At 41.1% G+C, this 89,481-nt stretch carries 79 protein-coding genes, 4 tRNA genes and 1 rRNA gene (1 of these 84 running past the window's edge); 58 read left to right on the top strand and 26 right to left on the bottom strand.

From position 1 onward, the window contains the following. The 9 genes from ACIQXQ_RS02905 to dnaA all read right to left on the bottom strand — a co-directional run. A 16S ribosomal RNA gene (locus tag ACIQXQ_RS02905) occupies positions 1–70 on the bottom strand; the annotation flags it as partial. A 311-nt stretch (positions 71–381) separates the two neighbouring features. Then, a complete protein-coding gene (locus tag ACIQXQ_RS02900) occupies positions 382–1,449 on the bottom strand; it encodes an HD-GYP domain-containing protein (protein ID WP_402955140.1) in 1,068 nt (355 codons plus the stop codon). A gap of 205 nt (positions 1,450–1,654) precedes the next feature. Continuing rightward, complete coding sequence (gene gyrA, locus ACIQXQ_RS02895) at positions 1,655–4,234, bottom strand: DNA gyrase subunit A (RefSeq protein WP_402869908.1); 2,580 nt, start codon at positions 4,232–4,234, stop codon at positions 1,655–1,657. Between the two features lie 95 nt (positions 4,235–4,329). Then, complete coding sequence (gene gyrB / locus ACIQXQ_RS02890) at positions 4,330–6,255, bottom strand: DNA topoisomerase (ATP-hydrolyzing) subunit B (RefSeq protein ID WP_402871286.1); 1,926 nt, start codon at positions 6,253–6,255, stop codon at positions 4,330–4,332. Positions 6,256–6,328: 73 nt separating this feature from the next. Further along, positions 6,329–6,580, bottom strand: a complete 252-nt coding sequence (gene remB / locus ACIQXQ_RS02885) for an extracellular matrix regulator RemB (protein ID WP_402869910.1) — start codon at positions 6,578–6,580, stop codon at positions 6,329–6,331. Positions 6,581–6,592: 12 nt separating this feature from the next. Next, on the bottom strand, positions 6,593–7,711 hold the full coding sequence (gene recF, locus ACIQXQ_RS02880) for a DNA replication/repair protein RecF (RefSeq protein WP_402869912.1): 1,119 nt from the start codon (positions 7,709–7,711) through the stop codon (positions 6,593–6,595). Positions 7,712–7,732: 21 nt separating this feature from the next. After that, positions 7,733–7,945: a S4 domain-containing protein YaaA gene (gene yaaA, locus ACIQXQ_RS02875; RefSeq protein ID WP_402869913.1), complete on the bottom strand. Its 213-nt coding sequence runs from the start codon at positions 7,943–7,945 to the stop codon at positions 7,733–7,735. Positions 7,946–8,157: 212 nt separating this feature from the next. Further along, positions 8,158–9,294 (bottom strand): DNA polymerase III subunit beta, encoded by a 1,137-nt coding sequence (dnaN, locus tag ACIQXQ_RS02870; protein WP_402869915.1) that lies wholly within the window; start codon positions 9,292–9,294, stop codon positions 8,158–8,160. A 191-nt stretch (positions 9,295–9,485) separates the two neighbouring features. After that, positions 9,486–10,835, bottom strand: a complete 1,350-nt coding sequence (gene dnaA, locus ACIQXQ_RS02865) for a chromosomal replication initiator protein DnaA (protein ID WP_402869917.1) — start codon at positions 10,833–10,835, stop codon at positions 9,486–9,488. Positions 10,836–11,798: 963 nt separating this feature from the next. Between dnaA and rpmH the strand changes: the two genes are divergently transcribed. The 10 genes from rpmH (at position 11,799) to ACIQXQ_RS02815 (ending at position 21,417) form a co-directional block, all read left to right on the top strand. Next, on the top strand, positions 11,799–11,933 hold the full coding sequence (rpmH, locus tag ACIQXQ_RS02860; protein ID WP_402869919.1) for a 50S ribosomal protein L34: 135 nt from the start codon (positions 11,799–11,801) through the stop codon (positions 11,931–11,933). Between the two features lie 81 nt (positions 11,934–12,014). After that, entirely contained in the window at positions 12,015–12,368 is a 354-nt protein-coding gene (rnpA, locus tag ACIQXQ_RS02855; protein WP_402955098.1) for a ribonuclease P protein component, read from the top strand. Positions 12,369–12,529: 161 nt separating this feature from the next. Next, positions 12,530–13,318, top strand: coding sequence for a YidC family membrane integrase SpoIIIJ (spoIIIJ, locus tag ACIQXQ_RS02850; RefSeq protein WP_402869925.1), 789 nt, complete (start codon positions 12,530–12,532; stop codon positions 13,316–13,318). Then, on the top strand, positions 13,315–13,935 hold the full coding sequence (gene jag, locus ACIQXQ_RS02845; RefSeq protein WP_402955095.1) for an RNA-binding cell elongation regulator Jag/EloR: 621 nt from the start codon (positions 13,315–13,317) through the stop codon (positions 13,933–13,935). Before spoIIIJ ends, jag begins: the two co-directional genes overlap by 4 nt. Before the next feature lie 375 nt (positions 13,936–14,310). Further along, positions 14,311–15,696 carry a tRNA uridine-5-carboxymethylaminomethyl(34) synthesis GTPase MnmE gene (gene mnmE / locus ACIQXQ_RS02840; protein ID WP_402869932.1) on the top strand — a complete coding sequence of 462 codons (1,386 nt, stop codon included), beginning with the start codon at positions 14,311–14,313 and terminating at the stop codon, positions 15,694–15,696. 21 nt (positions 15,697–15,717) lie between these two features. Beyond that, positions 15,718–17,604, top strand: coding sequence for a tRNA uridine-5-carboxymethylaminomethyl(34) synthesis enzyme MnmG (gene mnmG / locus ACIQXQ_RS02835; RefSeq protein WP_402955090.1), 1,887 nt, complete (start codon positions 15,718–15,720; stop codon positions 17,602–17,604). Positions 17,605–17,635: 31 nt separating this feature from the next. Beyond that, the gene (rsmG, locus tag ACIQXQ_RS02830) at positions 17,636–18,352 is read left to right on the top strand and encodes a 16S rRNA (guanine(527)-N(7))-methyltransferase RsmG (protein WP_402869937.1); all 717 of its coding nucleotides are present in this window, start codon (positions 17,636–17,638) and stop codon (positions 18,350–18,352) included. 351 nt (positions 18,353–18,703) lie between these two features. After that, entirely contained in the window at positions 18,704–19,570 is an 867-nt protein-coding gene (gene noc / locus ACIQXQ_RS02825; RefSeq protein ID WP_402869940.1) for a nucleoid occlusion protein, read from the top strand. Positions 19,571–19,802: 232 nt separating this feature from the next. Continuing rightward, entirely contained in the window at positions 19,803–20,564 is a 762-nt protein-coding gene (locus ACIQXQ_RS02820) for a ParA family protein (protein ID WP_402871289.1), read from the top strand. Further along, positions 20,557–21,417 (top strand): ParB/RepB/Spo0J family partition protein, encoded by an 861-nt coding sequence (locus tag ACIQXQ_RS02815; protein WP_402869943.1) that lies wholly within the window; start codon positions 20,557–20,559, stop codon positions 21,415–21,417. Before ACIQXQ_RS02820 ends, ACIQXQ_RS02815 begins: the two co-directional genes overlap by 8 nt. A gap of 93 nt (positions 21,418–21,510) precedes the next feature. On the opposite strand, the gene yyaC is transcribed toward ACIQXQ_RS02815, so the two are convergent. After that, complete coding sequence (yyaC, locus tag ACIQXQ_RS02810; RefSeq protein WP_402869946.1) at positions 21,511–22,143, bottom strand: spore protease YyaC; 633 nt, start codon at positions 22,141–22,143, stop codon at positions 21,511–21,513. Positions 22,144–22,536: 393 nt separating this feature from the next. Between yyaC and ACIQXQ_RS02805 the strand changes: the two genes are divergently transcribed. The 25 genes from ACIQXQ_RS02805 to rlmN all read left to right on the top strand — a co-directional run bounded on the left by ACIQXQ_RS02805 (position 22,537) and on the right by rlmN (position 44,991). Further along, the gene (locus ACIQXQ_RS02805) at positions 22,537–23,376 is read left to right on the top strand and encodes a mechanosensitive ion channel family protein (RefSeq protein ID WP_402869949.1); all 840 of its coding nucleotides are present in this window, start codon (positions 22,537–22,539) and stop codon (positions 23,374–23,376) included. Positions 23,377–23,397: 21 nt separating this feature from the next. Continuing rightward, positions 23,398–23,595, top strand: coding sequence for a DUF951 domain-containing protein (locus ACIQXQ_RS02800; protein WP_402869952.1), 198 nt, complete (start codon positions 23,398–23,400; stop codon positions 23,593–23,595). Positions 23,596–23,761: 166 nt separating this feature from the next. Continuing rightward, on the top strand, positions 23,762–24,862 hold the full coding sequence (gene ychF, locus ACIQXQ_RS02795) for a redox-regulated ATPase YchF (protein WP_402869955.1): 1,101 nt from the start codon (positions 23,762–23,764) through the stop codon (positions 24,860–24,862). Positions 24,863–25,034: 172 nt separating this feature from the next. Further along, on the top strand, positions 25,035–25,319 hold the full coding sequence (gene rpsF, locus ACIQXQ_RS02790) for a 30S ribosomal protein S6 (protein ID WP_402869958.1): 285 nt from the start codon (positions 25,035–25,037) through the stop codon (positions 25,317–25,319). A 68-nt stretch (positions 25,320–25,387) separates the two neighbouring features. After that, on the top strand, positions 25,388–25,918 hold the full coding sequence (gene ssb, locus ACIQXQ_RS02785) for a single-stranded DNA-binding protein (protein ID WP_402869961.1): 531 nt from the start codon (positions 25,388–25,390) through the stop codon (positions 25,916–25,918). 45 nt (positions 25,919–25,963) lie between these two features. Beyond that, positions 25,964–26,203: a 30S ribosomal protein S18 gene (rpsR, locus tag ACIQXQ_RS02780; protein ID WP_053348323.1), complete on the top strand. Its 240-nt coding sequence runs from the start codon at positions 25,964–25,966 to the stop codon at positions 26,201–26,203. A 335-nt stretch (positions 26,204–26,538) separates the two neighbouring features. Further along, positions 26,539–27,480 (top strand): YybS family protein, encoded by a 942-nt coding sequence (locus ACIQXQ_RS02775; RefSeq protein ID WP_402955085.1) that lies wholly within the window; start codon positions 26,539–26,541, stop codon positions 27,478–27,480. A gap of 33 nt (positions 27,481–27,513) precedes the next feature. Then, positions 27,514–29,484: a DHH family phosphoesterase gene (locus ACIQXQ_RS02770; protein ID WP_402869965.1), complete on the top strand. Its 1,971-nt coding sequence runs from the start codon at positions 27,514–27,516 to the stop codon at positions 29,482–29,484. After that, positions 29,481–29,930 carry a 50S ribosomal protein L9 gene (gene rplI, locus ACIQXQ_RS02765; RefSeq protein WP_402869967.1) on the top strand — a complete coding sequence of 150 codons (450 nt, stop codon included), beginning with the start codon at positions 29,481–29,483 and terminating at the stop codon, positions 29,928–29,930. The genes ACIQXQ_RS02770 and rplI overlap by 4 nt, the downstream gene beginning before the upstream one ends. A gap of 156 nt (positions 29,931–30,086) precedes the next feature. Continuing rightward, complete coding sequence (gene dnaB, locus ACIQXQ_RS02760) at positions 30,087–31,451, top strand: replicative DNA helicase (RefSeq protein ID WP_402869969.1); 1,365 nt, start codon at positions 30,087–30,089, stop codon at positions 31,449–31,451. Positions 31,452–31,785: 334 nt separating this feature from the next. Then, positions 31,786–33,078, top strand: a complete 1,293-nt coding sequence (locus ACIQXQ_RS02755) for an adenylosuccinate synthase (protein ID WP_402869971.1) — start codon at positions 31,786–31,788, stop codon at positions 33,076–33,078. Positions 33,079–33,308: 230 nt separating this feature from the next. Continuing rightward, positions 33,309–33,384: transfer RNA gene (locus tag ACIQXQ_RS02750), tRNA-Lys, on the top strand. A gap of 8 nt (positions 33,385–33,392) precedes the next feature. Continuing rightward, a tRNA-Glu gene (locus ACIQXQ_RS02745) sits at positions 33,393–33,464 on the top strand. Between the two features lie 26 nt (positions 33,465–33,490). After that, positions 33,491–33,566 (top strand) — tRNA-Asp (locus ACIQXQ_RS02740). Positions 33,567–33,611: 45 nt separating this feature from the next. Further along, a tRNA-Phe gene (locus ACIQXQ_RS02735) sits at positions 33,612–33,684 on the top strand. 419 nt (positions 33,685–34,103) lie between these two features. Further along, positions 34,104–35,525 carry a peptidoglycan DD-metalloendopeptidase family protein gene (locus ACIQXQ_RS02730; protein WP_402955082.1) on the top strand — a complete coding sequence of 474 codons (1,422 nt, stop codon included), beginning with the start codon at positions 34,104–34,106 and terminating at the stop codon, positions 35,523–35,525. A gap of 274 nt (positions 35,526–35,799) precedes the next feature. Further along, the gene (gene yycF, locus ACIQXQ_RS02725; protein WP_402869975.1) at positions 35,800–36,507 is read left to right on the top strand and encodes a response regulator YycF; all 708 of its coding nucleotides are present in this window, start codon (positions 35,800–35,802) and stop codon (positions 36,505–36,507) included. 5 nt (positions 36,508–36,512) lie between these two features. Continuing rightward, positions 36,513–38,345, top strand: a complete 1,833-nt coding sequence (gene walK / locus ACIQXQ_RS02720; protein ID WP_402869978.1) for a cell wall metabolism sensor histidine kinase WalK — start codon at positions 36,513–36,515, stop codon at positions 38,343–38,345. Then, on the top strand, positions 38,342–39,667 hold the full coding sequence (locus tag ACIQXQ_RS02715) for a YycH family regulatory protein (protein WP_402955079.1): 1,326 nt from the start codon (positions 38,342–38,344) through the stop codon (positions 39,665–39,667). The genes walK and ACIQXQ_RS02715 overlap by 4 nt, the downstream gene beginning before the upstream one ends. Further along, entirely contained in the window at positions 39,654–40,448 is a 795-nt protein-coding gene (locus ACIQXQ_RS02710) for a two-component system regulatory protein YycI (RefSeq protein ID WP_402869982.1), read from the top strand. Before ACIQXQ_RS02715 ends, ACIQXQ_RS02710 begins: the two co-directional genes overlap by 14 nt. A gap of 6 nt (positions 40,449–40,454) precedes the next feature. Continuing rightward, the gene (locus ACIQXQ_RS02705; RefSeq protein WP_402869984.1) at positions 40,455–41,249 is read left to right on the top strand and encodes an MBL fold metallo-hydrolase; all 795 of its coding nucleotides are present in this window, start codon (positions 40,455–40,457) and stop codon (positions 41,247–41,249) included. Positions 41,250–41,504: 255 nt separating this feature from the next. Then, positions 41,505–42,713: a S1C family serine protease gene (locus ACIQXQ_RS02700; RefSeq protein WP_402955076.1), complete on the top strand. Its 1,209-nt coding sequence runs from the start codon at positions 41,505–41,507 to the stop codon at positions 42,711–42,713. 169 nt (positions 42,714–42,882) lie between these two features. Then, the gene (locus ACIQXQ_RS02695) at positions 42,883–43,044 is read left to right on the top strand and encodes a CxxH/CxxC protein (RefSeq protein ID WP_402869992.1); all 162 of its coding nucleotides are present in this window, start codon (positions 42,883–42,885) and stop codon (positions 43,042–43,044) included. Positions 43,045–43,366: 322 nt separating this feature from the next. Continuing rightward, the gene (rlmH, locus tag ACIQXQ_RS02690; protein WP_402955073.1) at positions 43,367–43,846 is read left to right on the top strand and encodes a 23S rRNA (pseudouridine(1915)-N(3))-methyltransferase RlmH; all 480 of its coding nucleotides are present in this window, start codon (positions 43,367–43,369) and stop codon (positions 43,844–43,846) included. 77 nt (positions 43,847–43,923) lie between these two features. Then, complete coding sequence (gene rlmN / locus ACIQXQ_RS02685; RefSeq protein ID WP_402955070.1) at positions 43,924–44,991, top strand: dual-specificity RNA methyltransferase RlmN; 1,068 nt, start codon at positions 43,924–43,926, stop codon at positions 44,989–44,991. Positions 44,992–45,129: 138 nt separating this feature from the next. Here rlmN and ACIQXQ_RS02680 read toward each other — a convergent pair whose 3' ends face one another. Beyond that, the gene (locus ACIQXQ_RS02680; protein ID WP_402869999.1) at positions 45,130–45,462 is read right to left on the bottom strand and encodes a heme oxygenase; all 333 of its coding nucleotides are present in this window, start codon (positions 45,460–45,462) and stop codon (positions 45,130–45,132) included. A gap of 333 nt (positions 45,463–45,795) precedes the next feature. Between ACIQXQ_RS02680 and ACIQXQ_RS02675 the strand changes: the two genes are divergently transcribed. From ACIQXQ_RS02675 to ACIQXQ_RS02650, 6 genes are all read left to right on the top strand, one after another. Beyond that, entirely contained in the window at positions 45,796–47,244 is a 1,449-nt protein-coding gene (locus ACIQXQ_RS02675; protein WP_402955065.1) for a DEAD/DEAH box helicase, read from the top strand. A gap of 605 nt (positions 47,245–47,849) precedes the next feature. Continuing rightward, a complete protein-coding gene (locus tag ACIQXQ_RS02670; protein WP_402955062.1) occupies positions 47,850–48,920 on the top strand; it encodes a DUF5105 domain-containing protein in 1,071 nt (356 codons plus the stop codon). 14 nt (positions 48,921–48,934) lie between these two features. Then, on the top strand, positions 48,935–50,071 hold the full coding sequence (locus tag ACIQXQ_RS02665) for a TcaA second domain-containing protein (protein WP_402955059.1): 1,137 nt from the start codon (positions 48,935–48,937) through the stop codon (positions 50,069–50,071). 434 nt (positions 50,072–50,505) lie between these two features. After that, positions 50,506–51,147: a phosphate starvation-inducible protein PhoH gene (locus ACIQXQ_RS02660; protein ID WP_402955056.1), complete on the top strand. Its 642-nt coding sequence runs from the start codon at positions 50,506–50,508 to the stop codon at positions 51,145–51,147. Next, positions 51,144–51,752 (top strand): hypothetical protein, encoded by a 609-nt coding sequence (locus tag ACIQXQ_RS02655; protein WP_402955053.1) that lies wholly within the window; start codon positions 51,144–51,146, stop codon positions 51,750–51,752. The genes ACIQXQ_RS02660 and ACIQXQ_RS02655 overlap by 4 nt, the downstream gene beginning before the upstream one ends. A 272-nt stretch (positions 51,753–52,024) precedes the next feature. Beyond that, entirely contained in the window at positions 52,025–54,088 is a 2,064-nt protein-coding gene (locus tag ACIQXQ_RS02650) for a catalase (protein WP_402955050.1), read from the top strand. Positions 54,089–54,153: 65 nt separating this feature from the next. On the opposite strand, the gene pepT is transcribed toward ACIQXQ_RS02650, so the two are convergent. From pepT to ACIQXQ_RS02635, 3 genes are all read right to left on the bottom strand, one after another. Further along, positions 54,154–55,389 carry a peptidase T gene (gene pepT / locus ACIQXQ_RS02645; protein WP_402955047.1) on the bottom strand — a complete coding sequence of 412 codons (1,236 nt, stop codon included), beginning with the start codon at positions 55,387–55,389 and terminating at the stop codon, positions 54,154–54,156. 168 nt (positions 55,390–55,557) lie between these two features. Then, positions 55,558–57,015, bottom strand: a complete 1,458-nt coding sequence (locus ACIQXQ_RS02640; RefSeq protein WP_402870020.1) for an alpha-amylase — start codon at positions 57,013–57,015, stop codon at positions 55,558–55,560. Between the two features lie 306 nt (positions 57,016–57,321). Beyond that, positions 57,322–57,507: a hypothetical protein gene (locus ACIQXQ_RS02635; protein WP_402955044.1), complete on the bottom strand. Its 186-nt coding sequence runs from the start codon at positions 57,505–57,507 to the stop codon at positions 57,322–57,324. Between the two features lie 300 nt (positions 57,508–57,807). On the opposite strand from ACIQXQ_RS02635, the gene ACIQXQ_RS02630 reads away from it, so the two are divergent. Genes ACIQXQ_RS02630 through rbsB form a run of 6 tightly spaced genes read left to right on the top strand, consistent with a single transcriptional unit; the run spans position 57,808 to position 63,444 of the window. Continuing rightward, entirely contained in the window at positions 57,808–58,791 is a 984-nt protein-coding gene (locus ACIQXQ_RS02630; protein WP_402955041.1) for a LacI family DNA-binding transcriptional regulator, read from the top strand. Continuing rightward, on the top strand, positions 58,788–59,672 hold the full coding sequence (gene rbsK / locus ACIQXQ_RS02625; RefSeq protein ID WP_402955039.1) for a ribokinase: 885 nt from the start codon (positions 58,788–58,790) through the stop codon (positions 59,670–59,672). The genes ACIQXQ_RS02630 and rbsK overlap by 4 nt, the downstream gene beginning before the upstream one ends. Further along, positions 59,669–60,061: a D-ribose pyranase gene (gene rbsD / locus ACIQXQ_RS02620; protein WP_402870030.1), complete on the top strand. Its 393-nt coding sequence runs from the start codon at positions 59,669–59,671 to the stop codon at positions 60,059–60,061. The genes rbsK and rbsD overlap by 4 nt, the downstream gene beginning before the upstream one ends. Positions 60,062–60,079: 18 nt before the next feature. Next, entirely contained in the window at positions 60,080–61,561 is a 1,482-nt protein-coding gene (locus tag ACIQXQ_RS02615; protein WP_402955036.1) for a sugar ABC transporter ATP-binding protein, read from the top strand. A 1-nt stretch (position 61,562) separates the two neighbouring features. After that, positions 61,563–62,507, top strand: a complete 945-nt coding sequence (locus ACIQXQ_RS02610; RefSeq protein WP_402870036.1) for an ABC transporter permease — start codon at positions 61,563–61,565, stop codon at positions 62,505–62,507. Between the two features lie 16 nt (positions 62,508–62,523). Then, a complete protein-coding gene (rbsB, locus tag ACIQXQ_RS02605; protein WP_402955033.1) occupies positions 62,524–63,444 on the top strand; it encodes a ribose ABC transporter substrate-binding protein RbsB in 921 nt (306 codons plus the stop codon). A gap of 111 nt (positions 63,445–63,555) precedes the next feature. On the opposite strand, the gene gdhA is transcribed toward rbsB, so the two are convergent. Then, entirely contained in the window at positions 63,556–64,938 is a 1,383-nt protein-coding gene (gene gdhA / locus ACIQXQ_RS02600; RefSeq protein ID WP_402870042.1) for an NADP-specific glutamate dehydrogenase, read from the bottom strand. A 163-nt stretch (positions 64,939–65,101) separates the two neighbouring features. Here gdhA and gltC point away from each other — a divergent pair, with 163 nt between their 5' ends. The 3 genes from gltC to ACIQXQ_RS02585 all read left to right on the top strand — a co-directional run bounded on the left by gltC (position 65,102) and on the right by ACIQXQ_RS02585 (position 68,791). Beyond that, positions 65,102–66,004: a glutamate biosynthesis transcriptional regulator GltC gene (gene gltC, locus ACIQXQ_RS02595; RefSeq protein WP_402870044.1), complete on the top strand. Its 903-nt coding sequence runs from the start codon at positions 65,102–65,104 to the stop codon at positions 66,002–66,004. A gap of 483 nt (positions 66,005–66,487) precedes the next feature. Beyond that, entirely contained in the window at positions 66,488–67,480 is a 993-nt protein-coding gene (locus ACIQXQ_RS02590) for a PTS sugar transporter subunit IIC (protein ID WP_402871292.1), read from the top strand. A gap of 111 nt (positions 67,481–67,591) precedes the next feature. Beyond that, complete coding sequence (locus ACIQXQ_RS02585; protein WP_402955030.1) at positions 67,592–68,791, top strand: class I SAM-dependent rRNA methyltransferase; 1,200 nt, start codon at positions 67,592–67,594, stop codon at positions 68,789–68,791. A gap of 74 nt (positions 68,792–68,865) precedes the next feature. Here the strand turns inward: ACIQXQ_RS02585 and ACIQXQ_RS02580 are convergent, their stop codons facing one another. Both ACIQXQ_RS02580 and ACIQXQ_RS02575 read right to left on the bottom strand, forming a co-directional pair. Beyond that, positions 68,866–69,543 carry a lysoplasmalogenase gene (locus ACIQXQ_RS02580; protein WP_402870050.1) on the bottom strand — a complete coding sequence of 226 codons (678 nt, stop codon included), beginning with the start codon at positions 69,541–69,543 and terminating at the stop codon, positions 68,866–68,868. 140 nt (positions 69,544–69,683) lie between these two features. Next, a complete protein-coding gene (locus ACIQXQ_RS02575; RefSeq protein ID WP_402870052.1) occupies positions 69,684–70,952 on the bottom strand; it encodes a dicarboxylate/amino acid:cation symporter in 1,269 nt (422 codons plus the stop codon). Positions 70,953–71,569: 617 nt separating this feature from the next. Between ACIQXQ_RS02575 and ACIQXQ_RS02570 the strand changes: the two genes are divergently transcribed. Then, entirely contained in the window at positions 71,570–72,325 is a 756-nt protein-coding gene (locus ACIQXQ_RS02570; protein ID WP_402870054.1) for a threonine/serine exporter family protein, read from the top strand. An 18-nt stretch (positions 72,326–72,343) separates the two neighbouring features. Beyond that, positions 72,344–72,796, top strand: a complete 453-nt coding sequence (locus tag ACIQXQ_RS02565; RefSeq protein ID WP_402870056.1) for a threonine/serine exporter family protein — start codon at positions 72,344–72,346, stop codon at positions 72,794–72,796. A gap of 66 nt (positions 72,797–72,862) precedes the next feature. Here ACIQXQ_RS02565 and ACIQXQ_RS02560 read toward each other — a convergent pair whose 3' ends face one another. Together ACIQXQ_RS02560 and ACIQXQ_RS02555 are read right to left on the bottom strand one after the other, a co-directional pair. Further along, entirely contained in the window at positions 72,863–74,398 is a 1,536-nt protein-coding gene (locus tag ACIQXQ_RS02560) for a solute symporter family protein (protein ID WP_402870058.1), read from the bottom strand. Between the two features lie 7 nt (positions 74,399–74,405). Then, positions 74,406–74,732 carry a DUF485 domain-containing protein gene (locus ACIQXQ_RS02555; RefSeq protein WP_402871295.1) on the bottom strand — a complete coding sequence of 109 codons (327 nt, stop codon included), beginning with the start codon at positions 74,730–74,732 and terminating at the stop codon, positions 74,406–74,408. Between the two features lie 356 nt (positions 74,733–75,088). Here ACIQXQ_RS02555 and ACIQXQ_RS02550 point away from each other — a divergent pair, with 356 nt between their 5' ends. The 4 genes from ACIQXQ_RS02550 (at position 75,089) to msrB (ending at position 79,650) form a co-directional block, all read left to right on the top strand. Further along, on the top strand, positions 75,089–75,760 hold the full coding sequence (locus ACIQXQ_RS02550; protein ID WP_402870061.1) for a response regulator transcription factor: 672 nt from the start codon (positions 75,089–75,091) through the stop codon (positions 75,758–75,760). A gap of 11 nt (positions 75,761–75,771) precedes the next feature. Next, entirely contained in the window at positions 75,772–76,998 is a 1,227-nt protein-coding gene (locus ACIQXQ_RS02545) for a sensor histidine kinase (RefSeq protein WP_402955027.1), read from the top strand. 330 nt (positions 76,999–77,328) lie between these two features. Then, positions 77,329–78,507, top strand: coding sequence for a NupC/NupG family nucleoside CNT transporter (locus tag ACIQXQ_RS02540; protein ID WP_402870067.1), 1,179 nt, complete (start codon positions 77,329–77,331; stop codon positions 78,505–78,507). Between the two features lie 183 nt (positions 78,508–78,690). After that, positions 78,691–79,650, top strand: a complete 960-nt coding sequence (gene msrB / locus ACIQXQ_RS02535; protein WP_402955024.1) for a peptide-methionine (R)-S-oxide reductase MsrB — start codon at positions 78,691–78,693, stop codon at positions 79,648–79,650. Between the two features lie 77 nt (positions 79,651–79,727). Here the strand turns inward: msrB and ACIQXQ_RS02530 are convergent, their stop codons facing one another. From ACIQXQ_RS02530 to ACIQXQ_RS02515, 4 genes are all read right to left on the bottom strand, one after another. Continuing rightward, the gene (locus ACIQXQ_RS02530; RefSeq protein WP_402870072.1) at positions 79,728–81,380 is read right to left on the bottom strand and encodes a glutamine--tRNA ligase/YqeY domain fusion protein; all 1,653 of its coding nucleotides are present in this window, start codon (positions 81,378–81,380) and stop codon (positions 79,728–79,730) included. Between the two features lie 259 nt (positions 81,381–81,639). After that, positions 81,640–82,380 (bottom strand): amino acid ABC transporter ATP-binding protein, encoded by a 741-nt coding sequence (locus ACIQXQ_RS02525; protein ID WP_402870075.1) that lies wholly within the window; start codon positions 82,378–82,380, stop codon positions 81,640–81,642. A gap of 12 nt (positions 82,381–82,392) precedes the next feature. After that, complete coding sequence (locus ACIQXQ_RS02520) at positions 82,393–83,058, bottom strand: amino acid ABC transporter permease (protein ID WP_402870078.1); 666 nt, start codon at positions 83,056–83,058, stop codon at positions 82,393–82,395. A 26-nt stretch (positions 83,059–83,084) separates the two neighbouring features. Continuing rightward, a complete protein-coding gene (locus ACIQXQ_RS02515) occupies positions 83,085–83,864 on the bottom strand; it encodes a transporter substrate-binding domain-containing protein (RefSeq protein WP_402870080.1) in 780 nt (259 codons plus the stop codon). Between the two features lie 499 nt (positions 83,865–84,363). On the opposite strand from ACIQXQ_RS02515, the gene purU reads away from it, so the two are divergent. Beyond that, positions 84,364–85,266, top strand: a complete 903-nt coding sequence (gene purU / locus ACIQXQ_RS02510) for a formyltetrahydrofolate deformylase (RefSeq protein WP_402870082.1) — start codon at positions 84,364–84,366, stop codon at positions 85,264–85,266. A gap of 65 nt (positions 85,267–85,331) precedes the next feature. Here purU and ACIQXQ_RS02505 read toward each other — a convergent pair whose 3' ends face one another. The 3 genes from ACIQXQ_RS02505 to ACIQXQ_RS02495 all read right to left on the bottom strand — a co-directional run bounded on the left by ACIQXQ_RS02505 (position 85,332) and on the right by ACIQXQ_RS02495 (position 87,951). Next, complete coding sequence (locus ACIQXQ_RS02505) at positions 85,332–85,988, bottom strand: SIMPL domain-containing protein (RefSeq protein ID WP_402955021.1); 657 nt, start codon at positions 85,986–85,988, stop codon at positions 85,332–85,334. 135 nt (positions 85,989–86,123) lie between these two features. Continuing rightward, positions 86,124–86,318, bottom strand: coding sequence for a YwbE family protein (locus ACIQXQ_RS02500; protein ID WP_057914066.1), 195 nt, complete (start codon positions 86,316–86,318; stop codon positions 86,124–86,126). A gap of 112 nt (positions 86,319–86,430) precedes the next feature. Next, complete coding sequence (locus ACIQXQ_RS02495) at positions 86,431–87,951, bottom strand: FAD-dependent oxidoreductase (protein ID WP_402955018.1); 1,521 nt, start codon at positions 87,949–87,951, stop codon at positions 86,431–86,433. Positions 87,952–88,311: 360 nt separating this feature from the next. Between ACIQXQ_RS02495 and ACIQXQ_RS02490 the strand changes: the two genes are divergently transcribed. After that, on the top strand, positions 88,312–89,481 hold the 5' portion of the coding sequence (locus ACIQXQ_RS02490) for an Alp7A family actin-like protein (protein WP_402870090.1). 24 nt of this gene lie beyond the right edge of the window; only the first 1,170 of its 1,194 coding nucleotides appear in the window; its start codon is at positions 88,312–88,314; the stop codon falls past the right edge of the window.

Here is an 89,481-nt window from a genome sequence, read left to right as displayed (position 1 = left end):
TTCGCTCGACTTGCATGTATTAGGCACGCCGCCAGCGTTCGTCCTGAGCCAGGATCAAACTCTCCGAAGAAATGTTTGACTTGCTCATTTTGCTTATTTTATAGTGTGTGCTCACTCAAAATTTACGTTGGCGCTTTGTTTTGTTCAGTTTTCAAAGAGCAATTATTCAATCGCCCTGAAGCGACTTTAATAATATATCAAATATATTATTTGTTGTCAACAACTTTTCATTAACTCGCTGTCGACTTAATTAGTATATCTATTATCGCTACTAATTGCAAGTGTTATTTTAAAATAAAATAAAATGACCAATAGGTTCACCTTGAATCGTCACCCTTTTATAAGGAGGCTTACTAATTAATCTAGTAAGCTACCCATAAATTATAGGATTTCCTCTATATATATTTCCCTATTGGATCCCAAATCAATTATATCACCATTATCATATAAACGAACCAGTGGCCTAGTTTGTGAATTAGCATTTATGAACATGATCTCAGCTATGGAACCATCATTTAATTTGACTTTGGTCCCAACCGCAAAACTGGAGAAGCAAGCTAAAAGCGCTTGAACGACCGTAATGTCAAATTGGCCAAAACTATCATGGAGAATCATTTCCACTACTTTGAACGGCGGCTGTTTCTTTCTATAGACTCTTTCGGATGTCATTGCATGAAAAACATCCGCCACTGCTATTATTTTCGAGAATAGATGCATGGTTTTCGCTCTCATCTTGTGAGGATACCCGCTCCCATCCAACCTCCCGTGATGCTCTAGTACTGCTAGCTTCACGCTATCCGTAATGATTGAACTATCTTTAATCATTTGATAACTGGAAATGGGGTGATTCTTGACCTCTTCATTCTCTTCCAAAGACAAGCTTGTGGCTTTATTGAAAATGCTGGGGGGGAGTTTGGCCATCCCACAGTCTGCCAAGCACCCACCAAGAGCTACTTGGTAGATATCAGCTAACTCACATTTCATTTTAAACGCGATGAGTGCTCCTATTAAGCCAGTTGATATAGCATGGTGATAGATATAATCTTCTTTATTGCTGTAATGATGAAGCTTCAGGATAGCACTAGGTTCTTCCAATGCTTTAACCACTAGAGGGATAAGAGACGACCGAATGATGGCCACTTCGACTTTACTACCTGCCTGCCAATTTTTAAAAAGCTGCTTATAGGTTTGGACAGTTTTTAAATAGTGGGTGATGAAGTCGGAGGAATCTTCTGTATCGTCTAGTTCCTTATCAATGATTTCCTTCGGGATAAATCTTTCTCCGTCAATCAACATCTTTTCAACACTAACTTCTTGTATTAAGAAGACTTTCAAGACTTCTATCAATTCAGAAGTCAATATCGTTTTCTTGTTCATGATAGGGTGGCCCATGTATCCCTTAATATCTTTTGAAAGTATGCAACCTTCTACTAAAAAGTCGGTTTTCACCAGCAAAACTGTTCACCTCTGTAACAGTTATTTAACACAGACTATTTTACTAGAAAATTATGGAGATATCCATCTTTTTATGATAAATTACCTATTAATCATTCAATGATTCAAAAAATAAGTTAGGCATTTATAACCACATTGGTGTATGTACAACAAAAAAAGGCCCAGCTAAATTAGCCTGGGTCCCCTTTGCTACACCTTTTTATTCTTCCGTATCTGTATCTGTATCTACATCTATTTCAGTTTCATCGTTCACTGCAGTTTCACCAGCGTCTTGAACTGACTCCTCAACAGGAGCATCTTCATCGATGCCTTCTACTGGTTCAAGAAGTTCTTCTTCTTCCTCTTCACGTCCAACGATAGCCACAGTCGAAACATATTCATTTTCCGAAGACTCAAGACGGATGAGCTTAACACCCTGTGTATTACGACCTGTCTTAGAAATTCCTTCAACTTCCATTCGGATCAATACACCGGCAGCTGTAATCAGCATCAAGTCTTCTTCTTCCCCTGTAACGGTTTTCACGGCAACAAGCTCACCGTTTTTCTCTGTGACATTACAAGTTTTGATACCTTTACCACCACGGCTTTGGATACGGTATTCCTCAGCGTTTGTCCGCTTTCCATAACCATTTTTCGTAACAATCAGTACTTCTTCATCTTCTTCCAAAATCTCCATGCCGATTACTTCATCGGAGGCTCTTAAGGAAATTCCTTTTACCCCAGCAGCTGTACGTCCCATTGTACGGACATCGGTTTCTGGGAAACGAATCATCATTCCCGCTTTAGTACCGATGATAATTTGCTTTTCGCCATTCGTGAGTCGAACCGAAATCAGTTCATCATCTTCACGGAGACCTACAGCTATCAATCCATTATTTCGGATATTAGCGAAGGATGACAACGGTGTACGCTTAGATATACCGTGTCTTGTTGTGAAGAACAAGTACCAATCATTAGTGAATTCCCTCACTGGGATGATTGCATTGACCCATTCTCCTTTATCAACTTCTAACAGATTGATAAGAGGGAGCCCTTTTGCTGTCCGTCCATATTCAGGTATTTCATATCCTTTAGAACGATAGACTTTCCCTTTATTGGTGAAGAATAATAATGTATCGTGAGTCGATGTCGTTAACAGATGATCGACAAAGTCGTCAGCATTTGTACCCATACCTTGTATGCCTCGCCCTCCACGTTTTTGACTACGATACGTAGTGGCAGGTAACCTTTTGATATATCCATTATGCGTTAGGGTCACGATAATATTTTCTTCAGGGATTAAATCCTCATCTTCCAGACTTTCAAAGCCTACTAATGTAATTTCAGTTCTCCTCTTATCATTGAAACGCTCTTTTATTTCTAGAAGCTCTTCACGAATGATTTCAAGAACCTTCTCTTCATTGGCCAAGACCGCTTTGAATTCTGCGATCAATGCCATCAAGGCTTGATACTCTTCTTCAATTTTTTCTCGTTCCAAACCAGTTAAGCGTTGTAAACGCATATCCAAAATAGCTTGGGCTTGCTTTTCTGAAAGCGAGAATTGAGTCATTAACCCTTCTCTAGCTATTTCAGTAGTTTGTGAACCACGGATTAATGCAATGACTGCATCCAAATTATCAAGTGCTACTCGTAATCCCTCTAGTATATGGGCCCGAGCTTCCGCTTTACGCAGTTCAAATTCCGTTCTACGACGAATGACAATCTTTTGATGTTCCAAGTAATGATACAGGCATTCCTTCAAGTTCAAGACCTTAGGCTGACCGTTTACCAAAGCAAGCAGGTTAATTCCAAAAGTCGTTTGCATGGCAGTATGTTTGTATAAATTATTTAGGAGGACATTCGCATTTACGTCTTTCCTAAGCTCCATGACAATTCTCATACCGTTACGATCCGACTCATCCCGTAGATCGGTTATGCCTTCAATCCTCTTATCCCGAGCAAGCTCGGCAATTTTTTCTATCAATCTTGCCTTGTTCACTTGATAAGGGATTTCCTTAACAATAATGACTTGTTTACCATTGGATTTCTCTTCGATTTCAACTCTAGCACGTTGAATGATTGAACCTTTTCCTGTTTCATAGGCTTTCCTGATACCACTCCGGCCTAATATAAGCCCTGCAGTCGGGAAATCGGGTCCAGGAATGTGTTCCATCAACTCTGGAATCGTAATTTCTGGATTTTTACTTAATGCCAATACGCCATCAATTACCTCACCTAATTGGTGAGGAGGGATATTGGTTGCCATTCCGACAGCTATCCCTGAAGAACCATTCACTAATAAGTTCGGGAAACGAGCCGGCATAACAGCAGGCTCTCTTTCCGAACCATCATAGTTATCTTGGAAGCTAACCGTATCTTTGTTTAAATCACGAAGCAATTCCATCGATATTTTCGACATCCTTGCTTCCGTATACCTCATTGCAGCCGCTTGGTCACCATCGACAGATCCGAAGTTCCCATGACCGTCGACAAGCATATAACGATAGTTAAAGGGCTGCGCCATCCGGACCATCGTTTCATACACAGCAGAATCACCATGAGGATGATACTTACCGATTACTTCACCTACAATACGGGCTGATTTTTTAAATGGTTTATCCGACGTCATCCCAAGATCATTCATTGCATAAAGAATTCTCCGGTGCACCGGTTTCAAGCCATCCCTTACATCAGGCAAAGCCCGAGCTACAATAACACTCATGGCATAATCTAAAAAGGACGTCCGCATTTCCTTGCTTATATTTATCTCTTGCACACCTGATCTTTCTATTTCTGACATGGAGCCAACCTCCTTTATAAAGCTTATACTTTCATTTTTGGATCGGGTCGTGAACTATGTAAAGAACAGGATATAAGATCATCCTGTTAAACAAATTAAATATCTAGATTTTTTACATAAATCGCGTTTTCTTCAATGAAATTTCGACGTGGTTCAACCTTATCCCCCATGAGCATCTCGAACGTTTCATCCGCTTCAACGGCATCTTTTAAACTAACCTGAAGCAACGTTCTCGTGTCAGGGCTCATGGTCGTATCCCATAGTTGTTCTGGATTCATTTCCCCCAGCCCTTTATAGCGCTGTAGGTTAGGCTTCGGTGTGCTTGGAAGGCTTGCCATTATTGTTTCAAGCTCCCGGTCATTATAGGCATAATCCACCTTTTTCCCCTGTTGAATCTTGAAAAGAGGTGGCTGGGCGATATAGATATAACCATATTCGATGATTTTTCTCATATAGCGGTAGAAGAATGTCAGCATCAACGTTCTAATATGGGCACCATCTACATCCGCATCGGTCATGATGACAATTTTATGATATCTTGCCTTTTCAATATTGAATTCATCGCCAATACCCGTTCCAAGTGCAGTAATAATCGTACCAATCTCCTCATTATGAAGAATTCGATCCAATCGCGCTTTTTCAACGTTTAAAATTTTACCCCGTAGTGGCAAAATAGCTTGGAAGTGGCGGTCACGGCCTTGTTTGGCAGATCCTCCGGCAGAGTTTCCTTCCACGATGTACAATTCGCTGATACTAGGATCCTTGGACGAACAATCCGCCAGTTTACCCGGTAGATTGGAGACTTCCAATGCACTTTTTCTTCTTGTTAACTCACGTGCTTTCTTGGCAGCCATTCTTGCCCTTGCAGCCATAAGCCCTTTATCTATGATTTTTCTGGCGACTGCAGGGTTTTCGTATAAGAAGGAATCCAACCTTTCGGAAAGAATGGAATCCGTTACAGTCCTGACTTCAGAGTTCCCCAGTTTTGTTTTCGTTTGCCCTTCGAATTGGGGCTCAGGGTGCTTGATCGATATGATTGCGGTTAATCCTTCACGCACATCTTCACCAGAGAAATTATTATCCGCTTCCTTCAAAAGTCCGTTTTTCCTAGCGTAATCATTGATTACGCGGGTCAACGCAGTCTTGAAACCTGATTCATGCGTACCGCCTTCATAGGTATGAATATTATTGGCAAAAGAAAAAAGGTTACTAATATAGCTATCATTGTATTGAAGAGCTAACTCGATAGAAATGCCATCTTTTTCGCCTTCCATGAAAATGGGTTCTTCATGGAGTACTTCTTTAGAACGGTTCAAATGCTCTACATATGACTTAATTCCACCTTCATAGTGGAATTCCTTGATTTTTTCCTCTTCTTCACGCTTATCTTCAATGATCAGCTTCAATCCTTTATTTAGGAAAGCGAGCTCTCGGATACGAGTTGCCAGCGTATCAAAATCATATTCTATGGATTCCGTGAATATTTCCTTATCCGGAACAAAGTGGACCGTTGTACCCGTATGGTCAGTTTCTCCGATAACCTTTAGGTCCTCTTTAGGTACACCACGATTAAATTGTTGATAGTGTATTTTTCCGTCACGATGAACAAATACTTCTAACACTGTCGATAGGGCATTTACGACTGAGGCACCTACACCATGCAGACCTCCGGAAACCTTATAGCCTCCGCCGCCGAACTTCCCGCCAGCATGAAGTACAGTCATGATTACTTCTACTGCAGGACGACCCATTTTTTCATGTATACCCACTGGTATACCACGACCATTATCGACAACAGTAATACTGTTGTCCTTTTCAATTGTCACTTTTATTTCATCACAAAAACCTGCTAGCGCTTCATCAATACTATTATCGACAATTTCCCAAACAAGATGGTGAAGTCCTTTTGCAGATGTGGTACCGATATACATGCCGGGACGCTTACGTACTGCTTCTAAGCCTTCTAAAACCTGTATCTGATTCTCATCGTATGCCTGAGCTTGTACTTCTTTTTGTTCCATTGTCATACGTATCCACCTACACTTTTCTTTTGGCATTTATCACTTTAAAGGATAACAATAATCTATAGAGCATTTATTCATCGATTAAGGAAGGTGACTGCAGCGAGCGTTTTTTCAGGGTGACCGAGGCAAGCGGTGAATAATAGACCTGCTTTTCTGTCACTACAATCGATTTAATCGAGTTTTTTGTTAAATGAGAGATCACATCTACCCTTTTCTCCAAGAATTCATCGATTATGGGAGAGGAGTGAAGCATCTTTTTATCTAAAATAGCTATGATATCATCCGTTTTCACAAGAATATCCTCACCAATATGGAGATACATGCTTTCACCTCGTTATTTAAGCTTTTTTATACTGCCTTGACTCACATAAAAGGTGGACGCTTCTCTGAGGGTTTGATGATCGATTCCATCGATAGAAGGTGTCGTCACAAACGTCTGCACTTTTCCTTGTATCGTATTTAGTAAATGAGTTTGACGATAATCGTCAAGTTCCGATAACACATCATCCAATAGTAAAATCGGATACTCACCGATTTCCTCATGAATCAATTCAATTTCAGCAAGTTTCAAAGATAACGCAGTCGTACGCTGCTGTCCCTGGGAACCATAGGTCTGGACATCACGGTCATTTACATAAAAAGTCAAATCATCCCGGTGAGGTCCTATCAAGGTTACGCCCCGCTCAATTTCTCTTGCCTTTATTTTATCAAATTTTTCTGTGTATACTTCTATTATTTTCGTCAAATTCATGGATTCTGATACATCAAGCGACGGCTTATATTGGATTTTCAATACTTCTAGATTCCTGGAGATCCCTGAATGAATCGGCTCTGCCCATTGCTGAAGCTTAGAAAGAAAGTGAAACCTTCTTTCGACAATTTTCGCTGCATACTGAATAATCTGGTCAGTTAATACATCAAGCATCGCCTCGTCCTTTTGTTTACGGGTCTGCAGAAGCTTTAAGTAATGATTTCTTTGTTGAAGTATTTTATGATATTGGCTCATATCATGAAGGTATACAGGAGAAACCTGGCCAATTTCCATATCTATAAAACGGCGTCTGACTTGAGGACTTCCCTTTACGAGATTCAAGTCCTCAGGAGCAAACATGACCACATTCATATTGCCGACATACTGACTTAATTTTCTCTGTTCAATATGGTTGCACTTCGCCTTTTTACCCTTTTTCGAAATGGTCAGCTCAAGTGGGATTGATGTATTTCTCTTTCTTACTCTGCCTTCTATTTTAGCATACTCTTCATCCCAGCGAATAAGTTCTTTGTCATTTGAGGTACGGTGGGATTTTGCCATTGCTAATACGAAAATGGATTCCATTACATTTGTTTTTCCTTGGGCATTTTCCCCAAGGATTACATTGACCTTATTTTCAAAGGTAAGGTCTAATTCGGTATAGTTGCGGTAGTTTTTCAAACTTATTTTTTCAATGTACATAATCCGCTCTTCCCTTATGTTTTAGCTTGTTATTGTGAAGGTGCCGAATTCAGGGATTTCGATTTTATCACCTGACCGTAACTTTCTGCCTCGTCTCACATCTAATTCGCCGTTGATGAAAACCTCATATTCGCTTAAAAACCATTTTGACATGCCGCCGCTTTGAATTAAATCGGCCAACTTCAAGAATTGTCCTAGCGTAATATATTCCGTGCTTATTTTTATTGAGTCCATTAGGTGCCTCACTCATTTCTAAGTAGTCTTTAATACTTTATTTTACTAAATAAATTGGATTAAGACAAAGTATAGCTTTTGCTTATCCTTTATTTAACAGATTGTACCTTCTTTGCATAGGTTGCAGTCTTGGTTAATCCTTGTCTCCCCATACATTTGGGCTAAAAAATTAAAGACCCGGTAGCAGGTCTTTAATTTTGTGAAATATTATTTTAGTAAGTTCTTACTGGCAGGATTAATTGGAGCATTGATTCATCATGTAACGGTCGGATGACAAATGGACGCATAGCACCAGTAAAGTTTATTTTGATATCGGATCCTTCTAATGCCTTTAATGCATCCATGACAAATTTTGCACTGAAGGATATTTTCAAGTCTTCCCCTTCGATGGCTTCAGCTTGTACTTCCTCGCTCACTTTACCTATTTCTGGTGTATTGGAAGACACTTCGATGATGCGACCCTCTATGGTTGTTAGTTTAACCACATTATTTCTTCCCTCTCGAGCTAATAAAGATGCCCGATCAATCGCTTGCAGGAAGTCTTTTGTATGGACTGTCACATCCGTTTTGCTATCGGTTGGAATCAATCGGGAAGTGTCCGGGTAGTTTCCTTCAAGTAGACGTGAGAAGAACAATAGGTTTTCTGCTTTGAATAAGACTTGGTTATCCGTGATGACGATTTCTATAAGTTCATTCGTATCATCCAGAATCTTACTTAACTCGCTTAGGCTTTTCCCTGGAATGACGACACTATAAGCTCCGTTAATCTTGTTCTCAATTTTAGCTGTCCTCATGGCCAATCTATGGCTATCTGTTGCAATACAGGTTAATTCGTCATCCTGAACCTTCAAGTTTACACCTGTTAAGATAGGTCGTGTTTCTGAGGTGGACACTGCAAACCCGGTTTGACGAATCAGTGTTTTTAAAAGATCCGTTGGAAGTTTGAAGATATTTTCTTCTTCAATGATCGGTAAATGAGGATATTCTTCAGGATCTAATCCATTTAAGTTAAATTCAGCTTTACCAGACCGGATGATCGTTTGAAAATTATTTTGGACCTCGATTTCTACTGTATCCATCGGTAGTTTTTTGACGATTTCACTGAAAAAGCGTGCATTAAGGACAATTCCACCGCTGCTTTTAACTTCGACGATTTCATCACCATCTACTTCAGCTGGAATAAATGACTGTATGGAAATATCCGAGTCACTTCCTGTTAAGGTAACTCCTTCTGTTGTCACACTTATTTTTATCCCCGTTAAAATAGGAATCGTCGTTCTCGATGTGATAGCTTTCATTACTTCTTGGACACTATGAACTAATCGATCTCTTTGAATTACGAATCTCATGTTCCATCCTCCAATTTTAATTGCCTAAATGGCATATTTATTAATAATTTTATTTAAAAAAGATAGTAGTAATAGTAGTAGGGCTTGTGGATATGTGGATAACCTGGTTGAAGCTAAGATAAAACAGTCTATCCACATGTGGACAGACTGTGTGTAAGTAGTCATCAGTTATACACATTATCCAGAATCTATTATACCTTCAATTGATCCTGGATTTCCTTGACCTGACGTTGCAGCTGGGTATCCGTTTGCATAAGTTTCGAGATTTTTTCATGGGCATGGATGACGGTCGTATGGTCTCGCCCTCCGAATTCATCGCCTATTTTAGGGAGCGAAAAGTCGGTCATTTCCCGGGAGAGGTACATAGCAATCTGTCTTGGAAAAGCTACGGATTTAGTCCTCTTTTTCGCTTTGAAGTCCTCAAGTTTTACGCTGTAATGCTCACCGACCGTTTTTTGAATTTCCAAGATCGTGATTATTTTAGGTTTTGAGCTTGGAATGATGTCTTTCAAAGCCTCAGCAGCTAAATCAGCATTAATATCTTTATTGATCAGCGAAGAATAGGCGACAACACGAATAAGTGCACCTTCAAGCTCCCTGATGTTCGAATCGATTTGGTTGGCTATATAAAGCATTACTTCATTCGGAATATCGAGTCCTTCCGCCTTGGCCTTTTTACGTAAAATGGCAATCCTCGTTTCTAAGTCAGGTGGCGTAATATCCGTAATCAAGCCCCATTCAAAGCGGGAACGGAGACGATCTTCAAGTGTTGGAATCTCTTTGGGTGGACGATCACTCGAGATGACGATCTGTTTACTTTCTTCATGCAAGGCATTGAATGTATGGAAAAACTCTTCTTGAGTTTGTTCTTTTCCTGCTAGGAATTGAATATCATCAATTAATAAAACATCTACCGTACGATATCTATCACGAAATTCCCCGGCCTTATTATCCCGGATCGAATTGATGAATTCATTCGTGAATTTTTCAGAGGATAGATAAACGACTTTTGCCTTTGGATTATGCTCAAGTACGTAATGACCAATGGCATGCATTAAATGAGTCTTACCAAGCCCTACTCCTCCATATATAAACAACGGGTTATAGGCTTTGGCGGGTGCTTCTGCGACAGCGAGAGACGCAGCATGGGCAAAACGATTGCCGGAGCCAATGACAAACGTATCGAAGGTATTTTTCGAGTTAAGCATATGCTGTGGAAATGGATTGTTTTCCTTATCCTGTTTTTTTATCTTTTTAGGCTGAACGGGAGCGGAAAAGTCATCATCTTCCTGATTGGGCGGAATAATGAACTTCGCTTCCAATTCTTCGCCGGTCAGTTCGAATAAAACATCAGAAATAAGGTGAGAATAACGTTCCTCAAGCCAATCCCTAGCAAATTCATTGGGAGCGGTGACTGTTAAGATGTCACCTTGAAGTAAATAAGCTTTAGTTGATTTAAGCCAAGTTTCAAAGCTTGGTTTACTGATCTTTTTCTCAATTTTTCCGAGTGCCTGATTCCAGAGGCTATCGATGTTATCCAAACTTATCCCTCCTTTGCAAAATATTTTTCTATAAGTATTAAAAGGTCTAGGCACAAATAAACTCATCGATCGCTGTCTTAAAAAAATTTGGACAGCAAAAGTTCGGTGAGCTGTATAAGGGATGTTGGATGTCACTAAAAGGTGAGGTCCCTGGAACGATATCGCGCATTGTACAACCTTTGTATAAATAACATCTTGTAATAAGATGCAGGTCCGTATGTTTATTCATCAACAGGCATGTCTTGAAATATATAATAAGAAGATAATAGGTTTTTCGACAATATCCACTGTTTGTGGACAGATTAATATTCACAGGTCGAATAAACTATCCACAAGTTATGCACAGTCTGTGGATAACCGTTATCTGTTGATAAAGTTATTCAGAGTGAAAACACAAATATAATATCAGAAATTTGGACGTCTTGCAATGGCTTAGTGAACTTTATCCACAACTCAAAGGGCCTGTGGGAAAAACTTTTCCACAGGCTTCTTTTTTGTGTAAAACTATACGAAATGGGCTGTGGATAGAAAAAAACATGTCGAATTTTATCCACAGATGGAGTGATGGCGTCGAATTCCTCTAAATTATTTTATTGATGGATGGAACTAAAACAGGTTGTATACTGATTCCCCATCACTGTATTTATGCCATTCAGGTGTCCTTAGTTCCTCTATAAAACGAAAGCGGAAGTTCACAAATGTTTTTGTCGATTCGTTATATGCATGGTAAAGTAGTATGAAGAGGGATCAATTAGGTTAAAATTCATGAAATGTACCCTCTGACCAAAAATTTCTATATCAGTTATAGGCAAAATCATTTACAATAGGCTAGGTAGTAAAAAACCCACTGGACATTAAGCAAAAAGTAAATATTTTTCTAGATGTAGTTGACAAGTAGAAAGCAACATCTATATAATTGTAAGGACTGTCTTTAACTGTTATTCCTCAGGGAGGTGTCATATAATGAAAAGAACTTATCAACCGAATAATCGCAAACATAGTAAAGTTCACGGTTTCCGTGCACGTATGAGCACGAAAAACGGACGTAACGTAATCGCTGCACGTCGCCGTAAAGGAAGAAAAGTACTATCTGCATAGACCACTGAAAAGTCTCAGTGGTTTTTTTTCGCTAAATAAAGGATTTACTGAGACTCAATTCATTCTAATGAAGGTGTAAAGATGAAAAAAAAGTTAAGGATAAAGAAAGAGGACGAATTCCAACTCGTTTTTAAAAAGGGAGAATCCTCTGCCAATCGACAATTCGTTATCTATGTCCTTCAAAAGCCCGAGCAGGAATATTTCCGCATAGGCCTCTCTGTCAGTAAGAAGATTGGGAATGCCGTTGTTCGGAATCAAATTAAAAGATACATACGGCAAGCATTTTTAGAATTGAAAGAGGATATAGAAGAGGGAAAAGACTATATTGTGATTGCTAGAAAACCAGCGGCAGAAATGGACTTTTCTCAAGTGAAAAGCAGTTTGATCCATGTCCTGAAGCGTTCTAAATCGCTAAATTTCAAAAAAATAAAATAAACCCTTAAAAACTCCTTTTTCGACATAGTTATTAATTATGCTTTGAAAAAATAGAATTTCATCGTTAAAAGTTGATAAGTGGGTGACTTTTCCTTGTAGTTCACTTGTGAACGGGTTACATTTATTCAAAAAGATTGATTGAAGTTAGGAGGAAAAAACGGTTGAAGAAACGAATATTACTCATCATTGGATTAGCTTCGATAATGATGTTGCTATCAGGATGTACGGAGATCAAAGAACCGATAACGGCAGATAGTGAAGGGTTCTGGAATTCATATATTGTCTATCCGTTATCATCCCTCATTATTTATATTTCTGAATTATTTGGCGGAAGCTACGGTTTGGGAATCATTGCGGTTACCTTAATCATACGCTTGATATTACTTCCACTTATGATTAAACAGGTGAAAAGTTCAAAAGCAATGCAAGCCATTCAACCAGAAATGAAAGAACTTCAAGCAAAATACAGCTCAAAAGACGCTGCCACACAACAAAAACTACAAAAAGAAACAATGGCGTTATTTTCAAAATACAATGTGAATCCATTGGCAGGATGTTTACCGATAGTGGTTCAAATGCCAATTTTGATTGGTTTTTATCATGCAATCAGCCGTACGCATGAGATTTCCCTGCATAGTTTTCTCTGGTTCGATTTAGGTTCTCCGGATCCTTATTATATCTTGCCGATCATAGCAGGTATTACAACTTTCATTCAGCAAAAGTTGTCAATGGCGGGAATGAACTCAAATCCGCAAATGGCGGCACAAATGACAATGATGCTTTACATCATGCCAGTCATGATTGTTATTTTTGCAATTAATTTTCCAGCTGCTCTTTCACTTTACTGGGTAGTGGGTAACCTTTTCGGCATCGTTCAAACATATTTCATCAAAGGTCCAGATCTTAGAAAAGCAGCTGCGGAAAACGCGGAGGGAGCAAAGAAAAAGTGAAAAAGATAACTGCTACAGGACAATCTGTCGAAGAAGCAGTCAATTCAGCTTTAGCTCAACTTAACAGCACAAGAGATCGCGTGGAAATTGAAATTGAGGATGAAGGAAAAAAAGGATTTTTGGGTTTGTTTGGGGCCAGGCAAGCAATCGTCCACGTGACATTGCCTGCTGATCCCGTTGAAGAATCCCTAAAGTTCCTGCAGGATATCACTCGAAAAATGGGAGTTAAGTCGGAAATCAGGGTTCAACGCCAGGGGAAGAACGTAACGTTCCATTTGTCAGGTGAAAAAATTGCCTTATTAATTGGTAAACGGGGTCAAACGTTAAATTCCCTTCAGTATTTAACACAATTGGTAGCCAATCGCTATTCGAAGCAGTTTTTGAATGTGATTGTAGATGCAGAGGATTATCGCAACCGTCGAACGGATACTTTAATCCAATTAGCTGAAAGAATGGCCAATAAATCCCTGAAAACTGGTAAAATTGTTGCATTGGAGCCGATGCCGTCATATGAACGGAAGGTAATACATAAGGCTCTGCTTCATTATCCGAAAATCAAGACGACTTCCAATGGTACAGAACCATATCGCCATTTGGTCATCACTCCGGTTAAATAAACCTTCTGCTAATTAAGCGGAGGTTTTTTTTTGCTTTATATAGAGGCGAACCGAAAGGAATGTCGACATTATCAAATGCTCCTTTAACTAAATCCTGATCACATATTATCCTTTCATTCCTCCCCTTCAATTTCTAAGGCTGACTCTTAAAAAAGGGACATGGAAAGAAAGTCAGGCTTTATTTGTTATTCACATGTGGATAAGTTAAAATGAAGGGTACAGAAATATAAGGTTTAAGGCATGTGGATAACTCTTGAAAGGAAGGAGTATCTACTTTTTTTCATGATTATACTGTGTTATTGTTGTAATTTAGGGATTCAAGATTTTTGTTTATCAAATAAATTAGAGAAACATTAATATACAAGAGGTGAAAGCATGGAATTCGATACAATCACCGCCATTTCAACTCCTTTAGGGGAAGGGGCAATTGCCATCGTAAGAATCAGCGGTGATGAGGCCATAGAAATAGCCGATAGAATATTTAAAGGACCAAGCGGTAAAAGTTTACGGAAAGTGGATTCACATACCATTCATTACGGGCACTTGGTTGTACCTAAAACTGGAGAAGTCATAGAAGAGGTTATGGTTTCTGTCATGAAAGGTCCTAAAACGTTTACGAGAGAAGATGTTGTTGAAATAAATTGTCATGGTGGAATCGTTTCGGTTAATCGGGTTTTACAGCTTATCCTCTCACAGGGGGCACGCTTGGCAGAGCCTGGTGAATTCACGAAACGAGCTTTTTTGAATGGGAGAATCGATCTCTCTCAAGCAGAAGCTGTCATGGATTTAATCCGAGCTAAAACGGATAAAGCGATGAATGTTGCGTTGGGTCAAATGGAAGGGCGGCTTTCGAAATTAATTCAAAAGCTGCGACACGAAATATTACAGACTCTCGCACAGGTCGAGGTGAATATAGATTACCCAGAATATGATGATGTTGAAGAAATGACACATCGATTGTTTTTGGAAAAGGGCAGTTATGTCAAGGCAGAGATTGAAAAACTTCTCAGGACGGCCCAGCAAGGAAAAATTTTGCGGGATGGCTTGGCGACGGTTATCATCGGGCGTCCGAATGTCGGAAAATCGTCTTTGCTAAACAGCTTAGTGCATGAAAATAAGGCAATCGTTACCGATGTCCCAGGGACAACTCGAGACGTTATTGAGGAGTATGTCAATGTGCGTGGGGTGCCGCTAAAACTTGTCGACACAGCTGGTATTCGTGAAACGGAAGATATCGTTGAGCGGATTGGTGTGGAACGCTCCCGGGCGGTATTAAAAGATGCGGACCTGATTTTACTCGTTTTAAATTACTCCGATGACTTTACGCCGGAAGATGAAAAGCTGTTCCAAGCGGTCGAAGGAATGGATGTCATCGTCATTATCAATAAAACGGACCTGCCACAGAAAATCAATATGGAGCAGGTTAAGGAAAAGGCAGCCGCACACAAAATAGTCACTACATCTTTACTGGAAGATGAAGGTGTCGATGAATTGGAAGAAGCGATTGCTTCTTTATTCTTTGAGGGCTCTTTGGAAGCGGGGGACATTACCTATGTTTCCAACGCCCGTCATATTGCGCTGCTCGGACAGGCCTTGCAATCGATCGAGGATTCCATGGAAGCAATCGAGATGGGAACGCCGATTGACTTAGTTCAGATCGATTTCACAAAGGCATGGGAATTACTTGGGGAAGTTATTGGTGAAAGTGTCCAGGATAATTTAATCAATCAATTGTTTTCACAATTTTGTCTAGGAAAGTAAGAGTAGAGGGAGGAAAATGATATGCAATATGAAGCAGGAAACTATGATGCCATCGTAGTTGGGGCAGGCCATGCAGGTAGTGAAGCGGGTCTTGCATCTGCTAGAGTCGGTGCCAAAACATTGATGATCACCATCAACTTAGATATGGTTGCCTTTATGCCATGCAACCCTTCTGTTGGAGGACCGGCAAAAGGGATTGTGGTCCGGGAAATTGATGCCTTAGGCGGCGAAATGGGTAAAAATATCGATAAAACGCACATTCAGATGAGAATGTTAAATACAGCGAAAGGTCCGGCCGTTCGTGCTTTACGTGCACAAGCAGATAAGTTTCTTTATCAGCAAGAAATGAAAAAGACGATAGAAGATGAGCCGAATTTAACGTTAATTCAAGGAATGGTTGAGGAATTGATTGTTGAAGATGGCGTTTGTAAAGGTGTCATCACAAAAACGGGTGCCATTTACCGTGCGAAAACTGTCGTTATTACGACTGGGACCTATTTACGGGGCGAAATCATTTTAGGGGAACTAAAATATTCAAGTGGTCCTAATAATCAGCAACCATCCATCAGGCTTTCCGAGCATTTGGAAGAGTTGGGCTTTGATTTGGTCCGGTTCAAAACGGGAACGCCTCCGCGCGTCAATAGTTCTTCTATTGATTACAGTAAAACGGAAATACAGCCGGGTGATGAAGTTCCACGTGCTTTTTCCTTTGAAACGACAAAATACATCACCGACCAATTGCCATGTTGGTTAACGTATACAAATGAAGGAACTCACCAGCTCATTGATGCGAATCTACACCGTTCCCCAATGTATTCTGGGATGATTAAAGGGACTGGCCCTCGTTACTGTCCATCGATAGAAGACAAAGTTGTACGCTTTAATGACAAGCCACGCCATCAGATATTCTTGGAACCGGAAGGGCGCAATACCAAAGAAGTATATGTACAAGGATTGTCTACGAGCCTTCCCGAGGATGTCCAAATTAGGATCCTTCAGACCATACCAGGTCTTGAAAAGGCTGAGATGATGCGTGCAGGATATGCGATTGAATATGATGCGATCGTGCCGACACAACTTTGGCCAACATTGGAAACGAAAAAAGTGAAAAACCTGTATACAGCAGGTCAAATCAATGGGACATCAGGTTATGAAGAAGCGGCGGGCCAAGGATTAATGGCTGGTATTAACGCTGGCTTGAAGGCATTGGGAAAAGAAGAACTGATTCTAAGCCGGTCAGATGCATATATTGGCGTTTTAATCGATGATCTTGTGACAAAAGGTACGAATGAGCCTTATCGCCTGCTGACTTCACGTGCAGAATACCGCTTACTGTTACGTCATGATAATGCAGACTTACGCCTGACCGAAATCGGTTTTAAAATTGGAATGATCAAAGAAGAGCGATATAATCGTTTTCTTATAAAGAGAGAGGCCGTGGAGGCAGAACGAGAACGGTTGAAATCCACCTTCATTAAACCTACTCAAGAGGTGCAGGAGATTATCATCGCAAGTGGTGGGAGCGAACTAAAAGATGGGATTCGCGCTTCGGATTTATTGAAGCGGACAGAAATGGATTATTCCCACATTCAAAAGCTTGCTCCAAGTGATGTCGACCTAAGTGATGAAGTGAAGGAACAAGTCGAAATCCAGGTCAAGTATGAAGGATATATTGAAAAATCCTTACAGCAGGTTGACCGCCTCAAGAAAATGGAGAATAAAAAAATCCCAGAAAACATCGATTACGATGCAATCAATGGATTGGCTACGGAAGCTCGCCAAAAATTAAAACAGGTACACCCTCTATCCGTTGCCCAAGCTTCACGGATTTCAGGTGTGAACCCTGCTGATGTCTCTATTTTGCTAGTTTATTTAGAACAAGGAAAGATCGCTAAAATTTCTAAGTAAACGGAAATACCCGAAAAGGATTGAAGTAATCATGAATATTGAGCAATTCCAACAAGCGCTGCAGGAGAAAGGCATTGAACTTTCTCCACGCCAGCTTGAGCAATTTGATATGTACTATCATTTATTGGTGGAATGGAACGAAAAGATGAACCTAACGGCCATAACCGATAAAGAAGAAGTCTATTTAAAGCATTTTTATGATTCGATCAGCGCAGCTTTTTACTTCGATTTCAACAAGCCTCATCGTATTTGCGATGTGGGTGCCGGAGCTGGTTTCCCGAGTATCCCTTTGAAGATCTGTTTCCCGGATATTCATGTATCAATCGTTGATTCTTTGAATAAGCGCATCTCTTTTTTAAACCATCTTGCTGACTCTTTACAATTGTCAGGCGTATCGTTTTATCATGACCGTGCCGAAACATTTGCTCAGAAACCGGAACATCGTGAAACCTATGATGTTGTTATGGCAAGAGCGGTGGCAAGAATGTCTGTTTTGAGCGAGCTATGTTTACCCCTTGTTAAAACGGATGGGACATTCATTGCGATGAAAGCGGCCAGTGCCCATGATGAGATGGATACAGGAAAAAAGGCAATCTTCACATTAGGTGGGAAAATTGAGGAAATACACCCGTTCATATTGCCAGAAGAGAATAGTGAGCGAAATATCATTACGGTGAAAAAAGTGAAGAAGACTCCAAAAAAATATCCAAGAAAACCAGGTACACCGAATAAACAACCTATAGAATGACCGGTACGTGAATAGTCTGTTTATCACGATTCATACGCGACTAGCACTTTACGATCCTTTCCTTTACTATAAATAATATAATTTCCATTTTATTTAATGTAAGCTGTCCCAGTGAACCAGTTTGGTGGGAAAAAGTTGGGGACTCTTAAATCGGCGGGGAAATAATCTTAGACAGGCGTCTACTATTAATAATAGCAAGACATTTAGGCTATGGAAATGCATTGGTGACGCCAGTCGACATGGTTATACAGCAATGGTCGATATGTATTTTCATGTCGGGAAATGTATGGAGGACTTGTTCTTTCCATAGAGAATATGTTATTTGGGAGTTTTAAAAGGTGGTGTAGGAAGATGAAGCATCCTTTTTCGCGTTTCTTAAGGTTTGGCGAAAAAGAAGAACAGCAACTTGAGATGGAGGCACCAAGCAATAATAATGAAGAAATAAGGAAAATTTCCATTTCTGATATTGTGCCAAATCGATTTCAACCAAGGACTGTATTTAACGACGATAAAATCTCGGAACTAGCTCAGACGATTCATACACATGGTATCATTCAACCGATTGTAGTTAGGGCATATGGTCAAGGGAAGTATGAAATCATTGCAGGTGAGCGTCGTTTTCGTGCTATGCAAAAGCTTGGTTGGGAGTTGGCACCAGCCATAATTAAAGATTTCACGGATACAGAAACGGCTTCAGTAGCGTTGATAGAGAATCTTCAGCGTGAAGAATTGACACCGATTGAAGAAGCGTTAGCATATGGGAAATTAATTGAGCTCCATAACTTAACGCAGGAAGCACTCGCTCAAAGATTGGGAATTGGCCAATCGACGGTTGCCAATAAACTTCGGTTGTTAAAATTGCCACAGGAAGTCCAAGAAGCACTGCTTCAAAAACAGATTACGGAACGTCATGCCCGTTCGCTGATTCCGTTGAAAAACCCGGAAAATCAAGTCAAGCTGCTTCAAGAAGTCATTGAAAGAGGTTTAAACGTCAAGCAGACGGAAGAGCTGGTTGTCAAGCTTCTTACTGGTACAAAGGATCATTCAAAGCCAAAGCCGAAACGCAAGGCATTTAGTAGGGACATGAGGATTGCGGTTAACACGATTCGCCAATCGCTGACCATGGTAACGGATAATGGCATAAACCTTGATGCAGAAGAAGAGGAATTCGAGGAATATTATCAGTTTACGATAAAAATCCCAAAGAAAAAGTCTTAATCTGGTATCATCCCCCGCTTGGTAGTCATCGATTACCAAGCTTTTTTCTTGTGATTCGCAGTGAAAAAAACGAAATATTTATCTCCAAAAACTGCATTTTTTGACTAATTTAAAAGAATACCGAATTTTTCGTCGAATTTAAGAATTCGAGTTTCTTCATCATTATTCATGATAAAATAGAAGAAATATAGTACGTTTAAGATAGATGAGATTGTTGAAAGCAGGTGAATTCGTGGGGAAGATTCTTGCCATTGCCAATCAAAAGGGCGGTGTTGGAAAAACGACAACTTCGGTCAGCCTCAGTGCTTGCCTTGCATATATAGGAAAGAAAGTCTTGTTGGTCGATATAGACCCTCAGGGTAATGCGACTAGCGGCACTGGTATTGATAAAGCAGATGTGGAACAGTGTATTTATGATGTATTGGTAGATGATGTCGAAGCCAGTACCGTAATCTTGGAAACAAAGGTTGAAAACTTATATGCCATACCTGCCACAATCCAATTAGCGGGTGCGGAAATTGAGTTGGTACCTACCATCTCCAGGGAAATTCGATTGAAGCGTGCATTAGAAGAGGTGCAAAGTCAGTTCGATTATATCGTCATCGATTGTCCACCTTCACTGGGCTTGCTCACACTGAATGCCTTGACGGCAGCCGATGCCGTTTTGATTCCCGTACAATGTGAATATTACGCATTGGAGGGATTGAGCCAGCTGTTGAATACGGTCCGTCTCGTGCAGAAGCATTTAAATCATGATTTAAAGATCGAAGGTGTTTTGCTGACGATGTTGGACGCCAGAACGAATCTAGGTCTTCAAGTGATTGAGGAAGTGAAAAAATACTTTCAGGATAAGGTATATCAAACTATCATTCCCCGAAATGTTCGTCTGAGTGAAGCACCGAGTCATGGGGAACCGATTATCATTTACGATCCGAAATCACGCGGTGCGGAGGTCTATCTACAATTGGCAAAGGAAGTGGTCTCAAATGGCTAAAGGACTTGGAAAGGGACTCGACGCACTCTTTCCTAATGTGGAAGTCAGCAAGGATGAAACTGTTCAGGAAATAAAATTGAGGGAATTAAGGCCCAATCCCCATCAGCCGCGAAAAAACTTCCGCCCCGAAGCGATTGAAGAACTTAAGCAGTCAATTTTGGAGCATGGGATCCTTCAACCGATTATTGCCCGGAAAAGTATTAGAGGATTTGAAATTGTAGCTGGAGAAAGACGATGCCGTGCGGCTAAGGAAGCCGGTTTAAAAACGGTTCCTGTCGTTGTCAGGGAGTTAAATGAACAGCAGATGATGGAACTGGCGATATTGGAAAACCTACAGAGGGAAGATTTGAATCCGATTGAGGAAGCGGCAGCTTATCAAACGTTGCTCGAAAAGTTAAATTTCACTCAAGAGCAATTAGCACACCGTCTCGGAAAAAGCCGGCCTCACATAGCTAACTATGTCCGCTTGCTCTCTTTGCCTGAAGAGATCAGGAACTATATATCAGAGGGCACGATCTCCATGGGGCATGGGCGTGCATTGCTAGGATTAAAGAAAAAAGAGCTGCTTAAGTCTGTCATAGATAAAATCCTCAAAGAAACGATGAACGTTCGGCAGCTGGAGAATTATATCCATCAGTTGAATGATACTGTTTCACGTGAAACGAAGAATGCCAAACAACCAAAAAAAGATATATTCATCAAACAAAGAGAGTCCATACTACGGGAGAAACTTGGGACCAGCGTGACCATAAAACAAAGCAAGAAAAAAGGGAAGATAGAAATAGAATTCTTTTCAAAAGAAGATTTAGATAGAATACTAGACTTAATCGACCAAGAAAACATCTCCTCATAGGAACCATGGACTCTAATGTTTCTTGTCCCACTATGTATGCATAAAAAATAAAGGAAGGGATGTCCCTTCCTTTATTTTTTATAAGTATCATTATTAAAGTGTTTTTTCCTTTTTGAATGACCAGGTAAATGGGGTGATGGATGGCTTGGCAGGATAATGTCGTTGTGCTTCATGAATGCCCTCGGCTATAGTTTTGGCCATTTTTAAAACCAGGTTAAGCCGTGTGTTCTGTAGGACCATGAATTCCATGAACCCACTGACATTCACGATGCCTGTAATATGGGCATGCCCAACGGCTGGTAGGTCTTTATTGACACCCGCACCAGGTTTCACTGGTCCTTTACCGAGTTGGACAATCCCCACGCTCTTTAGTTTACCTAAGCAGGCATCTATGCCAACGATAAATGCATTCACATGGACTTTTTTGATTTCATCTAACTTTTCCTGCAGGTTCATCGCATGTATAGGGTTATCGAGTGTCCCATACACATGGAATGAAGAAGCACCTAGTTCGGATTTTTCTTGAAGTAGGGTACCGACAAGTGGACCGAGGGAATCACCAGTAGAACGATCTGTGCCAATGCAGACAAAAACGATAGGCTGAAGCTTTCCTGAAGGCAAGAGATTGAGTAATTCCTGGGAAATTTGATTGGTTGCGTCCGCATCTTCATGCAGGATACGACTTAATCTAGTTTTGTTATTAAATAGATTAGAATTAAGATTCATCGGCTCCACTCCTTTACTTTGTTTTGTGTTAACAGTATACGGTTGAAAAGGAAAAAATATACGGGATATAGGTTAAATTGAGGGGGGAATTAATTATTAAGAACAGCTAATTGGCTGAAGGGCAAATGTGAATCTGTCCTTTCCTCTACCTCGTTGCTAGTTGCATAGCGATTTATAGTAAAAAGATTTATGTTTTGAAATGGAAAAAAATTTCTAATTTCTTTACTATATACCCATGTTATTTTTATACAGAAACCTTTAATTTAATGATATTACAAACAAAACTTCTCCTATACTGGATTACATCCTCGGCCGTAGGGTAGAAAGAATAAGTTCAACAGGAAAAACGGTGGGCCCTTTAGTAATTTGCAAAAGATAGAGTAGGAGGAAAGCATGGAAAACGCTACATATAGTAAAATTACAGAAGAAATTTTGGATGAAAAAGTATGGCTGATGTTAGGTGAGGGGATTATTAAAATCTTCCTTGTTCTCCTCTTATCGCGTATTATTATAAGAATAGGAAAGACGGTACTAAATAAATTTTTTCTGGTCCGAACCAGAACCCCCCTCCGTGTCTCGGAGCGGAGAGAAACGACGCTCATTAAGTTACTCGAGAACGTCATTACATATGTTGTGAATTTCATATCCTTGATTATGATCCTTGAAATTTGCGGACTCGATGTGAAGGCTTTACTTGCTGGGGCTGGAATTATTGGACTCGCAGTAGGGTTTGGAGCCCAAAGTTTGGTCAAGGATATTATTACAGGATTCTTCGTCATTTTCGAGGATCATTTCTCTGTCGGTGATTATATTAAAATCAATACTTTTGAGGGTGAAGTCCTTGAAATTGGGCTACGCACAACCAAGATTAAGAGTAGTAAAGGGGAATTGCATCTCATACCGAATGGGAGCATCACGCAAGTAACAAACTACTCCATATTGAACAGTAAGGCTGTGGTGGATGTGACGATCCCTCATGACGGATCCGTTGAACTTGCTGAAAAGGTATTAATCCGACACTTAGGTGGTTTAGCGAAAAAATATGATGATTTAGTCAGAAACCCTGAGTTACTGGGAATCGAGACAATTACTCCAGAAGAAATCGTATTGCGTGTGACGGCTGAAACAAAGCCAATGCGCCATTCTGAAATGAGTAGGATATTGAGGAAAGAAATCAGTACTGCCCTTGAAGAAAGTGGAATCCAATCTACTTACAAAGGCAGTGAGTCATAAAAGCTGGGGGGCCACATGTTTATGGAAGAAAAAGAATTTGCATTGAATGATGTTGTCGAAATGAAAAAGCCACACCCATGTGGAATCAATAAGTGGAAAATCATCCGATTGGGCATGGATATCCGGATTAAATGTGAAGGTTGTGGACACAGCGTAATGTTGCCCCGGCGTGAGTTTTCCAAGAAAATGAAAAAAGTTTTACTAAAGCATGAGGAGTGATCATGCTTTTTCCATGTATAGATGGCATTTCTGTCTCTCAATGATTTACTTGTCTTTTCAGGAAGTGAAATCTATAATTGGGAAAGGTTTAGGTATTGGGTGTATCTTTAGTAATGATTTATCTAGTAACACTATGAACGAATTATCTTGAAGGAGTGAAATATAAATGGCTTTAACAGCTGGTATAGTCGGTTTGCCTAACGTAGGTAAATCCACTTTGTTTAATGCAATTACTCAGGCAGGTGCGGAATCGGCGAATTACCCTTTCTGTACAATCGACCCAAACGTCGGAATTGTAGAAGTACCCGATTATCGTCTGCAAAAATTGACTGAACTGGTCCAACCGAAAAAAACCGTGCCAACAGCATTTGAGTTTACAGATATTGCTGGGATTGTAAAGGGAGCGAGTAAAGGGGAAGGTCTAGGCAATAAATTCCTATCCCATATCCGCCAAGTAGATGCAATTTGTCAGGTTGTTCGTTGCTTCGCTGATGATAACATCACTCACGTTTCAGGAAAAGTAAATCCGATTGATGATATCGAAGTCATCAATCTTGAATTGATTCTTGCAGACCTTGAATCTGTGGACAAGCGCATCGATCGTGTTGGAAAGATGGCTAAACAAAAAGATAAGGGTGCCGTGGCCGAACATGAGATTCTTGTTGCATTGAAAGAAGCTTTAGAAGCTGAAAAGCCTGCCCGCTCAGTCGAATTCACTGAGGAACAGTTGAAAATCGTGAAAGGCATGCACCTCCTAACAGCGAAACCAATGCTTTACGTGGCAAATGTAAGTGAGGATGAAGTGGCAAATGCGACTGATAATGAGTTCGTGCAACAAGTCCGGGAATACGCCGCGACGGAAAATGCAGAAGTTATCGTAATTTGCGCCAAAATCGAAGAGGAAATAGCCGAGCTTGAAGGTGAAGAAAAGGAAATGTTCTTATCTGAGCTAGGCATCGAAGAGTCAGGTCTTGATAAATTGATCCGTGCTTCATACAATCTATTAGGGCTGGCCACTTACTTTACGGCTGGAGTGCAGGAAGTGCGTGCCTGGACGTTCCGTAAAGGTATGAAGGCTCCTCAATGTGCGGGTGTCATCCATACAGACTTCGAACGTGGCTTCATTCGTGCCGAAGTCGTCGCTTATGATGATTTGCTAGAAGCAGGTAGCCATAGTGCAGCAAAAGAAGCAGGAAAAGTACGACTAGAAGGTAAAGAATATATAGTGAACGACGGAGACGTTGTCCACTTCCGCTTTAACGTATAATATAAAAGGACTCCGCAGATTCATTCTGCGGAGTCTCTTTATACTATAGGAAGATACATTCGACACTCGTTGCAAACCTAGTTTAACTATGCTATAATTTATTCTTGTGAGTAATTATAAAAAATTGCTCCTTGCCCAAATGGGCCGCTTAGACCAAAAGGAGGTGACAGTGATGAGAAAATACGAAATTATGTATATCATCCGTCCAAACATTGAGGAAGAAGCTAAAAAAGCTTTAGTTGAACGTTTCAACACAATCCTTACTGATAATGGTGCGGAAGTAGAAGCAAAAGAATGGGGTAAACGCCGTCTTGCATACGAAATCAATGATTTCCGTGATGGTTACTACATGCTTCTTAAAGTTAACGCTGAAAGTGCTGCGATCCAAGAATTCGATCGTCTTGCTAAAATCAGTGAAGACATTATCCGTCATATGGCTACTAGAGAAGACGTTTAATTCAATATTTAATATAAATTCTAATCTAGCTTCTTGTAAGCAGGGTTGAAAACTAGGGGTTGATTCTGATGATGAATCGCGTAGTTTTGGTAGGACGCTTAACTAAAGATCCTGAATTACGATATACACCTAATGGAGTTGCAGTGGCTACCTTTACTTTAGCAGTGAATCGTACTTTTACGAATGCACAAGGTGAACGTGAAGCGGACTTCATTAATTGTGTAGTTTGGCGTAAACCGGCAGAAAATGTGGCTAACTTCTTGAAAAAAGGTAGTTTAGCTGGCGTGGATGGACGTGTCCAAACGCGTAATTATGAAGGACAAGACGGCAAACGCGTGTATGTGACGGAGATTCTGGCTGAGAGTGTTCAGTTCCTTGAACCACGAAGCAGTTCAGCGGGTGAAAGAAATGATGGCGGTTCTTACGGTGGCGGTCAAAAAAGCTATAACAACAATAATGGCGGCAATGATCAAAATTCGTATGGACAAAATCCTAATCAGAATCAACGGAGTAACAACAACTACACTCGTGTAGACGATGATCCATTTGCAAATGACGGTAAAACCATCGACATTTCAGATGACGATCTTCCGTTTTAAACAGCTGTTTAAAACGAAAATCCTAAAGCAGGGAGGGAAATTATTATGGCAATGGGTGGACGTAAAGGACGCGGTAAGCGTAAAAAGGTTTGTTATTTCACATCAAACGGTATCACTAAAATTGATTACAAAGATACAGACCTTCTTAAAAAATTCGTCTCAGAACGCGGTAAAATCTTACCACGTCGTGTGACTGGCACTAGCGCTAAATATCAACGTAAATTAACGATTGCTATTAAACGCTCACGTACTATGGCATTACTTCCATACGTATCAGGTGAATAATAACAACGGAGCGCATTGAGGAGAAATCCTTGATGTGCTTTTTTGTATATTTGCCCAAATGGTCCTTTTTCATTTGAAAAAACGATGCGAGCCCCAACTTCCTTCATCTTCGTTCTACAGTTTCTACGTGATTTGCTTCATTTTAGCTAGTTATTGTATTTAAAATTCGTGATCGGCCTGTTTTGCAAAAAAAATTTAACTAACAATGAAGAGAACTCCTATTTTTAAAGCTGATTTATCTGGAAAAAAGAATGGGAAGTTTGAAATATCCTGGGCTTAACGGATACAATATGTAGAGAAAGATACTTCATGATTTTATGATAGGGGGGATTCGGTTGAATAGTGGTAGAAAAATCGCTGAGGGCGGTGCTCTTTTAGCGTTATATTGTATATTATTACTCATTACAATATATATTCCTTTGTTGGGATTTATAACTTTTTTCTTTTTGCCGATTCCTTTCATTCTGGTGACCAGTAAGCAAAAGCTTTCGTGGTCAGTTGGATTCTTGTTTGTTGGATCGTTATTAACCATTTTAATCGGTAGCGTCTTATCCTTGCCAATGACCTTGCTAATGGGGGCGACGGGCATTGTGATTGGTTCCTTCCTGAAAAGGGATAAACCGATGACCCCTATGTTCATCAGTGCTGTCCTTACGTTCCTAGGTGGGATATTAGTGACCTATGCTGCCACAGTAGTGTTATTTGGAGTTAATTACATAGAAGAAACCATGACGGTAATGGAGGAATCCATTGATTCTTCTGCGAAAATCATGGAATCATTTGGTCAGGCCCCAACTGAAAAGATAATCCAAGGCATGCACGACTCGATAAGTACCTTGACTACGCTGATTCCGAGCTTGCTCGTGATTACATCTATCATCATGGTATTATTGATATTCTTAGCGGCCCACCCCATACTTAAAAGGTTCAGTGATAAATCCCTGAATTGGCCTCGTTTCCAAGATCTTCGCCTTCCAAAAAGCCTTTTATGGTATTATTTAATTACAATGCTTTTGGCTCTTTTTGTGAATATGGACAACAAAGATTTTGTATATATGGCCATAACGAACCTATTTTTCATTCTTCAATTTTTCATCATGATTCAAGGCTACTCACTCATATTTTATTTCAGCGATGTCAAGGGCTGGGCTAAGGCTATACCCGTTTTGATAGTGGTTGCCTCATTGTTGCTGCCGATATTCGCAATCCTCATCCGTTTTTTAGGTATAATAGATTTAGGATTCCCTTTTCGGGAGACGATCAAGAAAAAGGAATAGTCTGTTAAACAGATGCTTTTAGGAGCTGAAAATATGCCATCTTATTTAAAGGATTATTCGGTTAAGGCCCTGCTATACGGGTTGCTCGTTGCAGGATTGATATTTTTGGGCGTACTGGCTTACTATAATTGGGTTATTGCACTAATTGGATTGTTGGTTCAAGCCGGTTTGTTTTATTTAATATTGAAAATGGAAAAAAGAAAACAAATTAAGACCGAAGAATACATCACGACGTTATCCTACCGGTTAAAAAAGGTGGGAGAGGAAGCCTTATTGGAAATGCCGATCGGGATCATGCTCTTTAATGATGATTTTTATATTGAGTGGACCAATCCATTCCTCGCCTCATGCTTTAGTGAAGACTCACTGGCAGGAAGGTCTCTTTATGATATGGCGGATTCACTTGTCCCGCTCATAAAGCAGGAGATTGAAACAGAGACGATTACGCTTTATGACCGGAAATTCAAAGTGGTCCATAAACGCGAGGAACGCCTTCTTTACTTTTTCGATGTAACGGAGCAAGTGGAAATCGAAAAACAATATGAAGAAGAGAGAACGGCCATTGCGATTATTCTGCTGGATAATTACGATGATTTGACGCAGGGAATGGAAGACCAACGTAAAAGTAGTATAAATAGCTTGGTTACCTCGTTGCTGGATAAGTGGGCAAGGGATAATGGGGTATTTTTCAAGAGGGTTTCTTCTGAACGGTTTATTGCGGTCTTTAATGAACATATCCTGCAGCAGCTGGAAAATGATAAATTTTCAATCCTGGATGAAATCAGGGAAACGACCGCTAAACAGAATGTCCCTTTGACGCTTAGCATTGGAGTGGGATCTGCTGTTTCCTCCCTTCCAGAGCTGGGGACGCTTGCTCAATCGAGCCTCGATTTGGCCCTGGGCCGCGGTGGGGACCAAGTAGCGATTAAACAGGCAAGCGGGAAAGTGAAATTCTATGGCGGTAAAACCAACCCTATGGAAAAGCGTACGAGGGTGCGTGCACGCGTCATTTCTCATGCCTTAAAGGATATCGTCCTAGATAGCGATAAAGTCATTGTCATGGGCCATAAAAATCCCGATATGGATGCCATAGGTTCTGCCATAGGCATTTTGAAAGTGGCACAGATGAATGAACGTGAAGGGTATATAGTAATCAATACAAACGAGCTAGATAGTAGCGTCTTGCGTTTGATGGAAGAAATCAAAAATAAAGAGGATTTATATGGGCGATTTATAAGCCCTGACGATGCACTCGAGATGGTCACGGACGAGACGCTACTCGTCGTCGTCGATACCCACAAGCCTACAATGGTGATAGAAGAAAGATTATTGAATCGGATTGATAAGGTGGTCGTCATTGATCACCATCGTCGTGGTGAGGAATTCATCAAAAACTCCCTGCTTGTCTATATGGAGCCCTATGCATCTTCGACAGCTGAGCTGGTGACGGAGCTACTTGAATATCAGCCAAAACGCAGTAAAATTGATATGCTGGAGTCGACGGCGCTACTTGCTGGGATCATTGTCGATACGAAAAGTTTCACTTTAAGAACCGGTTCACGTACCTTCGATGCAGCTTCTTATTTAAGGGCCCACGGAGCGGACACGGTACTGGTACAGAAATTCCTTAGGGAAGATGTGGACACGTATATCAAGCGATCCAATTTAATTAAAGAAGTTGCGTTTTATAAAAAGGGTCTTGCGATTGCTTCCGCAAAATCCGAACAGACCCATAATCAGGTCCTGATCGCCCAGGCCGCTGATACGCTTCTGATGATGGATGGTGTTACCGCTTCCTTCGTTGTGGCTAAACGGTCTGAGGATACAGTTGGCATAAGTGCCCGTTCCCTAGGTGATGTCAACGTACAGGTTATCATGGAAACATTGAATGGCGGCGGTCACTTAACGAATGCCGCCACACAGATGGTCTGCTCCATTGAAGAAGCGGAGAGCCAGTTGAAAGCAGCAATTGATGAATATTTAGAAGGAGGACGAAAAGAATGAAAGTTATATTTTTAAAAGACGTTAAAGGTAAAGGGAAAAAAGGGGAAGTCAAAAACGTTGCGGATGGGTATGCCCATAACTTCCTGATTAAGCAAGGATTGGCAATCGAGGCGAATAACTCCAATGTAAAAACTTTGGAAGCTCAGAAAAATAAAGAAGATTCCCTGGCTGCCGAAGAACTTCAGCATGCAAAAGACTTGCAGGTGGAAATTGAAAAATTGACTGTCGAATTATCCGCTAAAGCCGGTGAAGGCGGGCGTTTATTCGGTTCTATCACAACGAAGCAAATAGCTTCAGAACTTCAGAAAAAGCATGGTATTAAAATCGATAAACGTAAAATGGAGCTTGCCGAAGGAATTCGCTCATTGGGGCATACGAAGGTTCCTGTGAAGCTACATCCAGAGGTTACAGCGACTTTAACTGTGCAAGTGAAAGAAATTAACTAATTTTAGTGGTTTCATATCTGAAAAAAATTGATAGAATAGAGAGAGACGAAAAAAATGTGATTGGGCTATGTTGTCCTGTCACTTTTTTTCTTTTTCAACTAAATCTACGAATTAATTAATGAAAATATATCCTCTTAGATTGGGAGGTTTTAAGATATGATAGAGCAATTTCAGGATAGAATTCCCCCTCAAAACATAGAAGCGGAACAAGCGGTGCTAGGGGCCATCTTCTTGGAGCCATCTTCGCTGACCGTTACTTCGGAATTGTTGATTCCAGAGGATTTTTATAGAAGTTCGCATCAAAAAATCTTTAACGTCATGATCAAGTTGAATGACGAAGGTAAAGCCGTTGACTTGATTACGGTAACGGAAGAACTTTCCGCCACGAAGAATCTTGAAGAAGTGGGCGGAGTGTCTTATTTAAGCGAACTGGCTGGTTCGGTCCCTACTGCAGCCAATATCGAATATTATGCCCGAATCGTGGAAGAAAAGTCATTGCTCCGTCGTTTGATCAGGACAGCAACGAACATCGCCCAGGAAGGCTATAGCCGTGAGGATGAAGTCGAGGAGCTGCTAGGGGAAGCAGAAAAGACGATCATGGAAGTGGCACAGCGTAAAAACGCCGGTTCATTTCAAAATATTAAGGACGTTTTGGTTCGAACCTATGATAACATCGAGATCCTGACCAACCGCAAAGGGGATGTAACTGGAATCCCGACGGGTTTTGCTGAACTGGACAGAATGACGGCGGGATTCCAGCGGAATGACCTCATCATTGTTGGAGCCCGTCCTTCTGTTGGTAAAACGGCTTTCGCTTTGAACATTGCCCAAAATGTCGCAACCAAAACGGATGAAAACGTCGCGATTTTCAGTCTGGAGATGGGTTCCGAACAGCTCGTCATGCGTATGCTTTGTGCCGAAGGAAATATCAATGCTCAAAATTTAAGGACTGGTGCCTTAACAGATGAAGACTGGCGCAAGCTGACAATGGCAATGGGAAGTTTGTCGAATGCCGGTATCTATATAGATGACACCCCAGGAGTCCGTATTGGGGAAATCCGCTCTAAAAGCCGTCGTTTGAAGCAGGAACATGGTCTTGGGATGATATTGATCGACTACCTACAATTGATTCAAGGAGATGGTCGTTCAGGCGATAACCGACAGCAGGAAGTATCGGAAATTTCCCGTTCACTGAAGGCCCTGGCCCGTGAACTTCAAGTGCCTGTCATTGCCCTTTCCCAATTATCCCGTGGAGTGGAACAACGGCAGGATAAACGTCCGATGATGTCGGATATTAGGGAATCAGGAAGTATAGAGCAGGATGCCGACATCGTAGCATTCCTGTACCGTGATGATTATTATGATAAAGAGTCCGAGAATAAAAATATCATTGAGATTATCATTGCAAAACAAAGGAATGGCCCAGTTGGCACGGTTTCACTGGCATTCGTCAAAGAATACAATAAATTCGTGAACCTCGAACGGCGATTCGATGATGATTCGATGTCTCCAGGAGCCTAATTGACTTTCTATATTTGGAACAAAGCCCACTATCTCTGGTGGGCTTTTTTTTACAATAAGGTGAAAGTTAAAAGGAGTTTGGGCAAAGAATAAGGAGAACCGTCAGGGGAGAAGGTGAATCCTTGCTAAAGTTGCACGGATTCCTTATTTGGGGATGAAAAAGTGTATAAGTAAAGAATGAAAGTCACTTAATAACGAACAAATTTATTATTAATTTATATAATGTTCGTATTTTATGTTGACTTCCCTTTGGGATTATTGATAAAATAGGTTTGTTTGATAAGAACCGGTTAAGAATCGGTATTACGTGAACCTTTGGAGGTGCTTTTTTCAGATGTCATCAGTTGTAGTAGTTGGTACACAATGGGGAGACGAAGGTAAAGGTAAGATAACGGACTTTTTATCCCAGAATGCAGAAGCCATAGCTCGTTACCAAGGTGGTAATAATGCAGGACATACGATTAAATTTAACGGAGTAACATATAAACTGCATTTAATTCCTTCTGGAATTTTTTATAGTGATAAGATTTGTGTCATCGGGAACGGAATGGTAGTCGATCCGAAAGCACTTGTAGAAGAGCTTGCTTATTTACATAGTCATGGTGTAAGCACGGATAATCTTCGCATCTCGAACCGTGCTCATGTCATCCTTCCTTACCATATTAAATTGGATGAAGTGGAAGAAGATCGCAAGGGTGCAAATAAAATTGGAACAACGAAAAAAGGAATCGGCCCTGCTTACATGGATAAAGCCGCTCGTAATGGTATCCGTATGGCAGATCTTTTGGACCGTGAAATTTTCGAGGAAAAACTGAATCAAAATCTTGTGGAGAAAAACCGCATGTTTGAACGTTTTTACGAAACGGAAGGTTTTAAAATCGAGGATATTCTTGAAGAATATTATGAGTACGGACAACAAGTGCAAAAGTATGTTTGTGATACTTCCGTTGTATTGAATGATGCACTTGATGAAGGGAAACGCGTCTTGTTTGAAGGGGCTCAAGGAGTCATGCTTGATATCGATCAAGGAACATATCCTTTCGTTACTTCCTCGAATCCAGTCGCAGGTGGCGTAACAATTGGTTCAGGTGTTGGACCAACGAAAATCAACCATGTTGTCGGTGTGTGTAAAGCTTATACAAGCCGTGTTGGCGATGGTCCTTTCCCGACAGAACTACAAGACGAGATTGGCAATCAAATCCGTGAAGTTGGACGTGAGTACGGAACAACTACGGGTAGACCACGTCGTGTCGGTTGGTTTGACGCCGTAGTCGTTCGCCATGCCCGTCGTGTAAGTGGAATCACTGATTTATCGTTAAATTCCATTGACGTGCTTTCAGGACTTGAAACGGTGAAAATTTGTGTAGCTTATGATTATAAAGGTGAAATCATTCATGAAGTGCCGGCTACTTTGAAAGCAATCGGAGAATGTAAGCCCGTTTATGAAGAGCTACCAGGTTGGTCAGAAGACATCACAGGATGCAAATCATTGGATGAATTACCTGCTAACGCCCGTCACTATGTGGAGCGCGTATCTCAATTAGTAGGCATTCCGTTGACTACATTCTCCGTCGGTCCTGACCGCAATCAAACAAACATCGTAAGAAGCCCTTGGCGTTTAGCATAAGAGGTATAAAGAAGTCGACTAAGTGCGGCTTCTTTTTTTACTTAGTTGGTAAAAAAGACCTATTTAATGGGAGTAGAATCATGGTAGATATATAAAAAAATATATGAATTTAAATTTATTTTAAAATACTATTGCACAAACCATAAATACTATGATAATATAAAAAGCGTCGTCACAGTAGAACAACGTTAAGCGACATTGCAAGACATACGGATTACATTCATTAGTACGAGCCATTAGCTCAGTTGGTAGAGCATCTGACTTTTAATCAGAGGGTCGAAGGTTCGAATCCTTCATGGCTCACCATTTTTTTCGGCCCATTGGTCAAGCGGTTAAGACACCGCCCTTTCACGGCGGTAACACGGGTTCGAATCCCGTATGGGTCACTTTTCTTCTTAATTATATGTTTGATGGTCCCGTGGTGTAGCGGTTAACATGCCTGCCTGTCACGCAGGAGATCGCGGGTTCGATTCCCGTCGGGACCGCCATTTTATTTTTTACATGATTCTTTCATAATGAAAAATGGAATATTTGGCTCAGTAGCTCAGTCGGTAGAGCAAAGGACTGAAAATCCTTGTGTCGGCGGTTCGATTCCGTCCTGAGCCATTCTTTTGTAAAGTGCCCTAGGGCGCTTTTTTGTTTGCTTTAAAAGTAAACTGTCTTAGCCCTTTAAAGGAAATCTCTTTGATGGCACTTCTGTTAAGTGTTTGTTATCAGATTGTAACAATGTTAATGCCACCCTTAGTAACCATCGACTCGTCACCCCAACCAGGACCTACTTTCCTCGTGGAAACCATACCTTCGCTGCTCTTTTGCAAAAAGAGCGATTTGGCACTTGTTGTCACTATTTATACATTTATATTACAATACGAAGTCTATTTCTTGATTTTTTTTTCATTATGGTAAAGTTATGAGTGGAAAAAAAGAAATTAATCATGTGTATATGAATTTTGAAAACAAGGTAATTTATCTTAATTTTTTGATTAGTTTCTTAATGGGCCAAGGGCCGTTAAGGGGGACAATAAATGTTCAGCTCAAAAGGCAAAGGAAGTTTCCTGGTGATGGTTTCCATCATCTTATTGCTTGCAGGGAATCGTGCTACGGCTGCGGAAATTCAACAAATCTCCTCCATTCAGCATGTATATGTTGATGACGAGTTCATTGGCAGCGTGAGTGATGAATCCGAAATAGAAAAAATGGTACTAGCTAAAATAGTCGAAGCAGAGGCGGATTATCCCGAATACACATTCGATAAGGAAGCACAGATGACATATGTGCAAGAGAATGTATTTAATGCAGAAATAGATGATGAAGAAACCTTAAAGGTACTCGAGGAAGAGTTTGCTGTAAAAGCGGAGGCTTATGAAATCACCATTGATAATCAAGTAGTTGCTTACGTTCCCTCCAAGGAGGATGCACAGGAGGTTTTAAAAGAGATTCACCTATTATATATAGATGAGGGTGAATTGGCCGAATATGAAGAGAGTCAGGAAGCTGGAGTTTTAAAACAGCCCATGGCTCTAAACGAGCAAGGAAGCAGGATACTGTCCATTGAATACTCAAAGCCGATCTCCTGGAAGGAAACGATTATGGAACCGGATAAGCTCATGACTGTGAAGGATGCCATTTCCTTGATAGAAAAAGGAAAGAAGGAAAAAGTCATCTATGAGGCAACTGGAGATGAAGAACTTGAGGCGATTGCCGATCAGTATGATATGTCCCTGGGACAGCTTTTACAGCTTAATTCAGAACTAGAAGAGGGCAAGAGGCTTCATAAAGGGCAAAAGGTCCGTGTGACGGAGGTAGCTCCTTTTGTGAATGTGCTGGTAGAAAGAGAAGTATTGAAAGAAACTGAAATTCCTTTCGAGAGAAAAGTAATAAAGGATAAGAACCTATTGAAGGAAGAATCTGTCGTTGAGCAAGAAGGACAGGAAGGCGTTCAGGCATTCACGTATAAACTCACTGAAACAAACGGTGAGCTCTTAAGTGAAACGATCGTGAAAAAGGAAATTACCGCGGCAACACAAAATGAGATAACTAGAAAAGGCACGAAAATCATTCCTTCAGAAGGGAGCGGAACCTTTGCATGGCCTGCTGATGGGGGCTATATTTCAAGCAAACAAGGACATCGTTGGGGCAAGCTTCATAAGGGAATAGATATTGCTAGGCCAACCACCAGAACTATTACGGCGGCTGATCATGGCACTGTTGAGTTTGCCGGTAACGCCGGGGGTTATGGTAATAAGGTGACAATCAACCATAACAATGGGTACAAGACGGATTATGCTCACTTAGAATCAATAGACATCGAAGCAGGACAGAAGATTGAAAAAGGAATGCCTATTGGTAGAATGGGCTCGACAGGCAACTCCACTGGCGTTCACCTTCATTTTGAAATCTATAAAAATGGTGTTCTCGCAAACCCGTTAGATTATATAAGCCAATAGAAGTCTTCGAGACATTTTTCGAAGACTTCTTCTGCTATCTTCATAGATGAGAATAATAGGTAAAAGATGATTTAATGCCTGTAAAATGATAAAGTAGAAGAGGTACAATATGCTCGATTTAGGTGTTTTGACCGTTTTTTAGGGAATATATAGTGTGAGGATTTGCATTACTAGTACGAAGGTCAGTATGAACATCAGGACAATACGAATAAACGTCCCGGATAAGGACATGTTTTTTATAGAGTAAAGTTATGCTTTAAAAGGAGATAGGTAGATGGATAAGAAAATTCTAGTAGTGGACGATGAAAAGCCGATTGCAGATATTTTACAATTCAATTTAAAAAAGGAAGGGTACGATGTTTCCTGTGCATATGATGGCAATGAAGCTCTAAAAATGGTGGAAGAGCTTCAACCTGATTTGATTTTACTTGATATCATGCTTCCACAGCGTGACGGGATGGAAGTTTGCAGAGAAGTAAGAAAGAAATATGAAACGCCAATCATCATGTTAACAGCAAAAGATTCGGAAATCGATAAAGTCTTAGGATTAGAGCTTGGTGCGGACGATTATGTGACGAAGCCGTTTAGTACCCGGGAAATAATTGCTCGGGTAAAGGCAAACTTAAGACGTCAACAAGCCGTTCCGGTGCCAGATCAAGAAAATGAGCCAAAGGAAATTACAATAGGCAATCTTACCATCCATCCTGATGCATATGTCGTGTCTAAGCGTGGAGAGACGATCGAGTTAACGCACCGAGAATTCGAGCTGCTTCATTATTTAGCTAAACATATTGGCCAGGTCATGACAAGGGAGCACTTATTGCAAACTGTGTGGGGATATGATTACTTTGGCGATGTCCGAACTGTCGATGTAACCGTTAGACGCCTCCGTGAAAAGATTGAGGATAACCCAAGTCACCCAGGTTGGATCGTAACTAGACGAGGGGTCGGTTATTACCTGCGTAACCCTGAACAGGAGTAATATCTATGAAAAAGGTTGGTTTTTTTCGTTCAATTCATTTTAAATTCGTCCTGATTTATGTGTTGCTTATTTTCGTAGCCATGCAAATAATTGGGGTGTATTTTGTCGGGGAATTGGAAGAAAATCTCGTCGGGAATTTCACAAAGTCGATCAAGGGCCATGTTAACCTGCTTACCTATAGCATTGGGGAAGAAATGGAGAAATCGAGGGGGGAGGAAGACCCTACCCTCGAAGAAGCCATTAATACGGTATTGAAAGATCGCGACAACTCAACGAATGATATTTCGGAAGTGCGCGTTATCGATACCCGCAGCAGGCGGGTGATTGGGACGTCCGATCCCGGTAACCAAGAGATTGTAGGAAAGAAAACGACACTGCCGATCATCAAGAACACGTTGACTTATGGTGGCGAGGATCATGAAATATATAGAGATCCGAATACTGGCAGGCGTGTATGGGTCCTTTCAACACCCATTGAAGCGAATGGTACGGTGATAGGAGCGGTCTATGTCATTGCGGAGATGGAGAATGTCTTCGAACAAATGGATGAAATCAACGCCATTTTCATGACTGGCACGGCCATCGCTCTGGCCATAACAGCCATTTTGGGGATTCTGCTTGCGCGGACCATCACACGGCCAATGTCTGATATGAGAAAACAGGCGTTGGTGATGGCCAAAGGGAATTTCTCACGAAAGGTAAAAGTATATGGCGATGACGAAATAGGGCAGCTAGCCGTTACCTTCAATAACTTGACTAAGAAACTTCAAGAGTCGCAATCGAGTACGGAAGGGGAGAGACGGAAGCTTTCATCTGTTCTCACCAACATGACGGATGGCGTTATATCGACGGATAGGCGTGGCCGGGTGAATTTGATAAATGAACCTGCCGCACAGCTTTTGAATGTCTCACGTGAAGCCGTCATGAACCAACCAATCATCGAATTGTTGGGACTTGAGGAAGAATATAAATTCGAAGATTTACTGGAAGAAAGGGAGTCCATCATCCTTGATTACAGCAAAAAGGGTCAACCGTTTATTTTAAGAGGGAACTTTTCCGTCATCCAAAAGGAAACGGGCTTCGTTAATGGTTTGATTACAGTGCTCCATGATATTACGGAGCAGGAAAAGATAGAAGGGGAGCGAAGAGAGTTTGTCGCTAATGTATCCCATGAGTTGCGTACGCCGCTCACGACGATGAGAAGCTATCTCGAGGCATTGGCTGAAGGTGCCTGGAAAGATGAAGAGATTGCCCCTGCCTTTTTAAGTGTCACACAAAATGAAACGGAGCGGATGATCAGGCTTGTAAATGACCTGTTACAGCTTTCAAAAATGGACAGTAAAGATTACCGGCTTAAAACCGGATGGGTGAATCTGAATAAGTTCTATGACCATATTATCGATCGTTTTGAAATGACGAAAAATGACGATATTACTTTTAAAAGAGACATACCAAAGGACGCGTATTTTGTCGACATTGATGAAGACAAGATCACCCAGGTTCTTTATAATATCATTTCGAATTCCTTGAAGTATTCTCCTGAAGGAGGTCAAGTGACATTCCGTATCAGGCCAAAGGAAAACTTTATCGTGATTAGCGTAACTGATCAAGGTGTCGGTATCCCTAAGAAAGTGATCGATAAGATTTTTGACCGGTTTTACCGAGTGGATAAAGCTCGGGCAAGGAATCTTGGAGGGACTGGACTTGGGCTGGCGATTGCAAAGGAAATGGTCGTTGCCCATGGAGGCAAAATTTGGGCGGAAAGTGTGGATGGAAAAGGAACTACGGTGTTCTTTACACTTCCTTACGAACAGGAAGAAGAGGATGATTGGGCATGAATTTTGAGCGTGCGAAAAGTATCATACTGATTATTTTAGTTGGGACAAGCGTTTTCTTGACATGGAGTATTTGGACGTACGAGCCTGAATATAAAAAAATCGATGAATCCGATCTGATTAAAATCAAGAGTGATGAACAAATTGTCAGTGATGTCATAAAACCCGTCAGTGTTCTTTTTCATCGCAACGGCCAGCATTTCCAGACAATCGATCCCGAAAAAATCGAAAGAATGGAGAAAGAGTTTTCACAATGGACGTTTAGTGATATAAAGCAGATGTCATTGAAGATGATTCAAAGGGACTTCGATGATTTCGTCCATGAGGATAGATCAATCGAGATCAACTTTTCCGATGATGTTCCGATGTCTTTATATAAAACGGTACTGGATGTAAAGGACGAAGATATGGCGAGCTTTACCTTTGACCGGATCGTGATCAAGCAGAAGGATATCAGCGGTGACCAATCAGCCGTTTATTTCGTTTCTTATGAACATGAACAAATCCATCAAGGAATGGTCCCTACTAAGGACCTTAGAAAGTTCAGTGAGAAGTTCTATAATAAAAGTTATCCTACCTATACAGCTCATACGTTACATGATAAAAGGACGATTTTTGTTCCGGAAAAGCCCGTGGAAGTCAACCGATATCAATATTATATAGATTATCTGGACGTTAAGAATCTGAAAGATGCCTTATTCAGTAATCCTAAATATGTTCGTCAAGAAACGGTAACCCGAGGCGAGGAATACTCCGACGGAACAAGACTGTTGTCAGTCAACAATGAAAATTATATTCTCTCGTATATAAACCCTGCCCAAAAGAGTAAAGTGTTCGGCAGTTCTAGTGAGCTGTTGGAAAAAAGCATTGATTTCATCAATGATCATGCCGGGTGGGAAGGTAGTAATTACCGATTTGATTATATGTCGGAAAATGAGCAGCGTGTGGTATTCCGTTTATTTATAGATGGTTATCCAGCTTTCAACGAATATGGAATGACTGAAATCGAGCAGATTTGGGGGAAGGAAGATATTTATAGTTATCAACGTCCCTACTTCTCATTGGCTTCCGTCTTGCCATCAGAAGGATCTGTAGTGACCTTGCCTACAGGAAATGAAGTGTTGAACCAGCTGGAAGAGAACGGGAACATCGATCTCGATAGTGTGCAAGATATTTCAATAGGTTATAAGTTAAACAAATCGTTGGACTCTAAACTCGTTACTCTCGTTACACTGGAACCAACTTGGTATTACCGTTCCGGTGAAAAGTGGTTGATTGCGCCTGTTGACGAAAATGCAGGAGGCGATAACGATGGATTGGAATAATACAAAATCCATATTCATAATGGTATTTTTCATATTGAATATATTTTTACTGTATCAGTTTCTTGAGAAAATCAATGATAACCAATATGAATTCATTGCAGAGTCTTCCTATGAGGAAGTTCTAAAAGAAGACGAGATCAAAACCATTCCGCTCTCGAAGCAAAAGGTAAAGGATCAATTCTTAATTGCAAAAAGTAAAACATTTGATAAGAAAGAACTAAAGAATCTAAACAACCAGAAAGTAAATATTATAGATGGGAATAAGCTGGTCGGTTCATTAAAAACGCCCATCAGTTTAGGTAAAGAAATTCATCCCGCGGATGTTACCATATTCCTGAAGGATCACATTTTATACGGAAGTGAATATGGGTTTTGGAGCTATGATAAGGATAATCAAACCATCATTTGCTATCAGGTTTCCGACAATAAGATGTTTTTTAACAACAGTAAAGGAAAGGTCACTTTGTATCTGAATAAGGAAGCCGAAGTGACCTCCTATGAGCAGACATATTTAGTGGGAATTGAAAAGTTCAATAAACCGAAAGAGCTGTATTCCGACCTGGATGCTGTTTATGCCTTATATAGTCATGGTGATATCGTATCAAAAGACGAAGTTACGGACGTAAAGCTTGGGTTTTATAATTCGTTGCAAACCACATCGTTCTCACATCTTCTTGTACCGACATGGTGGGTAGTCGTGAACGATGAAACGGATTTATTCGTAAATGCGTTCGATGGCGAAGTGATTGAGTTAAATACAGAAGAAAAAATACTGGAGTGAGTATAGATGACTATGCATTTTAGTGTACTCGCAAGTGGGAGTACGGGAAATGCCTTGTTCGTGGAGACGGAGGACCAATCTTTCCTTGTCGATGCGGGATTGAGTGGGAAAGCCTTGGAAGGATTATTTCAGGATATCGGCCGAGATATGTCCAAGCTTTCTGGAATCCTGGTTACGCATGAACATAGCGACCACATTAAAGGTCTGGGAGTCGTCGCTAGAAAACATAAGCTCCCCATATATGCGAATACAAAGACATGGCAAGCAATGGAGCGTTCCATCGGGGAGATTTCTCCTGAACAGAAATTCGCCTTTGAAATGGAACAAGTCAAAACCTTTGGAAGCCTTGATATTGAATCGTTTGGTGTATCTCATGATGCTGCCGAGCCGATGTTTTATGTGTTCCATCAGGGAGGAAAAAAACTTGTGGTCATAACCGACACAGGTTATGTCAGCGATCGGATGAAAGGCATCATCACGAATGCTGATGCCTATGTGTTTGAGAGCAACCATGATGTGTCCATGCTTCGGATGGGTCGATATCCATGGAGCATCAAGCGCCGGATTTTAAGCGATGTTGGACATGTATGCAATGAAGATGCTGCCCTTGCCATGAGTGAAGTGGCAGGGGACAAGACGAAACGGATATACTTGGCCCATTTAAGTATGGATAATAATATGAAAGACCTTGCAAGAATGTCAGTGGAGCAAACCTTAAAAACGAAAGGGATTATTGTTGGCGAGCAGTTTTCGCTCTACGATACGGATCCCAAAAGACCAACAGAGCTTGTTACACTATAATGAGTAAAGGAATGAGTGGGGAAACCTGCTTCATTCCTTTTTTATTTTTAATGGGTTAGTTAGTAAGGGGATTAAAAAGGGTATTGGTTGGTTAGTACTGAATGAATAGAAAAATGATGATAAAAAAAGAGGCAGTAAGCTAAATATGGCATACATTTTTTTAGATATTTCTTGTTAATTGAGTATAATTAAGGGTGGATATCAAACACTAGTAATTGCTATAATTCATTCCTAAAAAGAGAGGATGGAGCGGTCTTGGAGAACGTAGAGAACCAAAATAAACAGAAAAAAGGAAGCCGTACAGGTTATTTTCTATCAGGCTTAGGAGGCGCCATCATTGGGGCTCTGCTGATTTTATTAGCATTCCCGGTCGGTGGGGTATTAAATGATGAAACAAACCCAAACCAGACGGAAAATTCAAGGGATGGTGAAGAGACCAAGCCAATTCAGCAGAAAGTTTCCGTAGAGGTCACAAGTGCTGTCACGGGTGCGGTTGATAAGGCAAGCGATGCAGTTGTTGGAATCTCCAATATTCAGGAAACTTCCTTCTGGGGCGGAAAAGGAAACGAAAGCAGTTCAGCCGAAGCGGGTACTGGATCTGGAGTCGTATATAAAAAGGATGGTGGCAAAGCCTATATTGTCACGAACAATCATGTTATCGAGAATGCTAATGAGTTAGAGGTCACGTTAAGTGATGGAACCAAGCTACCTGCCGAGCTACAAGGAAGTGACCCTTGGACGGATTTAGCTGTCGTGGTAGTGGAAGCGGATAAAGTTAAGACGGTAGCAGAGTTTGGCACAACCGAAAAATTAAAGCCAGGTGAACCCGTCATAGCGATCGGTAACCCATTAGGACTTCAATTCTCTGGATCCGTTACACAAGGAATCATCTCAGGAGTAGAGCGTACCATTGAAGTGGATATCGATGAGGACGGACAGGTAGACTGGAATGCAGAAGTTATCCAAACCGATGCGGCGATTAACCCAGGAAATAGTGGCGGGGCCCTCGTAAACATGTCCGGTCAGGTCATTGGGATCAATTCCATGAAGATTGCGGAAAATGCCGTAGAAGGCATTGGTCTATCCATCCCGATTGATTCAGCGATTCCTATTATCAGTGATATTGAGAAATATGGTGAAGTGAAACGTGCCTACTTAGGTGTCAATCTGGCATCAGTTGAGGAAATTTCACAGTATCATCAGCAGAATACATTAAAATTGCCAAACAAAGTAACCTCTGGTGTGGCTGTGACTGGCGTTCAAAGTAACTCACCAGCGGCAAAAGCAGGCCTAGAGGAATTTGATGTAATTGTTGGTATGGATAATGAAAAAATTCATGATATCGTTGAATTAAGGAAGTACCTGTACAATGAAAAGAAAATTGGTGACACTGTAAAAATCACTTATTACCGAGATGGGAAAAAGGAAACCGCAGAAATTAAGCTTTCAAGTGGAGAAATCTAAAAGCAATAAAGCAGGGGAGTTTTGCTTTCCCTGTTTTTTTGCTTGTGTTTTTATTATCGTTTGATACCATTACTTGTGGATATTTTGCCGAATATGATGAATACTAAATGAATTGTGGATAAGTGGCATCAATAGATTGGCCAATAAAAAATGAAAAGGAGAATGAGGAATGAACCTATATTGTTGTCAGGAACACGTTGATATGGCGCTTGATGAAGTTGTATATGAGTGTGAAACGTATCCGTTATTAACGCTGGTTTCAGAAGAAAATAAGTTATCAACAACCTGTGAATATTGTCGAAACGTGGCAATATATCTAGTAGGGAACTAATATTCCCATACAAGATGTGGATAGAAATTGTGGATATGTGGATAAGTTTTGTGGATAACCTGTTCGTAACCTATTTGGAAAGACTAAAATACTGGAAAAAGTCATAATGAAAAACCACCGGCACTTTCTTTTAGAAGGGCTGGTTTTTTGTTATTTAGGAAGCAAATATAGTCCAATATTCTTTATAGGTAAGTCTCTTAAATCTTAACTTTTGGATTTGGAAAGGATTTGCTTGTTTTGTTTATGGGTCTCTCTAAGGTATGATAATAGGAGGTACTTCCAACAATTGAACTAAAAACATATGGAAAGTCAGAGGATATATATGAAGATAACGATCATTACGGTTGGCAAGCTCAAAGAAAAATACTTAAAGCAAGGAATGGCCGAATATACAAAACGGCTAGGAGCCTATGCTAATATAGATTTTATAGAAGTGCCTGATGAAAAGGCACCAGAAAACTTGAGTGCAGCGGATATGGATATCGTCAAGCAAAGAGAAGGTGAACGGATCTTGGCGAAAATCAGCCAGGATACTTATGTGATTACGCTTGAAATCAATGGGAAGCAGCTCACTTCTGAGCAACTTGCGACCCATATTGACCAACTTGCCACTTATGGAAAAAGCAAACTTGCCTTTATTATTGGTGGTTCACTGGGGCTTAGTGCCGATGTGATTTCTAGAAGCGATTACGCCCTTTCCTTTTCTAAAATGACCTTTCCGCATCAACTCATGAAGTTAGTTTTGTTGGAACAGATCTATCGGGCGTTTCGGATAAATAGAAATGAGCCATACCATAAATAATCACCCAATCGATGATGGGTGGTAGCGTTAGCTAGGTAAAGAATTTAATCTTAACGTTATGAAAAGAGGGTAACCATATGAATAAAGAGTCCATTTATGGATTAACATTTGAACAATTGACAGCTTGGCTTTTGGAGCATGGCCATAAAAAATTCCGGGCAACCCAAGTCTGGGAATGGCTTTATCGGACGCGCGTTACGGATTTCTCTGAAATGACAGATGTTAATAAAGAGTGCATTCAACTGCTGGAAGAAAACTTTGTCATCCAGACTTTGACTGAACATGTTAAACAGGAGTCGGCGGATGGGACAATCAAGTTTCTATTCAAATTACTGGATGGTAACCTGATTGAAACGGTCATGATGCGCCATAAGTATGGGATATCCGTTTGTGTCACTACCCAAGTAGGCTGTAATATAGGCTGTAGTTTTTGCGCAAGCGGTTTATTAGCGAAGAGCCGTGACTTAACTGCTGGAGAAATAGTGGAACAGATCATGAATGTTCAACTCCATCTTGATCAGTTGGGACAAGGGGATATCGTCAGTCATGTAGTCGTAATGGGGATTGGCGAGCCTTTTGATAATTTCGATAATATGATCGACTTTTTGAAGGTCATCATGGACCATAAAGGGTTGGCTATTGCAGCAAGACGCATTACTGTTTCCACGAGTGGGCTGGCTAATAAAATCTATGAATTTACCGATACTCAATTACAGGTTAATTTGGCCATTTCTTTACATGCCCCGAATAATGAACTAAGAACGAGAATCATGAAAATAAATCGTGGCATTCCAATCGAAAAATTAATGAAGTCATTGGATTATTACTTGGAAAAAACGAATCGTAGAATTACGATTGAGTATATCCTATTGAGGGACGTCAACGATCATCGAGAAGAAGCCGAACAACTTGCCGAATTGCTTGATGACAAGAAACATCGTTTATATGTAAACTTGATTCCATATAACCCTGTAGATGAACACAGTCAATATCAAAGAAGCGAGAAGGAGTCAGTGCTAGCATTTTATGATACGCTGAAAAAACGAGGCGTGAATTGTAAAATCCGTCAGGAACATGGTACGGATATAGATGCTGCCTGTGGTCAGTTAAGAAGTAAACAAATCAAAAAAGCAGAGGCCAACTGAGAAAGGCCCCATGTATAGAAAAAACAGTATGTTTTTGCACACATACTGTTTTTTTATGCTGAAAGATGAACGGCCATGCTTCTAAAAACAAGAAAAATGGGGCTGTAAGGATACAGCCTCATTTAAATGAGAAGTTGATTATTTAGCGATTTCTTTTACAGAAGCGATTTCATATGTGACAATTTCGCTACCGATAATTGGTGATTCTTTTTTAGCTTCATCTGAAGAAGGTTCTGGACGTTTATGTGCAGCTTTAAACGCGTCACTGTTTCTCCATGCAGTAAAGCTGTCCATGTTTTCCCAGTACATATTCACGTTTAGTTCGTCGTAGTCCGTTAAGTTTTGTGTTAACAATACTTCAACTTTAACGAAGCCTTCTGTCGTATCTAGAGGGCCTGGTGCCGTAAAGCCTGGTGCCATTACTGCTCCCATTCCTTTTTTTACTTTGATTTTATTCGCTACGATTATCATCATTAATCTCTCCTTTTAAGGTTATTTAACTGATTCATTACATACATATTTTAGCACATTATTAAGCTTATAATCCATTTTGATTAATCAATAACTGTTGATAGTGAATTCTATACTGGATTTGCTGTTTTGAGTATATATCGAACCATCTTATTATTTGTCTTTCAAAAAGTATTATACCCGGATGGCATGAAGGGAAGTCTTTGAAGCAGGAATTGGTTTAGGAATTATAAGGTTTATTGATGCATATCGCGTATAATAGAATTTAGTATAAGGAAATAACAATTACGGAAACAATAAAGCAAGATACTAAACAATAAAAGAGGCTGTTATATGACGGAAATTAAGTTTATTGATTATAAATTAAGTGATGAAATCGTTCGGGCGTTGGAAAGCCTAGGCTATCAGCATCCAACGGAAGTGCAACGTGAAGTGATTCCTGTTGCTTTGCAAAAAAGGGACCTGGTCGTGAAGTCGCAAACGGGAAGCGGAAAAACGGCTGCATTCGGCATACCGCTCTGTGATATGGTCGATTGGCAGGAGAATAAGCCACAGGCGCTCATTTTAACACCAACGCGAGAGCTTGCCGTACAGATTAAGGAGGACATTACGAATATTGGTCGATTTAAACGGATTAAAGCAACTGCGGTATATGGGAAGTCTCCCTTTGCCCAGCAAAAAGCGGAGTTGAAGCAAAAGAGCCACGTGGTTGTGGGTACGCCTGGACGTGTCCTTGATCATATTGAAAGAGGTACATTCGCTTTAGACCGATTAACCCATTTGGTAATCGATGAAGCCGATGAAATGTTAAATATGGGATTCATCGAGCAAGTGGAAGCCATCATTAAAGTACTGCCGCAGGATCGTGTGACGATGCTGTTTTCCGCTACTTTACCAGATAGCATTAAAAAACTGTGCCATAAATATATGAAGGAACCTTTGGATATTGAAATAAAGGCAACCGGCTTAACGACTGAAAAAATCGAACATGCTGTTATTGAAGTCAAGGAAGATGACAAGTTTACCCTGCTTAGAGATGTTACGATTGTCGAAAATCCAGATAGCTGCATCATTTTCTGTCGCACAAAAGACAAGGTCGACCAAGTATGTGAGCAGTTAGTGGAATTAGAGTATCCATGCGATATGATTCATGGAGGGATGCTTCAGGAGGACCGCCTGGCAGTGATGGACGAGTTCAGAAGAGGTGAATTCCGCTATCTAGTCGCGACCGATGTAGCGGCACGTGGAATTGATATTGATAATATCACCCATGTCATCAATTATGACCTACCACTTGAAAAGGAAAGCTATGTCCATCGTACAGGTAGAACAGGACGTGCGGGTAAACAGGGGAAGGCAATCACATTTGTGACTCCATTCGAAGGTAAGTTCCTCACCGAGATTCAAAGCTATATCGGATTTACGATCCCTACCATGCCGGCTCCATCAAAAGAATATGTCTTGGACATGAAGAATGATTTTGAAGCGAAGCTAAAGACACGGCCAAAAATTAAAAAAAGTAAAAGTGAACAGCTTAACAGACAAATTATGAAGCTGTATTTTAATGGTGGCAAGAAAAAGAAAATCAGGGCCGTAGATTTCGTGGGTACCATTGCAAAAATAGAAGGAGTAAAGGCAGAGGACATCGGCATTATAACCATTCAGGATAATGTTTCCTATGTAGAGATATTGAATGGAAAAGGTCCGCTGGTCTTGAAAGTGATGAAGAATACGAAAGTCAAAGGCAAGGTTTTGAAGGTTTCAGAGGCAAATAAACGATAAATGGCAGGAAGAACCGGAAAAGACGTACATATATCTTTTCCGATTCTTGTAAGGCCAGGTTCGCTCTAATACTAGTGAAACAACGGAAACATTCACCTTTCTACAGTGCCACATCAGAAGCTACCCGGAGACTTCACTGGACATCCTATCCTTGGTTTTCCCGGCGAAAAACATGTGCGAAGATAGAAAGAACCTTATTACCGTGAGTTACATAGTGTTAGAAATTGATATAAAGGTCGTCCTAAGGGATGATCTTTTTTTGTGTGCAGTTTTAATTTATGGGTAAAAATCGTAGCGGTCTTTCTGGTTTAATAGGGGAATGGTTAAAATGGCTCATGAAAGTAAAGAAGTGGATATGACCTATATACTTTATGCCTGTTCAACTATAAAAATTATACCAAAATATTCATAAAATAGGTTGTTTTTGGGTTTGTGGTAGGCCGATTAGAGGTAAATAAAGATAAGTGGAAAAAGAATCCAATACATACTAGTCTAAAATCATTGATCTGCATTAACTAATAGTTCTCGGTATTCTTTTTCCCTATCCAAAGATCTCGCTGGAAATCAGTGTGCGGTCTTTTACTTATTTATAGGGGGGAATTTTGATGGTGTCTAAGTTAAGGGGTATTTCGCTATTGTTTATTTGTATGCTGTTGTTATCTGCATGCAGCAGTTCTAGTGGATCTTCGGAAAAAAAGAGCGATAGCAAGAGTAAGAATAAGGATTTAGAGGTATCCATTGAGGATGCATCTTTTGTGCTACTTGGAAAAGATGATGGTGTGGCTGAAGAAGGTACAGAAAAAGGAGTCCTGGCGGTTAAATTTAAGTTGAGTAATAAATCAAAGGATGGCATTCGACTCTCAACAAGAGATGGATTTAAGTTATACGATGGCGATGAAGAGACAAATGCCATTTCAGATGCATATAACACCAACGTAGGGATTGAGTTTGAGTCTAGTGGCGATTTGGGTGCCGGCAAAACGAAAACGACCACAGGCTTTTTTGAAGTAGAAAAAGATAAAGAGTATGAAATAGGGATAAAAGCGGCTTCAGAAGACTATGAAAAGAAAATTGAAGAAGTGATCATTAAGGTGAACACGGCAGATTATGCTGAAAGTTTTGATGCCCTTCAAGACCCGGCGAAAGCGTTAGCTGCTTATATTGATTCGATATACCTGGATAAGGACAATAGTGATTATGAAAAATTAGTATCTGCTGACAAAGCGGTTATACAGGAAGAAGCGAAAAAGGTATTCAAAGAGAAAATAAAAAGGTACTTTGTAGGGAAATTGACTGATGAAGAAGTAGATAAACTTTATGCTGCTTATAAATCGGCTCAGTCACAAAAGGCCGAGTTTAAAACGGTCACATCTGCCAAGGCAAATGGAAAAGCCGTGGTGCTAATTGAATTCTCAACGGTTTCATTGCGAAACATATATGAAGACCTTTCAGAATACCAATATGAATATAGAGAAAAAACGAAAAAATACGATGAAAAAGGTACCAAAAAGTATTTAATATCTAAATTCGATAAAATCATAAATAATCAAGAAGTAGAAGAAGGCGAAGATTTAAAGATTCATATGATAGAAGAGGATGGAAAGTGGAACGTTAATTCATCACAAGATGGTCAAGAAAGATTAACGAATATTTTTGCTGCAGGATCAAAATATTAAAGGAGCAGTGAGATATGTCGAAAAAAGCTTGGATTATAAGTGGGGTCTCCGCTGTTGCCTTAATTGCCGTGGTCTTGGTCACCATGCTTTTCGTTCAACAAAACAATAAACCCAAAAAAGTAGTGGCATCCTTTACAGAAGCAGTTGAAAAGAAAGATACGGACCAACTTAAGGAGTTACTCGATCCTGATAAAAAGGGAACGGTGGTAAATAATGCATCCATTAAGGCATTTGCTACGTACTTAAACAAAAATGACTCGAGTTTTGATGCCATCAAGGACGGATTGGATGAACAAGTAGAAGATAAGGATTTTTCGGCAACCAACCAGCAAGTCAGCTTGGTGGAGTCGGGGAAAAAATGGGGTATATTCAAGGAATACAAAATGAGAGTCAAAACCGGATTCATTAAAGTGACGGGACAAAATGATGAAGATCAACTATCCCTTTCTGTAGATGACTTGAAGGAATCCGTAAAAGAGAGTAAGAAGGGCACGTATGGTCCATTTTTGCCTGGGACGTATAACACGGTCACTACAGTAAAGAACAAACTGGGTACTTTCATGAAAAAGGATAAGATAGATGTCTGGGGTGGATCTAAGGAAGTCACGCTTGTAGTGGATCCTGATTCCTTGGCTAGAAATGATAAAGATGTACAAAAATCGGTCATGTCCGCTGTCGATGTTTTCAATCATGACTGGGCCGTATTTGAAACCAGCAGTTTTGATACCAAGAAGCTTACCAATGTTTCGGATGACATTAAAGATGATACCTCCATTGTTTCGGAAAACTTTGAACAGGTCAAAAATTATGTCGATGAAGTACATTCACAATATTTAGGGGCCGTCATTAATCTGGATGATTTGGATATCAGTTACTTTGATAATCAGTGGAGAGCGGAAGCGGTAGCTGTAGTGTCCTATCACAGCAAAATGAAACTCAAAAACAAAAAGAAAATGGATGACCTTTCTTATAAAGCGGTGCGTGACTTTTCCATGATTTATAATGCCGATAAGAAGAAATGGATTATTGAAGAAATTAAGGAGTATGAGGCTGACGGAACGGAAGAGGATTGGGAGAATAAAAAGGAAATGAAAATTAAAGATCCAAAACTGCTCAAATGGAATCGCAAAGACAGTAGCAAGGGCTTGTAAGAGTGTGCAAAGCGGGAATAAAGAAAAAGGGTTTCTTCCATGGGGAGAAATCCTTTTTCTTTGGTTCCAAAGGAAATGGCTTTATAGAATTAAGATCCTTTCTTGCTAAAGTCACAAATTTTATTATTCAAAAAATAAATAAATCGATTCTAGAATATAATAATCGACATGAAACCTTTATAATTGGAGGTTTTTTATAAAAGGAAAAAATACTTCCATTGATAATGATTATCAATGATGATAAATTTAAAGTACGATTACTGTATAGTCCGTATCATGCTTATAGGGAAGTCCTTTTAGTCCCTTCTTTGGCGGATAGGGTTTTCCAGTAAAGTACAGGGGAACATCCCAATCTTGTACCCCTTAAGGATCTATTCACACAAAGTCTCACAACAGCATTGTTAGAGTTAGAGCAACACGAAGGAGGAAAAAAAGTGAATAAGAATAGAACGGACTTTCTGATGCTTGACACAGGAAGTTACTTTGGAAAGGCAAGGGTGAATGACCCGCAATATCAGGATGACTTTACCTTTGTTGATACATATGAACTGCCCAATATATACTTAAAACCTTATAAATGCTTGGTCGTTCAAGGGTTAATCGATCAGAAATTCTTATTTAGACATAAAGAAGTCATTCGTGAGTTTTTGGATGATAAGAAGATTGTCGTTTTTAGTGGGAATTTGTTTTTGGACTGGTTACCTGGAGGTTCTTCTTTCATCCCTAAAACCATTCTTAGTTACAAGGATTATGAGGTTTCAATCGATCATCGCCATCCAATCTTTGACGGGGTAGAGGAAGATGATATGACTTATAATAAAGGAGTTTCGGGATTTTTCGCAAGGGGGCACCATCCAATTCCCGAAGGAGCGGAAGTTCTGTTGACCTTACCTGGCGGAGAACCTATCACGTATATTGACAGGAATAGTACAAAGGGCACTATTTTAGTTCATGCAGGTAGTGACCTTTTTGGTGCGATGAATGCGAGTGGAACGAAAAAGCGCATTGGTCCACAACTCATACAATGGGTACGGGATGAGTATTCAACGCTTCAGGAGAGAGGTGAAATGGGATGAGAAAAATTGCAGTCATCGATGGAGGCAGTTCGCAACATAATCGGACATATACCGAACCGAAATACAGCAAATACATTGAGAAACTTATTTATCTTCCCGATTTAGAAAAAACGTCTATAGATGAATTTGATGTGATCCTTCTTCCTTCCCAGCTGCATATGGGCCTACTCATGAAATCCATGAAGAAAATTATGGATTTCGCTGATAAGGGAGGGATTATCGTTTCCTTTGGACCACAGTTAAATGAATGGCTACCAGGCCATAATTGGGAATTCAGAGAAACGAACTTTTGGTGGTGGCTTGATAAGGATGCCAAAAGTGGTTTAGTGTTGCAACGTCCCGATCATGATTTATTCAGTCGCTATCTTACACTTGCCGATGCGACATGGCATCAACACGGGGTGTATTGGCCTCCGGCAGGGACAGATATCCTGGTTTCAACAGAAGATGGCGGAGCTGTCCTATACATCGACAAGGTTAGTACAAAAGGTACTTGGGTAATCATGACACTAGACCCCGACTATCATTACGGCTCATACTTCATGCCTGCGACAGAGAAATTCCTAGATGGATTTTTCCCTTGGCTTGCGGAAGGCGAAGTGTAAGAAGCAAAAAGTTATCATGAGTAATGGCTATGGAGAACAGCATTTCCGTAGCCATTTTTTTATAAAAAACATGGAAGGAGTAGCGGATACATCTCTAGGTCGTCATTTGTCTTAAGCTTTTAAAGAACTCTTGTCCTATAACTTTTGTGATTCCTGTTTATCGATGAAATTAGGGTGGTATTAAAGAATAAGATACTTATTTAGCATACATACATCATGAAATGGACTATACATCGACTTTTATCGACAAGGTACTGGAGGGAAAGACAAGGATGAAAAAAGATAATGAACAAAGCAAGAACCAACAGTTGGAACAATATAGAGTGGATGATAACGGGAAAAAGATGACAACCAATCAAGGTTTGCGGGTTTCCGAAGATGAGCATTCTTTGAAGGCGGGTGACCGTGGTCCGACGTTGATGGAGGACTTTCATTTCCGTGAAAAAATGACTCATTTTGACCATGAGCGTATTCCTGAGCGAATTGTACATGCACGTGGATCAGGCGCACATGGTTATTTCCAGGTGTATGAGTCAATGAAGGAATTTACAAAGGCAAAATTTCTACAAGACCCTTCTGTTAAGACCCCGGTATTCGTACGTTACTCGACTGTAGCGGGGTCCCGTGGTTCAGCCGATTCCGTCCGGGATGTCCGTGGATTTTCAACGAAGTTCTACACCGAAGAGGGGAACTATGACTTGGTAGGGAATAACATTCCGGTATTTTTCATTCAGGATGCCATTAAATTCCCGGATTTAATCCATGCGGTAAAACCGGAACCTCATAACGAAATACCTCAAGCTGCATCAGCCCACGATACTTTTTGGGATTTTGTTGCCAACAATGAAGAGACAGCCCATATGGTCATGTGGCATTTGTCGGATAGAGCCATTCCTAGAAGCTTTCGCATGATGGAAGGCTTCGGTGTCCATACTTTCCGTTTTGTGAATGCAGAAGGCGTCTCCCATTTCGTCAAGTTCCATTGGAAGCCTGTTCTTGGTGTGAAATCCCTTGTATGGGACGAGGCTCAGAAGATTGCCGGGAAAAATTCTGATTTCCACCGTCAAGACTTGTGGGAAGCGATTGAAGCAGGAAATTACCCCGAGTTCGAATTTGGTGTGCAAATGATTAAGGAGGAAGATGAATTCAACTTCGACTTCGACATCCTAGATCCTACGAAACTATGGCCGGAAGAACAGATTCCAGTGAAAATTATCGGGAAAATGGTGTTGAACCAAAATACGGATAATTTCTTCGCCGAGACGGAACAAATCGCTTTTCACCCTGGGCATGTCGTACCGGGCATTGATTTCTCCAATGATCCGTTGCTTCAAGGACGACTATTCTCGTATACAGATACCCAGCTTTCACGTTTGGGTGGACCGAATTTCCATGAGATTCCGATTAACCGCTCAGTAGCACCGGTTAACAATAATCAACGTGATGGTATGCATCGCATGACGATCAACCAAGGACAAGTCAGCTACCATAAAAATGGGCTAGCCAATAACTCTCCCGAACCTGCATCGGAAGCGGAAGGTGGATATGCTCACTACCAAGAGAAGGTAGATGGCCGAAAAGTGCGTCAGCGTAGTGAAAGCTTTAAAGATCATTACAGCCAAGCGAAACTATTCTGGAATAGTATGACGGACGTGGAAAAAGAACATATAATCGAAGCTTTCCATTTTGAAGTGGGTAAAGTGAAAAGTAAAGATCTCCAACAACAAATTGTTGAGATGTTCAGCAATGTGGACTTGAAATTGGCTGAAAAAATTGCGGAAGGAGTCGGTGTAAACCCTCCTACCAATAAAAATGAATCGGAAGTAGAATTGGCTTCACCGGCTTTAAGCCAGGAGCAAAATAAGATCATTACGCCTGCAACGCGTAAAGTGGCTGTATTGGCTGCCGATGGATTTAAGGGCTCTGAAATGGACCAAGTCATGGACGCATTTAAAACAGCTGGAATCATGGCTGAAATCATCAGTACGAATCGCGGAATGATTACGAGTGAAGAAGGGCAACAACTAGAGGTGAGTCAAAGCTTCCTGACTGCAGACTCGGTTTTATATGATGCCGTTTATGTGGCGGGTGGCAAGAAAAGCATTGAGCAATTGAAAGCTGTAAAAGATGCCATCTATTTTGTTGACGAAGCTTATAACCATTTCAAAGCGATTGGGGCAGGGACAGAAGCAGCCGATATTCTGATCCAGGCAGGAATACCAGCAGGTGATCCTATTACAGGAGTTGTCACGATTACTGCAGATGCAGAGGGTAAATCCACTGCTAGTTTCATTGAGGCGATTGCCCAACATCGACATTGGTCACGTGCACTATAAGAATACTCCACATGCAAAAGCCCAGACTGTATAGAGTCTGGGCTTTTCGCGTGTGGTTAAAGCGATTAAACCGCCTTTTCCTCAAAGATTGAAGCAATTCCAATAATGACATTTGTTGCTTTCACCATATTATCGACGGAGATGAATTCATATTTTCCATGGAAGTTTTCGCCGCCTGTAAAGATATTAGGGGTAGGCAGTCCCATATAAGAGAGCTGAGACCCATCTGTCCCTCCACGGATTGGAGAGATTTTTGGTTCAATCCCGAGCCTTTCCATGGCTTCGTATGCGATATCGACGATTTCTTTGACCGGTTCTATTTTTTCTTTCATATTGTAGTATTGGTCAGTCAATTCCAGTTTGACTTGTTCATGTCCATACTTATCACTTAACTCGGCGACAATTTGCTTGATGAAGTTTTTACGATCATTAAATTTTTGCTTATCGAAATCCCGGATGATATAGGATAGTTTAGTTTCTTCTACGTCTCCATGGAATGAGCTAAGATGATAAAAGCCTTCATATCCTTCTGTGTATTCCGGTGCTTCGTTAACAGGCAGTTTGCTATGTAGCTCCATGGCTATTTTAGCGGAGTTGACCATTTTTCCCTTAGCTGTGCCCGGGTGGATGTTCGTGCCCTTTATGGTAATCTTGGCAGACGCAGCATTAAAGCTTTCATATTCGAGTTCACCAAGCGGGCCACCGTCCACTGTGTAAGCAAATTGGGCATTGAAGGCTTCCACGTCAAATTTATGGGGACCTCTTCCAATTTCCTCATCGGGAGTGAAGGCCACGCGGATTTTTCCATGCTTGATTTCTGGATGTTGAAGTAAATAGTCCATAGCCGTCATGATCTCAGCGATGCCTGCTTTATTATCCGCCCCAAGAAGGGTTGTTCCATCCGTTGTGATTAATGTGTGTCCTTTGTAGTCATGAAGGGAGGGAAAGTCATCAGGTGATAGAATGACATTCAATGTTCTATGTAATAGGATGTCACTACCATCATAGGCTTCAATGATCTGAGGTTTCACATCTTTCCCTGTGAAATCCGTTGCCGTATCCACATGGGCCAGGAAGCCGATTGTCGGAACCTGCTTTTCTGAATTGGCAGGCAAAGTTGCCATGACATAACCATTTTCATCAATGGTGACATCGGACATTCCGATAGCTTGTAACTCCTCCACCAACTGTTGGGCTAAATGCAGTTGCCCAGCTGTGGAAGGACAACTGGAAACATCCTCGTTTGATTGTGTATCCACCTTCACATAAGATGTAAACCTCTCAATGATTTTATCTTTCATGATTCATCCAACTCCTTTTCCCTTATCTTACCATGGTTGCTGTGGATGGAGAAATCTTCGGGCATGCTTGAAATGGTGTAATGGGGGTTTCTTTTTCCATGAGAAACAACAGCAAAAACAGTAGGATGATGATGAACCTTACTGTTTTTGCTGTAGGAGGCAAATCACTTATTGATTGAGTGCCCAAACGGATACGCTTTTTCCATGAACGGGAAACGTTGCATACCCATCTTCCTCTATCGTAATGTGATCATCTCTATGGAAGGTTAGGTCGGTCCAGATTTCACCGGCGCGGTGCTCGCCAACAAACATTCTTTTCTCACTGTTTTGATCGCTGTTGGAGACGACGACTGCACATCCCGATCCTTCTAGCTCTTCTACGCCTAGGCGAACCCAACCGATTGTATGGGGATCATCGAAATAATCCTTTTGCTCACCATAGGCTTTTTCATACCTTGCATGCAGGAGCCGGTCGATAATGTCTTTTTTACCGGGAACCGGGGAAGGACCGCCAATTCCATAGTAATCTCCATAAAAGACACAAGGGTAACCACAAAGTCTAAGCAGGATTAGGGCATATGCCGAGGGTTTGAACCAATCCTTAACCCATGATTCAAGTGATTCATGGGGCTGAGAGTCATGATTATCGACAAAAGTGACGGCCTGTGCCGGATTAGTTTGAACGAGGGTATGATCAAAGATGGTTGAGAGATCGAAGTCAGATCCTGCTTTTGAGGCTTCGTGAAATTTATAATGCAAGGAAACATCGAATAGGTTGAGGTCATGATTCGTTTGGTCTAAAAAAGTTTGACAGGCATTTACGTCTGCCTTCCAGAATTCACCCACCATAAAGAAATGTTCCTTTGTGTAAGGGATGAGTTCTTGTAAAAATTCATTGATGAATTCATAATCAATGTGCTTTACAGCATCTAAACGAAAACCATCGCATTTCAATGTGTCGACCATCCATTTTCCCCAGGTGATCATCTCCTGCCGAACTTCTGGAAGACTGTAGTCAATGTTGGCAAACATCAGGTAATCGTAGTTCCCAAATTCATTAATGACATGCTTACTCCAATGCTTATTTTCGCCTGTTATCCGGTAAACGCCCATTTTGTCATGTTTGGCGTCATAGTCTGTTCCATTAAAATGAGTATGGTCCCATTTAAAAGAGGAGTACTGATTATTACGTCCGGGAAAATCGAATGTTGTCCATCCCTCTATTTCAAATGGTTCCGATATGTCTTCCATCCTGTTCTCTGGATTGACTTCGATGACTTCGAACTTTTCAGTGCCATCAGCCCCAGCTTTATGGTTCATGACCAGGTCGATATATACGCATAGCCCGTAGTTATGACAGGCGGCAATCGCCTGATGCAATTCTTCCTTTGTCCCGTATTTTGTACGCACGGTTCCTTTTTGGTCGAATTCACCCAAATCGTACCCGTCATAAATACCATACCCATTATCCTCTAGGGATTGGCCCTTTGTAACAGGTGGAAGCCATATACAGTCAATTCCTGTATCCTTCAATTTCAGGGCCGCGTATTTCAATCTTTCCCAGTGCTTTCCATCCGCTTCTAAATGCCACTCGAAAAATTGCATCATCGTATGATTTCTTTTCATTCTTTCCCCCCTGACACCGACACGTTTGACAAGATACATATAGAACGATCGGAAAAGTGATAATGGAAATCTTTACCCTTTATAGAAAAATAATAAACAACTGAAAATGTTTAGATGAAAATAAAATTCATCCTCCTATTATTTTACTACCTTGTAATAAAAATGGATATAGTGTTTCGGTTTGTAATAAAATAAGGCGAAGTTATAAAGATTGGATGTCTCCTTATTGTCGTGTGTTTGATGAAAGCAACATGGAAAAAGACATCCCAAACTCGGGATACCTGATTGTGATGAAGTTATAAACGATTATCCCTTTCTTCCTCTGCGTCTAAAGGAGAGAGCAAAGGCTATCGCACCGAATAGTAATAAAAGGAGGGCAGATGATAGAATGATGGTTTCCTTGGAATAGCTGCTGTTAATTCCACCACGTGAATCCAAATCTCGATTCATACCAGGAGGCTGCATGGCCATACCATTTTCATCATTTCCCATGTTAAGGTGCGGCACCGCGCAGTTCATAAATGATTCATATATCCCACCCAATCGAGTGAGAAACCGACGAGTTTGTTATGAAAACAGCGAAGGAAAAAGATCATCGATATGCATCCTAGGACAGGATTTAGAAAGGTAATCACAATTTACTCAGTGTAAATTTTAAAGAATGGGGGATTGTGTTACACTTTTTAGTCATTTATGCCTACTAATTGCTAAGATAATAGGACTTGCCGTTCATATAAAATGATGATAAGCTAATGTGGAAACGGTTACAGATAACACATTGAGGTGAATGTATTGGCGACTATTCGGGATGTTGCGAAGGAAGCGGGATTTTCCGTAGCGACGGTTTCTAGAGTGATAAATGACAGCGGGTACGCACATGAAGATACAAGAAAAGCCGTCATGTTAGCTGTGGAAAAATTGAATTATAAGCCGAATGAGGTGGCTAGATCCCTCTATAAACGTAAATCTAAATTGGTAGGCCTTATTTTACCTGACATTACGAACCCCTTCTTTCCTGAGATGGCAAGGGGAGTAGAAGATTATCTCCAACAATATGGGTATCGGTTAATCTTTGGCAATAGTGATGAGAAGAGAAGTAAGGAAATGGAATATATAGATACTTTTTTGCAAAACAATGTAGTGGGAATGATTGCTTCTACAAGTGAGATAGGAAATGAAAGTTTTAGCAACCTGGAAATCCCCGTCGTCTTGCTGGACCGGACGGTAGAGGGACTGCCCGCGGTTTATTCCGACCAAAGGGCGGGTGGCCAACTGGCGGCCCGAATATTGATAGATAGAGGAAGTAAGGACATCGTTTTAATCAGGGGTCCTGTTGAAATAAAACCTGTGTATGACCGGTATGTAGCGGCAATGGAAGAGTTAAGGCTTGCAAAGGTGAAGTTCCATGTTGTGGACTCGCCGCTTACCATTCAAGGTGGTCAGGTCTGTGCGCAAGAATTATTTGAAAAATATCCACATGCAGATGGAGTCATTGCTTGTAATGATATAGTGGCAGCAGCGATTTTACAGGAGATCTTAAAAAGAGAAAAACGCATCCCTGATGACATCCAATTGATTGGGTACGATGATATTGCCTTCACAGCATTGTTACACCCGCCTCTGTCGACTATTCGGCAGCCAGCTTATGAGATGGGAAAACAGGCAGCAGAGTTATTGATTAAAAGAATCAATCAGGAAGTAATAGAAGAGACACGTAGAAAGCTTCCAGTTACATTTGTTGAAAGACTAACTACGAGAAAGAAGGCGGAGTCATGATAAAAATAGCAGTAGTCGGAAGTTCCTCGATGGACTTAGTCGTTACATCGCCTAAGCGTCCAATCGCAGGCGAAACGGTCCTTGGGGATTCTTTTGTAACAGTTCCAGGTGGAAAAGGAGCCAATCAAGCCGTTGCAGCAGCCCGTTTGGGTGCTGAAGTAACGATGGTCGGTTGTGTAGGAGATGATTTTTACGGAGAAATTATCCTCGAAAATTTAAAAAATAACGGCGTTTTTACCAATTTTGTGGAACCGGTTGCAGGTGAAGCTTCCGGAACTGCCCATATAACGCTTTCAGAGGGAGATAATAGCATTATAGTTGTTAAAGGTGCTAATGATTCCATCACCCCCGATTATGTCAAAAAGGCAATGAAAATTATAGAAGGGAGCGATATCGTCCTGGTTCAACAAGAAATACCGGAGGAAACTGTGGAGTTTCTTGCTGAATTATGTGAAAAGCTCCAGAAAAAATTACTGTTGAACCCTGCACCTGCACGTGAGATTAGTGAGCTTGTTATTCAGCGCTCATCCTTCATCACCCCGAATGAGCACGAATTCGACATTCTTTTCAAGGGAAGGGATCGGAGTGAAGTTTTGGCCGAATATCCTAATAAATTGTTTATCACAGAAGGGAAAGACGGAGTACGCTATTTCAATGGGGAACAAGAGAGAGTGGTTCCAAGTTTCGTGGTCGAGGCAGTCGATACAACAGGGGCCGGGGATACGTTTAATGCCGCCTTTGCTGTGGCTGTTGCAGAAGGGAAAGGTTTCGAAGAGTGTTTGCTTTTTGCTAACCGAGCAGCCTCTATTTCAGTAACGAAGTTTGGCGCACAGGGCGGTATGCCGACAAGGGAAGAAGTCGAAGGGAGCTTTAATTCATGAAGCGTCATGGAATCATCAATAGTTCAATCGCCAAGGTACTAGTCGATCTTGGACATACAGATTATATCGTCATTGGAGATGCAGGCCTGCCAGTTCCTGAGGGAGTGCTCAAAATAGATGTAGCATTAACACCGGGAACACCTTCTTTTCAAGATGTCGTTCGTGCCGTTCACGACGATATGGTTATTGAAAAGGTAATTGCGGCTAATGAAATCATAGAAAAAAATCCAGAACAGCATCTTTTCATGAAACAAGAATTCGGAGAATCGATTGATTATATTTCCCACGAGGAATTCAAAGTGTTGACGCGTAAAGCAAAGGCAGTCATCCGTACCGGAGAAACGACGCCGTATTCCAATTGCATTTTGCAGTCTGGCGTATTCTTTTAACGAAATGAGGTGAAAAGTATGCAAATTGAAATGAGTAATATCTATAAGGCATTTGGCCAGAACAAGGTATTAGAGGGCGTACAGTTTTCTTTAGAGGCAGGGGAAGTCCACGCACTTATGGGGGAAAACGGAGCCGGAAAGTCAACCTTGATGAATATCTTGACCGGACTTCATAAACACGATCAGGGAACAATCATGATCAATGGCAAAGAGGTTTCCTTCAAGGACTCGAAGGAAGCGGAAAAAGCAGGATTGGCCTTTATCCGACAAGAGTTGAATATCTGGCCAGAAATGACGGTATTAGAAAACCTATTCATCGGTAAGGAAATGGTCAATGCTTTCGGTGTGTTGAAAAACAAACAAATGAAGGCTAAAGCCAATGAGATTTTTAAGACGCTTAATATTTCGCTTCCTTTTGATAAAGAAGCCGGTCTTTGCTCAGTTGGCGAACAGCAGATGATAGAGATTGCTAAAGCGCTGATGACGGATGCTGAGGTCATCATCATGGATGAACCAACCGCCGCCTTGACCGATCGGGAAATTGAGAAGTTGTTTGAAGTGATGAAAGGCCTAATAAAAAAAGGAGTATCACTTGTTTATATTTCTCATCGGATGGAAGAGATTTTTGCCATTTGTGACCGGATCACAGTCATGCGTGACGGTAAAACAGTGGATACCAAAAGAATCATAGATACCAATTTTGATGAAGTGGTCCAGAAGATGGTCGGTCGTGAGCTAGAGGACCGTTTCCCTCATCGTGAGGCATCCCCTGGAGAAGTGGTACTTGAAGTGAATGCACTCACTAAAAAAGGACTCTTTGAAGATATTCATTTTGCTGTCCGTCAAGGTGAAATTGTGGGTGTAGCCGGGTTAATGGGAGCAGGAAGAACGGAAATCATGCGTGCCATTTTCGGAATTGATCAAATAGGTAGTGGAGAGTTAAAGATAGAGGGTAAAAAGGTAGCCATACGTAAACCTACAGATGCAGTACGGCATGGTTTAGCCTTCATCACGGAAAATCGTAAAGAAGAAGGGTTGATCCTGGACTTTTCTATCCGCGAAAATATCGGTCTTCCAAACCTAAAGAGCTTTGCCCCTAATGGAATTGTAAAGACAGCTGATGAGAAAAAATTTGCGGAGATGATGGTCAAGCGTCTTCACGTGAAAACATCGTCTACAGAAGCGATTATTGGCAACTTGTCTGGAGGAAATCAACAAAAAGTGGTCATTGCCAAATGGATTGGAACTTCTCCTAAAGTGTTGATCATGGATGAGCCGACAAGGGGAATCGATGTCGGAGCGAAACGTGAAATATATGAATTGATGAATGAATTAACAGAACGAGGCATCGCCATCATTATGGTTTCGTCAGAACTTCCTGAAATTGTGGGAATGAGTGACAGAGTTCTTGTTGTACACGAAGGTAAAATTGCCGGGGAATTGATGAAGAAGGAAGCAACACAAGAAAAAATTATGGCATTGGCAACAGGAGGAAACTAGGATGAAACTTGAGGCTGCAGGGAAAACTGGAATCTGGCAGAAATTTGGTCCATTACTTGCTTTGATTCTTTTATTTATCGTAATAACCGTTTTAAACCCATCATTCATGGAACCGAGTAACATCTTGAATCTATTGCGTCAAACCTCCATTAATGCATTGATTGCGTTTGGGATGACCTTCATTATTTTGACTGGCGGAATTGATCTGTCGGTCGGCTCCATTCTAGCTCTATCCAGTGCACTTATGGCTGGCATGATGGTTTCAGGATTGGACCCTATTTTAGCTATATTAGTAGGTGTTTTATTAGGTACCATAATGGGTGTAATTAATGGGATTCTTATCTCGAAAGGAAAAATGGCGCCTTTCATTGTCACATTGGCAACGATGACCATTTTCCGTGGATTAACGCTTGTGTATACAGATGGTAAGCCGATTACGGGTATTGGTGACTCTTTGATGTTCCAATTGTTTGGTAGGGGATATTTCTTTGGAATTCCTGTTCCAGCGGTTGTGATGATCATCGCTTTCATCATTCTCTGGTTCTTGCTCCATAAAACATCATTTGGACGTAAGACGTATGCAATAGGTGGAAACGAGAAGGCTTCACGTATCTCTGGAATTAAAGTGGACCGGGTCAAGGTAGCTATTTATGGGCTTGCAGGCACAATGGCAGCGCTTGCCGGTGCTATTCTAACATCTCGTTTGAATTCAGCACAGCCGACTGCCGGTCAATCCTACGAAATGGATGCCATTGCTGCCGTTGTATTAGGCGGGACAAGCCTATCAGGAGGAAAGGGCCGGATGTTCGGTACGCTAGTCGGTGTCTTGATTATCGGTACATTGAACAACGGAATGAATTTACTTGGTGTGTCCTCTTTCTACCAGCAAGTCGTAAAGGGCGCAGTTATATTGGTTGCTGTTTTACTTGATCGTAAAAAATCATAAGTAGAGGTGTATCAAAATGAAAAAGGTTCTTTCGTTATTCATGGTTCTGTCTTTAGTGGTATTAGCAGCATGTTCAATGGAATCGGGATTCAACGATAATAAAAAAGAAATAAAAGAGTCCATGAAAGACGTGAAGGTTGGAGTCAGCATTTCTACGTTAAATAATCCTTTCTTCGTTGCGTTGAAAGATGGGATTGAAAAAGAAGCAAAGGCAAAAGGCATGAAAGTGTCAGTGGTCGATGCACAAGATGATACAGCGAAGCAAATAAGCGGGATTGAAGATTTAATTCTTCAAAACGTCGATATACTACTCGTCAACCCTACGGATTCGGCTGCGATTTCATCAGCGGTTCAATCGGCTAATGAAGCGGGCATTCCCGTCATAACAATTGACCGTTCTTCCGAGGAAGGCGACATTGAAACGTTCATTGCTTCAGATAATGTAGCCGGCGGAGAGACAGCGGCTGAATATCTTGTTAAACAACTTGGAGAACAGGCAAAAGTTGTGGAATTAGAAGGGGTTTCTGGAGCATCTGCAACGCGTGAGCGGGGGAAAGGGTTCCATAACATCGCAGATGAGCAATTAGATGTTCTGACAAGCCAAACGGCTGAATTTGACCGTACAAAAGGGCTTAACGTTATGGAAAACATCCTGCAAGGGAAAAAAGACATCCAAGCGGTCTTTGCTCATAATGATGAAATGGCATTAGGAGCAGTAGAGGCAATCAAAGCGGCCGGAAAAGACGTCATTGTCGTTGGTTTTGATGGAAACGAGGATGCTCTAAAAGCGGTTGAAAACGGTGAATTACAAGCAACCGTTGCTCAACAACCAGTCCTTATCGGTGAAGAAGCAGTTCATGCGGCTGAAAAAGTCCTGAAAGGTGAAAAAGTGGATAGTACGATTTCTGTTCCATTGAAGCTAGTGACTAAGGAATAAAAGTGTAGGTAACAAAGGAGAGTGCTGGTATTTTTTCCGGCACTCTCCTTTAGTGTGGAATGCTACATTGAAGAGGAGGCGGTCCATTTGGACCGCCTCCTTCACTAGCCTTTAGAGTATTCCCTGAGTCATCATAGCGTCTGCTACTTTAAGGAATCCTGCAATGTTGGCACCGACAACTAAGTTGCCTGGAACACCATATGCTTCAGCTGCTTCTATACTATTTTTGTAAATATTTTTCATGATGCCATGCAGTTTTTCGTCGACTTCTTCAAACGTCCAAGGCATTCTGGCACTATTTTGTGCCATTTCAAGGGCTGAAACAGCTACGCCACCTGCATTGGCAGCTTTAGCTGGACCAAAGAGGACACCATTGTTAAGGAATACGTCAATCGCTTCAAGGGTAGAAGGCATGTTAGCACCTTCGCCGACCGCTTTTACATTGTTTTTGATCAGCAGTTTTGCTGCATCTTCATCAATTTCATTCTGTGTTGCACAAGGAAGGGCGATGTCGCATGGGATAGACCAAATTCCGTAACTGCCTTCAGTGTATTCCGCTTCAGGATGAACACTAACATAATCACATAGGCGTTTCCGTTCTACTTCTTTTAGTCGCTTAATCGTATCTAGGTTTAGACCGTTTTTATCATAAATGTATCCATTGGAATCACTGCAAGCGACTACTCTGGCACCTAATTGTGTTGCTTTTTCAATCGCATAGATGGAAACATTACCAGATCCCGAGATGACAACAGTACTGCCGTTGAATTGTAGTCCTTTATCTTTTAGCATTTCTTCAACGAAGTAAACCGTTCCATAGCCGGTTGCTTCTGTACGTGCTAGACTGCCTCCGTAACTAATGCCTTTACCGGTTAAAACGCCGGCATGGTAGCTTCCCTGCATTTTCTTATACTGACCGAACAGATACCCGATCTCTCTGGCTCCCACTCCGATATCCCCAGCCGGTACGTCGGTGTCTGGTCCTATATGTAATCCAAGTTCTGACATGAAGCTTTGGCAGAAACGCATGATTTCACCATCTGATTTTCCTTTTGGATCAAAGTCGGCGCCACCTTTACCTCCGCCGATCGGTTGACCTGTTAAAGAGTTTTTAAAGATTTGTTCAAATCCTAGAAACTTGATGATGCTTGCATTTACCGTTGGATGGAAACGTAGGCCGCCTTTATAGGGTCCGATTGCGTTATTGAATTGTACGCGGAAACCTCGATTCACGTGTACATTACCTAGGTCATCGACCCAAGGGACACGGAAGGTGATCATTCTCTCTGGTTCAACGATCCGCTCTAGTATCCCGTTTTTCATATAATCCGGATGTTGTGCAAATACCGGTACCAACGAAAGGAAGATTTCCTTTACAGCTTGTTGGAATTCACTTTCGTGGGGATTGCGTTCTTTCACTTTTGCATATACGTCGCTTACGTATTCTTTTGCAACTTGCAATTCATCTTGCTGGATTTCTTGGGATGTTATCATCTTCATTTAGCTCCCTTTTTTTTGTTATTTAGTAAAATAATTATAAGTAGTATTATCGATGGGTTCTTATGTGATAGTTTCATGATATAATTTAAATTCTAAAAGAACAATCTGAATATTAGATAAATTACATGCTGTTTTGATATGAAAGAAGGAACCAACATTGGAATTAAGACAAATCGAGTACTTCATTGAAGTGGCAAAACGAGAACATATGACTGAAGCAGCCGTGGCGTTGCATGTGGCCCAATCTGCGGTTAGTCGTCAAATATATAATTTAGAAGAAGAACTGGGTGTGCAGTTATTTATCCGTGAAGGACGGAAAATCAAGCTGACCCCCATAGGAAATACCTTTCTCATACATATGCAGAAGGCAGTCGACATGATTGAACGGGCAAAACGGGAGATGGCTGAAAGCTTGGATCCGGAAAAGGGAACGATTCGGATCGGTTTTCCGAGTAGTTTAGCTTCCTATATATTGCCAAAGGTCATTTCTGACTTCAGGGAAATATACCCGCAAGCTAAATTCACATTAAAACAAGGATCCTATCGCTACTTAATAGATTCTGTAATAAAAGGAAATATCAATATGGCCTTGATAGGTCCGTTACCACCGAATGAAAAGAAAATTCATGGAGAAACGTTATTTATTGAACAGCTAGTTGCCCTTCTATCGGAAAATCATCCATTGGCAAAGAGGAAGTCCATCAAGTTAAATGAATTACAGGGAAACCCATTCATTGTCTACCCTAAGGGATATGTTCTGCGGGAACTGGTCATGAAGGCGTGTAAGCTCAACGGCTTTGAGCCGGAGGTTGCCTTCGAAGGGAAAGACACCGATGCTATTAAAGGGTTGGTGGCAGCCGGGCTTGGCGTCACGCTGATACCTGAAATTTCTTTGATTGATAGCCTGCCTCGCTTCACGGTGAGATTGCCTTTAGAGGAACCTTCCGTAACACGTGCAGTTGGTGTTATCATTCCTACTGAAAGAGAATTAATGCCAACGGAAAAGTTATTTTATAAATTTCTTAGAGAAACCTTTGCTACCCTTGAAGGCTTTCAATAGTAGGAAAGGTAAGGACATAAACCTAAAAAAGGAGAATCCGCTGTAAAGTGGTTCTCTTTTTTGTTAGGAAAGAAAAAATCGTCTATTATAGTGAAATAACTAAGGAATCGGAGGAGTGAAGGGATTGATTATATGGATAATTTAACCATAAACCTTGTGCCAAATAGTCATGAAGATAATAAGTGGAAGCGAAATGGTTAGCGCTAAATGAAGAAATCATTCCTTTTTGTAAGCGTTTTTATTTTATTAGAATATAAATCCTGTTTACATTGTCAGAATATTCGTGTTACTATACGAACAAGCTCAATTAATGAAGGAGAAAATCAATTGTCTAACCTCTATCTTACGATGGATATTTTGGGGTATATTCTACCTTTTATATAGGCTTAGCGTAGTCAGTTTTTTATTTGATATTTAATATTAGAATATTTAAAAAAATAGGAGTGGAATCCAGTGAGCAGAAAAGAATACATCACAGAACGAATGTATAAGGCTTCAACGGGAATCGCTAATGCTGTATTGGTAACATTAGGGATCGGTTTATTGTTTGAATCAATAGGAGGGTATTTAGACTGGGAAGTCTTCCTTGCAATCGGCGGGGCTACTAAGGTCTTGTTGGCACCAGCTTTAGGAGCTGGAATAGCATACCAACTCGGGGGTAATTCGTTGGTCATCTTTAGTGCGATGGCTTCAAGTGCGGTCGGTGGAGCTGCAATTAACCGAACGGCAGAGGGGGCTTTTACGATTGTCACCGGTCAGCCGATCAGTGCTGTTCTGGCTGCATTGATTGCCACGTATGTCGGTAAACGTTTGATAGGGAAAACCAAGTTGGATATCATGGCCATCCCGTTGGCTGCTGTCCTTGTCGGAGGGGTGTCAGGTTATGGACTTGCGCTTGTTACGACACCGTTACTGACTTGGTTAAGCGGTCAAATTACCGCCGCTGTTTCCGGTTCTCCTTTAATTGGTTCCATGGTCATTGCGTTAGTCTTTAGCATTTTATTGATGACACCGGCTTCTTCCGCTGCTTTAGCAATTGCGCTCCAGTTGGATCCCGTTTCTAGTGCGGCAGCGTTAATTGGGTGCACTGTTCAGTTTGTTGGCTTTACTGTTATGTCTTATAAAGATAATGATATGGGCGGTTTTCTAGCCCAGATGGTCGTGACTCCAAAGGTTCAATTTCCCAACTTAATAAAGAATCCGTTATACGTCATTCCGCCATTCGTGGCAGCTATTGTCTGTGCTCCAATTGCCACGATGGTCTTTGATTTTCAAGTGTCTTATGAGCTTGGAGGAATGGGGCTAAGCTCCTTAATCGCTCCGATTGCCGTACTGACGGGTCAAGGGTTGTATACGTTTCTTATCTATGTGGCAGTAGGGATGGTGCTGCCCGCCTTAATTACCATCGTTTTACACCGGGCCTTGAAAGTGATGGGGAAAGCCCATGCCGGGGACCTTCACTTGAAAATCTCATGAATCGATAGAGTTTTAGAAACCAGCTTGGTCAGGGAACCAAGCTGGTTTTTATTTATGTGGGGATTAGGGTAAAATGGGGAGGAAAGCAATACCAAAGATAGGATGATATATTTGATAAAAGAAATAGATGTAAAAGTTAAAACTAAATTCGTAAGTAAAATCGCAAAAGGCTATCCTCTGATTGCCAAGGAGGCGATTGGCAACCTCAATGACCTTCAGGAAGAAGGATGCTTGTTGCGATTGGTCGACGAAAACAATCGCTTTCTTGCCAAGGGCTATTATGGAAGACAGAATAAAGGCTATGGATGGGTGTTGACGCACAAAGAGGGCGAAAACATTGACCAGGAGTTTTTCAATCAAAAAATCCAGGCTGCTTATGACTATCGAAAGCCTTTCTTCAAAGATAACGAAACGACGGCATTCCGCTTCTTCAATGGTGAGGGAGATGGAGTTGGTGGGATAATCATTGATCACTACGAGGGCAACTATGTCATCAACTGGTATAGCAAGGGAATCTATTCATTTAAAGACTATATTATTAAAGCCTTGCAGAATACGGTCAATGTCAAATCCATCTATCAGAAGAAACGCTTTGATACAAAGGGACAATATGTAGAGGAAGATGACTTTGTCATGGGTGTGCAGCCGGAATTTCCACTTATCGTCAAGGAAAATGGTGTTCAATTTGCGGTTTACCTGAACGATGGAGCAATGGTAGGCGTTTTCCTCGATCAACGTGATGTTAGAAGGACCATCAGGGATAAGTATGCAAAAGGGAAAACTGTCTTGAATATGTTCTCTTACACCGGTGCCTTCTCTGTATTTGCAGCTTTAGGCGGTGCCATTAAAACGACAAGTGTGGACTTGGCTAACCGCAGTTTGCCTAAAACGACTGAACAATTTAACGTGAATGGAATTGATCCAGAAGCGCAGAACATCGTCGTAATGGATGTATTTAATTACTTTAAGTATGCGATGAAGAAAGCTCTGAAATTTGATATAGTCATCCTGGATCCGCCGAGTTTTGCCAAATCAAAGAAGTTTACCTTTAGTGCTGGTAAAGACTATACGAACTTATTGAAAGATGCTATTGCCATTACAGAGGACAATGGAGTGATTATTGCATCTACGAACTGTAGCACCTTTGATATGAAAAAATTCAAAAGCTTCATTGACGCGGCATTTAGAGAAATGAATGGAAAATATGAATTGATGGAAGAGTTCACGCTCCCCACCGATTTTAGAACAAATTCGAACTTCAAAGAGGGCAATTATTTAAAAGTGGCATTTATCAAGAAAATCAAAGGATGAAATCCCTATGTAGGTATGCAACGGTCTGGAATAAGACTGTGCATACCTTTTTTATGTATCGAATAGGAATGAAATTAGTCGTATATAGTCGGTTCATCATACTTTCGGTTTATCAATGAAGGATAAGCATATTTTGGCCGAATGCTAGAAGCGATGAAGAATTGAGCTGTATAGTAGGTAAGCATGATCAGGGGACCGGCAAAGGTAATATCTTCGACGAATTTATTCCAGGATAAAATGGAGTCTGAAATGACAAACAGCAAACCACCGATAATGGCAGCAGCCTTCCCAGTCATGAATGCGGTCCAGCCCATGATGGAAATCACGGTTATATAGCAAATGACGGGAATGATCAAACTGCTCTCCCCCTTCTCAGTCAAAGAAAGAACTATTTCCCGGCCAATCCAAGTGGAATAGACCCCAATGGGAAGAATGCTTGCCATGCGCAGCCATGAAAAATTCCACTGGTTCAAGAATGCGGCAATATAGAAGATGTGTCCAATCAAGAAAGCCGTTAGGCCAATAACAAACCAGATTAATAAGCCGTCACCTAGCATGCAAAAGAATAGACCAAGTAATACAAGTTGTTGATAGCGGGTCATACGATCCATATTTTTGGTGTAGGCATAAAACAGGATCAATATCATGGGGATAATCTTGAATAGAATCTTTATAGCTAACGGTTCTTCAGGTATGAAAAATATATAGAGTAAGCCCATGATAAGAATTCCAGCAGGCAGCCACTTATTCAATATTCTACCCCTCCTCGCGTTCTTTCTCCTTTAATTCGATTTAAGGAAGGGAAAATCCTTTTCTGCTGAAAACTTGTTTCAAGACAATTAAGGAATAAAAAATAGACTCCAAATCTCTTGGAGTCTATTTCATACGAAGCTTATATAGTAGGATCCTCTTTTACAAAGGCCTGTTTTACCCAGTTCTTACCCTCGACAAGCCGTGTGACAAGCATAGCGCACACGGTATTCCCTGTTGAGTTTAGAAGTGTAGCGGGTGCATCGATAATGGTAGAGATGACAGCAATAATTGGTAAGACTTCGATAGGGAAGCCAAACACGCTTAGAATCAACATTTCCCCAATCATGCCACCTCCAGGAATGGCGCCCATGACCGCACCGACTAAAAAGGCCACGGCAAGGATGCTTAGAATGCTGGAAATACTCGTCATATCTTTGCCGAATAGGGTGAAAAGGAAAACAATCTTCAAGACACCACCAAATACAGAACCATCTTTATGTGTGTTGGCTCCAAGTGGGATGATTGTTTCGGCAATATCCTTTGGTACACCCATTTTTCGGACGTATTCCAAGTTGACTGGAATCGAAGCCGCACTCGAGCAGGTAGCGATGGCTGTAATGGAAGGCGTGAATGCGTTTTTCCAGAACAATTTAATACCCTCTTTGCCACCAGCAAGAAAGGCATATAGAGTGAAGAACCCAAAATAATAGATCACGGTCAAAATGAGATAAAGAACGAATGTGCGTGCATAACCTTCTAAAATTTGTGGTCCAAGCTGACCGATGATGGAAGCGAAGTAAGCGCCTAGACCAATCGGTGCATAATACATGACAATTTTAACGACTTTCATCATCACAGCCGTACCAGCTGATAAAAACACAGTAATCGGTTTGGCTTTTTCGCCGACTAATGCGGTGGAAAGTCCAATTAAAACAGAGAAGACAATTAACTGTAGCATATTGCTTCTTGAGAACAGTTCGGGAAAGTCGGAGACCGTAACCGTTTGAACGAGCTGGCTAAGTAATGAAACCTCTTCAACAGGCTCCTGTGAACCACCATTTTCCATTAGTTCTTTAATCGCAGTGGTATCTGTGCCTTCCAATGGATTGATGATAGTTGTCCCAACGAAGCCAATTACGGCAGCCAGCGCAGCTGTTGCTAAGAAAACGAAGACGATGCTGCCCATGATTTTCCCTAGACGATTCATCCCATTCATATTGGCGATGGCCGAAGAGATACTGAAAAATACCAGTGGCACAATTATTGTGAACATTAAATTTAGAAATAAGTCCCCCAGCGGCTGGATGATGGAGGTCTTCTCTCCAAATATCAGACCAGCTATACCGCCAATAATAATTGCCGTCAGCAATATTAAAGAGGATCGATAGTTTTTAAAGAAGCTTTTCATGAAATATTCCTTCCTTTCAGGATGTGGCTAACAATAATTACACGCTCAATTATCAACTTTAGAGCGTAGTTTGACAATAATTAATTAAAGGAAGTTTAGTTAAAAGAATAATCAGATAAAAATAGTGCGGTGAGTTAGCAGTTGGCATTTGAGAAATCTCTCATGTGTTATGCAACAATAAATATCAGAATCTTTGAAAAAATTGGTAGGACTAGGGGCAATTTGGTTGACCATGACGGATTAGAAAAGGTGAATTCGATAAAATTACTGAAATAAGAGACATGTTCAATTGGCCAACGAGGTGGATATGCCTGTTACCAAGTACCGTGGATGTTGGGGCAGTTGAAAGTTTAGTGGGATTCCAGTCTTTAAGAACCAGCCCTTGCAGGATGTAGAAGGCTTGATGAGGTTACTAGGTGGAAAAGGGGGTACCCGTCGATTAGCGTAATGAGGAATATAAATAATAGGGAGCGATAAGTTAGAATAATCGGCTTATTTAGGAAGGGTTAGCTATATCCTTTTTTCGAAAATTAGGCTATCATGGAATGAATTTGGAAGGGTTAGTTTTTACTTATAAAGCAAGCATTTCCTATATAGGAAGTAATGGAGAGGATACGATGGAAAGTCAGTTTCAGACGAATGAAATTATAGATGTTTGTTTGCTTGCAGGGAAAATCATGCTCCAAAACGGCGCGGAAACCTCCAGGGTGGAAGATACGATGGTTAGGATAGCGGCCGCTTTTGGTTGTGATGAATCGCATAGCTTTTCAACGCCGACAGGAATTATCTTCTCCTTGGATGGGGAACACCCCGCCTCTAAGCTAATCAGGGTTTCCCAAAGGTCCACTGATTTACACAAGGTGACGTTAGTGAACAGCATTTCCCGTAGCATATCAAGTCGGGAAATGACGCCACAGCAAGCTTATTCCCGTCTGAAGGAAATAGAAAAGGAAGGCATGGGGTATTCCGTGTGGGTACAGATTTTTGCAGCCTTCATATCAAGTGGTTGTTTTTTAATTATGTTCCAAGGACAGTGGAGTGATTTTATCTGGTCGTGTATCGCCGGAGGGTTAGGGTTTTCTTGCCTGCTGTATTTGCATTGGTTATTGGAGGTCCGTTTTTTTGCCGAGTTTATCGCTTCGTTAGTTGTGGGCATGGCCGCTATGTTATTTGTGCAATTCGGTTTGGGTAGTCAGTTGGATAAGATCATTATTGGAGCCGTGATGCCACTTGTGCCGGGATTATTAATTACGAATGCAGCAAGGGATTTAATTGCAGGGCATTTAGTTTCAGGGCTGTCCAAAGGAGCAGATGCAGGTTTGACCGCCTTGGCCATTGGTACTGGGATTGCGGTTGCCTTTGTTTTCCTATGATGTTGGGGAGGTAGAAAAATGATTGCACAGTTAATTACAAGTTTTATTGCCTCTGCTGCATTTGGAGTCATTTTCAATGTGCCAAAAAAATCGTTGATTCAATGTGGTACGGTTGGAATGGTAGGTTGGTTTCTCTATTATTATCTGGTCGAAAATGAGATAAATAGCATTGCTGCTACATTGGCAGCGGCATTCCTCGTAGCAGTTATCAGCCAATATTTTGCGAAGAGGTATAAAACACCGATTACAATATTTAATGTGTCAGGGATTATCCCACTCGTGCCTGGGGGACTATCCTATGATGCGATGAAGCATTTTGTGGAAAATGATTTCAATATGGCCGTCCAGCTGGCAGCAAAAGCATTTATGCTAGCAGGGGCGATTGCCATGGGTTTGATTTTTGCTGAGGTTATGAATCAGTTAGTGAATAAATACAATAAAAGAAAATTAAAGAGGCTAAATAAGATATAGAAATAGCTGGAATGTTACCAAATAGGAAAAGAGGGGAAAAATGATCCCCCTCTTTTCCTATTTGGGTTAAATTGAATCCTTCATCCCCGTATTAGCCTTGACTAATATTTCATCATATTTCTTGGCATCCGCTTTTTTACTGGACAACAAGGTTCCTACGATTGCAGCGATAAAGCCAATCGGGATGGAGATGATTCCTGGATTTTCAAGAGGAAAGAGCGGATTCCCTACAAAGATGGCATTCCCATCCGGAGACCAGACATTCGGGCTTAAGAACACGAGCAACAGGGAGCTGATTAGGCCGACAAGCATGCCTGTGACTGCTCCGGCTGTGTTGAAGCGTTTCCAGAATACCGTAAAGAGAATGATGGGAAGATTGGCGCTAGCGGCAACGGCAAAGGCAAGGGATACAAGGAAGGCAACATTCATATTTTGGGCAAATAGAGCAAGGATGATGGAAAGGATGGACACACCGATGGATGCCCAACGAGCGGCCACGACTTGTTCTTTATCAGTGGCTTCACCTTTACGAATGATATGACCATAAAAATCATGGGCAAAGGCGGAGGCGGCAGATAGAACAAGACCGGCCACAACCGCTAAGATGGTAGCAAAAGCAACGGCTGATACAAAGGCGAAAAGGAAATCTCCGCCTAGGGCTTCAGCAAGCAAGGGAGCAGCCATATTGCCAGCAGAATTCGCTCCAACGATTTTGTCATACCCTACGAAGGCTGCTGCCCCGAATCCAAGGAATATGGTCATGATATAGAAAATTCCAATGATCCATGTAGCATAGACCACGGACTTTCGCGCAGTGATGGCATCTTTCACTGTAAAGAATCGAATGAGTATATGCGGAAGTCCAGCCGTTCCTAGCACGAGGGCCAGATTGAGTGATAAAGTGTCCAATGGATCTTTAAACTTGTTTCCTGGGTTCAGGAAATCACCTCCGAGAGGAGTGGCTGTTTTCATCTGCCGGAACATCTCCAACACACTGAAGTCGAATTTTGCCAGTACGATAATGGAGATGATGAATGTCCCGGCCATCAATAAAACGGCTTTGACGATTTGCACCCAGCTAGTTGCGGTCATCCCACCAAATACGACGTATACGGTCATTAAAACCCCAACAATGATAACGGAGTATAAGTAATCGATTCCAAGTAATAATTTTATGAGGGCGCCTGCACCGACAAGTTGGGCAATCATATAAAAGGTAGAAATGGAAATCGTATTTAAAGCAGCCACGCCGCGTACCTTCTTTTCGTTGAAGCGTGCAGCAATCATGTCGGCAAGAGTGTATTTCCCAAGATTACGAAGGGGCTCGGCTACAATATAGAGTACGACGAGGTAAGCGACTAGAAAACCGATGCTATAGAAGAACCCATCGAATCCAGAGAGTGCGACCATCCCCGCAATTCCCAGAAATGAAGCGGCGGACATATAGTCCCCGGCTATTGCCCAGCCATTTTGCCAACCGGTTAGACTGCTATCCGCCGTATAGAAGTCAGCTGTCGTTTTGGTACGGCGTGAGGCAAAGAAGGTTATGACCAAGGTTAGACCGACTATGAGAAGAAATAAGACAAAAGCTAGTACATTCATGCCCTCTTCACCCCCTTCCTTTCGCTTCTTTTATAATATGTTCGACAAGCTTGTCGAAAGTTGCAGCTTTTTTGGAGTAAAGCACACATAGGGTCCATGTCATGATGAATTGTGCGAAGGCAAGCACCCAGGCCCAACTGATAGCGCCGAAAGCATTTGAATTCAGGACTGTAGAATAGGAAGTGAGAATGGGTAAGGAGAAATAAAAGACCATGAAAAAGATGGAAAGTGGAACGATGAACTTACGTTTTTTTCTAAGGAGATCTTGAAATGATGGTGATTGGACAATTTCGGTGTAATTTTTGGAAGCGCTTACTTTTTGATCTTCAGCCATTGATTCATTTGATGGCAATGTGGTTCCCCCTTTATAAATCAAGATAATTTACCTAGTGGAGCCCGATAACACTCTCAGTATATATTTATTAGAATATTTTGTAAATTTAATTTTAAAAAAATCCCCTTTTTTTGTTCGACATAGAATTTAGTAAAGCGAAGAAAAGAAATCTTCGTTCATTTGTTACATATAAAGGCAGCCATCATTAAGGAAAAGTTAAGCTTCTTTCGTAATACTGATTTCATCATACATCTTTAAAAAAAGCAGGCTGATGTTGTCTGGTTTTCTTTTATATATATAAAGGGGTAGGATTACAATATATTTACAGGAGAATTTTGTCAGGAGGGAGCCTTTTGATGAAGGTATTAGTGGTAGAGGATAATGCTTCGTTATTAGAGTCAATGAGGCAAATTTTAGAGGATGAATATGAAGTGGATACAGCTGATAACGGGGAAGATGGGCTTTTTTTGGCCCAGCAACGTATATACGATATCATTCTTTTGGATGTAATGCTTCCGGGTATGGATGGATTCGAGATCATCCGCCAAATGAGGAACGCCAAAATTGATACGAGTGTTTTATTTTTAACCGCAAAAGATTCCCTGGAGGATCGGGTAAAGGGCCTGGAACTTGGAGGGGATGATTACTTGGTCAAGCCATTTCAGGCAGCCGAGCTTAAGGCAAGAATACGGGCTCTTCTGCGTAGGAGTGGAATTCTTTCGCTTGAGCAAGGTTGGAAGTACCGAGGAATTCAATTGTTGGAGAAGGAAAAGGGTATTTTGGTAGAGGGTGAGGCGGTAAGACTAACGCTGAAGCAATATGAATTGCTCGAATACCTCATTCAAAACAAGGGAAAAATCCTTACCCGTGAACAGATTTTTGACCGCATCTGGGGGTTTGACTCCGATACGACGATCGCAATTGTTGAAGTGTTTGTGCACCATTTAAGAAAGAAATTGGAACCCTTTCAATACCATAAGGACATACAGACTATCCGAGGAATTGGCTATATGTTAAAACAACCTTAAGGGGGGTTAGCATGTTTCAAAAAACGAGGCTTCAGTTGACATTATTGAATTCAATCGTCTTCATAGTTCTTATTGCGATATTAAGCAGAACAATTTATTTCTATACGGAAAATCAGATTTATAAAGAAGTGAATGACTCCTTACGTGAGCAAAGGATTGGGGGAATGCCGGGGGGAATTCGTCCCCCAGGTGAATTTCAGTTAGGCCCAGGTCCGAGTGTGATCGTTTGGGGTCCGAATGAAACAATCATTGAGCCAAGGTTGAACGAAAACAGTTTCTTCAAGGTCAATGAACCAGAGTTTTTCCCGAAAACGTTTGATGAGATTGAAGAAATTTCTGTCGATGGTGCTACATACCGGGCGGTTTCCACACAGGTAGAAACAGAATACGGAAAAATGACGTGGCAATTCATTCGGAATGTAGATTCGGAAAAAGCTATGCTCAATCGCTTATTGCTCATATTGCTCATGGGTGGAGGCATCGGAAGCCTTTTGGCCATTGGAGCTGGGTACCTTTTAGCGGGGAGGGCCCTCATCCCGATAAAAAAATCATGGGAGCAACAGCAGCAGTTCGTTTCCGATGCTTCCCATGAAATCAGGACACCTCTTGCTGTCATTCAATCGAAAGCTGATTTGTTGTTTCAATCACCTTCCGCGACAATCGAGGAAAAAGCGGTTGATATATCGATCATTTCCAAAGAAGTGCGACGTTTGAATAAGTTAGTTACAAACCTTTTAACCTTGACACGAACGGATTCCAATCAAGTGGAGGTTACAAAAGGAAAGTTTTTCTTAGATGAAGTCATTAGCGAAGTTGTTGAACAGTATATTGATATAGCTTCTTTTCAGAATAAAACAATGGTTAGCTTAGTACCGGAGCAGGTTGAGTTTTTTGGTGACAAAGAAAGAATTCATCAATTATTGGTGATATTAGTGGATAATGCATTGAAGTTTACGGAAAAAGGCGGGAAGATTTCGATAACCTGCGTCAAGAGCGCTTCGTCCATCATTCTATCTGTAGAAGATGATGGGAAGGGGATTCCTCAAGAGGAACTATCGAAAATCTTTGATCGATTTTATCAAGTGGAACAATCCCGTTCCTTAAACGAAGGGTCAGGGCTTGGTCTCTCTATTGCCAAGTGGATTGTCCAAATGCATCAAGGGATTATTAAAGTGACGAGTGAAGAGAGAAAACGCACGCGTTTCGAAATTACCTTTCCCAAAAAACCAAAGATATAAATAAAAAGATAGGCTCTAATTTCCCCTTTTATCTTAAGGGAAAGTTAAGGGTCTTTTTTAACCCTAAGTTTTTTTTGATCGTTGCTGTTTCGTTAGATGTGGATATAGAGAAACCAGTTGGGGAAACTTTTAATAAAATGGGTTTGTCAGTTACCAAATATTGTATTGTGCTTATAGAAAAAAATTAATTGCACTACAAAAAATATTAGTATAGTATATAAAATTGAAGAGGTACGGACAAGGTATTTTGGCTAAAAGAGAAAACGCTTGCATAATTCTTTTAAGGTACCAGTTAAAATAAATTAAATTCACCTAAGTGGAGGCCGCATAATGAAATTTCTGATAGCAATTTTAGGGCTGATCGTCGTTTTTGGACTTGCTGTATTAGTGAGCAGTGACCGTAAGAAAATCAAAGTTAAACCAATCATCATAATGATCCTGATTCAGCTTATCTTGACGTATATATTATTAAATACGAAGTTTGGTCTTGTCATCATCAATGCTATTGCTGACGCATTTGGAATGCTTTTGAAATGGGCCAATGAAGGGGTAACATTCGTCTTCGGCGGAATCGTCAATGAAGGCGCATCACCGTTCTTTTTAAATGTTCTTCTTCCGATTGTCTTTATATCCGCCTTAATTGGTATTTTACAGTATTTAAGAATCCTTCCATTCATTATGAAGTGGATTGGTTTACTAATCAGTAAAATAAATGGGATGGGTAAGCTTGAATCCTATAATGCGGTTGCTTCGGCTATCGTTGGTCAATCAGAAGTATTCATTACTTTGAAGAAACAGCTGGGTGCCATACCGCCTTCACGTATGTACACGCTTTGTGCATCGGCCATGTCCACTGTATCCATGTCGATTGTAGGAGCTTACATGACTATGGTTGAGCCAAGGTATGTGGTGACAGCCATTGTTATTAACATGTTTGGTGGATTTATTATCGCTTCTATCATCAATCCATATACAGTTTCCGAGGAAGAAGATATTCTCGCTGTTGAAGAAGGGGCAGAAAAGCAATCCTTCTTCGAGATGCTCGGAGAATATATCATGGATGGATTCAAAGTGGCGATAACTGTTGCTGCCATGTTAATTGGTTTTGTCGCATTAATCGCTGGTATAAACAGCTTATTCGACTTGATTCTAGGTATTAGCTTCCAAGAAATCCTAGGATATATCTTTGCTCCATTTGCCTTCATCATGGGTGTTCCGGCATCTGAAATTGTATCTGCTGGTGGAATCATGGCCACTAAATTAGTGACGAATGAATTCGTTGCCATGTTGAGCTTAGCGGATGCTGGATTCAGTGAGAGAACTTTAGGTATTGTATCGGTGTTCTTGGTATCTTTTGCAAACTTCTCATCAATCGGGATTATCGCTGGTGCAGTTAAAGGACTAAATGAAAAGCAAGGGAACGTTGTGGCACGATTTGGCTTGAAGTTACTTTATGGTGCGACGCTTGTCAGCATTCTATCAGCCATCATCGTCAGTGTCATCCTTTAATAGGTTCCAGGCTATAATAAATGATTATGTAAGGCACTTAGGTTGATTCCTAAGTGCCTCTTTTTATAGAATGGCATGACAGGAAAGAGTGAAGCGCCATCCAATCTTCAAGAGACTAGAAGGGTTTTCTTGTTTGGATATGTAATAATAAAACAAAATAAATAGTCGGAAAGGGTGCCAAGTGTGACAGTGAATGATAGAGAGATCGCGACCTTTGCAGGGGGATGCTTTTGGTGTATGGTAGCTCCCTTTGATGAGATGGATGGAATGATTGAGGTGACTTCGGGGTATACGGGCGGGAAGGTACCGAACCCACGTTACAAGCAGGTAACTTCGGGTCAGACCGATCATGTAGAAGCGGTTCAGCTAGTGTTTGATCCATGCCTCATTTCTTATAAAGATTTACTTCGGATATTCTGGCAGCAGATTGACCCTACCGATGTTGGTGGACAATTTTCTGATAGGGGTAATCAATATAAATCTGCGATATTTTATCATAATGATCGTCAACAGTTAGAAGCCGAGGAGTCCAAGAAAGAATTAATGGGGAGTAATCTGTTCGATGACCCCATTGTAACGGATATTTTACCAGCCATGGAGTTTTATCCTGCTGAGGAATATCATCAGGATTTCCATAAAAAGAATCAATTTAGGTACGCCTTGTATCGTAAGGGTTCAGGCCGCGATGCTTTCTTAAAAGAAAACTGGCCTAAGGATCAATCCCACCTTAAGGAAATCTTGACTGAGAGGCAATTTTTCGTTACACAGGAAAATGGGACAGAGCCACCTTTTGACAATGAGTACTGGGATCATTTTAAAGAAGGCATCTATGTGGATGTCGTTTCTGGAGAGCCCCTATTCAGCTCCAGGAATAAGTATGATAGTGGATGTGGATGGCCAAGCTTTACAAAGCCGATCATGTCTGCCAGTGTTCATGAAAAGATTGACGTAAGCTATCGATCTACCCGTACTGAGGTGCGGAGCAGGGAAGGCGATTCCCATCTAGGACATGTGTTTTCAGATGATCCTGCCCCCAAGGGAACTCGTTATTGCATCAATTCGGCTGCACTTCGGTTCATCCCTAGAAATGAAATGGAAGAGGAAGGTTACGGAGACCTATTATTGCTATTTCAGATGAAGTGATGCAAGATGAATCAAAAGGCACAAGCATATGAAAAGGACCAAACTCCATTATGGAATTTGGTCCTTTTCATTAGTTTTTATAATTTAAATGAACTCTTCAAGCTAACGATTTGATTGAAGACGAGCTGATCGGATGACGTAAGTTTAGGATCGACATTGTAATAGCCATGTCTGAAAAACTGGAATTTATCCTGTGGCTTGACGTCTTTCATATTAGGCTCAACAAATCCTTGTAAGACTTCTATGGAATCAGGGTTAACCCGCTCTAAAAATGATTTTTCTTCTTCTTCATTTTGCTCATTATCCAAGATTAAAGGTTGGAAGTTACGGAATTCTGCTGAAATAGCTTGTGTAGCTTCGACCCAGTGAAGTGTCCCTTTCACCTTACGGCCAGTGAAACCAGATCCGCTCTTTGTTTCAACATCATATGTGCAATGAAGCTCAATGACATTTCCAGCCTCATCTTTTATCACGTCTTCGCATTTAATGAAATAAGCGTGTTTCAAACGGACTTCATTACCCGGGAAAAGACGGAAGTACTTTTTCGGTGGATTCTCCATGAAATCATCTTGCTCGATGTATATTTCACGTGAAAATGGAATTTGTCGAGTACCCATCTCAGGTACTTCGGGATTGATTTCAGCTTCAAGCATTTCAACTTCACCTTCTGGATAGTTGGTGATGACGACTTTAAGTGGCTTTAAAACACCCATGGTACGTGGAGCCTTCAGCTTCAAATCCTCACGGACAAAGTGATCAAGCATTTGGGAATCGACGACACCACTTGTTTTAGCAACACCTATTTCCTGGCAGAAAGCACGAATCGCTTCCGGTGTATATCCCCGTCTCCGTAAACCGGAGATGGTAGGCATACGTGGATCATCCCAGCCGTCGACAAATTTCTCATCGACAAGCTGTTTCAATTTACGCTTGCTCATCACCGTATTCGTCAGGTTTAAACGGCCAAATTCATATTGTTGTGGTTTGCTTTCCATTTCACAATTATCAACGATCCAGTCATAAAGCGGACGTTGATCTTCAAACTCCAACGTACAGATGGAATGAGTGACGCCTTCAATGGCATCCTCAATTGGGTGAGCAAATGCATACATCGGATAGATGCACCATTTATCTCCTGTATTGTGGTGTTCCGTATGGGAAATACGGTAAATAACAGGATCCCGCAGGTTAATATTTGGCGAGCTCATATCGATTTTTGCACGCAATACCTTTTGGCCATTCTCAAATTCGCCGTTACGCATCTTTTCAAATAGCTCAAGGTTTTCCTCAACCGTTCTATTGCGGTAAGGGCTATCTTTTCCAGGTTCCGTTAATGTTCCACGATATTCACGGATTTGGTCTGCGTTTAGGTCATCCACATAGGCTAGACCTTTAGTGATAAGCAATACAGCCTTTTGATACATCTTATCAAAGTAATCGGAAGCAAAGAAAAGGTTATCCCAGTCATAACCAAGCCATTTAACATCTTCCTTGATGGAATTGACATACTCAATATCTTCCTTCAATGGATTCGTGTCATCGAAACGCAGGTTCGTTTTCCCATTGAATTCATCAGCCACACCAAAATTCAGTATGATGGATTTTGCGTGCCCGATGTGTAAGTAACCATTTGGCTCAGGAGGGAAACGGGTGACGATATGATTATGTTTTCCGGACTCTAGATCATCGTTTATAATATTTTTAATAAAATTTGAAGAGTTATGTTCCAACAGAATTCGACCTCTTTCATTTATATACTTCTTTTAATTTTACCTGTATATATACCATAAATACAGACATTTTTCCATGTTCGAGCCGGAATGGGGGGAGTGAGGATATATTCTGAAACAATTCATCTAGTATTTAGTTTGCACATTTGGGAAGAATATATCCCTGAAACTTTGGTGGCAACTGATAAATCTATATAACTAGTATTGTTCAGAAAAGAAGCAATGCAGAGTTTCTCTGCATTGCTTCGGATGGTGTCATTTAAAATACAGTCGTTTGTAAAAATTCCTTCGTCCGTTCTTCTTTTGGATTGGAGAAAAATTCCGTAGGTGGGCCGCTTTCTATCACACGTCCGTTGTGCATGAAGACAATCCAGTCTCCTACTTCACGGGCAAAGCTCATCTCATGGGTCACGACGACCATTGTCATGCCTTCAATGGCCAGTTCCTTCATTGTCGCTAACACTTCACCGACAAGTTCCGGGTCGAGAGCGGAAGTGGGTTCGTCAAAGAGTAGGATATCCGGTTTCATGGCTAGGGCCCGAGCTATGGCAACCCGTTGCTTTTGCCCACCCGATAGTTTGCTTGGGTAGACATCCGCTTTATCCGAGAGTCCCACTTTAACCAATAACTCTTTTGCTTCCTTAATGGCTTGGGCCTTAGGGACCTTCTTGACGTGAGTAGGTGCTTCTATAATATTCTCAAGCACTGTCATATGTGGGAAAAGGTAAAAATGCTGAAAAACCATGCCCACTTTTTCCCGAATCTTATTAATATCATGTTTTCCAGGCTGAATCTCTGTTCCCTCGATCAGGATCTGTCCACTGTCCTTTTTCTCTAAATAGTTCAAGCAACGGAGCAATGTACTTTTACCAGAGCCACTAGGGCCTATCAGGCAGACTACATCGCTATCCAGCACCTTCATATCGATATCCTTAAGCACATGAAGATCTCCATATGATTTATTCAAGTTTCTTATGCGAATCATTTCTTTTTGTTCCATGTTCATTTCCCCCTATCGATCGCTAATGGACAGTTTCTTTTCGAATGCATTGACGGCTATGGTTAAGATTGCTACAAGTATCAAGTAATAGACGGCTACAATCAGAAGGTAAGTCATTTCATCAAAGTTATTAGATCCTAACGTAGTGGCAACGTTAAAGAGCTCATTCATTGAGATGAATGCGGCTAATGAGGAATCCTTAAGGCCGATGATGAATTGATTGCCTAGTGGTGGCAGTGCACGGCGGAAAGCCTGTGGCAGGATGATTCTTCTTAGTGTGAGAGACTTGCTCATTCCTAGCGAGCGACCAGCTTCCACCTGTCCTTTGTCGATGGATTGAATCGTTCCACGAAGTATTTCCGAAATATAAGCACCGTTATGGAAGGCGAGTGCAAGAGATGCTGCCCAAAAATCAGGAAGCAGGAAGATGTTACTAATACCAAAGTAAAGGATGAATATTTGTACGATCAATGGTGTACCCCGGACTAGGAATACATAAGCATCTGAAATCCATGCGAGGATCTTAATATTAGAAATTTTTAAGAGTGCAAAAAGTAATCCGATGACGGTCCCCACTAAAATGGATACGACAGTAAGCTCCAAGGTGAGGAGCATGGCTCGGATGAACACATCCGAAGAGCTAAATAATGTATCAAAGAAATGTGAAAAACTTGGCAATGGAACAACTCCCTTTCTATCTATCTTTATTCAGGTTTGGTCGTGATATCTTCACCAAAGTACTTTTTGCTGATTTCAGCAAGCGTTCCGTCTTCACGGAGATTGTCGAGTGCTGCATTGACACGTGCGAGCAACTCAGGGTTATCTTGTGGCAGTACAATCGCCTGCTCACTCCGTTCAATCAATTGTCGTCCTTCAATTTCAAAGCCTTCTTTCACGGCTTCTTTTCCGGTGACAAAATCCGTTATGACAGCATCATGACGCCCTCCGCTCAATGCTTTAAGGGCCGTGATGTCGCTATCATAGGTTTTTACATTGGTTGTATATTCTTCAGCGGTGTTTGCGTATGTAGAACCTTTAGACGCGGCTACTTCTTTTCCTTTTAAATCCTCGATTGTCTCGATATCACTATCAGGGCGCACAAAGATTTGAGGACCAGAGTAGTAATAGGGAGTAGAGAAGGAAACGTGTTTACTACGCTGTTCATTGATGGTATGACTGGCAACAGCTGCATCTGCCCGACCAGTCTTGACCCCTTCAACAATTCCTTTGAATTTTATTCGCTTAGGAACTGCTTCAAGTCCTAATTCTTTGGCAATGGCCGTTCCCACCTCGACATCAAATCCAGTTACAGTCATGTCATCATTGACATAGCTGAATGGTTTGAATTCACCTGAGGAAGCGAAGATGAACTGATCCTCATTAATCAGCTTACTACCATCTTCAAGCTGATCCTTCTCAGCACAGCCGGACATGAGACCAAGAATGACCAATAATGCAAGAATGAATTTTACTGATAATTTCATGATTATTTCTAATCCCCCTTTTAGGTACTGATAAAGTGTTTTATACCCAACATGTCTTCTGTCATAACCTCCAATTTTGGGAAGAACGTCCCAAAATGTCCAAATATCAAAAAAAATCGTCCTTAATCAGGCCGATTCTTGTCTTTTAATCTCTTTTACTATGCAATTCTTAGAGGTTCTAGGACTTTGCATTTACTTCTTCTATATTTCCCGTTATGTTCAAGTCACTGGATAGCTGGGTGTCTATCAAGTCATTGAAAATCCAATCGAAAAAAATCCCCCTTATTAAAACGGTACGCAAGTGGAAACCACCGAAGAAATAATAAAAAAGCCGGTATACGGGGATGTATTACCTTCCAATCCGGAGTGGGTGTTGAAAGCAGTACAGGTTTCAGACAAGGATTATCGTGCTTATTAATCGGGGAGTAATGGACTGACTTTAACATTGCTGACGAAATAAAGTATAATAGAGCCAAAAAGACGAAGGGCAGTTGGGATAATGGTGAACAACTTTGTGCAAGAGCAATTACAGGCATACCGTGAAAAAAATGAAGATAGAGGACGTTTGATAATAAAATGTCCGGATCAACCAGGCATAGTCGCAACGGTAACGGCTTTTTTAAAAGAATATGAAGCGAATATTGTTGAATTGAGTCAGTATTCCATGAATCCAAATGGCGGGACTTTTTTTACTAGAATTGAATTTGATTGCCCCAACTTAAAAGCGAAATCAGGAGACATGGAAAAAGATTTTCAAGAAATTTCAGAAAAGTTTTCCATGCAATGGACGTTCAATTACGTTAGTGATTTAAAGAGGACGGCGATTTTCGTTTCGAAAGAACCACATTGTCTACTTGAGTTGTTATGGGAGTGGCAAAGCGGCAATCTACTGGCAGATATAGCGATGGTCATCAGTAATCATGAAGATACTAGGGAAATTGTCGAATCCATGAATATTCCTTTTTATTATATTCCGGCAAATAAAGAGATTCGTAAAGAAGTGGAAGCGCAGCAGCTTAAATTGCTGGAGGACTTTAAGATTGATTTAATCGTATTGGCTCGATATATGCAGATTTTGACACCCGATTTCGTGGCAGCCCATCCGAATAAAATCATCAACATCCATCATTCATTCCTACCTGCATTCATAGGGGCTCGACCTTATGAACGCGCATATACCCGCGGTGTTAAGTTGATAGGGGCAACATCCCACTATGTGACAAATGATTTAGATGAAGGTCCCATCATCGAGCAGGACATAGAACGTGTCGATCACCGTGACTCTGCAGAAGAGATGAAGAAAATTGGTCGTTCTGCAGAACGCAGGGTACTTGCTCATGCTGTGAAGTGGCATTTGGAAGACCGTGTTCTTGTTCATGAAAACAAAACAGTCGTCTTTTAAAAACAAAAACCCTCTATTGGCAAGTAGCCTTGCCAATAGAGGGTTTTACTTTGGAAACCGGCAACTTAGTAAGTATATTCCACTCTTACTGTAGCGGTAATGTTCAATTCACCAGGTTGGATGGGGGTAGTGGCTGCTTTGGTGTAGGAACTGGTTTGGAAAAGAACAGGAGGAGTTGTTTCCGACATTTCTTCAACGAGAGTGGGAATGGGGTTCAAGGTAACTCCTATCGTTCTCGCCATGGAGAGTGCTTTTTCATAAGCATTCTTTAAAGCTAGTGAAAGGGCTTGATTGTAATAGACCTCTGGAGTGGACAAGGAAAAACGGATATTGGAGATGGAATTGGCCCCATTGCTGACAGCCGTGTCAATTATGATGCCAATGGCCTCAATCTCAGTTGTTTGGACTTGGATTATATAATGGACCTTATAATTTTTAAACAGTTCTTTTCCACCAACATAATCATATTGCGGGTCAATCCTATATTCACTCGTTTTCAATTGATCTTCGGAAATGCCAATGGACTTCAGTCCAGCAATGACTCGTGCAATGCTTTGTGAATTGGCTTGTTGAGCCTTCCGGGGGTCCTCATCCTCTGTTATGACCCCCAGGGTAATGGTCGCCTGATCAGGGGCAGCCTGAAGCGTCTCAGAGCCGGACACCTTTAAAGCGTGAGGGTTATCAAGATAATTTCGATTGGGGGTGCTAAATTCCTGATTCATAAGACACCAACCTTTTATAAAAGTGAGTTTATCCTATTGTACGGGACCGTAAGGGAAAACATGCTCCCTTTTGTTGAAGGATTGATCGAAAGAATAAGGATATAAAAAAACACTCGGTTTCAAACCGAGTGCATGTTATTTATGAATGACCTGGACCCTGCCAACTTGGCCGTCTGTCAACCGTACTTTTATTCCATGTGGGTGACTGCTAGAGTTTGTTAAGATGTCCTTTACTGTACCACTTGTTAGTTTTCCGCTTCGTTGATCTGCTTTCAGTACAATGTCTACAGAGGTTCCTGGAGTGATATCTTTTCGGTTTTTACCGTTCATTTTACTTCAATCCCTTTTAGAGGTATTTGCAAGTTACTGCAGTCCCTTCAGTATAAGGAAAACAGTTGTTATAGTCGAGAATAATAGGGCAATGTACGCTAGGTATCCGTTATTACCGAATTTTCTTGAGGGGCTCGACTGCAGGACCTTCCATAACTTCTCCAGTAATAGAGTAACGTGAGCCATGGCACGGACAATCCCAAGTCCTATCCCCACTGTTCCACGCGACTTCACATCCCATATGGGTACATGTCGAGTCCACGATGAATAGTTGACCTTCTTTATCTCGGTAACACCCAGCCTTATCCCCATTCACTTTGACAATGGCCCCTTCATCCAATCCTAGGTCGTCTGGCTTTTTATGAAGGATGGAAAGCTTGCCCTGAATCATATGCTTCGCGACATCCGCATTATCTTTCACCATGTTTTTCATTCCATCTAATCTGGCGGGATCATACAAGTCCGCATATCGGTTATCCTTTTGTAAAATGCGGTCAGTCAAGATTTTTGCGGCAATGGTTCCATTTGTCATGCCCCATTTTGCATAACCGGTTGCAATGAGCACCCGGGGATGATTGGGGGTTGCCGGGCCAACGAATGGCAGGTCATCAGGCGTCACGATATCCTGAGCCGACCAACGGTAAGGGATGTCCTCCACTTTGAAATAGTGGGAGCCAAAATCCTGTAAAGCCTCATAATGGTTTATTGTGGATATACCTTGCCCGGTTTTATGCCCTTCTCCGCCTACAAGAATCAGCTTTTCACCATTGTCGTTTTCCGTATAGCGAAGGGAACGGGAAGGGCTATCCGCGCTATAAAACATGCCTCCCGGATATTCCTGTTTCATCCTAATGCCAAGGACATAGGATCTTTTTACATGGACCCGTGCAAAGTATAAACCCATCTCATCATTAAAAGGAAAATGAGAAGCGACGATGACATGGTTGCATTTAATTTTATGACCATCCTCAGTCAGAACGGTCGGATTCTCTCCATCTTCAATCTTCATGGCTGTCGTATGTTCAAAGATTTTCCCGCCACCATCCAGAATGGGGGAGGTAAGTCCCAGTAAATATTTCAATGGATGGAACTGTGCCTGGTCCTTCATGATTACCGCGGCTTTGCATGGAATGGAGAAGGGTATAGTGTCGGCATAATCACCGGGAATACCGAGTTTACGATAGGCCCTCAATTCTTTTTGAATCTTACTAACATATTCTTCAGTATTTGCATACACATAAGCATCTTGTTTAGATAAATTACATTCTATAGAATGTTCCTCGACCAATTCCTTGATTAAATTCATTGCTTCAGTATTTGCTTCATAGTATAGTTTTGCCTTTTCCTCGCCATGCGCTGCAATTAGCTTGTCATAAACCAGTCCATGCTGGGCGGTAATCTTGGCTGTTGTATGTCCTGTGGTTCCGTTTAGGATCTCGCTCGCCTCAATGAGTGTGACTTGAACTCCTTGCTTGGCTAATAGATAAGCGGAAGTTATGCCTGTGATCCCGCCCCCAACAATCAAGACATCTGTTTTAATATCTTCTTCTACCTTGGGGAATGAAGGAAAAGTCAATGTACTTCTCCAGAAGGGTTCAGGATACTGTGGGAGTTCTGTATTTTTTTCAGTCATTTTTAAATTCCTCCAGACGTTTAGGAATGGTTTCCGTTTATTACCATTCCCTTTCACCTAGCTTTTTATCCTCTTTTTGGTAGATGGATGTTATAAAAAGGAAATGGTTTGCATTGTATACAAAAATGTATACATGTAAACAAAATAAGATAGTTTGTAAACAATATAGTAAACGTGTTTACAAACACGTATACATGGCTATATACAAGGTGTGTACACACTTGTTACTAATGTATACAAAATGAATACATATTTTAGGAAAAGGTATATCTATCGAATCATTGACTATTATGGTATTTTTTTCTATTCTTATTAAAGTACACTGTCTGGCATTTTTTTAAAAAAAGGGGATGTTTTAAGATGAGTTCTAGAATCGCAGCAGTAGATGTAGGTAATGATGCTATCAAAGCTATTTTTGGAAAACTAGAGTCTGAACTATATATACCGAATGTCATTGCAAAAGATATTGAGGACCGGCCGGTCATCGGGATAGAGGAACTGGATGAGAATAACCCATTGGATGGAATTCATATAAGAGTTCACTCACCAGCACTTCAAGATAATAATGCTATTTACCGTGTTGGGAATTTAGCGACAAAAAGTGATAACCCTACAGAATTGGATTTAGGCAGCAGTAAATCGGAAGAAGACCAAACGTTGATCATGCTTTTTGCGGCACTGGCATTGGATGCGGCTAAACAGGGGAACAATGATCGCTTCAAAAAGGTTAATAATGTCGTCGAAGCGAACTATACGTTGGGTACGGGCCTTCCGCTCCGTGAAGTGAAGGAAGGGAAAGATGTCGGATATCGCTCGAAATTAGTGGGTTCGGTTCACCAAGTGGAATTTTTAATCACGCCTAAATATCAGGGATTGAAAGTGAATATTAAATTTGATGAAGTGAAGGTCTATCCTGAAGGGTTTGCAGCTTATATCAATCTAGTAATGGACAATGATTTGAACATCATTAACCGTGAGCTGATCGACAAAAGAATTCTTATTCAAGATATCGGCGGACTTTCGACAGATATCGCGGTCATTAAGAACCGTAAAGTGGATGATGATAAAGCACAAGGGTTTAATCTTGGTGTGGCTGAAGCACTCGAATCAATTCGTGAGGAAATCAGGAAGAAACATGGTGTCGAATTGGACAGCAGACGTGACGTGGTGGAGATTATCACGAAAAAAAACGACCGGAACCATATAATGGTCCGTGGAAGTCGGACAAGTGTGCATGATATTGTCGACCGCATTTTAGGGGAGCTTGCAAAAAAACAATATCGTCATCTTCGCAACGTTTGGAAAAAGAATTCACAGACGGAGATTTGCTACTTCGTAGGTGGGGGTTCAATTGTACTGAAGGATTACTTGAAAACACTCAATCAAAACTTTGATGGGTACAATATCGACTTTTTTGAAGATGAAAGAGAAAGCGTTTGGATGATGGCCAACGCCTATTACAAGCTGATTTCCGACTTTAAACGCCGGAATTCAAAGGAAGAGCAACAATCTCAACATAAGAAGAAAGAA

This window comes from Peribacillus sp. NPDC097198 (assembly GCF_044762055.1).
GTDB lineage: Bacteria > Bacillota > Bacilli > Bacillales > DSM-1321 > Peribacillus.
The sequence above is the reverse complement of the archived record's forward strand: the minus strand, read 5'-3'. Positions and strand labels throughout refer to the sequence as shown.

What these genes read in the sequence shown, in the direction of transcription:
- gyrA (WP_402869908.1), bottom strand. Translation starts at nt 4,234, where the DNA reads ATGTCAGAAATAGAAAGATCAGGTGTGCAAGAGATAAATATAAGCAAG.
- gyrB (WP_402871286.1), bottom strand. Translation starts at nt 6,255, where the DNA reads ATGGAACAAAAAGAAGTACAAGCTCAGGCATACGATGAGAATCAGATA.
- remB (WP_402869910.1), bottom strand. Translation starts at nt 6,580, where the DNA reads ATGTATCTCCATATTGGTGAGGATATTCTTGTGAAAACGGATGATATC.
- recF (WP_402869912.1), bottom strand. Translation starts at nt 7,711, where the DNA reads ATGTACATTGAAAAAATAAGTTTGAAAAACTACCGCAACTATACCGAA.
- yaaA (WP_402869913.1), bottom strand. Translation starts at nt 7,945, where the DNA reads ATGGACTCAATAAAAATAAGCACGGAATATATTACGCTAGGACAATTC.
- dnaN (WP_402869915.1), bottom strand. Translation starts at nt 9,294, where the DNA reads ATGAGATTCGTAATTCAAAGAGATCGATTAGTTCATAGTGTCCAAGAA.
- rpmH (WP_402869919.1), top strand. Translation starts at nt 11,799, where the DNA reads ATGAAAAGAACTTATCAACCGAATAATCGCAAACATAGTAAAGTTCAC.
- rnpA (WP_402955098.1), top strand. Translation starts at nt 12,015, where the DNA reads ATGAAAAAAAAGTTAAGGATAAAGAAAGAGGACGAATTCCAACTCGTT.
- mnmE (WP_402869932.1), top strand. Translation starts at nt 14,311, where the DNA reads ATGGAATTCGATACAATCACCGCCATTTCAACTCCTTTAGGGGAAGGG.
- mnmG (WP_402955090.1), top strand. Translation starts at nt 15,718, where the DNA reads ATGCAATATGAAGCAGGAAACTATGATGCCATCGTAGTTGGGGCAGGC.
- rsmG (WP_402869937.1), top strand. Translation starts at nt 17,636, where the DNA reads ATGAATATTGAGCAATTCCAACAAGCGCTGCAGGAGAAAGGCATTGAA.
- noc (WP_402869940.1), top strand. Translation starts at nt 18,704, where the DNA reads ATGAAGCATCCTTTTTCGCGTTTCTTAAGGTTTGGCGAAAAAGAAGAA.
- ACIQXQ_RS02815 (WP_402869943.1), top strand. Translation starts at nt 20,557, where the DNA reads ATGGCTAAAGGACTTGGAAAGGGACTCGACGCACTCTTTCCTAATGTG.
- yyaC (WP_402869946.1), bottom strand. Translation starts at nt 22,143, where the DNA reads ATGAATCTTAATTCTAATCTATTTAATAACAAAACTAGATTAAGTCGT.
- ACIQXQ_RS02805 (WP_402869949.1), top strand. Translation starts at nt 22,537, where the DNA reads ATGGAAAACGCTACATATAGTAAAATTACAGAAGAAATTTTGGATGAA.
- ACIQXQ_RS02800 (WP_402869952.1), top strand. Translation starts at nt 23,398, where the DNA reads ATGGAAGAAAAAGAATTTGCATTGAATGATGTTGTCGAAATGAAAAAG.
- ychF (WP_402869955.1), top strand. Translation starts at nt 23,762, where the DNA reads ATGGCTTTAACAGCTGGTATAGTCGGTTTGCCTAACGTAGGTAAATCC.
- rpsF (WP_402869958.1), top strand. Translation starts at nt 25,035, where the DNA reads ATGAGAAAATACGAAATTATGTATATCATCCGTCCAAACATTGAGGAA.
- ssb (WP_402869961.1), top strand. Translation starts at nt 25,388, where the DNA reads ATGATGAATCGCGTAGTTTTGGTAGGACGCTTAACTAAAGATCCTGAA.
- rpsR (WP_053348323.1), top strand. Translation starts at nt 25,964, where the DNA reads ATGGCAATGGGTGGACGTAAAGGACGCGGTAAGCGTAAAAAGGTTTGT.
- ACIQXQ_RS02770 (WP_402869965.1), top strand. Translation starts at nt 27,514, where the DNA reads ATGCCATCTTATTTAAAGGATTATTCGGTTAAGGCCCTGCTATACGGG.
- rplI (WP_402869967.1), top strand. Translation starts at nt 29,481, where the DNA reads ATGAAAGTTATATTTTTAAAAGACGTTAAAGGTAAAGGGAAAAAAGGG.
- dnaB (WP_402869969.1), top strand. Translation starts at nt 30,087, where the DNA reads ATGATAGAGCAATTTCAGGATAGAATTCCCCCTCAAAACATAGAAGCG.
- ACIQXQ_RS02755 (WP_402869971.1), top strand. Translation starts at nt 31,786, where the DNA reads ATGTCATCAGTTGTAGTAGTTGGTACACAATGGGGAGACGAAGGTAAA.
- ACIQXQ_RS02730 (WP_402955082.1), top strand. Translation starts at nt 34,104, where the DNA reads ATGTTCAGCTCAAAAGGCAAAGGAAGTTTCCTGGTGATGGTTTCCATC.
- yycF (WP_402869975.1), top strand. Translation starts at nt 35,800, where the DNA reads ATGGATAAGAAAATTCTAGTAGTGGACGATGAAAAGCCGATTGCAGAT.
- walK (WP_402869978.1), top strand. Translation starts at nt 36,513, where the DNA reads ATGAAAAAGGTTGGTTTTTTTCGTTCAATTCATTTTAAATTCGTCCTG.
- ACIQXQ_RS02715 (WP_402955079.1), top strand. Translation starts at nt 38,342, where the DNA reads ATGAATTTTGAGCGTGCGAAAAGTATCATACTGATTATTTTAGTTGGG.
- ACIQXQ_RS02710 (WP_402869982.1), top strand. Translation starts at nt 39,654, where the DNA reads ATGGATTGGAATAATACAAAATCCATATTCATAATGGTATTTTTCATA.
- ACIQXQ_RS02705 (WP_402869984.1), top strand. Translation starts at nt 40,455, where the DNA reads ATGACTATGCATTTTAGTGTACTCGCAAGTGGGAGTACGGGAAATGCC.
- ACIQXQ_RS02695 (WP_402869992.1), top strand. Translation starts at nt 42,883, where the DNA reads ATGAACCTATATTGTTGTCAGGAACACGTTGATATGGCGCTTGATGAA.
- rlmH (WP_402955073.1), top strand. Translation starts at nt 43,367, where the DNA reads ATGAAGATAACGATCATTACGGTTGGCAAGCTCAAAGAAAAATACTTA.
- rlmN (WP_402955070.1), top strand. Translation starts at nt 43,924, where the DNA reads ATGAATAAAGAGTCCATTTATGGATTAACATTTGAACAATTGACAGCT.
- ACIQXQ_RS02680 (WP_402869999.1), bottom strand. Translation starts at nt 45,462, where the DNA reads ATGATAATCGTAGCGAATAAAATCAAAGTAAAAAAAGGAATGGGAGCA.
- ACIQXQ_RS02675 (WP_402955065.1), top strand. Translation starts at nt 45,796, where the DNA reads ATGACGGAAATTAAGTTTATTGATTATAAATTAAGTGATGAAATCGTT.
- ACIQXQ_RS02670 (WP_402955062.1), top strand. Translation starts at nt 47,850, where the DNA reads ATGGTGTCTAAGTTAAGGGGTATTTCGCTATTGTTTATTTGTATGCTG.
- ACIQXQ_RS02665 (WP_402955059.1), top strand. Translation starts at nt 48,935, where the DNA reads ATGTCGAAAAAAGCTTGGATTATAAGTGGGGTCTCCGCTGTTGCCTTA.
- ACIQXQ_RS02655 (WP_402955053.1), top strand. Translation starts at nt 51,144, where the DNA reads ATGAGAAAAATTGCAGTCATCGATGGAGGCAGTTCGCAACATAATCGG.
- ACIQXQ_RS02650 (WP_402955050.1), top strand. Translation starts at nt 52,025, where the DNA reads ATGAAAAAAGATAATGAACAAAGCAAGAACCAACAGTTGGAACAATAT.
- pepT (WP_402955047.1), bottom strand. Translation starts at nt 55,389, where the DNA reads ATGAAAGATAAAATCATTGAGAGGTTTACATCTTATGTGAAGGTGGAT.
- ACIQXQ_RS02640 (WP_402870020.1), bottom strand. Translation starts at nt 57,015, where the DNA reads ATGAAAAGAAATCATACGATGATGCAATTTTTCGAGTGGCATTTAGAA.
- ACIQXQ_RS02635 (WP_402955044.1), bottom strand. Translation starts at nt 57,507, where the DNA reads ATGGGAAATGATGAAAATGGTATGGCCATGCAGCCTCCTGGTATGAAT.
- rbsK (WP_402955039.1), top strand. Translation starts at nt 58,788, where the DNA reads ATGATAAAAATAGCAGTAGTCGGAAGTTCCTCGATGGACTTAGTCGTT.
- rbsD (WP_402870030.1), top strand. Translation starts at nt 59,669, where the DNA reads ATGAAGCGTCATGGAATCATCAATAGTTCAATCGCCAAGGTACTAGTC.
- ACIQXQ_RS02615 (WP_402955036.1), top strand. Translation starts at nt 60,080, where the DNA reads ATGCAAATTGAAATGAGTAATATCTATAAGGCATTTGGCCAGAACAAG.
- ACIQXQ_RS02610 (WP_402870036.1), top strand. Translation starts at nt 61,563, where the DNA reads ATGAAACTTGAGGCTGCAGGGAAAACTGGAATCTGGCAGAAATTTGGT.
- rbsB (WP_402955033.1), top strand. Translation starts at nt 62,524, where the DNA reads ATGAAAAAGGTTCTTTCGTTATTCATGGTTCTGTCTTTAGTGGTATTA.
- gdhA (WP_402870042.1), bottom strand. Translation starts at nt 64,938, where the DNA reads ATGATAACATCCCAAGAAATCCAGCAAGATGAATTGCAAGTTGCAAAA.
- ACIQXQ_RS02590 (WP_402871292.1), top strand. Translation starts at nt 66,488, where the DNA reads ATGTATAAGGCTTCAACGGGAATCGCTAATGCTGTATTGGTAACATTA.
- ACIQXQ_RS02575 (WP_402870052.1), bottom strand. Translation starts at nt 70,952, where the DNA reads ATGAAAAGCTTCTTTAAAAACTATCGATCCTCTTTAATATTGCTGACG.
- ACIQXQ_RS02570 (WP_402870054.1), top strand. Translation starts at nt 71,570, where the DNA reads ATGGAAAGTCAGTTTCAGACGAATGAAATTATAGATGTTTGTTTGCTT.
- ACIQXQ_RS02565 (WP_402870056.1), top strand. Translation starts at nt 72,344, where the DNA reads ATGATTGCACAGTTAATTACAAGTTTTATTGCCTCTGCTGCATTTGGA.
- ACIQXQ_RS02560 (WP_402870058.1), bottom strand. Translation starts at nt 74,398, where the DNA reads ATGAATGTACTAGCTTTTGTCTTATTTCTTCTCATAGTCGGTCTAACC.
- ACIQXQ_RS02555 (WP_402871295.1), bottom strand. Translation starts at nt 74,732, where the DNA reads ATGGCTGAAGATCAAAAAGTAAGCGCTTCCAAAAATTACACCGAAATT.
- ACIQXQ_RS02550 (WP_402870061.1), top strand. Translation starts at nt 75,089, where the DNA reads ATGAAGGTATTAGTGGTAGAGGATAATGCTTCGTTATTAGAGTCAATG.
- ACIQXQ_RS02545 (WP_402955027.1), top strand. Translation starts at nt 75,772, where the DNA reads ATGTTTCAAAAAACGAGGCTTCAGTTGACATTATTGAATTCAATCGTC.
- ACIQXQ_RS02540 (WP_402870067.1), top strand. Translation starts at nt 77,329, where the DNA reads ATGAAATTTCTGATAGCAATTTTAGGGCTGATCGTCGTTTTTGGACTT.
- ACIQXQ_RS02525 (WP_402870075.1), bottom strand. Translation starts at nt 82,380, where the DNA reads ATGGAACAAAAAGAAATGATTCGCATAAGAAACTTGAATAAATCATAT.
- ACIQXQ_RS02515 (WP_402870080.1), bottom strand. Translation starts at nt 83,864, where the DNA reads ATGAAATTATCAGTAAAATTCATTCTTGCATTATTGGTCATTCTTGGT.
- purU (WP_402870082.1), top strand. Translation starts at nt 84,364, where the DNA reads ATGGTGAACAACTTTGTGCAAGAGCAATTACAGGCATACCGTGAAAAA.
- ACIQXQ_RS02505 (WP_402955021.1), bottom strand. Translation starts at nt 85,988, where the DNA reads ATGAATCAGGAATTTAGCACCCCCAATCGAAATTATCTTGATAACCCT.
- ACIQXQ_RS02500 (WP_057914066.1), bottom strand. Translation starts at nt 86,318, where the DNA reads ATGAACGGTAAAAACCGAAAAGATATCACTCCAGGAACCTCTGTAGAC.
- ACIQXQ_RS02495 (WP_402955018.1), bottom strand. Translation starts at nt 87,951, where the DNA reads ATGACTGAAAAAAATACAGAACTCCCACAGTATCCTGAACCCTTCTGG.